Below are 115,343 nucleotides of genomic sequence, written 5' to 3' on the forward strand. Positions count from 1 at the left end.
CGCCTGCTTCGGAAAGATGACGCCGGCGATCGCCGTCATGGCGAGCGGATAGGCAAGGCCCGTGATCGCGGTCAGCAGGACCAGCACGAGGATGGCGGGACGGATTTCTTTCAACATGGTAGGTCTCCGAATCCTAGGTCGTCATTGCGAGGAGCGAAGCGACGAAGCAATCCACACTTTCTTCGCGGACAGATGGATTGCTTCGCTGCGCTCGCAATGACGGTTGTGGTTACGCAAGGCCCAGGGCGGCGACGATAAGGTCGATCGCCTTGATGCCGATGAACGGAATGATGATGCCGCCTAAGCCGTAGATCATCAGGTTGCGGCTGAGCAGCGCGCCGGCACCGACCGCGCGATACTTGACGCCCTTCAGCGCCAGGGGAATCAGCGCGATGATGATCAGCGCGTTGAAGATGATCGCCGACAGGATCGCACTCTGCGGGCTCGCCAGGTGCATGACGTTAAGCACCTGAAGTTGCGGATAGAACGCGAGGAACATCGCCGGGATGATCGCAAAGTATTTTGCGACGTCGTTGGCGATCGAGAACGTGGTCAGCGCACCGCGGGTCATCAGGAGCTGCTTGCCGATCTCGACCACCTCGATCAGCTTGGTCGGGTTGGAGTCGAGGTCGACCATGTTGCCGGCCTCGCGGGCCGCCTGGGTGCCGGTGTTCATGGCGACGCCGACATCGGCCTGCGCGAGCGCCGGCGCGTCGTTGGTGCCGTCGCCGCACATCGCGACCAGCTTGCCCTTGGACTGCTCGTCGCGGATCAGCTTGAGCTTGTCCTCGGGGGTTGCCTGCGCCAGGAAGTCGTCGACGCCGGCCTCGGCCGCGATCGCGGCCGCGGTCATCGGATTGTCGCCGGTGATCATCACGGTGCGGATGCCCATGCGGCGCAGCTCGGCAAAGCGCTCGCGGATGCCGCCCTTGACGATGTCCTTCAGATGCACGACGCCGAGCAGCTTGCCGTCCTTGGCGACCGCCAGCGGCGTGCCGCCGGCCTTGGCGATCTCATCGGCAATCGACTGGATCTCGCGCGCCTCGGCGCCCATGGTCGCCGCGACCGCACGGACGGTGTTGCCCGAGGCGACCGTGCGGGGCGAGCCGCCGTCGACATAGGCGAGAATGGCGTCGACCGCACCCTTGCGGACCGACGAGGTGCCGGCATCGATGCCGCTCATGCGGGTCTGCGCGGTGAACGGCACGAAGGTCGCGGCAAGCTCGTGCATGTCACGGCCGCGGATGCCGTATTTCTCCTTGGCGAGCACCACGATCGAGCGGCCTTCCGGCGTTTCGTCGGCGAGCGAAGCGAGCTGGGCCGCGTCGGCGAGGTCCTGCTCGGAGACGCCACGGATCGGACGGAACGCCGTGGCCTGGCGGTTGCCGAGCGTGATGGTGCCGGTCTTGTCCAGCAGCAGCGTGTCGACGTCGCCGGCGGCTTCCACCGCGCGGCCGGACATCGCCAGCACGTTGAAGCGCACCAGGCGGTCCATGCCGGCGATGCCGATGGCCGACAACAGCGCGCCGATCGTGGTCGGGATCAGCGTGACGAACAGCGCCACCAGCACCACGACCGAGATCGAGCCGCCGGCATAGGCCGCATAGCTCGGGATCGTCACCGTCGCGAACACGAAAATGATGGTGAGGCCCGCGAGCAGGATGTTGAGCGCGATCTCGTTCGGCGTCTTCTGCCGCTCGGCGCCCTCCACCAGTCTGATCATGCGGTCGATGAAGGTCGAGCCCTGCGCCGCGGTGATGCGGACGCGGATCCAGTCCGACAGCACCTGGGTGCCGCCGGTGACCGCCGAACGGTCGCCGCCAGACTCGCGAATGACCGGCGCGGATTCACCGGTGATGGCGGCTTCGTTGACTGAAGCGACACCTTCGATCACCTCGCCGTCGGACGGAATGTTGTCGCCGGCCTCGACCAGCACGATGTCGCCGACCTTCAGCGAGGTACCGGGCACCATGCGATAGGTCCGGTCGGTGCCGGTCAGCAGCTTGGCCTGGCTCTCGGTGCGGGTCTTCTTCAGCGATTCCGCCTGCGCCTTGCCGCGACCTTCGGCGACGGCTTCGGCGAAGTTGGCGAACAGCACCGTGAACCAGAGCCAGAGGATGATCTGGAAGGTGAAGCCGAGGTTGGCGCCGCCGGTGACGAGGTCGCGTACGAAGATGATTGTGGTCAATGCAGCCACCACCTCCACCACGAACATCACGGGGTTCTTCATCATCAGCCGTGGATCGAGCTTGACGAAGGCCGACCAGATCGCCGGCACCAGGATTTTCGGGTCGAGCATGGTCGACGCCGTCACCTGTTTCTGCAGTTTCATGGTTTCCATGGATGTCACTCCGGACGTATTCAATCAGAACAGGGTGTTGGCGTTCATGGCGAGGTGCTCGACGATCGGCCCGAGCGCGAGCGCCGGGAAGAAGGTCAGACCGCCGATGATCAGGATCACGCCGATGACGAGGCCGACGAACAGCCCGCCCGTGGTCGGGAAGGTGCCCGCCGAGGCCGGGATCGACTTCTTCTCGACCAGCGATCCCGCGATCGCCATTGCCGGCACGATCATGAAGAATCGGCCGACGAACATCGCCGAGGCGAGCGTGAGGTTGTAGAACAGGGTGTTGCCGGTGAGGCCCGCGAACGCCGAGCCGTTGTTGCCGGTCGCCGAGGTAAAGGCATAGAGCACCTCGGTGAAGCCGTGCGGGCCGGCATTGGCCATCGAGGCCACCGCCGACGGCAGCACGACGCCGACCGCGGTCCAGCCGAGATACATCAGCGGCAGCACCAGGATCGCGAGCATCGCCATCTTGACCTCGCGCGCCTCGATCTTCTTGCCGACATATTCCGGCGTGCGGCCGACCATCAGGCCGGCGACGAAGATCGCCAGCACGACGAACAGCAGCATGCCGTAGAAGCCGGCGCCGACGCCGCCGATGATGACTTCGCCGAGCTGCATGTTGATCAGCGGGATCATGCCGCCGAGCGCGGTGAAGCTGTCATGCATGGCGTTGACCGCGCCGCAGGAGGCGGCGGTGGTGACGACGGCGAACAGCGAGGACGCGACGATGCCGAAGCGGACCTCCTTGCCCTCCATGTTGCCACCGGAGAGACCCAGCGCCTGCAGCGCGGAGGTGCCGTTGGCTTCCGCCCAATAGGTGACGGTGACGCCGGCGACGAACAGGATGCCCATCACGGCGAAGATCGCCCAGCCCTGGCGCTCGTTGCCGACCATGCGGCCGAACACGTTGGTCATCGCAGCGCCGAGCGCGAAGATCGAGATCATCTGCACCAGGTTCGACAACGCGGTCGGATTCTCGAACGGATGCGCGGCGTTGGCATTGAAGAAGCCGCCGCCATTGGTGCCGAGCATCTTGATCGCAACCTGCGAGGCGACCGGCCCGAGCGCGATGGTCTGCTTGCCGCCCTCCAGCGTGGTGGCGTCGACATAGGCGCCGAGGGTCTGCGGCATGCCCTGCCAGACCAGGAACAGCGCATAGACGATGCAGATCGGCAGCAGGACGTAGAGCGTGCAGCGCGTGACGTCGACCCAGAAATTGCCGACCGTGCGCATCGACGAACGGGTGAAGCCGCGGATCAGCGCCATCGCCAGCGCGATGCCGGTCGCCGCCGACAGGAAGTTCTGGTGGGTGAGGCCCAGCATCTGGACCAGATAGGACAGCGTGCTCTCGCCGCCGTAGTTCTGCCAGTTGGTGTTGGTGATGAAGGAGATCGCGGTGTTGAAGGAGAGATCCTCCGCAACCACGGTCTGGCCGGCCGGGTTGAACGGCAGCACCGCCTGCAGCCGCATCAGGCCGTAGATGAGAGCGAAGCCGCCGACATGGAACAGCAGCATGGCGACCGTATAGGTCAGCCAGTGCTGCTCGCGCCGCTCGTCGACGCCGCCGACCCAGTAGATGCCGCGCTCGACGGGGCGCAGCACGGGTGAGAGGAAGGTGCGCTCGCCATTGAACACGCGGGTCATGTACCAGCCGAGCGGTTTGACCAGCGCGACCACGATCGCGCAGAACAGAATAATTTGAATCCAACCGATGACGGTCATTGCGTCAAACCTTTCGAATGGGTGCGAAGCGCAGCAGCGACGCGAACACGCCGAGCAACAGCCCGGTCAGCACCGCGTCGGCCAACAGAATTGTGCAAAGCGCTGACATCGCGGGCCGCCTAGAAGCGTTCGGGCCGCAGCAGTGCGTAGGTGAGGTAGAACAGCAGGCCGAGCGAGACGAGGCCGGCGAGCGAGTAATCGAAGATCATCGCCGCCTCCCTTAAAGCCGTTCGCAGGCGTAGGCGTAGCCGATGCCGGCCGCGAAGAAGCCGATCGCGAGCGCCGCCATGAGAATGTCCATCATGAGAGACTCCTATGCATCCGAGGGGCGCGGGACGACCGTATAAGCGCTCCGCGCCGGATGACCGTGAGGTGCCATCCGGGGCATAGGTTTTCGAGATGTGACGCATAAGGACGTTATAGGAATCCTATAAAGGCCTCAGTGCCGCCAACACTCTCCGCCGTCGTCCCGGCGAAAGCCGGGACCCATAACCACAGGGCGAAGTTTTGCGATGGCTGGGGACCCAGCGTGATCTCACAACCAAATTCGGTGGCTATGGGTCCCGGCCTTCGCCGGGACGACGCATGATCTTTATGGAATCCCTATATCTCCGCCCCTCACCTCATCTCGTTTTCAAATGGCCATCAGGCCATTTTGGGCCTGCGGCCAATGCCTTGAGCCGCGCGCAAGACGAGATGACGCCATGTCCGTGCTATCCCAACCCACCTCCACCGACCTCGGCGAACGGTTGCGCGATGCCTATACTGTCACCGCCGAATTCATGGCCGACATCGTCAGCCAGACCTGCCGGCGCTTTCCCTCGGCCGGGCAGAGCGGCAAGACCTCCCGTATCGAGCACCTGATCCGGTCCGGCGCATGGACCGACGCCGCGATCGCGCTGCTCGATCTCGAACTGCCGCAGTGGCAGATCCGCCGCCTGGTCTATGACGAGGGCGAGTGGTACTGCGCATTGTCGCGCGAACGCGAGCTGCCCGACTGGCTCGACCAATCGATCGAGGCCCACCATGCGGATCTCGCGCTTGCGATCCTCAGCGCCTTCGTCGAGGCGCAGCGGATCGTGGCCCCCGAGAACCGCACCAGCGTGCCCACCGTCCGTCGCGGTATCAGCTCACTCTACGAGCCTTTGTTCGTCGACAATATCGGCTGATGGCGGCGCCATCGTGAACGCAAAACAACTGCCGCGGCAGCTGCAGTCGGTCCAGGTGATGGTCCGGTTCGGTTTCCGGCTTGCCATCATGATCGGCTTTGCCGTGTTCGCCGGCGCAGGCTTCGGCAGGGGCCTCGTCACGCTGCTCTGGATGTCGGCACTGATCTGTGCGCTGGCCGGATTGGTCAAGCGCGAGATGCCGTTCGCGGCAAATCTCAATCACTGGGACGAGATGACCGCCTATGTCGCGCTGTGCGCACTGGGGACCGGCATCGTCCAGCACATCTAAGCCCACCCCTCAAATCCTATGCCGCTCCTATGAAGTCATCCATCGCTCGCGCTCGATTTCATATCCGGCAACACAGACATTGAACGCGTGACTTCCACCTGAAGGACTACAATCGTGAAACTCGTCGAACCTCCCTCGTGTAGCGCTGTGTCCACCATTGTCTTCATCGGCCGCAACCACCGCGGCCAGTGGGTCGCCCAGCAGCAGAACGGCCTCTATGGCGGCCTGTTCGTCAACCGCGCCCAGGCTGTCAAATATGCGCTGTTCGAGAACGGCCAGCACCCCGAAATGATCGTCGAACTGTCGCGTGAGCTCGAGCTCGATATGCGCGGCGAGACCGTGCCCCTCCCCGCCAGCCGCGTGGCCTGAGCCGCCCCCATGACTGCGAAAGTCATTGCGAAGACGGTTGCGAAGGCGGATTCGGCGGCATGGCTGTCGGGCTTCATCCCCGACCTTCCAACCCCCTTCAACCACCGGGACGAGATCGACACCGAGGCGTTCGGCCGGCTGTGCGAGCGTCAGATCGCGGCCGGCGCTTCGGCGCTGGTGGTCGGCGAGACCGCGGGTGAAAGCTCGACGCTGGAGCCTGCAGAGCGCGCGCAGCTGGTTCACATCGCGGCCCGTGCCGCGCGCAAGCGGGTCCGCATCATCGCAGGCGCCGGATCGAACGCGACGGATCGTGCCGTCACGTTCACGCGCGCAGCGGAAGCGGCCGGCGCCGACGCCATCATGTCGGTCGTGCCCTATTACAACAAGCCGATGCCGCGGGGCATGGCGGCGCATTTCCGCGCCGTCGCCGCCGCCACGACACTGCCCGTGATCCTGCACGACATTCCCGCGCGGACCGTGAAAGGCCTCGCGGATGAGACGCTGGTTGAGCTCGCAGCATCGCCTCGTATCATCGGACTGCGAGATGGCAGCAGCGATGTCGCCCGCCTCAGGCGCCTGCGTCCACGCCTGCCGGCGACATTCCGGATGCTGACCGGCGACGACACCATGTCGCTCGCCTATATGGCCGCCGGCGGCGATGGCTGCATCTCGTCGGTCTCGAACGTCGCGCCCGATTTGTGCGTGGCGGTGGCCCGGCATCTGCGTGAGGGCCGGTTGTATCAGGCGCGCGAGCTGCATCAGCGGCTGGTGCCGCTCGCTACGCTGCTGGAGCGCGAGCATCCCGCCGCCCTGAAATTCGCACTGGCACTGTTGGGGTTCATGCAGCCCGCGACGCGGCTGCCGATCGTTCAGCTCAACGGACCGGCGAAGGCCGAGATCGCACAGGCGATGACCGAAATCGCCGACGAATATCTGGCCGTCGCGCACTGAGCGTGCCACCACGCAGGCCATCGCAACGCACAATGGAATCAGCCCACCGCGTCCGTGACACCGCGCCATATTGAGGTTCCGGAACGGCGCCCCATATCCACCGCAAGGGAGTGCTTGCCGTGCAGACCTTCAAGGCGGCTCTCGTTGTGGCGATCGCCGTGGTCGCTCTGGTTGTTTCCATTGGTCCCGGTACGGCCGCGGACAACAACCGTCTTGCCCTGACCATTTCAATCGACGGAGCGATCGGGCCGGCATCGGCCAGCTACGTCAAGGACGGCCTGGCGAAGGCGGCAGAGCGGCACGCCGAGATCGTCATTCTGCGCCTGAATACGCCGGGCGGTCTCAGCGCCAGCATGCGCGAGATCATCACCGACGTGCTGGCCTCGCCCGTTCCTGTCGTCGGCTATGTTGCGCCCTCCGGCGCCCATGCCGCGAGCGCCGGGACCTATATTCTCTATGCGACCCATCTCGCAGCCATGGCGCCCGGCACCAATATCGGCGCCGCGACGCCGGTGCAGATCGGCGGCCCGATGCCGGGTCTGCCGGGCAGCACCCCGGACAAGGACGGCAAGGACCAGAAGGACGGCGGCAACCCGTCCACGACCAAGGATACCATGACGGCGAAGGTGACGAACGATGCCGTTGCCTTCATCCGCAGCCTCGCCGAACTGCGCGGCCGCAATGCCGACTGGGCCGAGAAGGCGGTCCGCGATGCCGCCACCCTCTCCGCCAACGCCGCGCTGCAGGCCCATGTCATCGAGTTCACCGCGCATGATCCGGCCGACCTGCTCAGGCAGGTCGACGGCCGGACGGTGGAGCTTGCCGGCGGCAAGACACAACGGCTGGCGACGAAGGATGCCGTGATCGAAGCCATCGATCCCAACTGGATCTCGCGCGTGCTTGCTGTGATCACCGACCCCAACATCGCATTCGTTCTCCTGATGGTCGGCATCTACGGCCTGATCTTCGAATTCATGTCCCCCGGCGCCGTGGCGCCCGGAGTTGTCGGCACGATCTGCCTGCTCCTCGGGCTCTACGCGCTGAACATGCTGCCGATCAACTATGCCGGCTTCGCCTTGATGCTGGTCGGGATGGCGCTGCTCGCGATCGAAGCCTTCAACCCGACCGTCGTGATCGGCCTCGGAGGCATCGTCGCCTTTGTGCTGGGAGCCGCCATGCTGTTTCGGATCGAGGCGCCCGGATACCACCTGTCATGGCCGCTCATCGGCATCGTCGCGGCGATGTTCGCAGGCCTCATTCTCGTCGTGCTCGGGGCGCTGCGCCGCGCGCGCAACGGTCCGTTCCGGACAGGTGCGCAAGCCATGCGCGGGCTACCGGCCGAGGTGCTCGACTGGTCCGAGACATCAGGTCATGTCTTCACCAACGGCGAACGCTGGCAGGCGCGCGGCACTGAGGCGTTCAAGGCTGGAGAGACGGTCGAGGTGGCCAATATCGTCGATTTGACGCTGGTGGTGCGGCGTGCGCCGGCTTCCGCCGGCGAAGGAGGTACAGCATGATGCTTGATTATTTCACCTATGCGGCGGTCGTCCTGCTTGTCATCATCTTCCTGACCCAGGCCGTGCGCGTCCTGCGCGAATACGAGCGCGGCGTCATCTTCACGCTCGGCCGCTTCACCGGGGTGAAGGGCCCGGGGCTCATCATCCTGATTCCGGTGGTGCAGCAGATCGTGAAGGTCGACCTCAGGGTGATGGTGCAGGTGGTGCCGCCGCAGGACGTGATTTCCCGCGATAACGTCTCGGTCAAGGTCAACGCCGTGCTCTACTTCCGCATCGTCGATCCCGAGCGCGCCATCATCAAGGTCGGCGACTACATGGCTGCGACCAGCCAGCTTGCCCAGACCACGCTGCGCTCGGTGCTCGGCAAGCACGAGCTCGACGAGATGCTGGCGGAACGCGACAAGTTGAACGCCGATATCCAGGAGACCCTCGACAAGCAGACCGACGTCTGGGGCATCAAGGTCACCGCGGTCGAGATCAAGGATATCGATCTCAACGAAACCATGGTGCGGGCGATCGCCAAGCAGGCCGAGGCGGAACGGCTGCGGCGCGCCAAGGTGATCAATGCGATGGGCGAGCAGCAGGCTGCCGAGAAGCTGGTCGAGGCCGGCCGGATCCTCGCCCAGGAGCCGCAGGCGATGCAGCTCCGCTATTTCGCGGCGCTGCATGATATCGCCGGCGAACGCTCATCGACCGTGGTCTTCCCGCTCCCGATGAACCTGCTCGATTACCTGACGCCGCGAGGTGGAACGACGTAATCCGGTTTGCTAGTGCCCGTGATGCTTGGCCCGCCACGCCGGACCCGGGCCGCGCATGTAATGCGCCTCGGGCCGGTAGCCGCTGATCGGCTCCTCGCCGATCCAGGCGAGGAATTTCAGCATCCCTTCCGCGACGCGGCGCAGCAGGGCAGCGATGAATGAAGCTGCTCGCATCTCAGTAATCCCACTTCTCGCCGAGCACGACCGGCGCCCGGGGATATTTCTCGGCATCGCCGCCGAGCATGCCGATATGGAGATGGCTGCGCGCCCAGTCTTCATGGCCGCGATGCAGCAGCAGCTCGTTGCGCAGCCGATGGATCTTGGCGGCGGCGATGGCGCGGTGGATGGTTCTGAAAGCAAGGCCAATCCGCCGGATGGTCCGCCGCAGCGCCAAGGGCGCAGCACCGGCCGAACCATGCGGCCGGGCATCGTGGTAATGGAGCAAGGTCATGTCCCACCTTCCTGTTGGCGGCGCGCGAGCGCACCGCGTCAGGCCAAACATGCTGGGACGGCCGTAGGAATTCGAGAGGACCCGCCGCGGTGCGGCATAGGCGCCGTATAAAGGACCGGCCGCGCCGCCTGCTGTGACGGGGCGCCCCCGGACCGTCGGAACAGGACGGACCCGCGCGTGTTGACCAGCGCCCATTCGGTGCTAGCCTTTTTGATCACGAATTGCCGTCAAGCGGATCCGATAACCGCGTCGAGGGTGGAGGCCATGAACCTCGTATCGCCAACTGTCGCAACCGCCGGACCCGTCCCCTCCGATGGCGTCATCGCGGCAGGCGTCTACGTCGAGGGACGGCGCGTTGCCAATATCGCGATCGATGAAGCGGCGGACTGGCGCAACAAGCCGGATCACGTCGTGTGGATCGGCCTGCACGAACCCGATATGGCAATACTCAGTAGCTTGCAGCGGCAATTCCAGCTGCATGACCTCGCCATCGAAGATGCGGATCACGCGCATCAGCGGCCGAAGATCGAGCAATACGGCGATGCGCTGTTCATCGTGGCCCGCACCGCGCAGCTCGACGGCGAAAGCATCGCGTTCGGCGAGACGCATCTGTTCGTCGGCGAGGGATACATCGTCTCGGTCCGACACGGCGCCTCGACGTCCTACACGCCGGTCAGGGAGCGCTGCGAGAGTTGCCCGCGCGCGCTTGCCCGCGGCGAGGACTACATCCTCTATGCCATTCTCGATTTCATCGTCGACAACTACTCGCCGGTGCTCGAGACGATCCAGGACGAGGTCGAGGCGATGGAGGCGGAGGTGCTGGCGAGCGCAATGACGCGGGCGCAGATCGAGCGGCTCTATCTTCTGCGGCGGGACCTGCTCCGGCTGCGCAATGCGATCGGACCGTTGGTGGAGGTCTGCCGCAGGCTGGAGCGCGACGATCTGCCGATGGTGCGCGTCACGATGCGCCCGCTGTTCCGCGACGTCACGGACCATGTCCGCACGATCCAGGAACGGATCGACTCGCTGCGCGAGGTGCTTGCCTTTGCATTTGAAGCAAGCCTGCTTGTCGGTCAGGCGCAGGAAACGGCGATCTCCAAGAAGCTCGCCTCATGGCTTGCGATCGTTGCGGTGCCGACCGCCGTCGCCGGCATCTACGGTATGAATTTCAAGTACATACCGGAGCTGCAATGGGAGTACAGCTATTTCGTCGTGATGGGCCTGATGCTGGTCGTATGCGGCGGGCTGTTCTGGCGATTCCGGCGTTCCGGCTGGCTGTAGGCGGCGATCCGAACATCGAGCCAGTCTGGTCTGGGCAAAGCACAGCGGCGCAGCGCGACCATGTGCAAATCACCAACAATTTGGACAATTTTTCCCTCGAACGACGCCGCCCGAAGCCGGTTTACCGTCGGCGGCAAGACCGGTAACGTCGCCTCCCAATGCGACGTGGAGAGTGCCCATGCGGCCCAAGGATCAGATCAACTGGATGCTGACGGATGCGATCGAGGCGCTCGCCCGCGCCGAGCGGTTGCACCAGAGCTTCCTCAATTTGCACCCGCGCGGGGAGGGCAGCGAGCCGAGCTGGGAACCGCCGATGGACGTGATCGAGACCGAGGAGGAAATCCTGATCCTGGTCGCGCTGCCGGGGGTCGATCCCGACGAGGTCGAGGCCGCGCTCGACGGCGGCACGCTGGTGATCTCCGGCCGCCGCATCCTGCCCGCTGAACTCCGCAACGCCCGCATCCTGCGCCTCGAGCTGCCGCAGGGCCGCTTCGAGCGCCGCATCACGCTGCCGACCGGCCGCTACACCATCAGCCGCTTTGCCGCGCATGGCTGCGTCGGCCTGCGGCTCGGAAAATCGAGCTGAGGGATTTCGACATGGCTGCAACAGACGTTTCAAATCCGGCGAGCTCGGCGCCGATCCCGAGCGACGCAACGATCATCGTCCCGGTGCGCAACACCGTGCTGTTTCCGGACGTCATCATTCCGATCACGATCGCGCGCGCAACCTCGATTGCCGCCGCCCAGCAGGCGGTGCGCGAGCAGCGGCCGATCGGCATCCTGCTGCAGCGTGATCCCGAGGCCAACGATCCCGGCCCCGACGGGCTGTACCGGGTCGGCACCGTCGCCAACATCGTGCGCTACATCACCGGCGCCGACGACAGCCACCATCTGGTCTGCCAGGGCGTGCAGCGCATGCGCGTGCTCGACTATCTGCCCGGCACGCCGTTCCTGGCGGCGCGCGTGCTGCAGATCCCCGAGCCGACCACGACCTCGCCCGAGATCGAGGCGCGCTTCCTCAATCTGCAGCGCCAGGCGCTGGAGGCCGCGCAATTGCTGCCGCAGACGCCGCCCGAATTGATCGCCGCGTTGCAGGGCACGACGTCGCCGGCGACGCTCGCCGATCTTGCGACCTCCTACATGGACATCAAGCCCGCGGAGAAGCAGGACATTCTCGAGACCGTCGACCTCGTGGCGCGGATGGACAAGGTCTCGCGGCATCTCGCCGAGCGTATCGAGGTGCTCAGGCTGAGCCAGGAGATCGGGCAGAAGACCAAGGCCGTATTCGACGAGCGACAGCGCGAAGCGATCCTGCGCGAGCAGATGGCGACCATCCAGCGCCAGCTCGGCGAAGGCGACGGCAAGGCGGCCGAGGTTGTCGAGCTGACCAAGGCGATTGCAGAAGCCAAGATGCCGCCGGAGGCCGAGAGCCAGGCGCAGAAGGAATTGCGCCGCTACGAGCGGATGCCGGAGGCGGCGGCCGAGTCCGGCATGGTGCGCAGCTATCTCGACTGGCTGATCGACCTGCCCTGGAGCCTTCCGGAGGAGAAGCCGATCGACATCGCCGAGGCGCGCAAGATCCTCGACCAGGACCATTATGGGCTGGAGAAGATCAAGAGCCGCATCATCGAGTATCTCGCGGTGCGCAAGCTCGCGCCCGGCGGCAAGGCGCCGATCCTCTGCTTCCTGGGGCCGCCCGGCGTCGGCAAGACCTCGCTCGGGCAATCGATCGCACGCGCGATGTCGCGGCCGTTCGTTCGTGTCAGCCTTGGCGGCGTGCATGACGAGGCCGAGATCCGCGGCCATCGCCGCACCTATATCGGCGCGCTGCCCGGCAACATCATCCAGGCCATCAAGAAGGCCGGCGCGCGCAATTGCGTGATGATGCTGGACGAGATCGACAAGATGGGCCGCGGCATCCAGGGCGATCCGTCGGCCGCGATGCTCGAAGTGCTCGACCCCGAGCAGAACGGCACCTTCCGCGACAATTACCTCGGCGTGCCGTTCGACCTCTCGCGCGTCGTCTTCATCGCCACCGCCAACATGCTCGACGGCGTTCCGGGACCGCTGCTCGACCGCATGGAGCTGATCAGCCTCCCCGGCTACACCGAGGACGAAAAGCTCGAGATCGCCAAGCGCTATCTGGTGCGCCGCCAGCTCGAGGCCAACGGGATCAAGGCCGACCAGGTCGAGATCGATCCGGACGCGCTGCGGCTGATCATCAAGAGCTACACCCGCGAGGCCGGCGTCCGCAATCTGGAGCGCGAGATCGGCAAGGTGCTGCGCAACGTCGCGGTGCAGATCGCCGAAGGCAGCACCAGCCACGTCACGATCGCACCGAAAGACATCGTCTCGCTGCTCGGCCAGCCCAGGTTCGAGAACGAGATCGCGATGCGCACCAGCATCCCCGGCGTTGCCACCGGGCTTGCCTGGACGCCGGTCGGCGGCGATATCCTGTTCATCGAGGCCTCGCGCACCCCGGGCCGCGGCGCACTGATGATCACCGGACAGCTCGGCGACGTGATGCGCGAGAGCGTGCAGGCCGCACTGACGCTGGTGAAGAGCCGCGCCTCCCAGCTCGGCATCGACCCCGCCGTGTTCGAGAAGAGCGACATCCACGTCCACGTTCCCGCCGGCGCGACGCCAAAGGACGGCCCGAGCGCAGGTGTTGCGATGTTCACCGCCCTCACCTCGCTGCTGACCGATCGCACCGTGCGCAGCGACACCGCGATGACCGGCGAGATCTCGCTGCGCGGCCTCGTGCTACCGGTCGGCGGCATCAAGGAGAAGGTGGTCGCCGCCGCGGCCGCGGGCCTGACGCGGGTGATGCTGCCGGCGCGCAACAAGCGCGACTACGACGACATCCCCGCCGGCGCCCGCGCCAAGCTCGAGTTCATCTGGCTCGAACGTGTCGACGAGGCAATTGCGGCCGCGCTGGAGCCCGCCAAGGCGACACCCGCCGCGGCGGAGTGATTGCGTCTCAATAGAAAAAGGGGCGTGCAGCGACCGCTGTCACGCCCCTTTGCTCCGTGCAAGATGGGCTGACACAGCCCAACCACGTCATTGCGAGCGCAGCGAAGCAATCCATTTCGCCGCATGCGCGGAGCAATGGATTGCTTCGTCGCTATCGCTCCTCGCAATGACGGGTTACGTACATATGCGGGCTCAGGTCTTGGCCATGCAGTCCGAGATATAGAACCAGCGGTCGTCGCCGGTCAGTCCCTTCTGCTTCACCTCTTTGCGGCAAGCCTTGAGCTTGGGCTTGTTGGCGCGCCACTGCTCCTTCATCGCCTTTAGCTTCTCCATCGTCAGCTTGATCTTCGACGGCTTGGCCGTGGTGGTGGTGGCGGCCGGTGCCGGCGCGGTCGGCGCCGCGGTCTGGGCTGACGCGGCATGCAGTCCCAGGGCGAGCAGCGCGGCGGCAAGGCAAATCCGGGTGCGAAACATTGAAACCCCCCAATCCGATTTCTGTTCAAGGAATAGAGCGAATGCCGCGGGCGCCGGGAATCGGCGGCCCGCGGCGATGATGGTCGCGATCAGAGGATTTTGACCGCGCTGAGCAGCGTCATGTAGATGCCCCAGGCCAGCGGAACGCCGACGAACAGCCAGAACAGCGCCGCCCTGCCGTCCAGACCGCCCTTGCCGATGCCGAACGATCCGGTCGCGCCGTTGCCGCCGGTCGCCGTCGCCGCCTGCAGCTTCGCCACCTCGGCGTCGCTCATGTGCCATTTCGGATCGACCGGCTTGATCAGATAGTTGCAGATGAAGCCGGCGATCAGCATGCCGCACAGGATGTACATCGTGGTGTTGTAGAGCTGGTCGCGCGGCACGCCGGCGGCGAGCTGGAATTCGCGAAGGTAGTTCACCACGACGGGACCGATGATGCCGGCGGTCGACCACGCCGTCAGCAGACGGCCATGGATCGCGCCGACGAACTGGGTGCCGAACATGTCGGCCAGATAGGCCGGCACGGTGGCGAAGCCGCCGCCATACATCGACAGGATGATGCCAAGGCCGAGCACGAACAACAGCTTCGAGCCCATCGCGGCGAAGGTCGGCGCCAGCGCGTAGAGCACGATGCCGAGCACGAAGAACGTGTAATAGGTGTTCTTGCGGCCGATCTTGTCCGACAGCGAGGCCCAGAAGAAACGGCCGCCGATGTTGAACAGCGACAACAGGCCGGCAAAGCCGGCGGCGATCGCCGCGATCTGCGCCTTCTGCGATGCGTCGAGCGCATTGAATCCGACACTGGGCAGCCCGATCAGCTTGCCGGCAAAGATCTCCTGCAGCATCGGCGAGGCCATGCCGATCACGCCGATGCCCGCCGACACGTTCAAGCACAGCACCCCCCAGATCAGCCAGAATTGCGGCGTCTTGTGCGCGTTGTCGAGGTGAACGTTCTTGGTCGAGATCATCGCGTTGGATTTGGCCGGCGGCGTCCAGCCGTCCGGCTGCCAGCCGGACGGCGGCAGGCGATAGCGGAACGCACCGATCATCATGAACACGAAATAGATCGCGCCCATGGTGAGGAAGGTCTCCCAGGCGCCGACCGAGGTCGGGGTCTTGAAGTAGTTCATCAGCTTGTCGGCGAGCGGCGCGCCGATCATCGCACCGCCGCCAAAACCCATGATCGCCATGCCGGTCGCCATGCCGCGGCGATCCGGGAACCATTTCACCAGCGTCGACACCGGCGAGATGTAGCCAAGGCCGAGGCCGACGCCGCCGATCACGCCGGAGCCGAGCCACATCAGCCACAGCTGATGGGTGATGATGCCGATCGCGCCGAGCACGAGGCCGCCGCACCAGCACAGCGCGGCGACGAAGCCGGCCTTGCGCGGCCCGACCTTCTCGAGCCAGCCGCCCCACACCGCAGCCGAGACGCCGAGCACGACGAAGAACAACGTGTACATCCACCCCAAGCTCGCGACCTTCCAGTCGCAAGTCGTCGTGAACAATTCCTGCACCAGCGAGATATCGGGGCACGCCTTCGGCGCGGTCAGCCCGATCGCGCGCGACAGCGGCAGCCAGAACACCGAGAAGCCATAGGCCATGCCGATGCACAGATGGATGCACAGTGCCGCCGGCGGCACCAGCCACCGGTTGAAGCCGGCGGTCGCGATCGTGTGTTCCTTGTCGAGGAAACCTGCGCCTGCCGCGGATACGCGCGCGGCGCTGCTCACTGTGGTCATTGACTCCTCCCCTCCAGCGGCCGTTGTCGGGCGCGTCTGCGTCTTCGATCCCGTCTCAGCCCGGTCTCAGCCCTTTGCGGCCACCGTCAGGCGGCTGCTCCGCACATTTCCTCGATGCGCCGGGACCAACCACGCGCATTTCGCAAATGCTAACCCCCAATACGACCGGATATGCCCAGCCGTGCCGTCCCTGATCTGGACGCAGGCCGGCCGTCGTCCGCCGATGTGCCCCGATCCGGGCACAGCTCAATCTCCGCAATCCAGCGGAGATTATCAATTCGCGCAGAATGGAAAATAGGTGTCGATTGGCAAAAGGTAGATATCAAGCCGGATCTAGCGCGTACGCGGCGCTGCACCATTTGAATTATCTATCGATCCATTGGCCTTCTCGATCAGGAAAACGATCCGGGCGTCGCTTCGTTCGGTGATCTCGACCCTGTCGCCGGTCTCCTGGATGAGCGCCGGGATATCGATCACCGAAAGCGGATCGGTGCAGTGCACTTCGAGGAAATCTCCCGCCGTCACGCTCTTCAGGGCCTTGCGCGTCTTCAGCGCGGGCAGCGGGCATTTCAGGCCGGTGAGATCGAGCTTTATCGTGGTCATGGTTCGACCATGGCGAAGCCGTCATACATCGTCAACGGCGGCACCTTCTCACCCTGTCAGCTTTCAGCCGCGGCCGAAGCGAGCACATCGTCGACCGGAATAGCGGAGCGCAGCATCAATTCGGCGACGTCCTCGATGTCGTCGAGATGCGCGACCGGCAGCCTGGTTTCGACCGCAACGTCGCTGGCGATCCCGACCACGCGCGGGTCGTCGGGGAATAGCAGCGGCTTGCCGTTGGCGGCGCGATACACCTCGATCTTGTTGACCGGCTCACGCTTGAAGCCCTCGACCACGACCAGATCGACCTGCGCCATCTTGGCGAGCAGTTCCGGCAGCCGCGGCTCGCTGGCGCCGCGCAGCTCGTGCATCAGCGCCCAGCGCCGCGTCGAGGACACCAGCACCTCGGTCGCGCCCGCCTGCCGGTGCACCCAGGAGTCCTTGCCGGGAATGTCGACATCGAATTCGTGATGGGCGTGCTTGATCACGGAGACGCGCAAGGCCCGGCCCAGCAGATAGGGGATCACCCGCGACAGCAGCGTGGTCTTGCCGGCTCCGCTCCAGCCCGCGAGGCCTATCACTTTCATACGCAATCTCCGCAGACATATAACGTCCAGTGCTGCTTATATCAGCCTTGGCGCAATGTCATGCCAGCCCCGCCGGCGGATGGCGATCGATCAGGCCCCCAAGGGGATCGCCTTCGGAAACCCCTGGAGCAGCTGCGCCCACGGCGGCGCGAGCGCGACCGGGCGGCCCCATAAGGGCAATATTAACGGCATTTGCCGTACCAGTTCTCCCGATCAATGGGAGGCCTGTCCAGTGCCCAATCGTGATGGTGTTCGAGACGCCATAAGCCTGAAGAACAGGGTTCTGGTCACGGCGATCTTTCTGGCATCCGGCGCGGCATCCTTGATCCTCCAGGTCCTCTGGTTCAAGCAACTGCAATTCGTGCTGGGAAGCGCGACCGTCTCCGTCAGCGTAACGGTGGCGAGCTTCTTCTTCGGTCTCTCCCTGGGCAGCGCTTTCGGGGGCCGGATCGCCGACACCGTCAGCCGCCCCCTGAAAATCTACGGCTTTCTCGAACTCGCGCTCGCGGTCGTTTCCCTGGCGGTGACCGCGTTCCTGTCGCACTGGTCGACATGGGTGGGCTGGCTGTCGCCCATGCTGGACCTGGAGTCCCCATTCCGGTTGCCGCTCATGGTCGCGCTGTCGCTCGCCATCCTGTCGCTGCCGACGATGCTGATGGGCGCGACCCTGCCCTTCCTCGTGAAGTTCCTGACCCGCACGCAAACCGACCTCGCCAATCGCATCGGCCTGCTCTATGGGTTCAACACCCTGGGCGCCGCGATCGGCACCCTGGCTGTCGGCTTTGTCCTGATGGGCCTCTGGGGGATCACCGGATCGAGCCTGGTCGCAGCAGGCCTGTATGTCTGCGTCGGCGGCTTCGCCCTGCTCGTTGCGCGCGGCGCAAGCCCGCTGTCGCCGGTCACGGCGGAAGCGCCGGCGCAAACCGCCGGGCCGGGGCATCGCGGCACGTCTATCCTCATCGCGATCTTCGCGTGCTCCGGCTTCGTCTCCATCGCTTATGAAGTCGTCTGGTTCCGCTTCCTGACCAATGTCAGCACCTCAAGCGTTTACGCCTTCTCCGGCATGCTCGGTGTTTACCTGCTGGGCCTGGTGATCGGCGCCCTGATCTGCGCGAGGCTGCTCGCACCCCGCAAGGATCAACTGCTGCGATACTTCGCCGTCACACAGCTGCTCATCGCGGTTGCGGCCACGCTGACCGTTGGGATACTCGGCAAGGCGCGCACCGTGGAAGCCGTGCTGTCTCCCATCGTATCGGGCCTGGTTCCAGTTCCGGCGCAGGAGCTCTTGGGAGGTGATGTTTCATTCTTCCTGATCTGTGCCGTCGCCCTATTGCTGCCGACCACGCTGATCGGCGTCAGCTTTCCGCTGGCCAGCGAACTGACGGTGATGCAGATGAGCGCGCTGGGCCGTCGAATCGGCACGCTCTACGCCTTGAACACGATCGGCGGCGTGGTGGGCTCCCTGGCGGCAGGGTTTCTTCTGATCCCCTATCTGGGGAGCCAGGGGGCGCTCACCGCCCTGATTGTTCTGAATGTCCTGCTCTTTGTCGCGACGACCGTATCGCAATCGGATCTTCTGAAAGAAAGCAGCCTGTGGCGGCAAGGGGCAGTCGCCGCAAGCATCATCGCCGTAGCGCTCCTCCTCTTCACCCCGCACTATCTTGAACGGGTCCTGACCTCGATCGAAGGCGGCAATGTCCTCGAGCTGCGCGAAACCAAACAAGCAACATTTGCGGTGGTCGAGTATCGCGAGAAGGCGGCGGGCACCTATCAGCAATTGGTGGTGAATTCGAAGAGCTATGCCAACAACCGTCCCGAGGGCCGACGCTACATGGCCGCGATGGGGCACTATCCCATTCTGCTGCACCCGGGCCCGGTTGAAACGGCGGTCGTGATCTGCATCGGGACCGGCACCACCGTGGGTGCGGTCAGCACCCATCAGGAGTTACAATCCATCGATGCGGTCGATCTGGCCTCGACGGTTTTCGAGTTTGCGCCCCGCTTCGTGCCGATCAACAAGCAGTTCTATCAAAACCCCAAGGTCCATCAGATCGTCGCGGACGGACGCCATTTCCTGCTGGGGACAAGCGAGACATTCGACGTCATCACCCTCGAGCCCCCGCCGCCCCATGACGCCGGCGTCATCAACCTCTATACAGAGGAATTCTATGCGCTCGCAAAGCAGAAGATGCGCCCCGGCGGCGTTCTCGCGCAATGGGTGCCGCTGGATTTCAACCGCGGCATTCTTCCGAAGATGATCCTCAAGGCGATGATGGGCCAGTTCAAGCACGTCTCCCTGTGGTTGCCGTCCAGAATGGAAGGCGTGGCCATCGCCTCCGATGAACCGCTGAAAATCGATCCTCGCGTGCTCGCCACGCGCATGTCCAAACCGGGGGTGGCTGAAGACCTGACAGCAAACGGGCTGCGCTCGCCCGAGGATTTCCTGGCGACATTCATCGCCGCTGATGAAAAGCTCGTGGCCTTTGTCAGGGATGTGCCGAGTCTCACGGATGATCGGCCGCGTCTCGAATATTACAACTGGTATCCGCTGAGTTCGGTCAGCGTGGACGAACTGAAGCGCCTCCGCGAGCCCGTGGAGACTTATCTTGCCGACAAATCCATCGACGAGGCCCGTCTCGACACCGCGCGTACAGTGGCCAATGCGATTCTGGATGAGCACCAAGCCACGGCCGAGGGCGACAAGTCCGCCGCCCGTGCCGCGCTTCGCCTGGCCGTCAAACTGGATCCGGATAATTCCTATGTCGGCTTCCTGGACCGCAAGCTGCGCGAGTGATCGGGCAACCTCCTGGAGGACCGCCTTCGGAAACTCCTGGAGCAGCTGCGCCCACAGCAGCGCGAACGCGATCAGGCCACAGTCGCGATATCCCCGAACCAGTTCACGGGCCGCCGCCCGGGGCTCACCCCGCGTGGGCTCGTTATCCTGCAGGATCAGTCGGTCCGTTGACCGACAGGTCGCCCGGGCTTGGCAAGCCTTACCGGTCGGCTCTCTCTCGGGGGCTGGCCACGCACCCGGAACCGCTTTCGCGGGCGCTGCGTCTCGACCGACAGCACCTCTTCCAACGTCGTGTTCCTAAAGCGAAGCCTTCTTAACATCGCACCGCTCCCTGAGCGGGTGGGAGCCCCATTGGTAGCTCAGTTACCGACGCCTTCGACAGGGCTCATGTCGGTGACGGAAGATAACCAACGACCGCACGCTTTGCTCCAAAAGAACCATTGCACCTTCGTCTCACATCAGGCGCCATCCGACTATCCAGCGGATATACCTCGAAGTTTCCAATGCACGGGGCGACCGGAACACGATAATGTGCAGCGCCGGAGCACCAGCCATGCCTCGCTCGCCTTCGATCGTGCCGCACCAAATCGACCACGACACCTATCTGGTGCTGAACGATTTTGGCCGGCTTGGCCGCGCCTGGTGCGAAACCGATGAAGAAGGGAGCGACCGGAAAACGCTGATCCGCCGCTTGCTGGATGACCATTACAGCCATCCGGTCCGCATCGTGGCCTTCAATACCAGCGAAGGATGGTCGCGCGACGTCACGACCGATATTGCCGACGAGCTGCGGCGCCGCTTCGTCGAATACGATGAGGTCCCGCGCTCCGTGCTGGAGTTCGTCGAGACGGCCATGCGGCACTGAGCCGGATCCGGTCGCACCGAGACCTGCGGCAAAACAACCCGACGGGCAACTCAGCAAAAACCTGTCAATCCGCGCGCGCAAAAATATTTCGCTTTATCAGAAAACAAACTCAGTGTATGAATTGCCCGTCTCACCCGATCGAGGGGCGCTGCGCATCGTCACGGGTGTTGCGGTGAGATGCGGTGGACGCCGATCATGCCGGAGACGAAAGCATGTGACGCGGACGGCGAAGTCGTGTGGTCCTGACGCCCTAGCGGCAGGTGTCCTCTCGCAAGATGCGCAAGCGTTTTGCGAAGGCGGTGACAAGCAAGCCCAGTCTCGCCGGGGAGAGCACGAAGTAAGCCGTAACCCATCGCGCAGGGAAAGCCGGATTGCTCCGGTTACACCTGTGGTCCTACCCCCGTGCTTTCTACCTTTTGCACGGGGCCCATGGGTGCGATCGGCACCCGGCTTTCCCTGCGCCCTCTTCAAGAGAGGGCGGAAACGAAGAGCAAAGCTCGGGCAGATCATGTCGCGAGAATGCGAATGTTTGACTCACAGGCCGTGCAACAAATTCAGTGTCGTCCCGGGCTTGACCCGGGACCCATAACCACAAATGGAAGTTGGTGCACGCGCTGGGGCCACAGCTCTCTTCAACAACACGACCCTGTGGTTATGGGTCTCTGCTTTCGCAGGGACGACGATTGAGATGGGCAATGCCACACATTCTCTGTCGTCCTGGCGAAAGCCAGGACCCATAACCACGAATGCTGCTTGTTGCGCGACGTTGTAACAACGAGTCTCGTTCACTACACCGGCCGCGGCGTATGGGTCCCGGCCTTCGCCGGGACGACAGCGGTGATTTCTGCGGCGTTCTTGAATCTACCATGCAGACGCCAACAATCGCCGCTACGCCGGCCTGAACCCCGCCGCCGTCAACGCGGCGCGGCCCTGGTCCGATGCCAGCGCGTCGAGAAAGGCCTGCACCGCGGGCCGCTGCTTGCGCGCCGTCACCAGCGCGAAGTCGTAGTGCTCTTCGGCAAGCGGAATGAAACCGAGCCCGGACGCACGGGCGACCGGCGCGATGGTCATGCCCCAGTCGGCGCGATGCTGCGCCACCGCGGCCGCAACCGCATTGTGCGAGCGCGGCTGATTCCAGTAGCCGTCGGGCCGGTGGCCGCCCAGCAAGCGGTCGATCAGGATACGCGTGCCGGCGCCCTGGTTGCGGTTGACCATGATGCAGGCGGGATCGGCGAGCGCGGCGCGCACCGCCTCTTCTGCGCTCAGGCCGGCAAAGCGCGTGTCGTCCTTGCGGAACACGATGCCCTGCATGCGCCGCCAGCCCGGCACGAGCTCGAGGCCGGCGGCCAGATACGGCGTGTTGTACGTCTCGGTCTTGTCGTCGAACAGATGGATCGGGGCGAGATCACATTCGCCGCGCCTTGCGGCGGCGAGTCCGCCGAGACTGCCCACTGCGATCGAACGCACCACAAGGCCGGCATGCGCCAGCGGCGCGCTGACGAGATCGAGCCCGGTGCAATGGCTGCCGACGATCACGAGATCAGGCACCCGCACGTGCGGCGTGAACAGCGTCACCTCGGCGTCGCTGCCGGCCGGCAACTGGTCGGCCAGCGCCTCGATCTTCAGGAAGCCGTCGGCCTGCGCGAACGACGTGATCGCGCCCGAGCCCTTGCCGCCGGGATAGGCGATCAGGCCGTCGGCGCCTTCGACCAGCGACACCATCACGAACTCGGTACGCCCGAGCTCGGAGGCGATCCGCACCGGCACCTTCGCCGCCACCCTGGCATCGGAGCGCGGCGGCAGGCCGGCCATCCGCCGCAGCACCGGCACGATCATGTCATGGAAGGTGAACATCGCCGAGGTCGGAAAGCCCGGCAGGATGACCACCGGCTTGCCGTCGCAGACCGCAAGGCACAGCGGCTTGCCCGGCTTCAGCGCCACGCCATGCGCGATGATGCCGGGCTTGCCGAGCCTTGTGATGATCCGGTGCGAGACGTCGCCCGCACCCTTGGAGGTGCCGCCCGACAGCACCAGCATGTCGCTCTCCGCCAGCGCCTCGCGCATCGCGGCCTCGAGCATCGCCTCGTTGTCCGCGATCGCGCCAAGGAACGCCGCGTCGCCGCCGTTCTCCGCAATTGCCGCGGTGACGATCGCACCATTGGTGTCGTAGATCGCGGCCGGCCGCAGCGTCTCACCCGGCTGCACCAGTTCGTCGCCGGTCGAGAGAATCGCAACGCGCGGACGGCGCACCACCTGAACGTCGGCAATGCCGCAGGCCGCGAGCATGCCGATCTCGCGCGAGCCGATCATCGTTCCCGCGCGCAACAGCGCCTCGCCGCGCGCGATGTCGGAGCCGGCATAGGACACGAACTGCCCGGGCGACGCCGCGCGCCGGACCTCGATCGCATCATGGCCGGCGGGCTGGGTGTGCTCGACCATCACGATCGCATCCGCGCCGCGCGGCACCGGACCGCCGGTCGCAATCGCGGTCGCGGTGCCCGGCAGCACCGGCCGGGTCGGCGCGGTGCCGCACGAAATGATCTCGTCGTTCAGCGCGAGTTGCACCGGCGTGGCTTCGCTGGCGGACGCAAGATCGGCGGAGCGCACCGCAAAGCCGTCGACATTGGAGCGATCGAACGGTGGCACGTCGATCGGCGCCACCACGTCCTCCGCCAGCGCACGCCCGAGCGCATCAGCGAGCAGCCGCGTCTCGGACGGCAATTGGCGCGGGAACAGCGCCGCCTCGAAGCGCGCGATCGCCTCCTCGCGCGACAGTACGGTCAGGAACTGGTCCTGCTCGACGGATGGGTTGGGTTTCGGCGTGAAGATATTGGTCATCTCGGGAACTCACTCCCGCAACATATAGGCATCGACGACGGTGCCCGCAGCGAAGCCCTCCGCGGCGCCGGGCACAATCAGCAGGCCTTCGGCGCGCGCGATGGCATCGAGCGACAGGTCCCCGATCGCGAGCGCCGCCCAAAAACCCTGTTGAGAGCCATGCTGAGAACCCTGCCGACGCGTCAGCAGCACGACCTCGGCAATGCCGACGCCGGAGGCGATCTTGCGTTCCAGCGGCAGGGCGAGCGATTTGCGCGGGCGCCGGCCCGACAAGCGATCGAGCAGTGGAAGCGCAATCGTCCACCAGACCGCGAAAGCCTGATCCGGCGCGCCCGGCAAGGCGACGACCGGCGTCGCACCGATCCGGCCGACCGCCGTGGTGCGCCCGGGCTGCAGGGCAATGCCGTGCGCGACCAACGCTCCACGTGCCGCCAGCGCATTCACCGCCGCATCGGTGTGACCAACGCCGGTGCCGCCGATCGTGATGATGAGATCGCAACCATCTGCCTCGAGCGCGTTTGCAATCGCCCCCACATCGGGCGCCGCCTCGGCATAATCGATCTCAACGCCCGCGAGGCGCGCGGTGTCGGCGACCAGTTGCGCGGTCAGCTGACCGTTGCAGATGTTGACGATGCGAAGCCGAGGCCGCCGTACGCGCAACAGCTCCAGTCCGGCGGCGCGCGCGAGCAGCAGACCGCGCGACAGCAGCGGCTCGCCGGCCGCGATCACGGCGCGCCCGGCGGCAATGTCGCTGCCGGCACGCCGGACGCCCTGCCCCGGGATGGCTTCGGCGAGCACCTGCGGAAGCGGACCGGAGGTGTCGACGGCATCGGCATCGACCACGCAGTCGGTGCCGTCGGGCATCGCTGCGCCGGCCGCGACCCAGACCGGCGGTCCAGCCAGCGGCAGCGGCGCATAGGACGACGCGCCAACCAGATCATTGGCGCGCATCGCCCAGCCGTCGCTGACGGCGACATCGTGCAACGGGTATGCGCGCAGGGCCGGCATCTCGGCCGCAATGCAGCGCAGTGCATCGGCCGGCGGCAGCTCGATCGGCTGGACCGGCGCGAGGTCGCGCAGCACGGCGGCCAGCGCCGCATCGAGCGGGGTGAGCGAAGCCGGAAGGCGCTGGGCGGTGATCATGGCCCGCTATGGACTGAATCGGCCCCGAATGAAACCAGCTTGCGCCGTGCCGGGGCACCGCCATTAGACCGATGGCGCGTTGACGCGGACCCCAAAGTAGTTGCAAAAGAAACCAATATGACCGGGTCCCGGAGGCCCGGCACAACCATAATGGCCAATGCGCCAGTTCAGGAGGGAAACAGAATGATCGCCACCAGAGCGTTTTCGAGCGAAGTGGTTACCGGTTCGCGTGAAGAAAACGCGTCAAAACAAAAATCTGGAGCGCCGTTCCGATTCAATCGGAACGGCATTGGCTCCAGACTAGCCATGTTCGGGACGCTCGCAGCCGCGCTGCTGGCCTCCTCGGCCGTATCGGCGCAGGTATCCGACGACATCGTCAAGATCGGCGTGCTGACCGACATGAACGGCCCGGCCTCGACGCCGACCGGACAGGGCTCGGTCACCGCCGCGCAGATGGCGGTCGACGATTTCGGCGGCAAGGTGCTCGGCAAGCCGATCTCGGTGATCGTCGGCGATCACCAGCTCAAGCCGGACATCGGCGCGACCATCGCGCGGCGCTGGTATGACGTCGATCAGGTCGATCTGATCGTCGACGTGCCGGTGTCGGCGGTCGGGCTCGCGGTGCAGAACATCGCCAACGAGAAGAAGAAGCTGTTCATCACGCATTCGACCGGCGCGACCGACTTCCATGGCAAGTTCTGCTCGCCCTATGCGATGCAGTGGGTGTTCGACACCCGCGCGCTCGCGGTCGGCACCGCCCAGGAGGTGGTGAAGCGCGGCGGCGACAGCTGGTTCTTCATCACCGACGACTATGCGTTCGGCCATTCGCTGGAGAAGGACGCCTCCGCGATCGTGACCAAGAACGGCGGCAAGGTGCTCGGCGCGGTGCGGCCGCCGTTTGCGACGCCCGATCTGTCGTCCTTCATCCTGCAGGCGCAGGCCTCGAAGGCCAAGATCATCGGCATTGCCGGCGGACCGCCCAACAACACCAACGAGATCAAGACCGCGGCCGAGTTCGGTGTCTTCGCCGGCGGGCAGCAGATGGCGGCGCTGCTGGCGCTGATCACCGACATCCACTCGATCGGCCTGTCGGCCGCGCAGGGCCTGTTGCTGACCACCTCGTTCTACTGGGACATGGACGACAAGACCCGGGAATGGTCGAAGCGCTATTTCGCCAAGATGAACCGGATGCCGACGATGTGGCAGGCCGGCGTCTATTCCTCGGTGACCGCCTATCTGAACGCGATCAAGGAAAGCGGCACCGACGATCCGCTCAAGGTTGCGGCCAAGATGCGCGAGAAGCCGGTCGAGGATTTCTTCGCCCGCAACGGCAGACTGCGCGAGGACAATCTGATGGTGCACGATCTCTGGCTGGTGCAGGTCAAGACCCCGGCCGAGTCAAAGTATCCGTGGGACTACTACAAGATCCTGGCCAAGATCTCGGGCGAGGACGCGTTCGGCCCGCCGGACCCGGCGTGTTCGTTGGTGAAGAAATGAGATAGGCAATTGGCGAATAGGGAGTAGCGAATAGATGCGGTCATTCGCTATTCGCCACTCACCATTCGCCGCGCTATCTCGCCACCCCGATCTCCCTGAAATACTTCAGCACGCCGGGGTGGATCAGATTGATATCGGGCGCGGCAGCGACGGTGTTCGCTGCCGTGGTCTCGCAAGCCTGCGCGAGCTTCTTGCAGAAATCAGCCTCGACGCCGTGCAGCGTCTTCGCCAGCCGGTAGGCGACATCCTCGGGCAACGTCTCGCGCACCAGGATGTAGCTCCAGGAGCCGACCGAGGAAATCGCCGCGGTCTGCTTCGGGTAGCTGCCGGCCGGAATCGTCAGCGGCTTCAGGAAGGTGTGCTTGGCACGGATGCGGGCAATCTCGTCCGCGGTGGGCGCGATGAAGCGCGCACCGCTTGCGCTCTCGGCCATCTTGCTGAAACCGGGCCAGCCGATGCCGGCGCCCCACAGCGCCGCAGCACGGCCGTCCTCGACCATCGCAGGGCCATCGCCGGCGCGATCGAGATAGATCGACTTGAAGTCCTCGTCCTGCCTCAGCCCGATGCCGTCGAGGATGTAGCGCGACAGGATCGGCAGGCCCGAGCCCTTGGCGCCGAACGCGACGGGCTGACCGACCAGGTCCTGGATCGTCTTGTAGGGACTGTCGGCACGCACCACGAACATGCCCGGGCTCGAATACATCGCGGTGAGGATTTTCAGCTTGGTGGCCTTCGGCCGGCCGATGCCCATGAAGGCCTCGTAGGACGGCTCGCCGGCAACGGTTGCGATATCGACGCTGCCCGCCTCGAGCAGCGGGATGTTCTCGTTGGAGCCCTTGGTGTTGCGCGGCTCGATCGACAGCGTCGTATCGGCCGCGTTCATCGCCTCGGCGAAGGCATTGCCATAGAGCGGAAAGCCGCCACCCGGCGTCGCCGTGGCGAAACTGATCGTGGTTTTGGAAATGGTCTTGCTCCCCTCTTGCGCCGTCGCGTCGCCCGCGAGCAGCAGCGCGCCGGCGCAAATCATGACAGCGAATTTCATCCCGAGCCTCAGGCATTGCGCATAAGCGCGACTATCGTCGCACGGGCGGGGTCGTAGGCAAAGCCAGCGTTTTGTGAAACCATGAGGGCAACAGTCACAAGAAAATGACGGGAGAGACGATGTTCCGGTTCGCACGTGCCGCGTTGCTTGGTTTGATCTGTTACCTTGCCTCCGCTAGCCCCTCCTCCGCATCCGACTATCCGAACCGTCCGGTGCGCTGGCTGATCGGCTTCGCCGCCGGCGGCCCGGTCGACATCGTGGCGCGCATCATGAGCCAGTGGCTGTCGGATCATCTCGGCCAGCAATTCGTGGTCGAGAACCGCGCTGGCTCCGGCGGCAACATCGCAGCCGCCGCTGCGATCAACTCACCGGCGGACGGCTATACGTTGCTGTTCGTCGCACCCAACAACGCGATCTCGACCTCGCTCTACAAGAAGCTGCCCTACGATTTCCTGCGCGACACCACCCCGGTCGCCAGCATCATGCAGCTCACCAACATGCTGGTGGTCTCGAACGCGATGCCGGTGAAGACGGTTCAGGAGTTCATCGACTACTGCAAGGCCAACCCGGGCAAGGTCGCCTACGCCTCGTCCGGCAACGGCACCTCGGTGCACATGTCGGCCGAGCTGTTCAAGGCGATGACCAAATGCGACATGCAGCACGTGCCGTATCGGGGATCCGCGATCGCCTTCCCCGACATCATCTCCAACAAGGTGCAGCTGATCTTCGACAACCTGCCGTCGGCGCTGGAGCAATCGCGCGGCGGCAGCGTGCGCGCGCTCGGCGTGACCTCGCCGCAGCGCTGGCCGGGCGTGCCCGACGTGCCGGCGATCGCCGAGACCGTGCCGGGCTTCGAGGCGGTCGGCTTCTACGGCATATCGGCGCCGAAGGGCACGCCGCCGGAAGTCGTCGAGACCCTCAACAAGGCGGTCGGCGAGGCCCTGAAGGACCCCAAGCTGGTGGCGCGGCTCGCCGAGGTCGGTGGCATCCCGAAGCCGATGACCCCGGCCGAATTCGGCAAACTGGTGGCAGACGAGACCGAGAAATGGCGCAAGGTGGTGGAGTTCGCCGGCGTCTCGGTGGATTGAGCGGCCGATGGTGCGGCGGCGCTGGGGCCTCGCGGCGGCATTGCCGAAACCCCACGCACCCTGTAAACGGAGCCCGCACCGTTGCCGGCCGCACCCCGCGGCCCGCAAGGCGGCGGGGCCTGTAGCTCAATGGTTAGAGCCGGCCGCTCATAACGGTCTGGTTGCAGGTTCGAGTCCTGCCGGGCCCACCAATGAGTTCAGAGGGTGTACGGCCTACGAAAGAGTGACTCGATCGCCGTTTAAGAGTGACTCGATCCGCACCTTTAAGAATGACTCGATTTGGTATCTTGTTGAAATCTCGCTGTAATTTCTTGTAGTTTTGGTTTTGCCGCGTTGTAAGCTCGGAAAAATTCGAGCCGGTTTTTTTGGCGTACTTTGAAAAAAATCGAGGCAAAATGACTTTCATCTTCGACACCGCGCTGTTCACCGCATTGATGGAAGGTAGGTTGAAGCCGTTGAGTGGCCTGCGCGGACACCTTATGGCGACGGACAATCAATTGAGGGCGATGCGCTCCGCAGCGAGGGACGATCTCTGCTCAAGATTCCTTCTGGGCCGTTCGGCGTTCATCACCGAGGGCGTGGCTGGAGGCGACGGCCGAGATGTTGAGTGGGAGCAGAACGGCCCAGACTTCGATGAACTTGCTGCGCATCTCGGCAGCGAACGCCATCCTGAATGGAAGGCTGATGTAGAGGTCCTGGAAGTTGCCCTGAATGAAAAGGCCGTGCTGGTAAGCGACCGACGGACCCTCCGGGATTTAATGGAGCACTTCGAGGGGCAGTCCGTTTCCAGTCTTGAAGTCCTTCAACATTGATCCAAAAGGTGGGCAGATTTTCCGCTCCGGCCCTGTTACCACTAGGCACCGCTTTACGATGGCAATCGTGACTTTTACACGTTTATGATGCAGAAAATGATCTCATTGACCACCGCGCGGAGCGGAATGCGTCTTGAGGGGGGAAGACGTAAATGGCAGCAACGCCCGAGAGTCGCTGGATCAAGTTTCTGCGGAATTACGGTCCTATTCCAACCAACGATAACATGTACGATGAGACCATCCAGCGATCGCTGAGGCGCCTTAAAATCGAACCGTTGGTGTTGCCCGCTCAGTTCTTGGACGTCCTTGTTGCGAATTTCCAATCCGCGAGCCCGCTGACGGAAATCCTCACGGGCACGGCCGGCGATGGCAAGACCTACCACTGCCGCGAAGTCTGGATGGCCTTGGGCGGCTCAGCGACCGACTGGAATCGTGGCGACAAGATTCAGACGTTGAACGTGAACTCCCGTGAGATCGTTATTGTTAAAGATCTCAGCGAGCTAATGGCGGAAGATAGCGCAGAACTTCTCAACCGGATGGCCGCGGATGTCGCGGAAACAAATCCATCGAGAGTATATCTGATCGCGGCGAACCACGGACAGCTACTGGAAAAGCTCAAGGCTGCGCCGCAGACCGACGCCATGAAGTCGATGACAAAGGTCGTGGAGAGCCTGCTGGTCACTGGCATAAATCCAGATCCTACAATCAGGCTAAACCTTAGAGACCTGAGCCAAGCTCCCGCCTCTGAGATGATCGGCCTAATCATCGGCAAGATGATGTCTCATTCGGGTTGGGGTGAGTGCGCCACCTGTCCCCTTCATGATGGCAATAACGCCTGCCCCATCCTGGAGAATCGCCGGAGGCTGCAAGACACTTCCGACGGGGCGGTCTTCCAAAAGCGGTTAACAGCACTGGTTGAGTTGAGTGAACAAAATGGCGTTCACTTTCCAGTCCGTCAGTTACTCGCGCTCGTCACGAACATCCTGTTGGGCCACCCCAAAGCGAGGGATGGCTTAATGTCATGCGGCGAGGTCTCCGAAATCGCTGCTCAGCAGAGCCTACATCTTGCAAGCATCTACCGTAACGTGTTCGGCGAGAACCTTTCGTCCCGTCGAGCCGAGAAGACCGATCTGTTCCGGAAGCTCAATTCTTTCGGGATCGGATCGGAAACGAGTAACAGGGTCGACGACCTGCTTGTGTACGGTGCAGATGATCCTGATCTCCATGAAACCTATCAGAATCTGGTTTTGACGGATCCCATTTACGGCGGCACTCCGGCGTATACAGGAGCCCAGCGCGCTTACCTTGAAGCAGCGGACGCCGGCGCACGAGACGAGTTCCTTCCAATGCTACGGTCCCAGCGTCAGCGCCTTTTCTTCACCCTGCCCGAGAACCACGAAGGTCATTTCGAGCTTTGGGACCTGACCGTCTTTCGCTACGGCGGCACCTATCTTGACATGACCAAAAAGCTGAAAGCCAAGGAAGCTGCTCCGCGAGGGGTCATGCCCCTGATCATGCGAGGGCTCAATCGGGTCTTCACCGGAATGCTGGTCCAGAACCAGGATGAACTGGTGCTCGCCACTTCGGGCAGTCATTCCCAATCGAAGACTAGCCCGCTGCTCGACGAGATGGTGTCGGTACCCCGCTCACAGGGGGAGGAAGTCTCGCTGATCCCGGCGGCGAAGGATGGGGTGTCTCTTCGGGTGCGCGTATCGCGCGGCGACGATCCCGGCGCCGTCATTCTTCCGTTGACGCCGACGCGCTTCGAGTTCCTGGGACGAGTAGCCGAGGGGGCGCTGCCCAGTAGCTTCTCGCTCGAGTGCCATGAGGACCTTCTCGCATTCAAGGCAAAGCTCCTAAGTGCGACCGAGCGCCGGCGGGAGATCGACGAGGATGATGCTCCCACAGACGGCGAGTTGATGCTTCGCTTCATCGAACTCGGAAGCGACGGTAGAGCCGGTCAGCGCCGCGTCGTGGTGAGGATCTGAGGTCATGGAAATACTCCCGCGGCCGACAAGCCAGGACGATAATACCGGCCCCCGTATGTGGGTCGACGAGGCGATATGGGGTCACCGGCTCTATGACGAGCAGACGCCATGGCTCACCATGCTCGAGTTTCTTTGCGTCCTGCACGCCGAGCATACCCACGGGCGGGCCCTACGCGAGGAGACGCTGAACGGGTTGTCATACAGGCCGCAACAGCAACTTCGCCTCCGCAATCTGCTGTTTAACAATCCGCATATCGCCACCGTGCTGGGGACAGATCAGTCCGATGATGCGATGTGGTCTACCTGGCTGAGACTGATGCAGGAGAACGCCGGCGGCCTAGACAGTCCCGACTTCGCCTACCTGCGCGACCGCTTCGAAAGCTTATATCGGCGAACACATCGGCTACCTGAGAAAGATGGTGGATGACACCAACCCGGCGCCAAACATCACCAGTTCCATAGGCCGCGGATGGCTACTTTTCTCCGACTTCCTGCCGAGACACTACCCATCCTTCAAGGAGGAATTCTCTGAAACAACCGGCATGACGTTCGAACAATATTTCACGTGCATCTGCGGGTTGACGACGTATGTCAGCCTGGGCAACGAGATGGAAGGCCGCACCCAGAACATCAACACGGTCGGCGCTGCTACGCGCTACCGCGGCGTCTTTCCGCATTACATGGCGCTGGACTCGCAGACGCCTGAGGAATTGGCAACGGCATCCGCCGGCACGCAGGCCGACTTCGAGAGGGCGATGTGGCAACGTCCGATCATACGTTTCCCCAACGATGCATCGGTCATCGCGGACCCTGTTTGCTTTACGGCAAAATTGTCGATCAGCCGCTGTTCTGCCCGCTGCAGGGCCATCCCGAGAGAGCAAAGGCACTTTTCGGAGCGTTTGGGGATGCATTCGAGGAATACTCGAATGAAATCCTCCGGCGCATGTTCGCCACCCCTCATTTCAATCTCAAGAAAATGGACGGGAAGACTACCGTATTCGAGGTCGACGCGCTGATCGCGGAGGGGACTTCTGCGTTTGTGTTCGAGACAAAGGCCAAGTTCCTCAACGAAGACCTGGTTTCCGGAAACGCTTACGCGGGGTTCGTCGAGCACCTCCGGGAGAAGTACGTAAGTCGCGGCAATGCCGTCTGGCAGCTGGCAAAAATCACCGCCGCGATGTCCGCGGACAACTGGAGGACAATGCCAGCCGAGCTCAGCGTGGCAAAACGAATCTTTCCGATCGTGCTCACCCACGACATCCGGATGGACAGTCCCGGAACGGGAATGTTCCTCGACCAGGAAATGAAGCGACTGAACGCCGACCTTCCCAGCGACGAGAGAGTTCAGCGCCTGATCGTCCTGACAGTGAATGACTTGGAGCTACTGGAGGGGGCGATTGCTTCCGGCCGTTTATCGCTGACCGATCTGCTGTCGGGGTACCTCGCGGAACTGGTCAATGTCGATCCGCTGTGCTCCTTTCACAACTACGTGGCGCACTCTCCTTACGCCGACCAAATGCAGCCGAGTGCAGTGGTTCGAGAGAGAGCAGGTGAGATCATCCGAAACGCCCAAGAGGTTCTGTTCCCGAAGGACAAAGAGCCCTAGTCGAACGAACTTTCGGCAAGTCAATTGTGATCCCCCGCAACATCTTCCTTGCCGCCGGTCGCCACGATCCGCAGCGCGCCGTCCGGAAGTGGCCGCTGCAGCGCCTTCGCCTCGTCCCAGGAGGCCCGGAGCCAGACTTCGTGCTCCTCGGGCGTCGTCAGGATGACCGGCATCGCCTTCGGATGCACCCTGCCCACCTCGGCATTCGGCTCGCAGGTCAGAAAAGCGAAGATGTCGGTGGTGACCTCGCCTTCCTTCATCTTCCGGACGCTGGTCCAGATTCCAGCAAAGCACAGCAGCGGTCTCGTCTCATCCAGCGCGAACCAGACCGGCACCTTCTTGCCGTCGATCGTGTCGAATTCCGAAAAAGACGTGAACGGCACCAGGCAGCGGTTATCTGCCCCCAGCCATCGCTTCCAGTGGCCGCTCGATACATTGCGAATGTTGGTGGTGCCGCCGTCGGGCTCCATCCGCAGCAGTTCCTTGAAATCGACCGCCTTGCCCTTGGCCTCGAGCTTCTGGGCGCGCTTCTTCGTCGCGTCCATCAACGCCTTCTGCGAAGACGGCATGCCCCAGCGCGCCATGGCAAGTTCGCGCTCGGCGCCGGCGTTGCGAACGATCGGTGCCAGATAGTCCGGATAGATGCCGGGCATGGACGCCAGATTGCCGGTGCGGTCGTGCTGCGGCCCGACCTTGAACAGTCGCCGGATGGCGTCGACGTTCCTGGTCATCGAGTAGAGATTGCACATGCTCCAATTATAAGGTTTTTTCTGTTGCTCCGTCTGCATCCTAGATAGTTTGCTGGCGTCACAATAATGGGGACATGAGAAACCTGCACTATGATCCTGCTTGCGGCGCGATTCCGCCCATGGGACGATTCTTCCCGCGAGATTTCTGCTTTCAAGCCATTGGCATTCCCTAGTCTCTTTCACCCTCACCGAAGTATGGAATGAGCAATTTCCTTCATTGGGTGCAGATCGACGCGACGGCGGCCGCGAAGGCCGAGCGTGCGCTCGATGGCGAGCAGGACGGCGAGGTACGTGATGAGATCGGATTCATGGCGATCCATCATGCATTCGCCAACCGTTTCTTCCCTGGCACTTCCGTCCTCCACACCCGCCTCCGCTATCTGTTTTTCGTACCCTGGCTGATGCAGCGTGTGGCCGGCGACCGGAGCGCCGTATCGCTTTCGGATCGATTGAAGCGAGCGGAAGCCGGCGCCAAGGATCAACTCAAGGAGCATGGGAGTCCAAGAGGCATCATCGGCCGCCGCTCCCCGCCACGGCAAATTCGCAGTCAGCTTCCATCCATCGTGTACTGGAACGCACTGCAGCAATGGGGTTTTCTACGACCCCATTCCGATGGGACATACCCGAGCCGACTTGAAGCGCTGAAATCACTTGCCGACATCCTTGCCTCGGAAAAGCGCAACTCCCGTGACGATGATGGTGTGTCTGTCGACGATTTAACCAATCCCTTCGTCGATGGCCTGCCGCCTGCTTGCAAGCAAATCGCCGCCAGCAGCGGCGCACTGGCCTTCGATCTGGAGAAGCGCGAAAAGCGCTTTCTCTTCGAGGCGATCTCAAGCTCGTCATCACCGGCCCGCGACAGTATTTTTGCCAGGCTGCTCCGTTCGGACGCTGATATTCCCGAACCCGGATCGAAAGGCTACGACCTCGGGACGGAATGGCCCGCATGGATTCGGGAAGTCTGCACTGTCGAGGAACGAAAGACTCTCAAAATAGCGTCTGACGCGGCTGCTCTCGCTTGCATCGGGCGGGCGGTCTACGCAGCACTCGTTCAAACCCTAAGGCAGAAGGACGGAAACAACTCCGGGGACCGGGATCATTGCGAATTGCTCGTTAAAGCAATTGATGATTACCGCTCGGCAGCCTGCCGTCTTGTGATCAAGGACCTGAAATCTCTCTTTCCCGATCAACCGTTTCCGGAACCGGTCATCAGGGTCCTCACCAAAACCCAGAACTGGCTTCAGAACGGCCGCCGCTCACAGTTCATGGACCTGCGGAAAGACTACTCCGACGCCGAAACCCCGCGCAAACTAGCGAAGTCGAGGCTTCGCCCGATCGACCGACAGCGGCGGCTGGAATGGGACCCCGATGAGTTCAGCCCGGCGGCTCCCCTGCACTACAGGATCGGCGTGGTGCACCAGCTTGTGTGGGATATGCGGTCGTGAGCGAGCATCTTCCACAGCAGTCGCTGCTTGATTGGCTGCGCCCTGATACGGGCTTCCAGACAGATATCGCACTTGTTTCGACTTATTCGGCTTCCGCCGGTGTCCTGGCCAGCCTTCTGATCTCGCTGGCAGGATTCGAAGACGATCCTTCGGACGCCGGATCGCGTGCGACTAGGGTTAAATTCGCCAAATCGGTTCTTCAACTGAAGGGGCGCGTCGCCATAGCCATGCAGGCCGGGCGGCTATTCTGCCCACGGAGAGGAGGCAAGGCCGTTGCCTTGCTTGATCGGTTCATCAAGGACATGCCCTACGACGAACGCGTCAAGGGCGGGCAATCCTGGCACCCGAAATGCGCGATCGTTCGATATTCCGATGGGAAGTCTTCGTCCGGAAAATGGCGACTGTGGCTCGGTAGCCGTAACCTTACCCGCGACACATCGTGGGACCTCGGTCTTTCTCTTGACGGCTATGAAATCGACTCGGACGCAATGGACGGCATGAGAATTCCGTCGATCGCGAGCATGGCCAAGAAACTTGCCGCAGAAGCCGGCCAGTCCGAGCGATGGCAGGACCCCCTCAAAAAGCTGCGAAACGTCCAGTGGGAGGTACCGCGAGGACTGGTCGTCGAAGAAATCTCCCTGATGCTACCCCAAGATGCTGACCGTGACTTCCCACCCTGTCCGCCGGGAGTGCGCCGCGTGATCGCAGTCGCTCCTTTCCTGGATGTGATGACGCCTAAACGCGTCGGGACGTGGGGAGACGACGCGGAGCGTATCCTGGTCAGCACCGGGACCGAGCTCAATCGGACTTCCAAAGGAAAAGCCGACTATTTCGAGGATAACGGCTTCAGCTTCGTCGGCGATTTCCCGGCAGTAGCGGAGGAAGGCGAGCAGGATGCCATTGATATCGATGAAGCCGGTATCGATCCCCAGACCAGTTCCGGCCTGCACGCAAAATTTCTTTGGGCGGAGCATGCCAGAGGCGCAACCATGTGGCTTGGCAGCCCCAACTTTACCGGGCGGGCCTGGAAGAAGAACGCAGAGATCTTCGCGCGCTTGTCAATCGAATCGAGAGGCTCGGCAAAGGCCGCCACCGCCATAAAGGAAGGCGTCGAGTCGTTCGTCCTGATGGCTCCGGAATTTGCCGCTTTGCCCGCCAAAACTAACGATGATTTGGACGACCCCCTCGAACTTGCGCGAAACGAAGTTGCGGCATTCCTCATGAACGCAAGTCAAAAACTTTCCCCTGACTGGGACAGCGTCGAAATTCAATCTCCGGAGATGCCACACCCCACAAACGAAAGGATTGTCCTGAAGGTCGGATCCCTCGCTGACGATCCAAGCCAAATGATCGAGTGGCAGCGCGGATCCAGGAGTGTCCGCTTCCGTCCGCATAATCCTCTGGCAGCCAGCCATCTGATCCGCGTCGCCCTGGAATGCAAAGGCATTCCATCGGTAACCTGGCTTCAATCAATTCCTATCCAGGGACTCCAACAGGACAAGCGCGACAAGCTTCTGCTTCGCCAATACCTGAGCGACGACCAGTTGCTGGCCTGGATCTATCAGGCCCTGACTGGAAATTCGGAGGGCGCCGAAGGCGGTCCATGGGACGATGATGACCCACACACGTCTGCCAACTGGCGCAGTCGAAAGCGCAAGGGACTTGCCCCGACCTTGGAAGACATGCTGCGGGCCTGGCTGAAAAATCGATCGGCATTCGACCAGATCGACGAAATCATCGAGATCTTCGAATGCGGGGGCCAAGCTGACGGCGGTTCGCCAATAGTTTCCTTCAAGGCTTCTCTGGCTCTGATCAAGCAGACCCTCAACGAGCCGACGGCGCAATGATCAAAGCAACCGCCTTTCAGAAAGAAACTGTAGAGGTCGCATGCCATGCACTGCGAAACCCATCCGGCTCCCGACGATTCCTCGTCGCCGACGAAGCGGGGCTTGGAAAGACGGTCGTAGCGCAGGGCATTATCAAAGAGTTCAGCAGTCGAATTTCTCACGGATCAAAACGCGCCTCGCGGGTAATGAACGTCATCTACGTCTGCTCGAATCTAGCCATCGCGCGCCAGAACCAGGACCGCCTGCTCGGCTTTCTCACCAAAGCTGGCCGGCAGGCGGCGATCGTAGAAGAAGACAGATTGAGCCTCACGCTGCTCCCTCAACGATCAAAAAACGGTCCGCAAGTCTCCATTCGACTTTATGCGGTCACTCCGAAGACCTCTCTTCTGGACTCCTCCGGTCGCGGAAAGGGCGCGGGCGGCACGACGAAAGAACGCGCCTTGTGTTACATTCTCACAAGGCGAGCCCTGGGCTTCGAGATCAAAGGACTCCGGAAGGCTCTTGCGCTGCGAGTGTCGGTCGCTCGATTCCGCGCCTCGGTCAGGGCAATCGAACCGGACGGCTATGACCTGCCCTCGGAGACCGTGGAAGAGTTCAAGAAGGCGCTCCGTAGATCTCTTTCCTTGAGCGCTAAACAGCGTCTTGCTCCGCGCATCAAGCAGCTACTGGAGAACCGCGCCCCCGAACTGGTCCGGCACATGCGTCTGGCGCTTGCCAATGTCGCCATAGCAAAGATCAATCCTGACCTTGTAATATTTGATGAGTTTCAGCGCTTCGACGACCTGATTGCGCCTGAATCAGAATCGATCGCCACCGAAAAAAACAGAGATGACGAAGATGCTGGCTTTTGTGAAGAAGCAAGCCGCCTGCTTCAGTCACTCCGCGGAAGCGGGCGCAACCGCGCTTTGCTCCTGTTGTCGGCCACACCGTGGATACCTTACCGCAGCAGAGCGGAGCTCAATCCAAAGTCCAGGAATTCCAACGACGGATTCGGGGAAGTCGTCAAGTTTCTCTACGGTACCGCTGGCCGTTCGGAGATCGAAAAGATCGCCGCCTTGCTGATCGAGAGAAGGGAGTTACTGACTGCAGCACCCCTCAATTGGAATGAAATCGACCGCAACCACGACGAGTTGCTGTCGCTGCTGACGCCGGTCATGGCAAGGACCGAGAGGCGCCGCGAATCCACGGATACGGCGTCCTCAAACGGCGCCTCCACGCTGAAAGCCGAATTGAAGGTCGATGACCTCAAGCAATTCAAATCCTTCCATGAATGCGTCGAGAAAGGGAAGAAGAAGCGCACCGCCAATGGACACGCCTCGAAGAGGGAACGTGACACGGAAATGCTGGTGCCACTCTGGAACTCCGTGCCATTGCCCATGCAATCACTGGGGCCGAAATATCTTCTGTGGTCGCGGGCCCGCAAGTTGGCAAGCGCAGCGGGTATCGAACCGGACGACGTCGAGCGGATGCGTTCTCAGTCGTTTCCTCACCCGCGGCTCCGAGCCCTGATCGGTCACATCAAGCCGGAGAAACTCGCTCTTCCATGGATTGCTCCGTCGCACGCATGGTGGCCCCTGGTCGGCGGCTGGGAGCGCGAATCCGCCCGCAGCGGCAACGGAACGCACGGTGGAGAAACTCCGTCGATCGACGGAAAGCTTCTTGTCTTTGCCAGATTTAGGGCTGTCGTCCCAGCGGTTGCCGGATTGATCAGCTATAGCGTCGAGACTTCGACATATGGCCGCACGAAGGGGCGGGCACGCTCCTACAAGCGGGAGAGCGACTCCCATCTTGTTCGACTTGATGCTGCCTCCTCATTTGAGCTCTTCCACCCCTGTCCATTCCTCATCGAGGCGGATCCGATTTCCGACCGACTGAAGGTTGGCAGCGTCGATGAAGCCTTGTCGAGGGCTCGCCGCACCTTGGAGCGTCATCTCAAAAGCAAAGGTGTGGCGGTCGTCGCGAGCAAGGAGAAGAGCAGAACGCCGTCCTCTCTCATCGCTGGCATCGAAGCGCAGACAGGCACCTGGGAGGCTTCGAAGGCGGCGTGGCTGAGCCTGGAGAAGCATCTGCCTGAGCGTCCTGCTCCACTTAAATCGATTACCGACGCCGAATTGCAATTGCTCACTCATCTGGCCGTCAGCAGTCCCGGTGTGGTTCTAGGCCGAGCCATTCGACGTCATTGGAAAAGAGCCGTGCGGGACAACTTCAGCGGTATCGTGAGCGCTTCCTGGAAGGGCCTTCGAAGCCGCTTCGACGAACCTTGGATCGGCCGAGCACTTCGCAGGCCGCAGGAGTCCTTCCCGGACGCCGTCAGACGCGCTGTGCTGGATGGAAACCTTGAGGCGACCCTGGACGAGCACTTCTGGTTCATGACGCAAACGTCTCCTAGCGGCGGAGAGGATCTGATTCAGGAATTTGCAGACGCCATTTCCCTGAACAGGAGTTCAATCCAGCTTCATTACGGCGAGAAATCCGCCATCCGCTCGCCCTTGAGACTGCGCTGTCACGTTGCCGCGCCTTTCACTCGCCCCGACCACACCGACGAGGAGCGGGTCCGCCCTGACGAGGTGCGGCGTGCTTTCAATTCGCCCTTCTGGCCCCACGTGCTGGTAACGACATCAATCGGACAAGAAGGCCTCGACTTTCATCCGTGGTGTCAAACCCTGCTGCACTGGGATCCACCCCCGGGCCCGGTTGCACTCGAGCAACGCGAAGGGCGGGTGGATCGGTACGCTTCTCTCGCCATCCGACGCGCAATTGCCAAAGATTCGGGAAACGAAGACGCCCGGGGCTCGCTCAAGGCCAGTCCTTGGGAAAACATCGCAAAGCGCGCGGTCGATGCGACCACCGACCGCAGCGGGCTTCAGCCTTGGTGGATATACGGGTCCGCACGTCCGCTGCACTTGCGTTTCGATCTGGCAACCAGCGAGATCTCCGAACGTTGGAACCAGGCCCATGAGGAACGTGGTCATTACCGCCTAGTGCTGGGTATGCCCAATCAAAACGATCTACTGGGCGAACTCAAGTCGATGAAGGAGCTCGACCAGGCTTCCTTGACGCGTGCGTGCCTGGATTTTTCTCCAATCAGCCGATCCAACAAAAGTTACGAGTAGCCGGCTGCAAAACCGGAACGCGTTACTCGGCTTTCACGTTCGCTCCGGGCCGGCTTGCGACGTCCAACAGCGTCCTCAGCGTCCAATGGATGCTTGGATATACGCTCACGACATGTTGCCAGGTGAGGTCGATGCCATCGAGATGCTTGCCCCCCTTCTTGTTGAAGACGTCCAGATTGTCGAGCTCGTGGAGGACAGAACGCAGCCGGTTTTGCTCCTCCGTGCTCCAAAAGTCGTTCCCCCGCGCCAGCGCTTTCTTCGTCATGCCGATCAGTTGGCCGAGCGGCTTGCCCTCGCCGCCGGAGCCGCCAAGGACGGCAAAGGCGCGCCGCAGGAAGCGCTCCGCAACCCGCGACCAATTGACGATCATCGTATCGAGCGGCTCTTTCTCTCTTTCAAGCTGTCGCAGACGGCGAAGCCTGACAAAAAATATCTCGGCCTTGAGAAGGCTTTCCTTTTCTTCCCTGTCGACTGCATCCCATAGCCTGGGCGAGAACTGGTCCCGCAAGTTAGCCTCAAAATCCTCCGGCGGCGCAGTGTCCACTAGCGGGAGCCAGGAAAGGATGGCATCGACGTCGCGACGGGCATGCTCGATGGCTTCCCGCTTCAGCACGCCAAGAGCCGCATACGTGCTAGAGCGGTGATCCCCGGGCAAGGCAGTGATGAAGCGGGCCAGGCCGACGTGGTCCGGCAAAGGCACCCGCAGGTAAAGCGTGCAGAAAAGCAGCCAGCAGCCGATCAGCATATCGCAGAGCGCGTGATCGTCCCGCTGGACTGCGTTCGCGACCGCCTCGGGAAACGTGATCATATCCGGATTGTGTTCGCCTACCCAGTAGCACTGCGGCGGGTACGGGCCGTCCGTGTCATTATAGTCGCCATCGGCACCGAGCAGCCTAAACAGATCCGCGGCCTCGGGTGCCTCTTCCGCGAGCCGCTCCATCATCTTGCTTCCAGGCTTGAACAGGCTGCCGTGCAATGGAAGCGGACCAGTCGGATAAACCGCATGACCGCCCTGCATCATCTGCTCCAGGGTCGTGGCAAGCAGCGGCTCCAGCACGTCCGCGTTGTCGGAATGCACGTTGGTCCAGTAGACGTGGGAAGGGTCGTAGACCAGACGAAACCTACTTTCGCCGTCGGACTGCGCCTTGAGCCAGGTCCGCAAATCCGAGGTCGCGGGCCGGCCATCGTCCATTCCCTTGGGCAATCTTCGAAGGACCTCCGAAATGGCCTGCCCCGTCTCGATATCGAGATTTTCGAGGTCGTCGGCCAGCGCTCCGAGGATTTCCACGGCCAGCACGGCATCGAGACGATCGGCATTCGATCCCTCGAAGAGCGGCGCCAAAGACACGATTTCCTTGATGGCCTCCGCGCTCATGTCGACATCGACATCGCCGGCCCAGATCTCGATCAGCCGCCCGAGCCTCCCTGCGGCGCCGGGATCCAGTTTCGCAACGGCCCGGCGAACAAGATCGATCACCGCTTGGCCGTCTTCGGGCGATGCAATGCCATAGCGCGAGTAATCGTGCGACGGCTTGAACCAGAGCGAAAGCCGACCGGCCAGCCGGGAAAACGGATCGGCCTCGCCAAGCCTTTGGGAGACATCTGAGAGCTCGGCCGCCGCAAAGCCGATGATGGTGTCGTTAAGCAGCCGCCGGCGATCGGTCACGGGGAACGCCGAAAAGACCTTGTCTTCTCGGCTTCGCCGCCGACGGTCGAGACCATCGACGATGCTCGTCAGCGTCTGGGACAGTTTGTCGTCCATCATTCCGGCAAGGCGAACTGCATCCGGATGCGGTTCGGGCCAAGTCACCCGTTCGAACCTGGCACGCGACGGAACGAGCAGCGCCAAGGCGCAGACCTCCATCGGGCCGATTCCAATCTGGGCGGCGGTGGCTTCGAGTCTGGCGGCGACGATCTTTTCGCGATCGGTATCCTGCAACGCAGCAGCCAGCGCGAGCAGGCCTTCCTGCCAGGTCGCAAATGGTAGTGAAAGCGTGTCGACGGTAGCCAATGGCCGATCCTCTGTCACATCGTGACAAGGGTAGCGGAGCCATTCCAGCAGCGCAAACATCGCCTGTCCAAAGCCGACAGGAAAGGCGTGGCTGCTGCGGCTGACCGGCCGTTGCATCCAGAATCCGACTCACTCAAAACGCACGACAGCTACGAAAGAGCGCTAGAATGGATCGTAAGGAATTCACCCGCAAGGAGTTATACGACCTGGTCTGGTCTAACCCCATGTCAAAATTGGCCAAGCAGTTCGGGATGTCGGATGTCGGCTTGCGGAAGATATGTGTCAAGCATGAAGTGCCGACACCGCCTTCTGGGCTATTGGGCGAAACTACAGCATGGCAAGAAAGTCAAACAGACGCTCCTGCCTGCGGTTTCAGAAAATGTCAGCGACCAAATTTTCGTACACGTTCATGCTTTGCGGCAGTTGCCAGAAGAAGTCGTCGCCGCCGCGTCGAAAGCCCGTGAGTCCGCGTCCGAGATACTTGTTCAAGCCGAACTGCCAGTACGTCCGCACCGGGTGACCATCGCCACAAAGCGTGCGTTAAGGGCTGTCAAGGCCGACCATGAGCAATTTCTGAAGACGCCGGAAGAGCCGGGCGTCGTTATGGCGCAGATCGGTAAAAGCAACATAGGCCGGGTGCTATCCATCATTGAGGCTCTTACGAAATACCTCGACGGTCTCGGCCACAAAGGCGTCGATGCCAAGGATGGCCTGGATTTCGTCATCGATGGCGAAAAGATGCGGCTGTCGTTTGGTGAAACGAAGGGCAAGGAGGCCCATCGGCCGACCACAGCTGAACTCGCCAGGAAAGCAGAGTGGGAGCGCGACCGGCTCCGATATCCGACGCTCTACAGAGAAGACAAACGGCATTGGGCGCAATGGGATCACTTTCCCGCTGGCAGGCTGTCGCTCACGCTTTCAAACCCTGCAGAATTTCGCTGGTCAAAGGAGCGCGTCCTGGGTCGGTGGTATGATCGCAAATCGGTCAATCTCGAGAAGCAGTTGCGCGAGGTCGTGGTCGGCATGATCGCAGGCGCCGTCGTGATCCGGCGTAACCGGCTGGCCGCCGAGGAACGTGAGCGGATCCGGCAGCAACGCATCGAGCAATATCATAGGGAGCAACGGCGCCTCGAACGGCTCGCAAAGCAAGAGGCCTTCATCGAAGAAAAGGCGAAGCAGTATGCAAGGCTCCGGCAGATACAAGCGTTCGCCGACCACTTGGCCAATCAGGAAGCCGCCAACTACGCTGGCTCGTCCCTGATAAAGGCGGTCGCGACGCAGATAATCGAAAGCCTCGGCTATCGCCTGTCGGCAGAGGTGTTGAACCAGGAGATAGTCGAGCTTGGACTTTATACAGATGATGATCGCTTAGGTTAGGAACCTAGCCGGCCGGCATGACGCCGTTCTGGCGTTTCCGCTGACCTTAGTGCTGATTTTTCAATCGAAAAGTTGGTAGCTTGGGGCTCGAAAAACGACCTAAAAACACGTAACGTTTCAATACCTTACGAGATCGAATCATTCTTAAAACGAAAAACAGGCGAATCGAGTCACTCTTAAAGGGGAAACCGAGTCATTCTTAAAAAGCGGCCCCACGTAATATCAAGCACTTAGCCGAGTCACTCTTTCGTAGTCCGTACAGAGGGCGCCAGACTAAGCCCAGGCGCGGCCAGAGCCGGTGTGGCCCTGAAGCCGCCGGCCGACTTTGCTGACCATTATAGTTTTTGATGGGGCCATAGCTGTCGATAGTTCGATCAGGCCTCGTTAAGCTTTTGCTCATTCAAAGTTTACCCAATTTTGATTCTTTTGTTCACGACGATGGCCTGCATGTCCGGCACGATTGGCGATGAAAACGAATTCATTGGACGATACCGAAGAAGTTTGCCCGCCGACCAGGAAAGCGGCCTGCAGGGCTTTCGATCCTTATCGAGAGATTCGCATCCGCGACGACGGTGGACCTTTGCTGAAGCGACGAATGCGGCAGGCTGCGCGAGTGGGAGCGGTCGCACTCTTCGTTGCCGTGGCATCCGGTTATCAAACGTCCGCCCAAGCCGGCACATCGACCGCAAATTTGACCGTTCAGATCACCATCACGGCGTCTTGCACAATCAACGCTGCGACGCTCAATTTCGGGAGCGTGGCAGGAACAACGCTCGCGACCACCTTGCAGTCGGGCAGCACAACCGTCTCGGTCACCTGCACCAATGGCAGCCCCTACTCCATCGCCATGGACAACGGAGCAAATGTGTCCGGCAGCCAGCGGCGGATGACGAATGCCGGTAATTTTATCAACTACAATCTCTATACTGATTCAGCTCATACCAACCCCTGGACCACGGCCACCAGCAGCACCACCTGCACGACCACGAACGGCTGCTTTCTCGGCACCGGTAACGGATCGGCGCAGACGGTCAACATTTACGGCACCGTTCCCGCTACCGGCACCGCACCGAGCACCGGCACCTACACGGACACGGTGGTCATGACCATCACCTATTGAAGAAGGGGCCGCGGCAGCGGCCCGCTGTTCCGTTGCATCTGCGTATCGACGAAACGCCTTCCTGGCGCACGATTTCGAAAATCGATTGGGCATCGCGATGCATCAAAATTCGACTCTACTGGCCGCGTTTGCTGCAAGCCTGGCATGCATGGAGGTTGCCCATGCCACCGCGCTTCGCGTTGAACCCGTTCTCCTAGAACTGAATGCGCCGGCGGCGGCGGCTTCCCTGACGCTGCGCAATGACGAAGATGCCGACGTCGAGGTCCAGACCCGCGTGCTTCGCTGGTCGCAGTCCGACGGCAAGGAGAGTCTTGAACCGACAACCGATGTGGTGGCATCACCTCCGGCCGTCAGGATGGCACCTCATTCAGACTACGTCGTGCGGGTTGTGCGGGTGTCGAAACAGCCGGTCAATGGCGAAGAAAGCTATCGTGTCATCGTCGACCAATTGCCGCGAGCGGGCGGCAGCCAGGGTCGCAGCGTCAATCTTTTGGTACGACAGTCGATCCCGGCATTTTTTCGTAGCCGCGAGTTCAGTCGGCCACAAGTTAACTGGGCGCTCCGTACTGAAGCTGGCCAACTAACCGTCGTGACCAGCAATGCCGGCGACGAGCGGCTACGCATCGCAAACCTGCGGCTTAGGGATTCTTCGGGAGCTACCTTGTCCTTTGGCAACGGTCTCCTCGGCTATGTCCTCGGACATTCCTCCATGAGTTGGGCCACGCCGAAATATCCTCGCGGCTTTGGATCTGGCGGATCCATCTCCGTCACGGCGGAAACGGACAAGGGCCAGACTCATGCGGTTATTGAGTCGCCGACTCGGCGGTAGAAGAGGCTCCGCGCTTGTGTCCATCCTAGCACTCCTCGGCATGGTCCTCTGTGTCGGGCGTTCGCGCGCGGGGGAGGCCCAGACAAATCTGCAACTCGATGTCGTGATCAATTCCATGCCCGCCCGAACAATCGGATCGTTCGTGCGGTTCGACGACGGTCGTATCGGCGGAACGGTAGAGGAACTCGAAAGCCTCGGCCTGCAACCGGGCCCGCCGCATCGACCGGGCGAGATCATCGCACTGGATGATATCCCGACCCTAAAGTATCGATATGAGGAGAGAACACAGCGGATATTCATTGCCGTCGACGAAGCCGGACGCAAGCCGCAGCTCTTTGACGCAGGCGGCGCCAGCGGGAACCGGCCAAAGGCGCGGGCCGATCTCGGCGCGGTGCTGAATTATGACCTGTTGAGTTCAACCAGCAACGCAGCTACCCCGAGATTGATCGGGCTCGGTTACACATCGCTTTTGCTGGATGCCCGGGCGTTTTCGCCTTACGGCACCGCCGAACAGTCGGCGATCGTCCGCACTGGTCCGCAGCAGCCTGCGCAGGCGACACGGCTGAATTCGTCTTTCCAGTACTCCGACCAGGACCAGATGATCGGCTACGTTGCTGGGGATACGATCAACGGTGGACTGGCCTGGTCGCGGCCGATCAGGATCGGTGGCCTTCAGGCTCAGCGGGATTTTGCCCTGCGGCCCGATCTCATTACCGCGCCGCTCGCGACCATCGGCGGTAGCGCGGCAGTGCCGTCAACTGTCGATGTCTATGTCAACAACATCAAGACATTTTCTCAGGACGTCGCGTCCGGCCCTTTCAGCGTAAACAACGTACCGCTGATTTCCGGCGCCGGCACGACGCAACTCGTGGTGCGGGATTCGGCAGGTCACGAAATCCAGACGTCGGCGCCGTTTTATGCGACCTCGAGCCTGCTTGCGCCGGGGCTGAGCAGCTGGTCGGTGGAGGGCGGAGTGCCGCGGCTGTCCTACGGCTCGAGCAGTGACGTCTATGTCGGCTCGCCGGTCGGGTCTGCAACCCTGCGACGAGGTATCTACGACGGCTTGACGGCAGAGGCGCACGTCGAAGGCGGAGCCGGCGTCATCAACGGTGGCATCGGTGGTATCTTCAGGACCGGGACGATCGGTGTCGCCGCCGTGGCCTTGGCTGGCAGCGGAAGCGGCACGAACCGCGGTCTGCAGAGCTACGCTTCCTATGAGACGAGGCTCTTCGGCGTGAGCATTTCGGCGAGCTCGCAGCACACGTTCGGCACCTATGACGACCTTGCCTCGGCGACCGCAAGATTGCAAAACATCGCGGCGTTGAACGGCGGCCTGCAAAATCTGAACGGTCTGTTCAATTACCTGCCCGGCAGTATCGCTTCATTGTCGAACTCGTTTGCCTATGTGACCGGCATCTATGGCAGCGCCCGTGCGCCGGTCGCGCTCGATCGCATCACTTTCAGCGCTCCGATGCCGTTCGACCCCCGGGCCAGCCTGAGTGCAAGCTTTGTCGGTCTGCGCGATGACTCAGGCCATCATTCCAATATCGTGACGGCCTCTTACTCGCGTTCGTTGCCCTACAATGCGTCGATATTCGCCACCGTCTTCCACGATTTCCGTGCCAAGAGGAATACCGGCATGTTTGCCGGTTTGAGCATCCCTTTTGGCGACTCTGCTTCGATCACGACCGGGGTCTCGAGCGGACGGGGCGGTACAACCGGTAGCGTTGATGCCGTCAAGTCGCTTGGGCCGGAGCCCGGCAGCTACGGCTGGCGCGTCCACGATTCCGAAGGCTCATCGAGGTACCGGGAGGCAACAGCTTCCTACAGGTCGAGCTACGGCACCATCCAGGCAGGCGCAAGCCAGGCGGGATCCGGCAGCGTGGGATCACTGGAATTGCGCGGTTCGATCACCACCATGGGAGGCGGTGTTTTCCTTTCGAACTGGATCGACGACAGTTTCGCGGTGGTCACGACTGGCGTGCCGGATGTCGAGGTCCTCAGCGAGAATCGCCGGGCCGGTGTCACCAATTCCAGCGGCATGCTGTTGATCCCGACGCTCCGGTCCTACCAGAAGAACAAGATTGCGATCGACCCGACGAACCTTCCGGTCGACGACGAAGCAGCAACGACGCATGACATCGTCGCTCCGGCCGATCGCGCCGGGATGCTCGTCAGATTTGACGTCCGCAAAGAGACGACGGCTGCGCTGGTTACCTTTGTCGGGCCTGACAATCGCGTTCTGCCGGCCGGGGCTGTCGGCCATATGACTGGTGGAGTAGAGTTTGTCGTAGGCTACGACGGACAGGCCTATATCAGGGGACTCTCGTCAATGAACGAAGCCGAAATCGAATTTGCCGACGCACGCTGCCGCGCCACGTTTGCGTTCACTCCGAGGCCCGGCGAACAGGTCCGGATTCCTGGGGTCGCGTGCCGATAATGCAGTCATTCATACGTAGATAGTGTCTTCCTACATCAATCTCCCCGACCATCTGTTCCGACCAACGCGCATTGTGAGATCGAAATCGTGGTCATCGGCTCAAAGCGAACTTTGGTCTTCGCCTTGCTCCTGCAATTTGCGGCATCGTTTTCGGCCCACGCCCAAAGCTGCTCCGTTACCTCGGCGTCCGGCAACTACGGATCTGTCGACATCCTGGCGGGTGGCGCCGTCGATACGACCTCGACATTTACCGTAACATGCAGCGGCTGCACGCTCGGCTGCACGGTCAATGCGTGTGTGCAATTCAACCAAGGGGCGCCCAACAGCAGCAGCTCGGTTCGATCGCTGGGAAGTGGAGCGAATACAGCAATACACGAGCTCTACTCGGATTCCGCGCGCACGCAGGTCTGGGGATCCTGGGGATATGGTACCACCGCGTACGGCTCCGGTGGCGTCAGCATCAATCTCAGTCTTCCTCTTTTGGGCGGGCCCGCGCAACAAACTCTGACCGTCTATGGGCGCTTTCTCGCCAATCAGCAGGCAACGATACCCGGGACCTACGTCTGGAGTACGACATCTCCGGTCGTCGCCTACGCGGCCTATCTTCTTACAAGCCCAAATTGTTCGTCGAACCCGGGAACGACGACAAATGCGGGCTCCTCGCCCTGGACGGCGACAATCGCCGGAAACTGCATTGTTTCGACCACGCCACTCAACTTCGGTAACGCTTCGCTGTTGACGTCGAATATTGACGGCGTTGGAACGATTTCAGTGAAGTGCACCAATACGACCCCGTACTCGATCGGCCTCGACAACGGACTACATGCAAGCGGCAGCCAACGGCGCATGCAGGCAAGCTCCAGCTTCATAAATTACAATCTCTATACGGACGCGGCCCGGACCAGCGCCTGGACAAGTACGACATCCGCTACAACCTGCACGTCCGGTGCCAATACCTGCGTGCTTGGCACAGGAACAGCGTTGAATCAGAACATTTCAGTCTATGGGCGCGTTCCACCGCAAACCTCGCCCCCTCCGGGAGCCTACGCCGACACCATCGTCGTCACCGTGACCTTCTAGCCCGATCTTCCCGGATGAGCGGTTTGAAAATCCGAACGTCAAAATCGACACAATGCCGATCGCAGAAGATGTCCAACTCCTTCAATTTCGACAGCCGATGGCCGCACCAGTTTCAGAAGCGAGCTCACCGAAACGCAACGAACGCGATCAAACTCCAACCAAAGCGCAGCCAAATCAACCAAACCGATCGTTACCCCGCCGCTCATAAGGGTCTGGTTGCAGGTTCGAGTCCTGCCGGGCCCACCATTCGAATCAAAGCCTTGATTAGATCAAAGCCCTGGCTCCGGGACCCATGCGCGCTGCGTCGATGGAGCCGTTCGGCATCGCACTCGCCGCATCATCTCGCTGCGGTCAACTCACTCCCAGGCCGCCTGGAAAATGGCGCGGTAGCCGTCGGCATCGACAGGACGCGGATTAGTGGCGGTGGAATGATCCCTCGCCGCCTTCTCCGCCATGTCGTCCAGCACCGAGGCCGGCACACCCATGGCGCGCAGGCCGCGCGGCAGATTGAGCTCGGCATTGAGCGCATCGAAGAACGTGGCAATGTCGGCATCTTCGGGCAGACCGAGCGCCAGCCTCAGCCGCGGCAGCTTGGCCGCGATCGCCGGACCATTGTAGCGCATCACTGCAGGCATCAGCACCGCATTGAGTGTGCCGTGATGCAGGCTCGGCGACGCGAGGCTGCCAAGCGCGTGCGACAAGCCGTGCACTGCGCCGAGGCCCTTCTGGAAGCACAGGCCGCCCTGCAGCGCGCCCATCATCACTTCGGCGCGGGCGTCGCGGTCATCGCCCCCCGTCACGGCCTGCTTGAGATCGCTGACGATGCGCGACGCGCCATCGAGGGCGATCGCATCCGCCGGTGGATTGAAGCGCGGCGACAGATAGGTCTCGACGCAATGCGACAATGCGTCCATGCCGGTCGCGGCCGTCAGTGCCGGCGGGAGGCCGAGCGTCAGCAGCGGATCGCAGATCGCCCGCGCCGGGATGAGATGCGGACTGATCAGGCCAACCTTGCGGCCGTCCTCGAGCGTGATGAGGGCCGCGCGACCAACCTCGCTACCGGTGCCGGCAGTGGTCGGAATCGCGATCAGCGGCGCGACGGCGGCGGTGATCCGCGCGACACCGCCATCGATTGCGGTATATCGCGCCAGCGGGCCGGCATGGGTGGCGAGCAGCGCCACCGCCTTGGCAAGATCGATCGGCGAGCCGCCGCCGAGCGCGACGAGGCCGTCGCATCCGGCCTCGCGATAGCACGCGAGCGCCTGCAGCGTCGCACGCTCGGTCGGATTCGGCGGCGTCGCGTCGAACACGACAGGCGCAGTGCCGAGCGGAGCGGTCACGCGCTCCGCCAGGCCGGCCGCGACAATGCCGCGGTCGGTGACGAGCATCGGCCGACGGATGCCGAGCGCCGCGATCTCATCGCCGAGCGCGTCCGCCTCGCCGAAGCCGAAGCGAATGGTGGTGAGATAGCTGATCAGCGCCATGGCCTATCGTCCGTTGCGCCGATCGATCAGAGATCGGTGCGTTCTTCGGCGATGTCGCGACGCTGCTCCATGTTGAAGCGCCCCGCATAGATCGGCCGCCCGCCGGTGGTCGGACCGGGATACTGCACGATCAGGATATCGCCGCCGGTCGCGGTCTCGAACTTGCCTTCGAAATGCGGGTCCGGATGAAAGATCATCGTGCCCGCCGTGTAGAGATTGTCGTCGATCCTGAATTCGCCGCTCAGGATATACCAGACCTGCGCGAACTCGTGATTGTGAATCGGATGATGCGCGCCCGGCTCCAACCGCAGGATGCCCGCGTTCGGCTCGGTCGGCCGCTCCGGCCGCGGGTGGAACAGCATCTTGCCGGTCTCGCCAGGCCAGCGGATGGTCTCCCACTCCACATCGTCGATGTGCTTCGCCTCATACGGCAGGTGCCTGCCGGTCGCGGTTGCGGTCTGCATGGATCAGTCTCCTTGGGGCTTGCTCTTGGGTGATCGAGGCGGGGCGGCGGCGCTCGGCACGCGCCACCAGTCGAAATGCTCGGCCTTCTGCGGCGACTTCGCGACCACCATCAGGATGCGCGCTTCATCCTCGCTGATGTTGTCGGCGCGGTGCGGCAGCTCGGAATTGAGGAAAATGCCTTCACCGGGCGCGAGATCGAACACCTCGGCGCCGACGTGGAAGCGGATGCGTCCGCTGATCACGTAGCAGTATTCCTGTCCCGGATGCGACACCATCAGGTCCATCCGGTTCTTGCGCGGGAACGAGAGGTGAAACACCTCCAGATCATCGTTCGGCATGCCGCCCGCGAACAATCGCCAGCGATAGCCGGTGCTCGGGATGCTCTGGTCTTCACCATCGTCGCCATGGCGATGCAGCGTGACGTGGCTGCGCGACTGGTCCTGCGGCGCAGCGAACAATTCGCTGACGCCAATGTCGAGCGCCTGCGCGATCTGGATCAGATTGGCAACGGAGCTCGACACCTGCCCGCGCTCGAGGCGCGACACGAAGGCGTCGGACAGCCCGGTGGTGTCGGCCAGATCCTTCAGCTTCATGCCACGCTCTTCCCGCAGCGAGCGAATGCGTGCTCCAAGCCTCGCCAGCGTCTCGTCCTGCGTTTTCATTGCTCCGACCCTCTCCTTAATTTGCTTCCTTGTCAATAAAAATTGCTCTACAAGCAATTTCTATCGTGCCCGATGTTGAAATCGCAGGAATTTCCAGTGGTTCTTCGCACCGATGCACAAGCGAATTGCGTATCACGCAACAAAACCAAACAGCAAACAACACGACCTCCGGAGGAGCACCCGACCATGACAACCACTCTCAGGGCCCTATGCGCGGCGATGACCGCGACGCTGCTGCACATTCACGTCGCGCACGCCGCGATGTCCGACAATGTGATCCGCATCGGGGTCCTCAGCGACCGCTCCGGCGCCTATGCCGACCTCGGCGGCGAAGGCTCGGTCGTCGCGGCGAAGATGGCGGCGGAGGAGTTCGGCAACGCGATCGGCGGCGTGCCGGTCGAGATCGTCTCGGCCGATCACCAGAACAAGCCGGACATCGGACTTGGCATCGTCCGGCGCTGGTTCGACACGGAGAAAGTCGATGCCGTTGCCGACATTTCCAATTCGGGCGTGGGTTTCGCGGTGACCGCTCTCGCCAAGGAACGCAACAAGATCGTGCTGAACGCGTCGGCCTCCTCGGACTTCACCGGCAAGGCCTGTACCCGAACCTCGTTCCAGTGGGTCTACACGAGCTATACCAACGGCTACGGTCTCGCGCGGGCGCTCACGGCGCAGAAGCTCGACAGCTGGTTCCTGATCACGGTGGACTATTCGTTCGGTCACGCCTTCGCGACCGACATGCGTCGCGCGGTCGAGAACGGCGGCGGCAAGGTGATCGCGCTGGCCAACGCCGGCGCCGACATGACCAACTCGGTGAAGCAGGCGGCCGAGTTCGGCATCACCCGCGGGCAGGCATTGGTGGCACCGACCGTATTCCTTACCGACGTCGACGCGATGGGCCTTGCCGCCGCGCAGAACCTGCAGTTCGTCACTGCATACTACTGGGACCGCGATGCCGAGTCGCGGGTGTGGGCCGACAAGTTCTTCGAGAAGGTTGGGCGGATGCCGACCATGACCCAGGCCGGCGTCTATTCGGCCGTACGGCACTACTTGCGTGCGGTGCAGGCCGCAAATTCCGACGATGGCCTCGCTGTCGCAGCCAAGATACGCGAATTGCCGGTTGCCGATTCGTTTGCTCGCGGCACGATCCGCACCGACGGCCAGTTCGTGCACGACATGTACCTGGCGCGCGTCAAGACACCGGCGGCCTCGAGCCGACGATGGGACTACTACGACATCGTTGCCACGATTCCCGCCGAGCAAGCCTTCCGCCCGCTCGGCGAGGGTGGCTGCGAGTTGGTCTCGCAGTGACGACGCAGGCGGACGGTGGCCAACACCATCGTCCGCCATCGCCCATAACGGCCTGTATGCAGGTGGCGAGCGACGTCTCTTGGGCTACGTCGGGCGCGCCTTCGCCATCGAAGCCTCAATTCGATAGACCGCTGTCCAGCGCTCAACCGCCGAAGTCAGTTGCGCGCCTGACGCCGAAGAAATTGCGCAATCGGCATCAAGGCGTCGATCGAGGGCAAACCTGCGCGCGCCTCACCGTATGACGACCAGGGATAGGGGATAGTCGAAAGCCCTTGCAGGACGGGCGTCTGATAGCTAGCCGGCAGCACACACATGAACTCAATCTTGATGAGCAGCCGCTTGACGCGACCGTCTCCGGCGGCATCAAAATCCCAGGTGTACTTACCACAACCGACGCGGACGTCGCCGTCGGACTTGTTTGACATCCCCACCAGCCAGTCGCATTGAAACTGTGGAAGGCGATTGGACCCAGGGCGCGAGAGGCAGAAGGTGCGCACATTCTCATACTGCGATCCAAAGTTTCGTACGAGAACGTCGGTGACGCTCTCCAATCCATGAGCGGAGCTTGGAAAAGAGATTGCGTCGGTCAGGAGCAGCATCTGGAGCTCACAATCCTGCACGAATGCACGCTTCATGAGCTGAGGCAGGTTTCGGTCCTTGGCCTCGATGTACGTGCTGATCGCCTCGGCTGCGGTGATCGATTGGGGCTCACTCAAGAATTCTCTCCACGGCTGCACGAACAGATGCCAGGTGACGGCGGTGCCAACGACGCCGCAGGAAACAACAAGATGGGTGCCGCCAAACCAAGCCCCACAATATACCGCAGGCTCGATTCCTTCACCCGCACACCGCTGCGAAAGACGATTGCGATCAGGCTGCCGGAAATGCCGAGCACCGATCTGTCTGAATGGCAATGCCGACAGGCGCCCCCATTGGCCAGCGCAGAATGGCCTGCTCGCCCGGGGATCGCACCAGCAGCCGTTCCCCGGCGCACTCGATCTGAAGGTCGACGTGGCCACCCTGGTAGATCTGAGCAACAACGCTGCCCTTGATGGCGCACGGCTCCTCGGGCGCCACAACACTGAACTGCTCGGGGCGGACGAACAGGTCAACCGCCGCGGACTTCTCGAGCCCGGACAGGCTCTCGCCCGACACATTCACCAGCGCATCGCCAAGCGCGACGGTCGCTTGCTTGGCCTGCACGCTCACAAGCTGGCCACGCAGCCTGTTGTTGTCGCCGACAAAGCCGGCCACGAACGGGTCCGCCGGGCTGCGATAGACGTCAACAGGGCTTCCGAGTTGCCTGATACGGCCTTCGGACATGACAGCCACACGATCGGACATGCTCAAGGCCTCGCCTTGATCGTGCGTCACGAAGATCGTGGTCAGACCCAGCTTGCGCTGAATTTCCCGCAGCTCCACCTGCATCGAGGTCCGCAGGCTCTTGTCCAGCGCCGAGAACGGCTCATCGAGCAGCAAGACGGTCGGATTGATGACGAGCGCGCGCGCAAGCGCAACGCGCTGCTGCTGGCCGCCGGATAATTGCCGGGGCTTGCGGTTCTGCATGCCCTTCAGCTTGACCAGCGCGAGCGCTTCGGCGACGCGCTTGTCCCGCTCAACCCTGGGGACCCGCCGCGTCTTCAGGCCGTAGGCGACGTTTTCCGCCACACTCATGTGCGGAAACAGCGCGTAGTTCTGAAACATCATGCCGATGCCACGCTGGTAGGTTGGAATGTCATTCACGCGCTTGCCTTCGATCGAGATCGAACCGCCGTCCGGGCCCAGAAAGCCCGCGGCCAGCTTGAGCAGCGTGGTCTTGCCGCATCCTGATGGACCAAGCAGCGTCACGAACTCGCTACGGCCAACGCCAAGCGTAACGGCGTTCAGGGCCACGACATCGTCAAATCGCTTGGCCACGGCGTCGAAATGGACCGCCGTTTGTTCCCCTTCAACATTCGCCAACGGCTTCAAGATCCGTGCTCCCTAGTGAGACTGCTCGATATTGAGGACCTTGCCGAGGCCCAGGAGCGCATTGGCAAAGGCGATCAAGGCGGCGGTACCGACGATATACATGACCGACAATGCCGCCATCGACGGGTCAGCGAACTCGCGCACGTAATTGTACATCGCGACAGGAAGCGTTTGGGTACGCTGCGAAGTCACGAACAGCGAGGCCGTGAACTCGTTGAACGAGAGGATCGCCGCGAACAGCCAGCCGCTGACGAGTCCGGGCAGCAGCAGCGGCAGCGTGACGGTGGTCAGGACGCGAAGCGGTCCGGCGCCGAGGCTCGCAGCAGCGTGTTCATAACTCTGATCGAGATTCCTCAGCGAGACATACACGCTGCGCAGCACGAACGGCAGCACCAGGATAACGTGGCAGATCACGACGACCGCAAAACCGCGGCTCAGGCCGACTTGCGCCGCGAGGATGAGAAAGCCGAGCCCTACCGTGAAGTGCGGAATCACCAGCGGCGAAATCAGGATTCCCTCGATGGCGGACTTGAGCGGAAACTTGTACCGGTCGATGACAAACGCGAACATGCCGCCAACGCAGAGCGCGATCGTCGAGCTCCAGGCGGTGACGATCAGGCCGTTGAAGAACCCTTGCCGGAAATCCTCGTAGGCGAGGGCTCGACCGAACCATCGCCACGACCAGGTCTGCGGTGGAAACGACAGGATCGGCTTGTCGTTGAACGCGGCGATCGTCACGACTACCGCCGGCAGCACAAGAAAAGCGATGATGACGAGCACCGTCAACAATCCGGCCCAGCCGAGCACTCTCTGATAGGTCGAGCGCGGGATCATCAATGCACCTCGATCTTCTGAAGCGGCCGGGAAGCAAGCTGAAGCAGTCCAAGCACGAGGGCGGTCAAAGCCAGCCCGGCCACGCACAATGTCGCGGCGAAGGGAAAGTTGAAGCTCGAAAATCCGGGCTGGTAGACCAGATTGGAGATCATATTGACGCGGCCGCCACCGATCAGCTGCGGCGTGGCGAATGCCGAGAACGTCCAGGCGAATGCCGTCGTGGTGCCGGCGACCACGCCGGGCAAGGACAGCGGCAATGTCACGGTCAGGAACACGCGAATAGGACCGGCTCCCAGGCTTTCAGCCGCTCGGGAATAGTCGCGGTCGATATGGGACAATCCGGCGGCCAACATGATGACCATGACCGGCAGCGTGACATGCACGAGAGCAACCACAACGCCGAATGGCGTGAACATCAGCTGGAGCGGCTTGCCGACAAGGCCGAGCGACATCAGCAAGGAATTGATGAACCCATTGTTGCCCAGGACGATGATCCACGCATAAGTGCGAACGACCTCGCCCAGAAACAGCGGCGTCACGACAATCACGAGGAGAATGGAGCGGAGGATCGGCTGTTCGACGCGCACAAGCGCATAGGCCAGCGGATATCCGACGATCAGCGTCACGACCGCGGTCATCGCGCACACGACGACGGTATCGAGAAACACGCGCGCGTAAAGCGGTTTCAGAAGGTCGGCGAAATTCCCCAGCGTGAACCCGCCGGGGTCGAGCGATCCCGGCACGTAGGCCCTGAGGCTGTATTGCAGAACCGCAACCATCGCCGCGAGGAACCCGATCGCACAGAGCGTCGCCGGCGCCGTGAAAATGCGCAGAAATGGCTGCTGATTCATGATGCGGGACCGATCTGGCAACGGATCAGTTCATGATGTTTTCGGCGAACCATTTGCGCCATTCCGCCGTCTTGCTGGCGCGCAGCTTGGCGTCGATGTTGATCTGCTGCTTCCATTGCTCCGCCGACGTGAAGACGCCCGGAAGCTTGGCGATTTCAGGATCGATCTTCGCGTTGAGGACTGCCGGGCTTCCCTTCTTCTGCTTCGAGATCTCGGCCTGGATATCGGAGTCGTAGAGCGCGTTGATGAACTTGTGTGCGAGATCGACCTTCTTCGACCCCTTCATGACCGCGACGGTGTCGATTCCCAGTACCGCGCCCTCTTTCGGCATCGCGAGCGTGATCGGAATGCCCTGCCCGATCATGTAGTAGGCATTCATCGAAAGCACGATCTGCACCGGCGTCTCGCCGCTCGCGAGCAGTTGCTGGCTGTTGGCATCGTTGGTGTAGAACGCCTTGAAGTTCGGCTTGAGCGCCTTGAGCTTCTCCTCGCCTTTTTCCCAATGGGCCGGGTCGGCGCCGGCAAGAATGGCAGCGACCGCAATGATGTGACCGGGATCGAAATCCGGAGCGGCAAGCTTGTCCTTCAGCTCCGGCTTCCAGAGATCATTCCAGCTCTCGAACTTGGTGTCCTTGATCAGATCGGGGCGGTAGCCGATCGTGTAGACATAGGCCCAGGCGCCGAGATGGTAGGGACTGATGCGCGCCTCGTCCGCGAGGTTCTTCGCATTCGGGATCTTCGATGTATCGATCGTCTCGAACAACCCGTCATTGGCATAGAGCCACCCGACATGCGACGTCGTGAACGTCACGTCGCTTTCGGGATTTCCCTTGGCGAGCTTTTCCTTGTTCAGTCGATCGATGGTGCCGCCGGTGATGAATTCGACAGGGACGCCGGTTTCGGCGGTGAATTTCCTGGCAACCGTCTCGGCCACCAGATCGCGCCAACTGCCGCCCCAGATACTGACAACAAGCTTGTCTTGCGCGTGAGCCGGCAAAGCAATCAGAACAGCGATCAACACAGACCAAAGGCGAAGCATAGCTGCAGTCTCCCTCCAGCGAGGGAATGCAGCGCCCGGCTCCAGCTGCAATCCTCGGTCATGAAATTAAACTTATCATCTGCTTAATAGTACCTTTTATCAGGCACCTCGTCGACCTGCAATAGGTTTGTCTTATCGACAATAGTACCTTTTGCGATTAGCCTGCGCGCCACGTTGGTTGAAATCACGGAGGCAGTCGATGACGACATCGACGGAAGCTTTAGAGGCCCATCGGCCGTCTGCCGTTCTCAATACGCTCGAGCGTCTTGGTTTCGGCACCGTCGTCTCTGTCCCCGACAGCTGGCTGGGCGAAATCCTTATTCGCATCGACCGGCAGCCGGGCATGACGCTGGTGCGCGCAACCCATGAAGAGGAGGCGCTTGCGATCGCTTGTGGAAGCCGGCTCGGTGGCGTTCGCACCGCCCTGCTTGTGCAGAATGCCGGCGTACTCAGCATGGGTGCGGGCATGGTGTCGCTCGCGCAGCGCTATCAATTTCCGCTTCTAATGCTGGTGTCCTATCGGGGCACGCCCGATGATCCGGTCTTCTATCATGTGCCGAAGGGCCGAGCGACGGAGCCGGTCTTCCGGGGCATCGGCCTCGCCCATGCCTGCACCGATCGATACCGCCCGATCGGTCCCCAGGTCGAACATGCCGCAACCTATGCGGAAGAAGCTTCGTGTCCGTTTGCCCTGCTCATGGGTCGGGAGGATATCCAGTGGTGACCAATGCACGACCGACCCGGGCGGATCACTACAGGGCGCTTGCCGGCAGTCTGCCGTCCCGCGCGCTCGTCGTGACGTCGCTCGGCAATGCTTCGTATTTGTGGGCATCGCTGCATCACGCGCCGGAGAACTTCTACTTCGAAGACGCCATGGGACTGACACTCCCGCTGGCGCTGGGCCTGGCGCTCGCTCAACCGGACCGTCCCGTCATTGCTGTTGAGGGCGATGGCGCCCTGCTCATGCATATGGGCGCGCTCGTCACGATTGGCGCGATGAACCCGTCAAATCTCACCATCCTCCTGATCCAGAACGGCGTTCACGCAGCTTCGGGCGGCCAAGCCTTGACCAACGCGACGCTCGATCTGGCACAGCTGGCGCGCGCCTCGGGAATCAAGCACGCCGAAAACCTGAATGCGCCGAGCGCACTTGCCGCCGGCATCGCCTCAGCCGAAAAGCGCGATGGCGTCGGAGTCCTGGTTCTGGCGACGGAGCCCGACGTCGAAGTCCTCCGACCGCCGATCTCGCTCGATCCGGTCGCGACAAAACATCGCTTCATGGCTGCGATTGAGGCACCACGTTACGTCCCGACGCTGTTCGGTGGCGGGATGCTCGAGCGGCCCTAGTCAGCCGGTATTTCCCTTGCGCAAATCCGTGGCGGTCCGCTTCGTTGCCGAAGCGGGCCGCTTTTTTTTAGGCGCTCCGACATACCGCTGGGCTGTCGGACGACGCTGCGATCTTAGGCACAGGACGTCGAAACTTTGAACTTGTCCGCCGTTCATCACTTAGTACGATGTTTAGGACGATAGACTATTCGCCGGTTCGCTCGCTCTTGATGAGGACGACGACAACGATGCACAGCAACCAGGACGCCTTGCGGATTGATATCGCCGCGTCGATTTCCGTCGGCATGCCCGTTATTCACTTCAATGGCGGCGGCTCCCCGGTCCAGACGAACAAGTTTGGTGAGACGGCGGCTGCGGGTCAGCCGCAACACGGCGAGCGTCGAATGCCGGTGCCCCAGGCCTTGCTGATGTGGATTTGCTCGTCATCCGGTGAGGCATGGCCTTCCCTCGAGCTCATCCTGGGCGGCACGCTGTCGCCGCGGGACCCGGTCGGATCCGGCGCTTCATAGGCTGTCTGCTTCCGGCTTGGCCAACCGCAAGGCCCTGGCACGGGTTCAGCGCCATTCGCCGCGTGCCTACATCGCCTTGACGATGTTCTCGGTGACCTTCTTGGCGTCGCCGAGCAGCATCATGGTGTTGTCGCGGTAGAACAGCGGGTTGTCGATGCCGGCATAGCCCGACGCCAGCGAGCGCTTGATGAACATCACGGTGCCGGCCTTCCAGACCTGCAGCACCGGCATGCCGTAGATCGGCGAGGTCTTGTCCTCTTCGGCGGCAGGGTTGGTGACGTCGTTGGCGCCGATCACAAACGCGATGTCGGCCTGCGCGAACTCCGAGTTGATGTCCTCGAGCTCGAACACCTCGTCATAGGGCACGTTGGCCTCGGCCAGCAGCACGTTCATGTGGCCGGGCATGCGGCCCGCCACCGGGTGAATGGCGTACTTCACCTCGACGCCTTCCTTCTTCAGGATATCGCCCATCTCGCGCAGCGCGTGCTGGGCCTGCGCCACCGCCATGCCGTAGCCGGGCACGATGATGACCTTGGAGGCGTTCTTCATGATGAAGGCCGCATCGTCCGCCGAGCCGAGTTTTGCGGGTTTCTGCTCGCCCGAGCCGCCGCCGGCCGCCGCGGTCTCGCCGCCGAAGCCGCCGAGGATCACCGAGATGAACGAGCGGTTCATCGCGTGGCACATGATGTAGGACAGGATCGCACCCGACGAGCCGACCAGCGCGCCGGTGATGATCAGCGCCGAGTTGCCGAGCGTGAAGCCGATGCCGGCCGCGGCCCAGCCGGAGTACGAGTTCAGCATCGAGATCACGACCGGCATGTCGGCGCCGCCGATCGGGATGATCATCAAGACGCCGAGCGCCAGCGCCAGGATGACGATCAGCCAGAAGTCGAGCGCGCTGCCGCTCATCACCAGGCCGACGATGAAGAACACCAGCGCCAGGGCGAGGACGATGTTGATGACGTGGCGGAACGGCAGGATGATCGGCGCGCCGCTCATCCGGGCCGACAGCTTCAGGAACGCGATCACCGAGCCGGTGAAGGTCAGGGCGCCGATCGCAACGCCGAGCGACATCTCGACCAGGCTCTGCGGATGGATGTTGCCGGGCGTGCCGATGTCGAAGGCTTCGGGCGCGTAGAACGCACCGGCGGCGACCAGCACCGCGGCCATGCCGACCAGCGAGTGGAACGCGGCGACGAGCTCCGGCATCGAGGTCATCGGCACCCGGCGCGCGATGACAGCGCCGATGCTGCCGCCGATCGCGATCGCGACGATGACCAAGAGCCAGGCGACGCCGTCGGCCGGCGGATGGCTCGCCAGCGTGGTGGCGACCGCGATCGCCATGCCGATCATGCCGAAGAAATTGCCCTGGCGCGACGACGCCGGGCTCGACAGGCCGCGCAGCGACAGGATGAACAGCACCCCCGCCACGAGATACAGAACAGCAGCCAGATTGGCGTTCATCTCAGGTCCCCCTTTGTCTTCGTCACCCCGAGGTGCACGCCGCTCACTTGGCTTTCTTCTTGTACATCGCCAGCATGCGCTGGGTGACCAGGAAGCCGCCGAAGATGTTCACGCAGGCGAAGATCAGCGCCACGAAGCCGAAGCCGCGGGCCCAGCCCGAGCCGCTCGACACCATGCCGACGCCGACCGCGAGCAGCGCGCCGACCACGATCACCGACGAGATCGCGTTGGTCACGCTCATCAGCGGGGTGTGCAGCGCGGGGGTCACCGACCACACCACGAAGTAGCCGACGAACACGGCAAGAACGAAGATCGACAGCCGGAACACGAACGGATCGACGGCCTGCGCGAGATGCTCCATGGCTTCTCTCCTTACTTCGGCTGGAAGTTGGGATGGATGACGGCGCCGTCCTTGGTCAGCGCGGTGGCCTTCACCAGCTCGTCGTCCCAATTGACCGCGAGCGCCTTGCTGGCCTTGTCGACCATGGTCTCGATGAACGAGAACAGGTTGCGCGCATAGAGGCTCGAGGCCGAGGCGGCGACGCGGCCGGCGACGTTGGTGTAGCCGACGATCTTGATGCCGTCGGTCTCGACCACCTCGCCGGGCCTCGCGCCCTCGACATTGCCGCCGCGCTCGACCGCGAGATCGACCAGCACGGAGCCGGGCTTCATCGACTTCACCATCTCGCCGCTGACGAGCTTCGGCGCCGGACGGCCCGGGATCAGCGCGGTGGTGATCACGATGTCCTGCTTCTTGATGTGCTCGGCGGTCAGCGCGGCCTGCTTGGCCTGATACTCCTTGGACATCTCCTTGGCGTAGCCGCCGGCGGTCTGCGCGTTCTTGAACTCCTCGTCCTCGACCGCGAGGAATTTGGCGCCCAAGCTCTCCACCTGCTCCTTGGTGGCGGGCCGCACGTCGGTCGCGGTGACGACGGCCCCAAGCCGGCGCGCGGTCGCGATCGCCTGCAGGCCGGCGACGCCGACCCCCATCACGAACACTTTGGCAGCCGGAATGGTCCCGGCGGCGGTCATCATCATCGGGAAGGCCCGGCCAAACGCTTCGGCGCCCTCGATCACCGCGCGGTAGCCGGCGAGGTTGGCCTGCGAGGACAGCACGTCCATCACCTGGGCGCGGGTGATGCGCGGCATCAGCTCCATCGCAAACGCCGACACGCCGGCATCGGCCATCGCCTTCAGCGCGGCCTCGTTGCCATAGGGATCCATGATCGCGATCACCAGCGCGCCGCGCTTGTACTTCGCGAGCTCCGAGGCTTCGGGCCGCTTCACCTTGATGATGATGTCGGCATCCTTGAGCGCATCGGCGCTGACGGTGGCGCCGGCCGCGACAAGCTCCGAATCGGGCAGCCCCGACTTGACGCCCGCGCCCGGCTCGACCGCGACCTCGGCGCCCAGCGCCTTGAACTTCTTGATGGTATCGGGCGAAACCGCAACCCGCGGCTCGGACGCATCGATTTCCTTGGCAACGGCGATCTTCACGCTCACAGCACCACTCTTGAGAACCAACGAGGTCATTCACCAAATCAGCGACGCAAGCACGGCATGTCCCAGAGGATCGTCCTCGATCCCAGGGTGGCCGCCTGCGTCGCGGGATTTTCCGGCTTGGCAACGCCGACGCATCAATCGCGCGGCGTCTCGAGCCCAAAGGAGACAATTCCGCCGGGCTCGAAGTCGGCGCATCGTTGCGCAAACTTGACGATCTCAGCACGAGCTTTTCGATCCCGCACCCTCATGAACGACGCGAGAAGCACCAGGCACTCGTCGGAACCCACCTCGTCCCTCGCTCGCGCCGCACCGCCCATGAGAGGCTCGTCATTCACCTACGGTCATCCGCCCAAGTAGGCAGATCGCACATGTTCGTCGTCGATGAGATCCTTGCCGCTGCCGGACAGAACGATCGAACCCGTCTCCAGAAGATAGGCGTAGTCGCACATCTCGAGGGCCGAATAGGCGTTCTGCTCGACCATCAAGACCGTCGTCCCGGCTTTCCTGATGCTATCGATGATCGAGAACACCTGTTCGACGATGTTGGGCGCCAAGCCGAGCGACGGCTCGTCAAACATCATCAGCCTGGGCTTGGACATGATCGCGCGGCCGATCGCCAGCATCTGCTGCTCGCCGCCGGATAGCGTCCCGGCAACCTGATGCCGGCGCTCGGCCAGTCGCGGAAACATCCCGAAGATCCGCTCCCGATCCGCCGCGATCTCCCGACGGTCGGTCCGCAGATAGGCGCCCATATCGAGATTTTCGTCGACGGTCATATCAGGGAACACACGCCGCCCCTCGGGGCAATGAGCGATTCCCTTGCTCAGGATTTCCCGCGCCGAGCACTTCGTAATGTCGTGCCCATCGAACGTAATCCGTCCGGCAGCCGAAGGCAGGATTCCCGAGATCGCCCGCAACGTCGTGCTTTTGCCTGCACCGTTCGCTCCGATGAGAGCGACCAGCTGCCCCTGCCCGATCGACAAGGTGACGCCCTTGAGGGCCTCGACCTTGCCATAACGGCAAACAAGACCATTAATGTGCAGCATGCCGGCTGGCTCCTTCACCGAGATAGGCACGAATGACCTCGGGATTGCCGCGGATCGCCGCGGGCGGCCCTTCGGCGATGATGCGGCCGTAGTTGAGCACGACGATGCGATCGGAGACGCCCATGACCATGGGCACATCGTGTTCCACCAGCAGGATCGACATGCCGCGGCCGTGCAGCTTGTTGAGCAATTCCATGAACCGGGAGGTTTCCGTCGCGTTCATGCCCGACACCGGCTCATCCAGCAAAAGCATCGAAGGGTCTGTAGCAAGGGCAAGCGCGACACCGAGCAAGCGCTGATCGCCGTAAGACAGCGACCCGGCGAGTTCGTCGGCACGGCGCGCGATCCCGACGATCTCAAGCAGCTCGTGCGCAAGATTCCTCAACTCCGCCTCCGCGCGCCCTTCGCGCGGCAGCGCCAGCAGCGTATCCAGCAGTGTCGACCGGCTCCGCCGGTGCAAGCCGATCATCACGTTCTCGAACACGGTCACGCTCTGGAACACGCTGGTGCGCTGGAAGGTCCGCGCCAGGCCGAGCGAGGTGACTTCATGCGGCTTGAGGTTGCTGAGCGAGGTATTCTTATAGCGCACCTCGCCCTTGGTCGGCCGCAGAAAGCCGGTGATGACGTTGAAGGCGGTCGTCTTGCCGGCACCGTTCGGTCCGATCAGGCTGACAATCTCACCCTGGTTGACGACGAAGCTCATATCGGTGATCGCAATCAGTCCGCCGAAATGCACGGCGATATGTTCAACGGACAGAACTGGCTGCGGAGCGTTGGAGGGTATGGTGCTCATGGCGTGTCGTGCATCTTGGCTTGGAGAGGCTCCGGATCCGCGCGAGTGCTAGGCGCTGCGAACCACTTCTCGATGGCGGGGACAATGCCCTTCGGCAACACGAAGACGATGATGATCATCAGCAGGCCATAGAGGATCCACTGGATCTCAGGCGTAGCGAAAGACCGGGCAGCGACGGGAATGAAGCCGAAGATGAGGCCGCCGACGATGGGTCCCGCGAGGGTGCCCTTGCCGCCCGAGATCACCATGATCACCATCGTGACCGTGTAAAGGAACGCAAACACGTCGGGATCGATGATCTTGAGGTAATGGGCGTAGAGGCTGCCGGCGGCCCCCGCGATGCCGGCCGAAAAGATCGCGGCCAGCACCAAATAGCGGGTCACGTCGATCCCGACCGAGACTGCGAGCGACTCGTTCTCCTTGAGCGCAATCATTGCGCGCCCGACGCGGGAGTAAACCAGACGCTGGATGACGATGTAGGACACCACGAGGACGGCAAGCACGAGATAGTAGTTGGATTGCTTGCTGTAGAAGTCGAGATAGCCGACTCCGGGGAATCCCAGCGTCATCGGCGGGATCGAGGTCAGGGCGAGCGGGCCTTGGGTCAACTCGACCCAGTTCAGCGCGACCAGCCGGACCACTTCCGCAAAGCTGATGGTCACGATAACGAAGTAGGCACCCCGCACCTTGAAGGACAGCTTCCCGACAGCATAGCCGCAGAGCGCTGCCACCAGTGTGCCGATCACAAACCCGGTCCAGACCGGCCAGGGTTCGTGAACCACGCGGATACCGCCGATCAACTCGACATCGAAGCCCAGCGACACCAGCGCGCTGGTGTAGGCTCCAATTCCAAAGAACGCGACGTGGCCAAGGCTCAACTGTCCGGTGTATCCGAGCAGGAGATTGAGGCTCATCGCCGCGACAATGAGGATACCCGTCGTGATGAAGGCGTTCAGCAGATACGGATCGTGCAGCCAAAGCGGGACAGATGCGAATGCGGCGAGCGCGATATAGGGGATCAGGCGCTTCATCCGATCCGCTCCGCGCGTGCAAACAGGCCGGTCGGCTTGAAGAGGAGAACGACGATGATGATCAGAAAGCCCATGGCATCGCGATAGCCCGACGAAACGTATCCGGCACCGAGCTCCTCGGCCAACGCCAGCAGGAAGCCGCCGATGGTGGCCCCACCGATGCTGCCGAGACCACCCAGGATGACGATGGCAAAAGCCTTCAGCGAAGCGAGATTGCCCATTTGTGGGGAGATGACGTAGACGGGTCCGAGCAATGCACCCGCCGCTGCCGCGAGGCTCGAGCCGATCGCGAACGTCGCCATGTAGATGAACTGGATGTTGACGCCCATGAGCGAAGCAGCGTCACGATCCTGGAAGGTGGCGCGCATTGCCTTTCCGAGCTTTGTGCGATTGATCAGGAGATAGGACACGCCGATCAGGACAAGGGCAGCGCAGAAGACGAACAGGCGCAACCAGGACACCGAAATCGAACCAATGACGAGCGGAAGCTCGGGGAACGGCGTCGAAACCGACTTCGCGACCCCACCCCAGACGAACTGCTCGCCATTCTGCATCACGATCATGGCGCCGATCATGACGAGCATGGTCGTATCGATGTCCGCGCCACGCATCGGGCGCAGCAAGACGACCTCGATCAGCGCACCGGCAAAGCAGCCCAGGACGACCGCCATGATCAGCGCAAGGAAGAAGTTCAGGCCGAGCATCACGCCGACGAAATACAGCGCATAGGCCCCGAAGGAGTAGAGCTCACCGTGCGCGAAATTGACGACGCGCATGATGCCGAAGATGAGCGTAAGCCCGATGCCCAGCAGCGCGTAGGTGCTGCCCAGAATGAGCGTGTTGACGATGTGTTGCAGAAGCTCGGTCATGCTGATTTTTTCGGCCGAAAGACCGCTGATCCTCTCTTCAGAGCATGTTTATGGGCGAGGCAATGCCAAGGCGCCACCGATTATGGTGGCGCCTTCCGCAATCGTCGAGCTCAGGAGCCCGACAGGACGATCTTTTCGTTCACGATCTTGATCAGATAGAGGTTGGGCATGCTCTGGCCGCTTTCCTTGCCGGTCGGCCCTTGCTTCTGGAACTTGATCTGACCATTCAGGCCAGGAAAGTCGGTCGTCCAAAGCGCATCGGTGATCGCCGCGGGCTCTGCCTTGCCGGCCCGCTGGATCGCATTGGCGATGGTGCGAATTCCGTCGTAGCCACGGAAGCTTTCAGTCGCGCCGGCGATCGCATAGCCACGCTTTTTCCACTCGCCGAGGAAATACTTCGTCGCTGCCGGATCCGGGGTCTTGTCCGGATACCAGGGCGCGAAGGTCGTCAGATGCATGGAGCCGTTCGCTGCGGCGCCGGCCTGCTCGATCAGCTGATCCGGATTCTGCGAGCCGCCGGTGGTGACGATCCGCTTGGTGATGCCGAGCGCTGCGGCCTGCTTCAACACCAGGGTCAGCTGCTCGACCGCGGTCGTGACCATGATCGTGTCCGAGTCGGTTGCCTTGATCTTGGCAAGCTGGGCGCTCATGTCCTGGGCGGCCTGATCCATGATCTCCACGAGGCCGACCTGAATGTTCTGGGCCTTCATGATCTTGCCGAAGTCCTCGGCTGATCCGCGGCCCCAGTCGTTGTTGATGACGAGGAAGTCGGCCTTCTTGATCCCGAGTGACGGCATGATGGCCTTGAACTCGGTCGCCTCGACCGAGGACGGCGGCGAGATGCGGAAGATGTAGGAATTGCCCGACGTCGTGATCTTGCTCGAGGACGAGGTCTCCACCACCATCGGGACCTTGTATTCCATGAGCTTCGGCATCACCGCAAGCGTCAGGCTCGAGCCCCAGGCACCCATGATCACGGGCACCTTGTCGCCGGTGATCAACTTCTCGGCGACGGCAGCGGCCTCCGTCGGATTGCTCTTGTTGTCTTCGATGACCAGCTCGATCTTGCGACCGAGCAAGCCGCCCTTGGCGTTGATTTCGTCGGCGGCAATCTTTGCGCCATTCACGACATAGGTACCGGAAGCGGCGAACGGACCGGTGAGCGGCTCATTGACGCCGATCTTGATGGTCTGCGCCGCTGTGCCCGTCGCCAGTGCGGTCGACATCGCCGCGGCGAGGGCCGCGCTCGTAATCAATCCGTGTGCTCGCTTCATCTTTCCTCCTGTGCTCGCATGAGCCGTGCCTAGGGAACGAAACACCAGTGCAGCGCGCCAGCTTATGGGTGCTGGCCATTCGTCACCGCCAGGATGATCCTATCATCCTATTCTTAGTATCTTAAAGATACTTCTAATCCGTCGTCAAGCAGGCGCCCTGCTCTATTTTTGTTTTCGCAGTGCCCTCATTTGACGCAGCCGCCCATCATTTGCGCGATTGCTTTCGCCTAGACCAATTTCGAAACTCCTTCGACGGACACGATGCCGCGCGTGCCGATCAAGCGTTCGCCAAATTCGCTTCTTTGTTGAACTCGATGGTGAGTTGATCCCATTCGCCCAGGCTGTCCTGAATCCTGCTCCAGAAGGACTGCGAGCGGCGCCGCTCAAAATCGGCAACTGAAACCCCCTGCTGCTCGACCCAGGTGTAGTAGCCGAGGTTGAAGACGGCGCGGCGCGAATGCTCCGTCAGCTCAACGACGTTGTCGGAGGCGGCGCCGAGCAGGCAGGCGCCGAAGATTTCGGCGGCATTCACCTGATCAAGGCCACGCGCGTAGTGCTTCTCTTCAAACTGCCTGCGTTCGCTGCCGTACATGGAAGCGCTGTCCGTCGCCACGGTGACAATGGCCTTTTCGGGCCCGTAGTTCATCTGCTTGGCCAGCTTGATCGAGGCGATGATGTTGGCGAGCCCGGAGATGCCGATATGGTCAAAGGCGCGCACCAGCGCGGGTTCGAGACCGCGGCGCGTCTCGAGATAGTCCCGGCCCGCCTTCGTGCCGAACAGTAGATTGAGCTGGTCCGTGGTTCGGTCCGAGACCCCGACGACGAAGTCGAGGTTCATGACATTGTGAACGAGCGGGATGTGCTTGTCGCCGATCCCCTGAATGTTGTGCTCGCCATAGCCATTGTTGAGCATCGTCGGGCATTCGAGCGCCTCGACGGCGACGACTTTCGAGCCCCAGCGTCTCTTGAGAAAATCCCCCGCGGCGATCGTCCCCGACGACCCGGTTGCCGAGACGAAGGCCGCCAATTCGTGGTTATCGTCTTGATTGAACGCCTTGAAGGCATCTTCCGCTGCGCGCCCCGTGCATTCATAGTGGATGAGATAGTTCGAGAACGATGAGAACTGGTTGAGAATGACGTTGCTGTCGTCGCGCCTGAGCTCCGCGCACTTGTCGTAGATTTCCTTGACGTTGCTCTCGGTACCGGGCGTCCGGATGATGTCGGCCGGATCCGTCACCCACTTCTCGAGCCATTCGAAGCGCTCGCGGCTCATCCCTTCGGGTAAGACGGCAACGCCGCGACAGCCGAGGATCCGCGAAACGGCGACACCGCCACGACAGTAATTGCCGGTAGAAGGCCAGACAGCCTTCTGTTTGGATGGATCGAAGCGCCCGGTCACGAGCTGCTCGATCAAGGCGGCATAGGCCGGCAGGACCTTGTGCGCGCCGATCATCGGAAAGCGATCGCCGAGCAACACGATGATCTTGGCATCGACGCCGGAGATCTCCTTTGGCAGCACGATATGGCCCGGCACCAGGTCCCTGCCCCTGCGGTCTTCCGCATTGTACCAGTGCATGCGCCAGAGGTTCGCGGCGCTCGGCTCATCCGGCCCGACCGCCGCAATGTCCTCCCACACCCTGGCTGACGGAAGCGGTGGATGCGCGAGCTGCGAGAAGGTCGGCAGCTTCAGGTTAAGTTTGCGCGCTTGCGCCGCGGCTTGCCGCCAGCCCTTCCTGTCGACGACATTCGGCTCGATTACAAACGCCATTTCCAATCATCCCTGTTGAATCTCACGGCCTCGCCCCGGGTCCTCTAGCACCCCGCGGATCGCATGCCCGTGCTGGTCTGCTGCTCATGGACCGCGTCAAATGAACGCTGCCTCCGAACGTCATCCGCCACGCCATACGTCGTCGTGCGCTGACGCGGCACACGGCCTGCCGAAATGATGATCGATTCCAGCGCCTGCGGCGTCATTTCCTGGCCGTGCGAGGCGCCGGCCGACCGCGAGATGCTCTCATCCATCAGTGTGCCGCCGAGGTCGTTGACGCCGGCCGAAAGGCAGTGCCGCAACCCCTCCGGTCCCATCTTGACCCAGGATGCCTGGATATTGGTGATGTGCGGGTTGAGGACGAGGCGCGACACCGCATGCATCAAGACCGCCTCGCGGAATGTCGGCCCCGGTCGCGCCCGGCCTTTGAGATAGACCGGCGCTTCCATGTGAACGAACGGCAACGGCACGAGCTCGGTAAATCCGCCGGTCTCCGCCTGCAAGCGCCGCAGCCGGAGCAGGTGCCGCGCCCAATGGTCGTAACGCTCGATATGGCCGAACATGATGGTGGCCGTCGATCGGAGCCCGATCGAGTGCGCCGTGCGCATGACGTCGAGCCACTGCTGGGTCCTGATCTTGTCCGCGCAGAGCGTCTCGCGCACCTCGTCGTCGAGGATTTCAGCGGCCGTTCCCGGCAGGGTGCCCAACCCGGCCGCTTTCAGCTCCAGCAGGAATTCGGCGACCGAAATACCCAGCGTGTGTGCCCCTTGATGGATCTCGAGCGGCGAGAACGCATGGAGATGCATGGCCGGGACGGCGCCCTTCACGGCCCGACAGACATCCAGGTACTTCTGCCCCGTATAGGAAGGATGGATGCCGCCCTGCATGCACACCTCGGAGGCGCCGCGGTCCCACGCCTCGGTGACCCGCTGCGCGACTTCGGACATTTCGAGGTCGTAGGGCCGGCCCCGCAGGTTCTCGCTCATCTTCCCCTTCGAGAAGGCGCAGAACTGGCATTTGAAGGAACAGATGTTGGTGTAGTTGATGTTGCGGCATACGACGTAGGACACCACGTCGCCGTTGACGCTGCTCCGCAATTCGTCGGCCGCCCGGCAGACGCTGGTAAAGTCGCGCTCGTGAGCGCGGAACAGCCTGACGATCTCGCCCTCCGAAAGCTCATCGCCGCGCTGGGCCTTGGCAATGACGGACATGACTTCGCTGCCGTGCGCGGTGCGCGGTGCGGATTTCAGCCATCCGAGCTCGCGCGATGGCAGCCCGCCGATGTGGCCGGGATGCCAGTCGTCGCTGCGCGGGAATCCATCGCCGTCGATGCGGTCGAGGACCGACTTCAGCAGCTTGTTGTCGAGCCAGCGCGAGGGATAGCGTGCGAAGCTCGGATAGATCGGCAGCCGCTTCTCGAGCCGCTTGCCGGTTGACCGCGTTGCAGCCTCCAGGAGCCGCAGATGCGGCCATGGTGCTTCGGGATTGACGTGGTCCGGCGTGACGGGCGAGACGCCACCCCAATCGTTGATCCCTGCCGCAACGACGCGCCCCAAGGCTGCCGGGCTGAGGTTCGGCGGCGCCTGAATGTTCATCTCCGGCTCGAATATCAGGCGAGCGACAGCGATGGTCCAGAGATGATCGTCCACGGAGGGCGCGGGTGCATCGGCCATGCGCGTCCCGACCTTTGGCCGGAAGTTCTGGACGATGATCTCCTGCAGATGGCCATGCGCATCGTTCAGGTCCCGCAGCGCGAGCAATGCATCGATCCGTTCGGCCCTGGTCTCCCCGATGCCGATCAGGATTCCGGATGTGAACGGAATGGCCTGCTCACCGGCAGTCTTGATTGTCTGAAGCCTGACGGCAGGCACCTTGTCCGGCGATCCGAAGTGGGGGCCGCCCTTCGCGCAAAGCCGGTCGGACGCGGACTCCAGCATGATGCCCTGCGAGACCGATACCTTGCGCAGCATGGCAAGGTCGAGCTCGCTCATGATCCCGGGATTGACGTGAGGGAGCAGGCCAGTTTGCTCGAACACAGCCCTGGCGACTTCGGCGAGATACGACAGCGTGGATTCGTGGCCGAGCCTTGTCAGCTCCTCACGCGCGACGCGGTAGCGAAGCTCGGGCTTGTCGCCGAGCGTAAACAGCGCCTCATGACAGCCGGCCTCCTTGCCGGCCCTGGCGATCGCGACCGCTTCCTCGACCGAGAGATACGGCTTGACGTTCGAACGCGGCGCGTGAGCGAACGTGCAGTAGTGACAGACATCGCGGCAAAGCTGGGTGAGCGGGATGAACACCTTGGGCGAATAGGTGATGACATCACCGTGCGCGGCATCCCTTCGCCTGGCGGCGGCCGTCAGGAGTTCGTCGATGTCAGCAAGATCGATGAGCTCATAGGCTTCGCTTCGGGACAGGCGACGATCGAACGGGAGATTCAAGACGGACGTCATCAGAACAGCCTCACGGGGACGGGATGGTCGTCGCTGCCGAAGCGCTCGGCAATCTTGAGCTCATCTAGAAACGAACCTGTCGTTCCGAGGTTTTGCGACGAGATCAGATACGGACCAAAATCGATCGGGCAATCGATGTCCTTGCCGATGCCATGGGACTTGAACACGCTGCAGCTCAGCTGCCGCTGCCGCGCCAGGGCGCGGTGGGCGCGGAAACTCTCTTCGCCAAACCGAGGCTCCAGCATGTCGGGCGACCGCATCGCCAGGGCATTTGTGCCACCGTCGTAAAGCGCGGGTACGAGCACGATCGGCGTGTGGTCCAGCAACCGGATGACGTGTTCGAAGTCCTCCGGACGGGCAAACGGAATATCGGCGGGCACGACAAGAACCCGCCGCCCGTACGGTTGGAACGCATCGAGGCCACGCTGCACCGCGGCATTGACGCCGGTCTCGACGTCATCGAAGATCATGGCCGCGTCGAAGCGCTTGGCGATCGCAAACGCTTCCGGATCGGCGCTCACCACGGCGATGCCGGCCAGCGCGCGCGTATCCCGCAGGTTTCCGAGAACATCGCACAGCATGGCTTGCGCCAGCTTTGTGCGCTCGGTCGCCACCAGGATGTCGCCCAGCCTGCTCTTTGCTTGACTGAACCGTTTGACAGGCACCAGGGCCCAGGTTTCGGAATCGTCCATCGCTCCGCTCAGCTGTTTAGTCGATCGAGAAATCGGAGACACTCGCGTGCCAACTGAACACGCTCATCCTTCGAGCGCATGATCGTGTTCGTCACATGCACGGGAATGCCGATCGCATCGGCGTCGGCCTGGTCCTCGCGATCCATCACCAGACCATCGAGGAAGCCATAGTGCCTGACAATCGAGGCGCAGTTTGTCGCGACGCCGAGCTCGTTCATGATCTTTGCGGTCGGCCCCTTGATGGCGCGGCCGCCGACCAGCGGCGAGATTGCGACGATGGAGGCCTTGGTCGCATCCAGGGCCGCGCGGATACCGGGTACAGCCAGGATCGGATCGATGCTGAGATACGGGTTCGACGGACAGACGATGATGGCATCGGCGGCGCCGATGGCCCGCAATGCGGCGCTGGTCGCCGTTCCACCGCTGGGGCTCTGGAATTCGATCTTCCTGACCTCGGGCCGCGCCTGCAGCTCGACGAAATAGCGTTGAAATGCGAGCTTCTGATCGGCCGTCACGACGATCGTCGCAAACGGATCGTCGGTCATCGGCAGGATGCTCGCCTCAATGCCGAGCTGCGATGCAATCCTGCCCGTGAAATCGGTCAAGGTCACGCCGGCGCTCAGCGCGCGCGAGCGCAGGACGTGCATGGCAAGATCGCGGTCTCCCAAGCGAAACCATGTCTCGCCGTTCAGGCCGCCGAGCGCCTCCATGAAGTTCCAGCTTTCGCCGGCTCGTCCCCAGCCGCGCTCTTCGTCGGCAAGCTCGCCCAGCGTATAGACCACCGTGTCGATGTCCGGTGAGATCGTGAGGCCAAGATGCTCGAAGTCGTCGCCTGTGTTGACGATGACGGCGAGCTTGGCGCCCAGCAGGCGATTGAGGCCATAGGCAAGCTTGGCGCCTCCGACTCCGCCGCAAAGCGCAACAACGTTGAGGTCAGCGCCACTCATCGGAACATGTCCTGGCTCTTGGGTCGCGCGAGCGCGGCCGCGGGTGAGACCGGTCCATCAAGCGTGAGGCCACGGACGAGGATGATCGGCATGCCCTCGCCCGCTTGCCCCATCAGGAGCGAGGCGGCGCCGGCGATCTCATCGGCGATGGCAACTTCAGTGACGCGCATCGCCCGGCCAAACATGTCTGGAACACCAATTTGGCTCAGCAACGAGGGAATGCCGGCAGCGCCGATCGCCACGCCGACGACACCATTGCGCCAGGGACGGCCGAAACTGTCGTTGATGATGATTCCAAGATCGAGGTCGCCGGCTGCGTCCAGCGCGATCTTCAGCCTCTGCGCTGATCCGTCGGGATCTTTGGGCAGCAGCAGGACGCGCTCTTCGCCTTCACGGTGTTCGATGTTCGATTGATCGATGCCGGCGTTGGCCATGACGAAGCCGAGCCGGTGCGCGGCGATGACGACGTTCGGCCGTGTCTTGACGACCTCCGCGGATTCGCGCAGCACGACCTCGAGGAAGCGCGGGTCCTTGCCGACCGTCGCCGCGAGTTCGAGCGCCTCCGGCGACGGCTCGACGTCGCTCAGCCGAACGTACCGCCCTTCCGATTTCGAGACGATTTTCTGCGCAATGACGAGGATGTCGCCCCGCTGCAGCTCGAGAGACATCCCGGCCAGGCTCTGCCTGATGAGCGCGGCAAGATCCTCGCCCGGCTCGACGCGCCGAATGTCCTGCAGGGCGATGTATTCGACTCGCGTCCCCACAGGCATGGATCAGGTACCCGGGGTAGCGGACAGGCCGGTGATGCGGATGCCCGCGCCGGGCACCTTGTAGCGTCGATTGATCCCGATCAGCACGGATGTCAGCGCCTCGGCTGCCGCCGAGTTTGCCAGCACGCCGCCGTCGATGCCTGCGGATGCAACTTCATTCGCGAGACCGATGACGACGTCGCGCGCCGCCTTGTCGTCGCCAAAGACCAGAACGTCGCAATCCGCCCGGCTGCCCTGGTGCAGCTTGGTCGCGCCCACATTGTGGAAGGCGGAGACGACCCGCACGCCGGGTCCGAGCAACTGCTGCGCGATCTGCGCGGCCGAGCCGGCGGACGGAAGCTGGACCACGGACACCTTCGGCGGCACCAGCGGGACCGCGGCATCCACGACGATCTTGCCCTGAACCACGTCCTTGACTTCGTTCAGCGTCGCATCATGGCTCGCGAACGGCACGGCAACGACCACGATGTCGGCAGCCCGCGCGGCGGCGGAATTGCCGTCGCCCGCAACGTCGCCGGTCATGGTCTCCGCCGCGCTCCTGGCCTTCTCTGCGGAGCGTGAACCGAGAATGACTTTGTAACCGGCCGCAAGCCAGCATTTCGCGAGGCCGGATCCCAAGTCACCGGTTCCTCCAAGGATGGCAATCGTCGGTTTCGTGTTCATGTCTCGGTGGCCTTTCCGGGATTAGTCGAGGGGCATTTCGGTGAGCGGCACGAGCTTGACGCCGGCCTTCTCGAGGCCCTCCCGCACCGCACGAGCCGTGGCGACGCCCGTGGGCTCGTCGCCATGGACGCACAGCGAGTGGACCTTGCATGTGATCTTCTTGCCGTTGCGGGAGGTGATGGTGTTGTTCAGCACCATATCGAGCACCTGCCGGGTGGCGACCGCCGCGTCCTTGATGACCGAGCCCGCGATCTTGCGCGATGTCAGATTGCCGTCGTCGTCGTACTGGCGATCGCAGAAGCCTTCGATTGCGACGGGCAGTCCGAGCTTGCGGCCGGCTTTCTCCATCTCGGACCCAGCGAGAGCCACATAGATGATGCGCGGATCGACGGCCTTGATGGCGCGGCCGATGGCCAGCGCGTATTCAGCGTCTTCGGCGGCCATGTTGTTGAGCGCGCCGTGCGGCTTGAGGTGGGTGACCCGCTCGCCTTCGTAGGCCGCCATCGCCTGCAGCGCGCCAATCTGATAGGCGACCATGTATTCGAGGTCGTCGGGGCGCATATCGATGCGCCGACGTCCGAAACCCCAGAGATCGTTGAAACCGGGATGAGCACCGATCGTGACGCCGAGGCGCTTGGCTTCGCGCACGACGTTGCGCATCACCCGCGGGTCACCGGCGTGAAAGCCGCAGGCGATATTGGCCGATCCGATGATCTTGAGGATTCCGGCATCGTCACCGACGTCGTAGGCACCGAACCCTTCGGCCATGTCGGCGTTCAAGTTGATCGATATGGTCATCCGTCACCTCGTCTGCTCGAGCTATAATGTCCTATCATTAGTAAGACAATCCCTTTTGCAAACAATTTTTCCCGTTTTTCCGAAGATCGTTTTTGAGGAACGACGGCAGGCGACCGTCTCACGAGATCCGTATTGAACCATCATCCCAATGATAGTATGTATCCCCAGTCCTGGCAAGCTACGCTGCCCCGATGGCGACACGTCCGATCGGCGGCGGCAGCTCCCACCAAACAACCCATCGCGAAGGCCGGTTCGAATGTTCCTGTCGAATACAAGTTCATCTCACAACCAACCGCTCGACCCGGCGGATGCCGCCACGCTGGCGCGTGAAGAAGCGAGCGAAGTCGAGCGCTTTCTCGCCTTCCGACCGAACCACGCGGAAACGCCGCTGCGATCGCTGCCGGCGCTCGCCCGCGAATTCGAGGTCAAGTCCATCCATATCAAGGACGAATCGCATCGGCTCGGCCTCGGCAGCTTCAAGGCACTGGGCGGATCCTACGCCGTCGTCAGGCTACTGCTGGAGCATGCGAGCAGCAAGCTGGGCCGCGCGGTGGATATCAGCGAGATCGGGACGCCTGCGATACGCGAGATCGCGCGCAGCCTGACGGTCGGCTGCGCCACCGATGGAAATCATGGGCGATCGGTCGCGGCCGGCGCGCAGATGGTCGGAGCCAAGGCGGTCATCTTCGTACATTCCGGCGTCACGGATGAACGCGTGCAGGCAATTGCCCACTTCGGCGCGGAAATCGTGCGGGTGCCCGGCACTTACGACGACTCCGTCGCTGTCGCCGACAAGGTCTGCCAGGACAATCATTGGATCGTCGTCTCGGATACGTCCTGGCCCGGCTATGAGCGCATCCCCGGACTGGTCATGCAGGGCTATACGGCGATGCTGAACGAGATCCTCCGGCAGCAGCCGGAGACGCCCACCCATGTCTTCATCCAGGCCGGCGTCGGCGGCCTCGCGGCCGCGGTCGCCGGTTACTTTGATGTCGTCTTTGGCAAGAGCCGGCCGACATTCGTGGTCGTCGAACCCGAACGGGCTGCGTGCCTCTATCAAAGCGCCATTGCGGGCGCGCCGATCAAGATCGCCCATGGTGAGCCGACGATCATGGCGATGCTGGAATGCTACGAGCCATCTCTCGTCGCCTGGCGTATCCTGTCGCGGAAGGCGGACGCGTTCATGATGGTCGGCGAAGAAGGGGCCGCGGCAGCGATGCGCCGGCTCGCACACCCGACAGGCGACGATCCGGCCATTGTGGCCGGTGAAAGCGGTGCTGCCGGATTGGCCGGCCTTTGGCGCGCCGCCAAGAGCAGCGCCGCGCGTGAATCGCTGGGCTTGAACCAGGCATCGCGCGTCCTGCTGATCAACACCGAGGGTGCGACCGACCAGAAGCGCTACACGGAAATCGTGGGCGCTTCGCCGGCCAGCATCCTCGCCTAGAGCATTTTCGGTTCTGATTACATCAGAACCGAAGCTCTAGATTCTTGTTTTGAGGCGTTTTCTTTACGCGAACCGGTGGCCACTTCGCTCGAAAACGCTCTGGCGCGGATCAGGAGCGGGCCTTGCGCCCGCTCCTTCGTCAGGCCTTCGTGCGCTTCTTCGATTTTTCGAGAAGATCGGAACGGAGCGCGAAGCAACTGCGATGATAATGGATGTTGGCGACGTAGACGGCGATGTCGTTGCTGTCGACCAGCACCAGGCGACAATCGGCGGTTGGTTCGCCGAGGCCGATCTTGAGCAGTTCGGCCGTTTCGGGATCGGCCACGCCGATCGTCACGACCTGATGAGCATGGGCGAGCGTGATGTCGTCCATCTCCATGATTTTCGTCAGCGCGGCCGTGTGGGTGAAGCGCTTGCGGTCCTTGAGGTAGAGGTTGCGCGCCAGATGGAGGTTGACGACCGAAAACGGCTCGTCCTCGTTGTATTGCACGCTTCTGAGAAACGCGTAGCTGGCGGCGGGCCGGCCTTCATGCGCGGCGAGCCGGGGCGGATCCGCATTCTCCTCGACATAGACGCGCTTGAGGACGTTGTTCCTGACGGAATCGACCATCGACTCGAAATCATTGGCCAGGTTCAGCCAGTGACGATTCTTGGGTCTTCCGGACACGAACGTCCCGCGTCCCTGCTGGGCGTCGAGGAGCCCCTCGTTCCGCAACATCTCGATCGCCTGCCGGATCGTAACGCGCGCGACGCCGAATTCGGTTTCGAGCTCCTCGATGGTCGAGATCTTGTCGCCCTCTTGCCATCGCCCGGACTCGACCCGTTGGCGCATGACCGATGCAACCTGCACGTAGAGGGGGACCCGGCTGCGCTCGTAATTTGGGACTACCTTATTCATGATAGTAAGATAGTCCATTTCATCGCCAAAGGCGAGTTTTTATCGCCGAACAACTAGGATCGTCGCAAGAGCCATCGCAGCGCTCGTCTCACATAATCCAACGCCATCGATCGCATGAGCGCGCCGGCGTCGAATTCCCTGACCATGGCCGGCTCGCCCTCGCCTCCACCCGATCGATGGGAGAGCCGCGTCTCGAGGTTCTGGACAAAGACAGCGATGATTCGTCCGGCCACATCCTGGATCAGGCCGGAGCGGCTGAACTGCGCCAGGGCCCCGGTCAAGGTGAAGCCGATGCTGAGATCGACCTTGGTTTGATTCTCCACGTCACCCGGCTTGACGGCATAGCCGATCAGGCCGCGGGTTGACGAGTTGCTGCGCTTGTCCTTGCCTGCGCCGACAATCGTGCCCGTGCGGCGCGCATCATCGCGCGTCACATCGGCGATGCCTTGAAATTCGGCAGAGATCGGCCCGACCTTGATCTTGATCTGGCCGTCGACGTGACCGTCGACCGGCTCTCCGGCCAACGATGCGCCCGGCAGGCAGGCCGCGACCGCGCCGATGTCGGAGAAGAAATTCCAGACGTCATCGATCGGATGCCCGACGGTGAAGCTCTGCGTGAACGTCGTTTGCGGCTTCCAGCTCGTATCCCTGAGCGAGGCCGCCGCCGCTGCCGGAGCTTCCGCCTTTTTCACAGCTGGTGCGGCGGTTGTCTTGGGCCGAGCCGCAGCGGAGGTCACCGCGGTCGCATTGCCCGAACCCGAGGGTCCAAGACGCGTCCGGTTTCCGTTTGGAATCGCCGCGATCCCTCGCCCCCTGCGGTCTGCGATCACACCCTGGATGGCGCGCACGATGCCGACATAGCCGGTGCAGCGACAGAGGTTTCCGCTCATGGCCACGCGAATATCGCGCTCGCTGGGGTCCTGCATGCGCAGCACGACATCGCGCGCCGACACAACCATCCCCGGCGTGCAATAGCCGCATTGCAGGCCGTGCTCCCTCGTGAAGGCCGCACGCAGCTCGCGCGTGATCTCGTCGTCGTCGAGCCCCTCGATCGTCGTGACGTCGGCCTGCTGGCAAGCCAACGCGAAGGTGATGCAGGAGCGCGTGGGCACACCATCGACAAGCAGTGTGCATGCACCGCAGACGCCGTGCTCGCAGCCCAGATGGGTGCCGGTCAGATTGAGCTTCTCGCGGAGAAAGTCTGCAAGATGCGTTCGCGGCTGGATCTCCGCGCTGACGGCGCTCCCGTTGACGTTGAGGTTGCAGGTGCTCATTGCGGCCGTGCCTGCTCGATCGCGCGGCGCAGCGCGGCGACATGGGTTTGCTTGTCCAGGGGATCGACCATCCCTGCCTTCTCCAGAATCTCGTCGACGGCCCGGCCGTCGAAACTGTCGTTCAGCCGCGGAGCGCGGCCGTCGCCGATCACATTGCTTGCCTTGGCAATGACGATCGGACGGCTCTCCGTCGCGCCGATCACCGCGCGGCTGATGCCGCGATCGGGGTCGGTCATGAAGGCGCCGATCGCATGGGCAAATTCGCCCGTCTTGCGGCAGCTCTTGTAATAGCCCCAGCGCGCCGATTTGCTCAGTCGCGGCACCACGACGCGAACGAGAACTTCACCAGGGCGCAGGTCGGCTTCGAGAGCGCCGACCATGTAGTCCTCAACGGCCACGGTCCGCTCTCCGGCCCGGCCGCGCAGCACGACTTTGGCCCCAACCGCGGCGAGGATCGAGTGCCAGTCGGCGGACGGATCGGCATGCGTCAAGCTTCCGCCGATGGTGCCGCGATTGCGCACCGCGCGGTATGCGATGCCGTTGGCGACCGTCGGCAGCGCACCGCGGGTGACGTCGGTGACACGGAGGTCCTCGATATCGGCATGCGTGACGCACGCCCCGATCGAGATTTCGTCCGCGCCGTCACTGAAACAACGGAGCTCTTCGATCCCGGTGAGGTCGACGATCAGATCGGGCTGCACGAGCCTGAGATTCAACATCGGCCCGAGCGACTGGCTCCCGGCCATCATCTTGACGGTTCTGCTGTCGTCCGCGATGAGCCTGATCACCGCGTCGACCGCATCGGGGCGCGCATAGTCGAAATTGACAGGTTTCACGCCGGCAACCCTTCTGCCAGTTCGGGCGCCCTCTCCTTGCGGCGCTCGGCTGCGGCCCGAATGGCCTCGAGGACACGCCGTGGCGTCATTGGTGTGTGCAAGACCTGGGCCCCAAGAGGCCGCAATGCGTCATTGACCGCGTTGCCGATTGCCCCGGGAGGCGCAATGGCACCGCCCTCGCCGATGCCTTTGACACCGAACTCCGTATAGGGCGCCAACGTCTCCATGTGGCCGAGCTTGGGCGCCGGCACCTCGGTCGGGCCCGGCAACAGATAGTCGGCAAAGGTCGATGCGAGCGGCTGCCCCGACGTGTCAAAGTTCATCTCTTCATACATTGCGGTGCCGATGCCTTGCGCCAGCCCGCCATAGATTTGCCCATCGACGACCATGGGGTTGATCAGCTGGCCGCCGTCTTCGACGACCACGTAGTCGATCAGCTCGATATCGCCCAACTCCGGATCGACGGCGACCACCGCGATATGGGTCGCGTAGCTGAACGTCCCGGAATCGCGCGCCGGCTTGTAGCCGATGGTGACCTCCAGGCCCCTCGGATCGACCGTTGCCGGCAGATCCTGCGGCCGGCGATACCAGGTGTGCGCGATTTCATCGATCTTCACGCTGTTCGACGGACCGACGACCGCGCCGTTCTCGAGTTTGACATTCTCGACTTCGGTCTGCAGCAGATGCGCGCCAATCCCCTTGATGAGCTTGGCGAGTTCACGCGAGGCCGTCGCAACGGCGCCGCCGGACATCACCGCGCAGCGCGATCCCCAGCTGCCTGTCGAGTACGGCGTGTACTCGGTGTCGCCGTGAACCAGCTTGATGCGCGCGATGTCGATCCCAAGGATCTCGTGCGCGACCTGCGGAAGCGTGGTCTCCATGCTCTGACCATGCGAATGCGCGCCGATGCGAAGCTCGAGGCCGCCGTCGGGGGTCATGCGGGCGGTCGCCTGTTCGTGTCCCGGAACCATCGGGATGCCCCAGCCTGCGTAGACCGACGTGCCGTGCGCACCCTGCTCGCAATAGACTGACAGCCCGACCCCGATCAGCCGGCCGTCCGGCTCGCCCTTCTTCTGGCGCGCGCGGAGGCCCGCCAAATCGATCTTTGCCAGAGCCTGTCGCAGCGATTCCGGATAATCTCCGCTGTCGAAATGCTTCTTGGTGATGTTGTCGAACGGCATCTGCTCCGGCCGCACCAAATTCTTGAGCCGCACCTCGTACGGCTCAAGACCGCATTCGTGTGCGATCGCGTCCATCATCAGCTCGATCGCGTAGCAAACGCCGGTGCGGGCAACGCCGCGGTAAGGCAGGATCGGACATTTGTTGGTGGACACCGACCAGGTGCGGCAGCGATAGGACGGGAAATCGTATGGCCCGGGCAAAATGCTGGCGATCTGCGCAGCCTCCAGACAGGCAGAAAACGGATACGACGAATAGGCGCCGGAATCGACCGAGGCCTCGCACTCGACACCGCGCAGTTTCCCATCGCGATCGGCGTAGACGGTGATGTTATAATGATGCTCGCGGCAATTCGCGCCCGCCGTCAAATGCTCGCGACGATCTTCGATCCAACGCACGGGATAGCCGCAGCGCATGGCGAGCCAACCCAGACAAACATCCTCCGTCAGCACGATACCCTTGTAGCCGAAGCCGCCGCCGACATCGGGCGAGACGATGCGGATCTTCAGCTGCTCGAGATTGAGGCATTCCGATAGACCGTTGCGCACGATGTGCGGTTGCTGATTGCCGGTGTAGAGGACGAGCTGATCCATCCGCTTGTGCCAGACGGCAACCGTCCCGCGGCCTTCCATCGGCGCCATGCTCTGCCGCGCGGTCGATATCTCGCGCGTGATCTTGATCGGAGCGTCGTAGGCCGCTTCCATGTTGATGTCGACAAACGTCTCGAGGAAGACATTGTCGCCCCACTCTTCGTGCACCAGGGCCGAGTCCGGACGCCGCGCCAGCAGCATGTCATGCACGGCCGGCAATTCCTCGAAATCAACTTCGACCGCAGCTGCAATGTCCTCGGCTTCCGCGCGGCTATCGGCGACGCACATCGCGATCAATTCGCCGACCTGACGGACCTTCTCGAACGCGAGGATCGGCTGATCGGAAGGCTTGAAGCCCGGCAGTCCGGACACAGCGCGAATGGGACGCGTATCGGCCGCGATATCCGACGCAATGAACACGCTGCTGCGGAGGTGCGGCGGGATACGGATATCCTTGATCCGCGCATGGGCAAGTGGACTACGGACGAACGCAACGTCGCGCATGCCGGGCAAGCGAATATCGCCGACATATTCGCCTCGTCCACGGAGAAAGCGATCATCTTCCTTTCGGGAAACGGAAGCTCCAACGCCCTGCTTTGCCACTCCGTCTCCCCTTTTGTCGTCGGTGTCCTGAGCGATCGACGGCTCGAACATCAAATTCATTCTATTATCGCAAAGATAGCATCACTAGGATTGAGCGTCGAGTCTCGAGAACCCTCCCGCGTGCGACAATAGCGAGTTCGCACCACCGACGCCGCCAAAAAAGGAGGGGCCCAAACCTTGGGCCCCTTCCCGATCGATCCGGCCCTTGATTACCTGGCTGGGGCGGAATTGCACCAGTCGTAGATGCTGAGCGCCATGACCTTGATGGCCGTCAGGTAATCATCGATCGACACATACTCGTCGTTCGCATGCATGACCGCCGTCGAACCGGGTCCGAAGATCACGGTCGGCGTATTCGCGTACTTGTTCAAGAACCGCGTGTCCGCCGCACCCTGGCGCCCCGAGATCGTGGGCTTCTTGCCAGTCACTTCGGTATAGACATCGCAGACGGTCTGCACGATCGGATGCTGGACCGGAATCTCCGAGGCCTCGGCGTCGTAGCCGACGAACTTCACCACGGGAGGATGGTCCTTCATCCAGGGATCCTGAGCCGCAACCTCGGCAATCTTCTTGACGAGGCTCTGCTTGACGCCCTCGTGGTCCTCGCTCGGAACCGTGCCGATCGATCCCTTCAGAACGGCGCTGGCCGGGAAGGCGCTCGGATAATTGCCGGCCTGGAAGCTGCCGATGATGCAGGGCAAGGAGTCGATGGCGCTCGGGTAGAGCGCGTGCTTGACGTTCGCAACGCGCTCGTCTTCCAGCTCCTGCACGGCTTTCACGATCTTGTTGCCGAGCTCGATGGCGCTGATGCCAAGGTAGCGCTGCTGGATACCGGCGGGTTTGCCTTCGATGTCGATCTGGAACCAGATACGCCCGATGCAAGCCGGCTGCACGAACAGGTCACTGGTCTCGCCGGAAATACCGGCATCCGCCTTGTATCCGCGGATGACAGTGTCGAGCGTGCCGTGTCCGCTGACTTCCTCGTCGATGACGATGTTGATCATGACATCGCCCTTCGGAGTGAGCCCAAGCTCCTTCAGGTACTGGACCGCGAGCACGTGGCTGGCAACGCCGCTCTTCATGTCGCACGAACCGCGGCCATAGATGCGCCCGTTCTTGATCGAAGCCGACCACGGATTGTCGCTCCATCCCTCGCCGTTGCCGACGGGGATCACGTCGGTGTGACCGTTGAGAAGCAGCGAGCGGCCGCCGCCGGTGCCTTTCAGGGTGGCAACGATATTGGGGCGATTCTCATAGCCGCGATCGACCGGGCGATAGCCGGGATGCTTCTTCAGCTCGTCCCAATTGGTCTCCCACATGTCGACCTCGAGACCGACCTCGGTCAGGTAGCCGTGCATGTGCTTCTGGATCGCGGCTTCGTCGCCGGTCACGCTCGGGATCGCGACCATATCCTGGAGGAACTTGATCGCGTGATCCTTCGAAGCGTCGACCTTGTCGAGGATCTTCTTGCGTACGGGGTCTGTCATCTGCTTGTCGCCTGTGTTGAGCGTTTTCCGGTTTCGTTACTTGGCGCGCAGGCGCGGGATGATCTCACGCGCGATGGTCTCGACCTGGTCCGCCTGATACTTGTACGGGACGAAGATGATCTTCTGGACGCCCAGCGCGATATGCTCGCGAAGCTGGGCGACGCACTCATCGACCGAGCCCATGATGGCGCTCTCGCGGCTGCAATCGCTGTGAGCCGGGAAATCCCACTCCTTGTTGAGCCAGTCCATCATGTCGGCTTCGACCGCCTGCCGTGATTTGCCGATCATGATCGGCAGCTGCGAGGCGTTCTTCAAAGTCGACGGATCCTTGCCGCCCTCCTTGGCGAAGTTGATGATCTTGTCCCAGGACTTCTTGAAGTCGGCGGGACGATAGAAGTAGGTCAGCCAGCCATCCCCGTTCAGAGCGGCGCGCTTCAGCACGGGATCGGCGTATCCGCCGATCAGCAGCGGAATTTGCGGCTGCGCCGGCTTGGGATACATCACCGCCTTCGAAATGTTGTGGCGCATGTATTCGCCGGTCACCGACTCTTCGGTCCACAGCCGGCGCATGATCTCAAGATTTTCATCCATGATCTTGCCGCGCTTCTCGAAGGGAATGCCGAGCGCATCGAACTCGCGCTTGTACCATCCGGACGCCATGCCCATGATCAGGCGGCCTTCGGACAGCTGATCCATGCTCGAGAGCTGCTTGGCGAGAGCCACCGCGTTACGGAGCGGCAGAACCAGGATGCCGGTGCCCATCTTGATCCGCTTCGTGCGCGCAGCAATGCCCGTCAGCGTCGTCAACGAATCGATGATCGGGAAGTTCGGATCGACGCCGAGGAGCATGTGATCCCAGACCCAGACCGAATCGTAGCCGAGCTCCTCGACCCGAACGCCGTACTCGACGAGCGCCCGGGCGTTGGGCATTTCGGGATAGGCGGTGAAGTTGCGCGCGGCAATACCAAACGTGTTGGCGAGCGTGGTCATCAATAGATCTCCGGACTTGGTGTAGCTTTAAGCGGTGAAGAGACGGTCGGGATCGAGCATCCGCAGCGTCTCGAGTTCGTGGTCGGTCGGCGGCGACGTGACGTGGAGGTTCTCGTCGAAGTCGAGCCTGAAGCCGGTATTGTCCTGTACTTCCTCGCGGCCGACGCCGGGATTGAGCGCGAGCACCTTGATGCGCCGGGTCCTGTCGTCGAAGCCGAACACGGCGAGCTCGGTAATCACGCGCCACATGCCGCCGCTCGGCAGGCCGGAGTCGCGCCGGCTGGTGCCGCCGCGAATGAACCCGGGGCTGGTGATGAAGTCGACCTTTTCGACGAAGCGCCGCTTCTCGTGCTTCATCGCGACGATCATGTTGGTCAGGCTGGAGATGTCATTGCCGCCGCCGGTACCCGGCAGGCGCGTCTTCGGCTTGGCCGGGTCGCCGATGAACGACGAGTTCAGATTGCCGAACTGATCGATCTGGGCGCCGCCCATGAAGCCGACATCGACGTAACCGCGCTGGAGCAGCAGCAGGACATCGGCGCTGCCGAGGACCATGTTGGCGCGCTTGGTGCAGCGCTGGTCGTTGGTCGACGGCGGCAATTTGCCCGGCTCGACGAAGGCGCCGACCACGCCGCCCTCGAACAGAATGGTCAGGGCTGGACAGCGGGTGCGCTGGGCCAGGGTTGCAGCGAGCAGCGGCACGCCGATGCCGGCGAAGACCACCTGCCCGTCCTGCAGCTGGCGCGCGCTCAAGATCGCGAGAATTTCGCTTGCGGTGTAGCGCTGCGCCTCAGTCATTGTAGATGCTCCTGCCCTTCTGCGTTGCCTCCAACACCTCATCCATGCCGATCAGCGAGAGATATTCGTTCCAGGACTTCGGGCTGTAAAAATAGCGGTCGAGATATTCCTGCATGCCCTTCACGGGATCCGCGTTGACCTGCGCGACATAGGCTTCCATGTGCCGCATCATCGGCTCATAGAGGCCGTAGCACTCGTGCGGCGCCGATCCGTAGGGAACCTCGACCACGGCATCGACACAGAAGAACGGGATCTTGGTCTGGTCCGGCGCGCGCCGGATCTGGTCGTTCGAGACGATCCGCTCGGTCGTGAGGATCACGCTGTTGGCAGCGAGCGCGAGATCGATGTCCATGAATTGCAGGCCGTCGATCTGGGCGTTACCGTAGGGGTCGCAGCGCTGGACGTGGATCAGCGCGACGTCGGGGTTGAGCGCGGGGACCAGCAGCAGCTTCTCGCCCGTGAACGGACAGTCGATCTGCTTGGCTTCGGGACGCTGACCAACGATATCCGACCCCAACATGGCGCGGGTCGGCAGGAACGGAACACCCATGCCGCCGGCGCGAAAGCGCATGCCGACAGCCATGTGGCTCCATTCCTCATAGCGCTTGCCGCCACTCTCCACGTGATGCCGCATCACCTTGGACAGGCCCCATAGAATACCTTGGGCGAACCAGCTGGTGACGACGTGGTTCGCGATGCCGGATCCGAACACGAGGTCGCCGTCCGTCGAGACGATGCAGCGCGAAATCGAAAGGTCCTTGCGATGCTGGCGGATCAGCTCCCAGAGCAGCGCCATCGGCGTGCGGGACATGGTCGACCCGCCAATACCCACTTTCATGCCGTCTTGGACGAAGCCTGCCGCTTCCTCAAGCGACACCACCTTTTCGCGCAGGCTGCGGTCGCGCTGCGCCATCTTCTCTCTGAGCCGCGTGTACGGCTCCACCAGGGTATCCGGCAAAACATCCTCCTTGTCGGCAACCGGCAGCGGCTGAGGAGCGAACCGCAGGCCCTTCCTGCCAATTGGACCTATGGTACTAATGTTAGTCCCATACGTCTAGCAGAATCTTCGCAACGGCCGATCGTGACGGATTCGGTCTCCGCGATATGCCTTGGGTTTGCGATCGCCGGGCGCACAGTAAAACGACGAGCAATGCCTACCTTTGCAGCCTGGTCTTCCCGACTCTCCCGACTCTCGCTATCCGCTGTGCGAGCGGCCGGAGTTGCCGCAGTGCTGACCTGGTCAGCTCAGGATGCGAACTCGAAGCGACGGCATAAGGACCATAAGCCGATAGATAGGATGTCCTGCCCTGCATCACGGCCTTTGGCACAGATCATGCTTATGAACCAGCGTCGCTTTCGAGAGCGTCGCATGCAGCGCGCTGCTTCGATGGCGATCACCCGGTTGAAGCGAGCGCGTGGCGCGGCAGCGGGCGCACAGGCGTCAACAAGAACCAACAAGAGAGGATGGACCGTGGAGCATTATCTTACCTCGACACCAGATCATCTTCATTGGGGACTGTGGGATGGTCGGCTCAGTCCCGTCATCAGAATTGCGTCTGGTGATCGGGTAACGATCGAAACGCTATCGGCCGAGCCGGATGAAGCGTTCGATCTCGTGAGCGACCTGGTCGAACCGCTTGGCTGCAGCGACATCCCCGCGTCCCACGGAGCCGCACCGCGGCTATTGACCGGACCGATCCACATCGAGGGCGCCGAACCGGGTGACGTGCTCGAGGTTCGGGTCCTCGATGTCCGCTTGCGATCGGACTGGGGTTGGAACATGAGGGCCCCGACGAGCGCTGCGCGGGAAACGTCATTGGACTTTTGCTGCCGGTATGTCCCGCTCGATCGCACGCGCAACATCGCGCGCCTGCCCTGGGGACGGGAGCTGAGGTTGTCGCCGTGCTTTGGCAACTTTGGTGTCGCGCCGCCGGCGAACTGGGACCCCCGCAAGCCGAACGAAGCGAATGGTTTCAGCGGGCGCATCGACAACAGGGATCTCGGCGTCGGATGCACCGCCTATTTCCCGATCTTCGTCGCAGGCGCATTGTTCTCGGCGGGTCATGGCCACGCGCTGCTGGACGATGGGGCTGCGCAGCTCTCCGCCATCGAAACGGCGCTCGCCGGCACGTTCGAATTTCACATTCGCCGCAATCTGCATCTGGCGACCCCTCGGGTCGAGACCACATCCGCGTCGGCCAGCACATCGACCGTCAATGCGTTCACACCGCAAGGCCGCAGCCAACGCACGAACTAGTGTTGCACGCCGCGCACAGCGCCTTGGCTCATCGTCGCCCGTGCAATGACACCGTCTATTGCTGCTGCAACGCCCGCTCAACGATAGCCACGGCTTCCGGAGGAGCCTTGGCCTTCCACATTGCGATTGGTGCCGACGCACCTTGCTTGAGCGCGGCGAGAACAGGAGCCGGCGCCGGCTCCGCGATCTCAACCCCGTTGGCGCGCATGCGCGCATAATTCTCGACTGTGCGATTGGCCAGAAGCTGGAACTGGCTTTGTTCCGTCTCGGCAGCCACCTGCATCACCTGGCGTTGAACCGATTCCGGCAGCGCTTCAAAGGCATCGGTCCTTACAAAAGCAATCGAGATCGGAATCGCGTAGTTGATCGCCGTGAAATGGGGCAGATCCTGCCAGAGCTTTCGGCCGGCCCCGCCATCGCCAGACGTCAGGATAGCATTCAGCTCATGGCTTTTTACCTTGGCGATTGCCTCGTTGAACGGAAGATACTCCGCCGTTGCACCGACCGCGCGCATGACCTCGGCCGAATTGTAGTCATACGTCCGCGCGGCAATGGATCGCAGGTCCGCCGGCGTCGAGATTGGCTGGACAGTCCAGAGGCCGGTGGACGGCCAAATGGTGATGTACAGGAGCTTGAGGCCCTGTGCGGCTAACGCCTTCTCATAGAGTGGCCGCGCGCGCGCGTTGATGGACCGCGCCGCCTCGATGGACTGGACGACAAACGGCAGCGACGGCAGACCAAATACCGGATCGGACGCTTCGAGCGGCCCCGCGAATGCGTCGCCACCGGCAATCCGCCCCTCTTGGGCCGCACGCAGCATTTCGCCGGAGCTGATCTTCAACTCGTTATCGAACGCATTGCGGACCGTAACGTATCCGTTCGTCTGTGTGGACACGAGCTCCGCGAATTTTGCCAAGCCAACTCCCGAGATATTGCTTCGAGGATATTCCGTCGCCATCTGCCACGCCACTTGAGCGGACGCAGGTGCGCTGAAGAAGGCCGTCGACGCGATGAGAAGAAGCGCCGCCATGGCAGAGCGCAGACCGGCCCAACTGGTCGACCAAGGCAAATCAGAATCCGAATTGAGCACCGGATATATCCCGCAAGCACAGTTTGACTTCGATCAGTCTTGCCTATGCTGACGGGGCCGTCAAACATGCCGTCCTGGACCGGCGAGTGCCCGTCATCGCTTGCTGCTACGCCGTTTCTCGGCACGGCGCGGCGCCGCCTTTGCCGTCGCGCGGGCCTTGCTCGGCTTTGGTGCCTGCAACCCGTAGGACGAGAACCCCTTCGCGGTGTCGGCGATCTCCTCGTCGCTCAGGATGATCCGCGAGTCGAGCGCAAGCGAGAGGTAGTACTGCCGCGCGAGGGTCTCGAGCTCGACCGCGAGCCACATCGCCTTGTCGAGATTGGCGCCGAGCGCGATCATGCCGTGATTGGCGAGCAGGCAGCCATTGCGACCCTCCAGCGCGGCGATCGCATGATCGGACAATTCCTTGGTGCCGTAACGCGCGTAGCCGGCGCAGCGGATGTCGGTGCCGCCGAATGCCGCCATCATGTAGTGGCAGGCCGGGATCGGCTTGCGCGCGATCGCAAGCACGGTCGCATAGGTCGAGTGGGTATGGACGATGGCGCCGACATCGGGCCGGGCGCGCGTGATGTCGAGATGGAAGCGCCATTCGGTAGAGGGCTGCAGCGGCCCCTCCCACGCGCCATCGTCGCCCTCGAGCGACATCGACGCGATCATCTCCGGCCTCATCGAATCATACGGGGTCGCCGAGGGCGTGATCAGCATCCTGTCCTTGTAGCGGGCGGAGATGTTGCCTGATGTCCCCTGGTTGAGACCCGACGCATTCATCCATCGGCACCTGGCAATGATCGCCTCGCGCAATTGTCGTTCCTCACGGGTCATACGGACTGCCTTTCTCTTCAGCACGAATTGCCTCTTCAGCACGGATTGCGTAGCGGCTCGCCGATGTCTTGCACCGCCAACCGTCCGCTTTACTCTGGACCAGCGTAGGACCTCCCCGCTTCATCCCTTCTCGGCAGAGAGGAACAGGCGATAGGCCGGGTTCTCGCTCTCGTTCCAGTAGGGATAGCCGAGCGCGTCGAGCGCCTGAACGAACCGGGCGCGCTCCGAAGGCTTGACTTCGATGCCTGCCAGGATGCGTCCGTAGTCGGCGCCATGATTCCGGTAGTGAAACAGCGAAATGTTCCAGTCGGGCGCTAGGCTCTCAAGGAATTTCAACAACGCGCCAGGACGCTCGGGAAACTCGAAGCGGTAGATCACCTCGTCCCTCAGAAGCGGCGCGCGACCACCCACCATGTAGCGCACATGGTCCTTGGCCATTTCGTTCTCGCTCAGATCCAGGATCGGATAGCCCTCGCGCCGCAGCAGCTCCATGACTTCCCGCTTCTCGGCCTCGCCACGGCTCAGCGCGATACCGACAAAGAGCTGCGCCGGCGCGGTCGTTTCGGCGAAGCGGTAGTTGAATTCCGTGATCGCCCGCGAGCCAAGGATGCGGATGAAGTGCCGATAGCTGCCCGGCTTCTCCGGCACCGTTACCGCAAGCAGCGCCTCCCGATGTTCGCCGACCTCGGCGCGATCGGCGATGGTGCGCAGCCGGTCGAAATTCAGATTGGCGCCGCTGTTGACGGCAATCAGGCTGCCGTCGCTCAGCGCGCCGCGCTCGGCATAGGCCTTGAGGCCGGCGAGCGCCAACGCCCCGGAGGGCTCGGCAACCGATCGCACGTCGTCGAAGATATCCTTGATGGCCGCGCACATGGCGTCGGTGTCCACGGTGACGACTTCGTCGAGCAGGTCGCGGCAGAGCCGGAACGTCTCCGTTCCGACCTTGCGGACCGCGACGCCGTCGGCGAACAATCCGACCTGATCCAGCGCGACAACGCAGTCCTTGGCGAGCGCGGCCGCCATCGAGGCGGCGTCGGCCGGCTCCACGCCGACGACCTTGATCGAGGGGTTGAGGAATTTCACGAAGGCGGCGACGCCGGCCGCCAGCCCGCCCCCGCCGATCGGCACGAAGATCGCCTCGATCGGATCGGGATGCTGGCGCAGGATTTCCATCCCGACGGTCCCCTGGCCGGCAATCACGTCAGGATCGTCGAACGGATGCACGAAGGTCAGGCCGCGCGCGACCTCGATCTCCCTGGCCTTGGTTTGCGCGTCGTCGAACGTGTCGCCATGCAGCACAACGTCGCCGCCCAGACGCCGGACGGCCTCGACCTTGATGGCCGGCGTCGTCCGCGGCATCACGATCGTCGCGGGAATGCCGAGCTTGCGCGCAGACAGCGCCACACCCTGCGCGTGATTACCCGCCGACGCGCAGATGACGCCTTGTCTTCGCTGCGCGTCCGGCAGCCGGACGATCTTGTTATAGGCGCCGCGAAGCTTGAACGAGAAGATCGGCTGAAAATCCTCCCGCTTCAGCAAGACGGCGCGCGACAAGCGCTCCGAGAGCCGCGGCATCGGATCGAGCGGCGTCTCGACCGCCACGTCGTAGACACGGGCGGTCAGGATGCGTTGGGCGTAGTCACGGAGCGCGTTGGCGGCAGTGGTCATCGGGTCGCTTCTGTCGATGGGGAGGCAATCCATATCGGTTGCACCTGCCCATCGTCGGCGCCGCCCTGGCGAGCAGACGGCACGGAGCCGCCGCTACATCCAGCTCGAAGCATCGCATGACCGGAGGCACGAGTGAAGCAAAGACCGCCTGATCAATCGCCCGGCCGAGCGCATATGAAGTCATCCGGGCCGTCGCAGGGGGCACTACCAAAATATCGAAAACAACCCCATGCAAAGTAGCCGGCGGCGGCCGGGCAACTTGACACGTCGGGCAATTCAGGGATATATTTCTAGTATTCCGAAATCAATCGACGAGCGACTCCAGCACCGCAGCTGAATCAGTGACCCAGCCAAAAATGCCGCCCTGGCGTTGACCGCTTCACGCCATGAGATGCGACGAATTCCACCCCCTGCCGTGGTCACCGGGCGCTTCCCAGCCCACCTCGGAGACGAGCAGCGTGTCCTCGAGCTTGATGTAACCGCGCACCGGATGCAGCAGCGCGGTTTCGATCGAGATCACCATCCCGCATTCGAGCGGCCGGTCGGCGTCATACGGCGCGTAAGGCACCGGGCCGGTCGCGGTGAGGCGCGGCGCTTCGTGACTGACAAGCCCGATGCCGTGCGCGGTGAAGTCGAGCACAGCGCGATGCGACGAGGCTTTGACGGCCGCCTCGCCCGCCGCAATGATGTCGCCACCCAAGGCGCCCGGCCGGATTGCGCGCCGGGCCACTTGCTGGATTTCCTCGACCTGTTGCAGCAACTCGCGCAGCTCGCTGTCGGGCTCACCCAGAATACCCATGCGGCTGAGGTCGCCGATATAGCCCCGGTAGTTTCCGCCGGAATCGATCGAGATCACGTCGCCCTCCGCAAGGCGCTGGTTCGACGGCGCGCGGTTATGGCTCTTGCCCGCGGCGATCAAGCAATATTCGAACACGAGATCACGTTCCTGCTCCTCACGGCGCAGACGGGCGACGACGTCGTTCTTGGTCATGCCCGGTGCACAGCCCTTGAACGTCGCCATCATCGCATCGACGACCCGTTCGGAAGCTTCCCTGATGAGATCCAGTTCGACCGGAGACTTGACGGCGCGAAGCCGTTCCAGCGTGAAATGGGCCTCGCGGACCTCGACGTGGCCAAGACCGGCAAGCAGATGATCCCTGGCGTCGGCCGGCAGGAAGCCGGCTTCGATGCCGACGCGCTTGGCGGCGCCCCCGAGCTTTCTCACATGATCAATGGCGAAGCCGATCGCATCGATCGTCCCCCATGCACCCGCTTTGACAATCGGCGCCGATATTCGTCCGAGCTCATGCTCGAACTTCTCCATGCGGTTGCCGATGTAGATGGAATTTTCAGGGTGCCCTTTCTGATAGACGAAGACCGGCAGATAGCGGCTGGTGCCGATCGCCTCCATGACGTCGAAGAAGAAGAAACGATATCCACCGAGCAGGTACTGCACGTTGTGACGCGAAGTAACGACCAGGATGTCGAGCCCCGCCTCATCCATCAGCCGATCGAGTTTTGCAGTATCGAACGGCGCCGCCGTTGCGATCGTGTCGTGCGCATTGTCCATGGTAAAACCTTCCGTCTTTCACTGTCCCGCAGCCGCTTTTGCGGCCAGCGGCGTCGGTGCGGCGCTCGAGCCCGCGTTTTCACCAAACAGAGCCACCGGGCGTCCGTGCGGCTCGACGCCGAGGAACGTAAAGGCAAGTCCAATCAGGAGGCCCGCGCCGGCAAGAAAGCAAAACGCCGGCATCACCGCTGACGCGGTCGCGCTGGGATGCACGACATTGTCAGCGCCGGCGATCAGTGCGAGACACAGGGGACCTACGATCTTGCCGACCCCGTTTGAGAGTTGAGCTAGGCCGACCGCGCGCCCCGAAAGCTGGACCGGAAAGATCTCTGCGGGATAGGGCCCGATGTTCGAGAATCCACCGTCGAAGAACACGGCGCCGACGATCAGGAAGATCAGAAACAACGGGACCGAGCCGGCAAAGTCGGCATGAAAATAGGCCGCCAGCGCCAGCGAGACCGCGGTGCCATAGCCCATCAACTGGCCACACGGCTTGCGGCCGATCCGATTGGCGAGAAAGGCAAAGCCGGTTCGGCCAACAACGCCGGCGAGGCTGACATAGATGAACATCTTCGCCGCATCCTGGGGCGCGACGCCAAGCAGCAGCGCCACAATCGTCGGTCCCCACAAGAAGACGCCGTAATTCGCTGTGCTGGCGCCGAACCAAACCAGGACCGTCAACCAGAAGCGCCGCTGCTCTGCAAAGAGATCGGCGAATGTCGCCGGGTTCGCCGGCGGCAGCGTAGGCAGAACAAATGACTCGCCGTCGACCCGGTAGAGCTTTCGGATGGCCGCCTGCGCCTCGCGCACGCGACCCTTGCTGATCAGCCAGCGTGGCGATTCCGGCATGATGATCATGGTCAGAACCGCGAGGATGATCGGCAGAAAGCCGACCGCCGCCAGGCCGCGCCAGCCGACCAGCGGCAACAGGAAGCTCGCCGTCACCGACGCCGACAGCACGCCGAAGGCGACCGGAACGACCACGAGGCTCGTGACCAAGGTGCGGTGGCGGGTCGGTGCAAATTCGACGATGGCAGGAACCGCCGCCGCCGCGCCCGCGGCAAGGCCGAAGCCGACGAAAAAGCGCAGGATCGCAAACGCAATCCAGCCGTCTTCCGGAATGAACGCGATTGCGCCGGAGGTCAGGCCGCACAGCAGAACGCCGGCAACCGCCAGCGGCTTGCGCCCGAATCGGTCGGCGAGGACCCCTGCGGCGAACGCCCCCAGCATCGCCCCGATGCCGGCGCTCATCAGCATGATCGAGGTCTGGCCGAACGTCAGGTGCCATTTCGGCGCCAGCACCGAGACCAGAAATCCGACCACAAAGAAATCGAAGAAATCCACCACGCCGGAGATGGCGAAGATGATGATCGATAGCCAATAGCGCGTCGTCACCGGCGCTTCGTCGAACGGCACAGCGTTCGCTTGCTCAGCCATAGTCTCCCCCTGTTGTTGTCAAGCCGCCTTCTTTTTCGAATTCAGGAATGCCGTCACCGCTTCTGCGACCCGCTCAGGGGCCTGGATCGACGCGACATGTCCGACATCCGCAATGGTCCTGGTCTCGACGTGCGCAAGGTCGCGGGCGAGCGCAAATGTCTCCGCGTTCGGGATCAGCCGGTCGTCAGCACCGGCGAGCAGCAAGGTCGGACGATCAAAGCCCGTCAGATCGGCGGCGACGGGCTGCGCGAGCAAGGCGCCGCGTCGTGCCTTCTGGCCGTCGTCGCGGTTGGAGCCACGGAAGATGTCGATCAACTCGGGCCGCGCGCGCAGATAGCCCGGCGGGAAGAAGAACTCCGCGATCTTCGGCGCGTTGGCTGCGGTGTCCGCGCGGTACGACGCGAGTGTGCGGAAGACATCCGCATTCACCTCCAGCGGGCTCCTGTTGACCTTCCAGGTGCTGCTCAGGATCAGACGGTCGATGCGGCCAGGATGGCGGGCTGCCAGCACTTGCGCGATCTGGCCGCCCAGCGAGGTCCCGAAGACATGGGCACGATCGTAGCCGAGCCCCCTGATCAAGGCCGCGGCATCATCAGCCAGATCGGCCAGCGAATAGGACGACGCAGGATTCCTGGTGGCGCCGGAATCGCGCTGGTCATAGGCGATCACCGTAAGATGCGCCGCCAGCGCCGGCGCAAGGCCGTCGAACATCGAGTGATCGGCCTCGCCGCCGTGCAACAGTACGATCGGTTCGCCGCATCCGGTTTTCTCGAACGCCGTGACGACGTCGCCAGATTCGAACGATTGCATGGGAGCCTCCGTCAGTGCAGCAACGTCGAAAGCGCGCCAGCCAGTTCCTTCGCCGGATCCGACGGCACCCACGGCATCCGCCACGCCACGTGTCCGTCAGGGCGCACCAGCACGGCGCCGCGCATGCCGAGCTGGAAGCCGTCTGCCGGGTCAGCCGACGGCAGCTGTTTCAGCGAGAGCGGCAGGCCGGTCTTCTCCGACACCTGCTTCCCCGCCTCGAGCCACTCGCTGCCGAGCGGCCCGGTGACGACGGTGAATGCCTTGTCGAACCAGTCGAGCGTCGATTTCTTGCGCGAAGGCTCGAGCCACATATGCGGAAAGCGCGCGCCGGGACGGTCGGACGGCGTGTAGTAGCGGGAGTTCAACGCCTTCGCGACGGTGCCATCGGGAATGACAGCGCCCTCCTCGTAATTGTGTCCGAGGTTCTGCCCGATGCTGTGCAGATGATTGTCCATATCGTTGATCCAGAACCTGATCCGGTCCGGATTGCGCGATCGCACGGCGTCGTCGGTCAGCCCAAATCGCAGCCGATTGCCGTAGCTGAAATTGGCATTGGATTGCGCGATCGGGCGGCGTTCGCTGGAATAGCTGTCGAGCAGCTTTTCGTCCGCGAGTCCCTTCAACACGAAGGCGAGCTTCCAGGCGAGATTATGCGCGTCCTGAACGCCGGAGTTCAGGCCGAAGCCACCGGTCGGCGGAAAGCGGTGCGCGCAGTCGCCGACCAGAAACACTCGGCCCTTTCGAAAGGTCTCGGCCACCTGCATGCTGACGCGCCAGATCGAACGATTCAAAAGCGTGACGTCGAGGTCGGGAATGCCGACATGGCCTCGCGCGATCTCGATGAACTCCTGGTCGGTCCACGGCCGCTCGCGATCGTCCTTGGTCAGGCCGATCTGCGTCACGGTGAGCCAGCGATCCCGGCCGTTGGTGTTCAGGATGCCGGCACGCGGCAGATCGGGCCTGTCCGGGACGATGATGAAGCCCGCGGCCTCACGCGCGATCGGCAACCGCGACAGATCGGCCCGCCAATACTCGTTCGACATCACCGCCAGCGTGGACGGCCCGACCATCTCGATCCCCGCGCTGCGCCGCGTCTGGCTGCCCGCGCCATCGGCGGCGATCAGGTAGGTCGCCGTCCACTGCGTCACCTCGCCGGTCTTTTCGCAACGTGTCGTGACGTTGACGCCGCTGTTGGTCTCCTCGAACGATTCACAGGCCGTGTTGAACAGGACCGTGGCGTGCTTGGACTTCTCGACCACGCGCAGAATTTCTTCCTCGACCGCATCCTGGGCGACCAGGCTCTTCCAGGCGGGGGTATGTCCGACATTGGGCTCGGGACGGGTGCGGCCGAACTCGTGACCCGCGATGCTGTCGAGGAACACGAACATGTCGGAATTGTCCTGCAGGCCGCGATCGCGGATCGCCTGCTCGATCCCCCACTGCCGGAAGATCTCCATGGTGCGGACCCAGCAGCCGCGCGACTTGGGATGATCCGTTGTCGTCGGGCTCTTCTCGACCACGACGCAGTCGATGCCGAAGCGATCGAGCAGCAGCGACATCGCAAGCCCGACCGGCCCGCCGCCGGCGATGAATACGGACGTCTGGCGTGCCTCATCGGTGGCGATGCCCATCCTCGTCTCTCCTCGGTTTGATCGTTGGGGAGAGACTGCTCTCTTTTTGGTATCTCACAAGAATATGTTTGATATGGTATCCATCTCGAATTGAGATGGAGCGCCCGTCATGGACCTGCGGCAGATCCGCTATTTCGTTGCAGTCGCCGAGCGTGGCGGCTTTGCCGCCGCAGCGAGCACGCTGAACGTCGCCCAGTCGGCGCTCAGCCGCCACGTCAAGGAGCTCGAAGACGAATTGGGCGGCGCCCTGCTCGAACGCGGCGCGCGCGGAGTCTCGGTTACGGAATCCGGCAAGGTGCTGCTCGCGCGCGGACGCTGGCTGCTCGGCATGATCGACGACATCAAGGCCGAGGTGCGCACGGAAAATCGCGAGCCCAGCGGTACGGTGCGGATCGGCGCGCCGCCAAGCCTCGGCGATATCCTCTACCCGGCGCTCGCCCAGATATTCGTGAAGCAATTTCCACGCGTACGGCTCGAATTGAATGAGGTCCTGACCGAAAACGCATCCGAACGCCTGCTGCGCGGTGAGCTCGATCTGGCGATCGTGACGACGCCGCCTCCCAACGATCACCTCGACTATGAACTGCTCATGGTCGAACAGGTGTTCCTGATCGGGCCATCGCGCGATCCGCTGCTGAAGCGCGGTAGACTGACCCGCAAGGAGTTCGATGCCCTGCCGTCCGCTGTGGGCCCGCTCAGCCGCAACCCGTTTCCGTCGACAACGCTCTGCGCGGTTCGGGTCGACAACAGCACCCCGATGAAGCGCATGGTGGCCGCAGGCCTCGGCTATGCATTGCTGCCGTTCTCCGGCATTCACCAGGAAGTCGCTGCCGGTACGCTAGCGGCAGCGCTGTTGCCGTGGATGCGCGCCGACCGCGTCCTGGCATTGCCGCGTGGACGGCCGGTCAGCCGGGCAACGCGTGAAGCGATTGCAACGTTGAAGAAGATCTGCCGCGCTTTGATCGATGACGGAATTATCCTGACCGCACCGGCGCGCAAGAGCTGAGCATGATTCCGCGCTGCACGCGCGGGCTCCATTCGCGGCATCCCGCCGCCCGTTCCAGGCGGCCCGGCCTCACCGCGTCCGCTCCGGGTTCACCAATCGCCTTGACCATAGTTGTCATGACAACTATAGAGTCGTTCCAAGATTGGCGATCAAGCCGGCTGTTCCCGCCGTGGAACGCGCCTTGCAGCCGGCGGCAAGCCGAAGGGAGGACGTGATGAACGCTGCTTCGCAGAACCACGCGGCACGGCTGCGGGAGATTTCCCGGCTGATTGACGACCGCCCCAGCGAACGCATCTTCCAGGTCGATCGCCGGATCTTCAGCGATCCCGACGTGTTCGATGCCGAACTCAGGCATATTTTCGAGGCCACGTGGAATTTCATCGGCTTGGAATCCCAGATCGCCCGGCCCAACGACTTCGTCACCACCCATATCGGCCGGCATCCGATTCTGGTGATGCGGAGCGCCGAGGGCAAGGTCGGCGCCTTCCTCAACACCTGCCGGCATCGCGGCACGGTCGTCTGCCCCTTCAAACAGGGCCGGCAGAAATTCCATGTCTGCCGCTATCATGGCTGGGCCTACGACTCGAGCGGCCGCAACATCTCGGTGACCGAGGAAGCGAGCGGGCAGTATCCGCCGTCCTTCTCGAACCAGAATCACGACCTGCTCCCGGTCGCCCGGCTCGGCTCGTATCGCGGATTCCTGTTCGCAAGCCTCTCTGCCGACGTTCCACAACTGGAAGATTTTCTCGGCGACACCCGCGCCTTCCTCGACCTCATCATCGATCAGAGCGACAGCGGTGAAGTCGAGTTCGTGCCGGGCGCCAGCACCTACACGTTCGATGCAAACTGGAAACTGCAGTTCGAGAATGGTCTCGACTATTATCATTTCGCGACCACCCACAGCTCCTACGTCGATATCCTGAAGAAGCGCAACGCCACCGCCGGACCGGACGCCGGATTCACGGCGGAGCCGGAAGGCGAACAGGAAGGACAAGGCAGCTTCAGCTTCGACTATGGCCATGCCGTCAACTGGTCGATCAAGCGGACGCAACTCTATGGCCGTCCGCTCGGCATGGATCCGGCGCGTCTCGATGCCGTGCGGCAGCGCGTCGGCAGCACCCGCGCCAAGTGGATGCTTCGGCAACGCAACCTCACGATTTTTCCGAACCTGCAGGTGATCGACATCCTGTCGGCGCAGGTACGAACCTGGCGGCCGCTGGCGCCGGACAAGACCGAGATGGTGTCGCACTGTCTGGCTCCGGTCGGCGAAAGCGCTGCGGCGCGCACGCTTCGGATTCGCAACTACGAAGACTTCTTCAACGCATCCGGGCTCGCGAGCTCCGACGACAACGTGATGTATGAATTCTGCCAGACCGGCTACGACGCGACGTCGGCCGCGCCCACGCAAGGCTATCTGCGCGGCGTTGCAGACGTCGGCCACGGCGAAAGCGCGCACACGCGCGAGCTCGGCATAACGGCGTCCGAATGGTCGTTCGGCCCCACCAGCTTCGGCGGCGAGACGAATTTCCACCCCGGCTATCGTGAATGGCGCAGGCTGTTGCAGCACGCCGCGGGGGAGACGGCGTGATGGCTGGCAGCGCAATCGAACAAGCCGACGCTCAGGCGGTCGCCGCCGCTGTCATCTTCCGCGAGGCCCGCCTGCTCGACACCGGCGAATGGACCGATTGGGTCGCGATGTACAGCGAGGACGCCGTCTACTGGGTGCCGGGATGGCTCGACGAATACACCACCACCAGTGATCCCGATACGCAGGTCTCGCTGCTTTACCACGACGCCCGGCGCGGACTGGAAGAGCGGATCGCACGCATCGAGTCGCGCAAATCGATCACCGCGTTGCCGTTGCCGCGCACTGTGCACCAGATCTCGAACCTGGAAGCGTCCGAGAGCGGACCTGACGAGATCATCTGTCAGTCGGTGTTCTCGGTGCACGTCTACGACCCGCGCATAGCCAAGGAACATCTGCGCCACGGGCGCTATCAGCACACGCTGCGACGTGACGGCGACACGTGGAAGATCGCGCGCAAGGTCATCACGCTGGTCAACGACCGCGTCCCGACCGTGCTCGATTTCTACAGCATCTGAGAGGGGACATGACGGACGAAGGAAGCTGGCACGAAGCTGCCGCGCTCGGCACGTTGAACGAGGGCGAACCCCACGGCGTCGAAATCGCCGGCCATCACATCGCGCTCTATCGCGTCGGCAATGAGTACTACGCCACCAGCAATATCTGCACCCATGCGGAAGCACTCTTGTCCGACGGCATGCTGGACGGTTGCGAAATCGAATGCCCGCTGCATATGGGCCGCTTCGACATCAGGACCGGCGAGGCGCTGACCAGTCCGGTCGAAATCGACATCCAGACCTATCCGGTGCGCGTGGCGGGCGACCGGCTGGAAGTCTGCCTGCCCGCATAGCGCGACCGTCAAATAATCAAGAATCGGGGGAAGCCGGGATGACCGAAGTCGTGATGGACAAGGCGGCGAGTGCGACCGCCGATCCGGAGATCGAGCGCAGCACGATCCGCAAGGTCGCGCTGCGCCTGATGTGGTTCGTGATGGCGATGTACTTTCTCGCCATTCTCGACCGTGGCAACATCTCCTTTGCCGCGCTGCAGATGAACAAGGAGCTCGGGCTCAATGCCGAGATGTTCGGCATCGCGGTCGGGATCATGTACTTCACCTATTCGATCTTCGAGATCCCGAGCAATCTCATCCTCAGCAAGTACGGCGCACGCATTACGCTGACGCGGATCGCAATCCTGTGGGGCATCGCCACGGTGCTGATGGCCTTCACGCAGGGCCCGCTCAGCCTCTATGCATTCCGCGGCTTCCTCGGCTTTGCCGAGTCCGGCCTGTTTCCCGGCGTCATGCTGCTGCTGAGCCTCTGGTTTCCGTTCAGCTACCGCGCCCGCTACAACGCGATGTTCAATTATGCGGTGCCGATCTCCTACATCTTCGCCTCGCTGATCTCCGGCGCCATCCTCGAACTGAACGGAACGTTCGGCATTTCGGGCTGGAAATGGCTGTTCATCCTCGAAGGCGTGCCGCCCATCATCCTGGGCATCGTCGGCATCTTCTATCTGACCGACCGCCCGCAGCAAGCGAGCTGGCTGTCGACGGCGCAGCGCAACTGGCTGACCGGTGCACTGGAGCGCGACGCCAAGGCGACCGGGGTGGTGCATGCCGAGGGCGTGCTCAGGACCATCACCAAGCCGATGGTGCTGCTGTTCGGCCTGTGCAATTTCGGCCTGTTCTGCGGGCTGGCTTCGCTGTTCCCCTGGCTGCCGCAGATCATCAAGTCGTTCGGCCTGCCGAATTCGCAGGTCGGCTTCGTCACCGCGATCCCGCCGATCGCCGGCCTGATCGGCATGATTGCCCTGTCGCGGCACTCCGATCATGTCGGTGAGCGCTTCTACTATGCCGCGACGACCTTCGTGATCGCGGCCGCAGGCTTCGCCATCGCTGCCTTTTCCACATCGCCGGTCTGGATCATCATCGGATTCATGGTTGCCAATGTCGGCGTCTATGGTACGCAGGCCGTGTTCTGGACCATTCCGCAGTCCTACATGTCGCGGCAGAGCGCGCCGGGAGCGATCGGTCTGGTCAGTACCATCGGCAGCATCGGAGGTGCGACGATCCCGATCGTGATCGGACGCGCCAAGGATGCCTCCGGCAGCTTCACCACCGGCTTCCTCGTGGTATCGGGCGTTCTCCTCGTCGCGGCGGTCCTGGTCTTGATCGCGCGCACACAACTCGTGAAAGAATGAAAAGCCGGATTGCCACAAGTCGTACCAAAGTCGCTGACGCGCGCCGCGCCCCGCAGGAGGACGCACGTTCGGAACTGGTGATCGATTTCGAACGCTACGTGCCGACAGTGCTGTCGAGCCTGGTCGCGAAGCTACGCGCCAACGCCAACGCGTTCTTCCCGCAGGCCTACGGCGTCTCGCTCGCGGAATGGCGGGTGCTGTCCTTTCTCAGGGAGCACGAGCCCGCCAGCGCCTACGACATCTGGACCAACGCGCAACTGGACAAGGCCGTCGTCAGCCGCGAGACGACGTCGCTGAAGAAAAAGGGGCTGATCGAGCTGACCCCGGTCCGGGGCAGCGCCCGGAACCGGAGCGAGATCCGCCTGACGGCGCAGGGCGTGGCGCTGCTTGACCGCAGCCTCGATGAAATCCTGCGCCGGCACAGCAACCTCACGGCCGGCCTCGACGCCAGGACGCTCGATACTTTCTTCCGCGTCGTTGATCACATCGAGCACCGCATTCCTCACATGGCCGATCCGTCCGAACATGCCGCGCCGGCCCATGCGCCGGTCAAGCGCATTGCGAAGCGGAGATCGCCAACCGGCGCCTGAAGGCGGCAGGCCGGGACGGCGGCGATCGCGCAGATCGAAATCCGAGTCACGGTGCGGTGAGTGCACGAAGGAACCGGGCTCAATTTAGGTTTCAGTAAGCAAGTTGTAGCTAAAGTCGATCAGTGAGTTGCGTATAGGAGACTTCCAGTGATCGACTTTGACGAACTTCGTAGTATCGCCGCGGATGTTCGTATCTTTATCGATGCTTCGGAAGACAAGGGCGGTGCCTTGAAGGCCATCGTCGACGCCTACGATGTCGTCCTCGGCATCTTCCCCGCCGGCCCTGGAATGGACCTTCACGTGGTCAAGGGCACCGAGGTCCTCAATCACATCGCGCAGACCCAAGCCTCGTCGGGCTTCACGCATACCGCGATCGCCTTCCAGACCCGCGAGCAGGCTGTTGCGCTTGAGCACCTGATGGCGGCCTAGCCACCGGCGCAGAGCCGCTGACGACCCGCGCATTCTGCTTTGAGATCAAACGATTGCCCGCCATGCAGCGGGGGCGATATGCAGTTTGTGCCAGTCTCGTCCCCAAGGCGCGCAGTCCTGACAAAACGGCGTCCCGACCCATCGATCCCGTGCCGTCGTCCGCGTTGCCTTCCCGGGCAAAACCGGCAAAAATCCCGTCCACGATTCCGCCGTGGGACGCGTGGATATGGGCCAGCATCTGACGGTCAGCACCGGCGAGCTTGACGGCTTCGAGGGACTCCACGACGCCGTCAAAGGCTCGCATGTCGAAGTCATGCAGCTTGAGCGCGGCAAGCTGCGCGGGACATTGTCCCATGTCGGGATCGGCGATTTCTCGCTCAGCATCGGCGCATTCAATGTCGGGGTCCGCACCCAGCGCACCTCGGCCGACGACAAGCTGATCATCGGAATGCTGCTGAACGCCACGGACCGCGTCACGCATTGGGCTTTCGACATGCAGCCGGCCGACGTGCTGGTGATCCCTCCGTCGGTCGAGCATGACGGCGTCTTTCACAAGGCCTCGTCCTATGCCGCCATTCGCTTCGACATGGCCGATCTGCCCGACATCTTCGGCGATGAGCCGCGGCTCGCCGATGCCGAAACATGGCAAGCAAAGAACCACTTTCGCGCCGACCCCACGCTCGGCATGGCCGGGGCGATCAGGCTGCCGCAGATCGTCTCGCATCTCGCCCGACATCCGGACGCGCTGTCGGAGGCATCGTCCGAGTTCTGGAAGCGCGCGATCATCGATTGCGTCAGGCCGACGGCCATCACGTCGCTGCCGCCAGACGGAACCAGCTACCTGCCGTCAGCGATGAAGCTGGTACGCCACGTCGAGGACTATCTGCACGCCGCGGGCGCCCGCCCGGTCCATGTCTCGGAAATCTGCACCGAGCTTCGGCTGTCGCGACGCAGCCTGCACCGCGCCTTCCACGAGGTGTTCGGCGTCGGCCCGGTGACGTTCCTGCGCTACAAGCGGCTCTGCATGATCCGTTCGATCCTGCGCGAAAGCACGCCGGAGCAGACCACCGTTTCCAAGGTTGCGATCGAACAGGGCTTCATCGAGCTCGGGCGCTTCTCGCAATACTATCGCGCGATGTTCGGGGAGTACCCGTCGCAGACGCTCGGCTACGCCGGTTAGAACGATCCGGCGGTGATCACGCACATTCAGGCGCAAGCTCATTTCGATCGTCCCGGATCGCCATTGCCGGACAGCACCTGCGCGGCGCCGCCGATGCCGCGCCGGAAGGCCTCATCGAAGGTGACGCCGCGAAACCGCCATGTGTAGTCCCTGCCGCGCCACGCCATCCGCCATTGCGTGGCCCAGCCGAGATCCTTGTCGTCCCAGACCAGCTGTCCGACCAGAATGGCCTCGCCGCCCCGCGGCGCCACGATCGCACTCAACTGCGCGGGCGGCGTCTTCAGGAGGCCGGCAGCCGCGACATTGGCGCTCGTCAGAGCGGCCGTCTCGGGCAGCACGAAGCGCATGCCGCGCTTGCCGGCCGCAGCCGCGAGTGCATCGCGCTGCAAATCGGACTGCGTCCCGTCCGATGTGACGATATAGTCCTTCGGGCCGTGCAGCATCTCGACGAAGACGCCGAGCGCCGGCCGCTGCGATCGCCACGGCTTGAGGCCGAGCTTGACGAGGATGCCGTCGATCTTGTTCTCGTCGAAAGCCACCGTCAGGTCGTAAGGCCGGTCGCGGGTGCCCTGCTCGTCATGATGCGGCTTGCCGGCATACTGGTCGTGATAGTCGAAACTGCTGACGAACTCCCTGGCCTTCGGTTTGTATGCGGCCAGCCTGCGGTCGCTTGCCAGCATCGGCTGGCCGGAGACCTTGATCAGGACGTCTTCCAGGCATGCACCGAAGCCGATGATGCGGTTCGGCTCGCCCTGGCCGGTGACGACGGTCTGCGCGCGGTAGAGGTTGTCATCCGCCGCCATCGCAGCGCTGCAACAGATCAATGCAGCGGCAAGCAAGATCACTCCGCGCGCGAACGCGGCGATCGAATTGGGTTTCGTCTCAAGCAAGGCAGCCATGGTCACCTCCGCTCGGTCACGTCATCAACGGCACATTGGCGGCATTTTTCGGCAGCGCCAACATGTTCGGACTTGGGCACCATTCCATCGGCCGCACTGCACGCTATGGCCATGCGCGGCAGGCCTGACATATGCTCGGTGGAGGCGCGGCGGCGCCGGGTGCGCCGCCCAAGACAAGAAGATCGACGAGAACAGCCAGCAGGAGACGTCCCGTGAAATGCTATGAGTTGCAAGGCCCCGGCGGCGTCGACGCGCTTGCGCTGGTCGACAAGCCGGTTCCGCAGGCCGGCCCCGGCGAGGTCCTGGTACGGCTGAAGGCGGCGACGCTGAACTATCGCGACCTGCTCACGGTCAAGGGCGGCTATGGCTCGCGCCAGAAATTTCCGCTGGTGCCGGTCTCCGACGGCGCCGGTGTCGTCGAGGCGGTCGGCGCCGGCGTCAGGAGTTTCGCACCCGGCGATCGCGTGATCGGCAGCTTCTTCGAAAGCTGGCTTGGCGGCGAGCCCAGCGAGGCGCGGATGCGCGCGGCGCTTGGCGGCAGCGTCGACGGCGTGCTGACCGAATACCGCGTGTTCCCGGCGCACGCGCTGGTGCGCACGCCGGACCATCTCAGCGACATCGAGGCCGCGGCACTCCCCTGCGCCGGCCTCACGGCGTGGAGCGCGGTGGTCAAGCTCGGCGATATCAAGCCGGGGCAGACGGTGCTGACCCAGGGCACCGGCGGCGTCTCGCTGTTCGCGCTGCAATTCGCCAAGATGTGCGGCGCCCGCGTCATTGCAACCTCTTCCAGCGATGCCAAGATCGTGCGGCTGAAGCAGCTCGGCGCCGATGTGACGCTCAACTACAAGACCACACCCGACTGGGGCAAGAAGGCGCGCGAGCTGACCGGGCGCGGTGTCGATCTCGTTGTCGAGGTCGGCGGCGTCGGCACGCTGAACGAGTCGATCCGCGCGACGAAGATCGGCGGCACCATCGCCTTCATCGGCGTGCTCGCCGGTCCCGCCTCGTCCGACACCCGGCTGCCGCTGATGGTGATGCAGCAGCAGCGGCTGCAGGGCGTCACCGTCGGCTCGATCGAGGATCTGCAGTCGCTGTGCGACGGCATCAGCATGCACGGCGTCAAGCCCGTGATCGACAAGGTGTTCGCGTTCGACCAGGTCAAGGACGCGTTCGCCCACATGGCGAGCGGCGCGCATTTCGGCAAGATCGCGATCGCGATCGGCTAGCATGCTTGCCTAGCGCCCCGTGAACTGGGCCTTGCGCTTCTCGACGAAGGCCTTGCGGCCTTCCTGCGCGTCGGCGCTTTCGCGGATCACCATCTGCAGCTCGATTTCGCGGCGGAACTGATCGGCGTAGCTTGCGTGCTCGCTCTCCTCGAGCAGCTGCCGGGTCGCGACCAGCGCGCGCGTCGGGCCATCGGCGAGGCGGCCTGCTAGCGCTTTCGCCTCGTCGAGCAGCCTTGCGTCGTCGACCACGTCGCGCACCAATCCCCACTCCTTGGCTCGCTCGGCCGACAACGGCTCGTTCAGCAGCATCAACTCGAGTGCGCGCTGGCGCCCGATCAGGCGCGGCAAGAGCCAGGTCGAGCCGAGGTCGGGCACCAGGCCGATCCGGCTGAACACCTGGATGAAGCTCGCCGAGCGCGCGGCCAGGATGATGTCGCCGGACATCGCAAGGCTGAAGCCGCCGCCGGCCGCGACGCCGTTGACGGCGACCACCACCGGCATCCGGCACTCGCGCAAGGCCTGCATCGCCGGCCAGTAATGCTTCATCACGCCGGTATAGATATTGTCGCCGAGCGAGTTGAACGCTTTGAGATTCTGCCCGGAGCAGAAGCCGCGTCCCTCCCCGGTCAGGATCAGCGCGCGGATGCCGGGCTCGACGCCCATCTCGCCTATGGCGCGTGCGAGATCACCGAGCAGTTCCGGCGTCATGGCGTTCAGGCTGGCGGGATCGTTCAGCGTCAGAATGCCGACCTTGCCGTCCCGCTCACGCTTCACACTGCTCATTTTCCGCTCCCCGAAATTGGTTCTTGTTGCACTGACAGTGCCAAGCTTGGCATGCTACGCCAACGCGACCCGCCCGCAACAAGAACAGCGAAAGCAACGCCATGTCCGACCAGTTCTCCAACTCGCAAGTGATCCGCAAGCCGGCCGTCAGCGCCAAGGGCGGCATCGTCGCCGCGCAATCGCGCAAGGCGGCCGAAGTCGGCGCGGAGGTATTGGCAGCGGGCGGCGATTGCGTCGACGCCGTGATTGCAACCACCTTTGCGCTGGGCGTGCTGGAGCCATGGATGAGCGGCGCCGGCGGCGGCGGCGCCATGGTGCTGTACCGCGCCAAGGAGAACCGCGTCGAGGTGATCGACTACGGCATGCGGGCGCCGGACGGCCTGCGCCTCGAGGATTATCCGCTGACCGGTGGCGCCGCCTCCGACCTGTTCCCTTGGGCGCGGGTCAAGGACGACCGCAATCTGCACGGCCCCGGCTCGATCGCGGTGCCCGGCGTCGTCGCCGGCATGGAAGAGGCGCATCGCCGCCACGCCAAAATGCCGTGGAAGGACCTGCTGGCGCCGAGCGTCAAGCTCGCCGGCGAAGGCCTGCTAGTGGATTGGTGGACCACCGACATGATCGCAAGCTCCGCCGCCGATCTGCGGCGCTATCCGGCCAGCGCCGCGGCGTATCTGCTGGACGGCCTGCCGCCGAATGCGCAATGGGGCATCAGATCGGTGGTCCGCATGCCGCAGGACAGGCTGAAGGCGACGATGGCGCAGCTTGCCGCGGCTGGCCCGCGCGATTTCTACGAGGGCGATCTGGCGCGCAACATCGCTGACGATATCCAGGCCGCCGGCGGCGCGCTGTCGGTGCGCGATCTCGCCGCCTTCCGCGCCCATCTGCGCGAGCCGCTCAGGATTCCCTATCGCGGCGGCACGGTCTACGCGACGCCGGAGCTGACCGCGGGTCCGACCATGGCGCGCACGCTCGGCCTGTTGCAGAAGGCGTTCGCACCCGCGCAGGGCGGTCCGGACGCGGCCGCCTATGCTGCCTACGCCGAGGCGCTGCAGGCCGCCTATCGCGAGCGGCTGAAGGACATGGGCGACGTCGACGGCCGCCGCGCGCTCGGCGCGGAGGCGATCGCCCCAAGCTGCACCACGCATTTCTCGGCGGTCGACCGCGACGGCAACATGGCCGCGGTGACGCAGACGCTGCTGTCGACCTTCGGCTCCAAATTCGTGACGCCGAACACCGGCCTCACCATGAACAACGGCATCATGTGGTTCGATCCGACGCAAGGCAATCCGAACTCGCTTGCGCCCGGCAAGCGCTGCCTGACCAATTACACGCCCGTGGTGGCTGAGGCGGCTGACGGCCGCCGTCTTGCCGCCGGCGCATCCGGTGGCCGCCGCATCCTTCCCGCGGTGTCGCAGTTGCTCTCCTTCGTGATGGATTTCGGCATGGATCTCGACGCCGCGATCCACCAGCCACGCATCGACGCCAGCGAAGGCAATGTGGTGATCGGCGATGTCCGCCTGCCGCAAGCTGTGCGCGACGCGCTGCGCGGCAGCTTCGACTATGCGGAGGCCCGCATCCAGACCCAGCCAAAGAAGTTCGCCTGCCCCAGCATCGTGCTGCGCGACGGCACCACAAACAGCGGCGCCACCGAGCCGTTTCATCCGTGGAGCGATGCAATCGCGGAGGGGTAAGTTGTGCGCACAGCTCTCCTCCCGCCGTCGTCCCTGCGAAAGCAGGGACCCATAACCACAGGGTCATGTTGTTGAAGGGGGCTGTGGCCCCAGCGTCGCGCAACGATTGCGATTTGGGGTAATGGGTCCTGGCTTTCGCCAGGACGATGAGGATGGTTCTCGCGCGATACGACGCACGATCATTGCGTACTTCATCTCGGTGTCATCGCCCGGCTTGACCGGGCGATCCAGTATTCCAGAGACGCCGGCGCGTGAGCCGAGAGGCCGCGGCGTACTGGATCGCCCGGTCAAGTGTTCAGCCCGAGGACATGACCGACGGGTGTTCGGAGACATAGCCGACACATCATAGTGCAGGGATTTGGCAAAGTGGGAGGCCAAGTCCATGCCATGGCGTGAGGTGTCGGTGATGGATCAACGGCGCGAGTTTGTACGGCTTTCGATCAGCAGCGCGGGATCCGAAAGGTGAACCGTGTTTCGGCGGCGGAGGACGTCACCTCAAGCTTGCCGTTGTGGGCGCGCGCAATTTCCGCGGCGATGTAGAGGCCCAAACCCAGGCCTTCGTAGGTCGACTGGTGCGCAACGCGAAAGAACGGCTGGAACAACCTCTCGATAACCGCCGGAGAGATCGGCGCCCCGCCATTGGCGACCGACAACTCAAAGCCCTCGCTGTCGGTTGCCGCTGACACCCTGATCGGCGAATTGCCATCGCCATGCTTCAGGGCATTGCCGACCAGGTTGGACAGCAGTTGCGCGATCCGGGCCGGATCGGAGTTGATGCCGCGATTGATGGCGAAATCGGTCTGGATCACGCGATCGGGCCATGCCGCACGCAATTCATTCACGACTTGCTCAAGCGCCGGCAGCAATTGCGCGTCGGCGCTGCGCTTCAATCTGAAGCCGCCGCCCAGACGGGCGCGCGCAAAGTCCAGGACATCGTCGATCAGGGCCGCCATGCGCTTCACGCTGTTCTGAAGCAACCCGACATAGGTCATCGACTTTTCGTTGAGCGGCTCCTTCAGCAACAGCCTCATGCCCGCGTCGATCGAGGCGAGCGGATTGCGCAAATCGTGCGCGAGCACCGCGATAAATTGCTCGCGAATCTCATCCGCCTGCTGGTGGTTCAGCAGCGCGGCCTCGCTGGTTGCGACCCTCTCCTGCGCCTGCAAATGAAACGCGATCAGCGAAGCGAACAATCTGAACATGTTGACGACCTCCGGCGTGTTCACTTTCGCCGGGTGCGGATCGATCGCGCAGAGCGTCCCGAAAAACGTGCCATTGGCGAGGACGATCGGGATCGAAATGTAGCTTTGAAATCCGTACATCGCCGGCGCGCGGTGGTCGCGAAAGGCCGGATCCTCGGCGACATGGTCGATGACAACGCCGTGTCCGCTCGCCCGGATTTCGTCGCAGATCGTGGTCTCGACCTTCAGCTCATCGCCGGGCTTCAGTCCGAACGAGATGTTGTCCCGGACCGCGCAGGCAATCCAGCGGCTTTCCGTGACCCTCGCCACCGCGGCAAAGCCCATGCCTGTGCTGCGGCACACCACGTCGAGGATGGTCGGAACTGCATCGATCCGGCTGATCGCCAGGATATCAGCCTTCAAGTCAGCGGGGAGCTCTGTCGTCGCGGCGGCTGACGAGCCTTCCAAGTTCGTGGCAATCAACTCGGGAATTCGGATCTACCTCACGCAAAATACCGGGTACAAAAAGCTCGATCATGGGTCACGCACGATGGGGATCGTCAGTGATCTCAGCATGGCCCGAAACTTCGACCGCTGTCCACATCTAATGATGGTTCCCGCATTTCCCAAGTTCGGATCGCACCGACGCCGCAGGGGCTTGTCGGATAAATCAGTGATCGGCACTTTCGCGATGGCGCGCCGAGCGACATTGCAGGACGCAAATGGGCTGATACATTTCGGCCCGACAACGAACAATGGTGACTGGCTTGAGCGATGCAAGCGCAGACGTGCCGCCCGGCGCTCAGCTCCTCGGACGCGAGTGGCTGGGCTTCGACGGCGAAATCGCCTCGATCCGCTTTGTGGCGCAGCCGCTGTTCACCAACCGGCATGGAACGATCCAGGGCGGCTTCCTTGCGGCGATGCTGGATTCGGCGACAGGCCTCGGCGCCCTCGCTGTACTTCCGTCAACCAAGACCGTGGTGACCAGAACCCTCACCACGCGGTTTCTCAAGCCGGCGCGCGTCGGTCCGATCACGGCCAAGGCCAAGGTCGTCTCGCAGACCGACCGCGACATGATCGTCGAGGCCGATCTGATCGACGCTGACAATTTGACCGTTGCCAGCGCCACGGCCGAATTGCGGATTCTGGACAAGCGATAGCCATGCGTTGTGCTCCCTTCGTACTGTCAGCCCTGCTGCTGCTTGCGGTCTCTGCGGCGCAGGCGGCCGGACTACGGCGCTTCGACGTTCCCGCGGGCCCCGACGGGCCTGCGATCAGAGGGGTGGTATGGCATCCCTGCGCCGAGCCCCCGCACGAGATCGACGCCCGCGGCGGCAGAACATTCTTCGGCGTCAACGACTGCCCGATCGTGGGAGACAAGCTGCCGCTGATCGTGATCTCGCATGGCAGGCGCGGCTGGCTCGGCGGCCATCACGACACCGCCGCGGCGCTTGCGGATGCCGGCTTCATCGTCGTGACGATCAATCATCCGACCGATACCGAGCGCGACACCAGCGGCACCGACAGCCTTGCCGTCACGGTCGAGCGGCCCGCCGACATCAAGCGCGCGATCGACTACGCACTCGGAGGCTGGCCCAATGCAGCTCGCATCGATGCCGGACGCATCGGTCTCTATGGTTTCTCCTGGGGCGGTTATACAGGCCTCGCGGCGATTGGCGGCGAGCCCGATCTCCGCAAGGGCCTGCCGAACTGCCAGACATCGAGCTTGCGGGCGTGCAAGGAACTCGAAGGCGGAGAAAAGCCGAGCGGACCGGTCGTCCACGATCCGCGGATCAAGGCTGCGATCATCGTCGATCCCTTTCCTGTGCTGTTCTTTGCCGCCGAAAACCTGAAAGCCGTGACGATCCCGATTCAGTTGTGGAGCTCGGACCCCGCGCAGAGCGGCGACGGTCTCTCCGGGTGCTGTGCCGCCGCGATCAACGACGAGCTTCCGTCCAGACCGGACTTTCACCTGGTGAAGGATGCCAAGCACTTCTCCTTCCTCGCGACCTGCACGCCGGAGGAGACAGCGAAGATGGCTGCCATCTGCACCGACCCGCCAGGCTTCGATCGCCTCGCCTTTCATCAGCGCTTCCACACGGCCGCCATCGCGTTCTTCAGAACGCATTTGGGCGAGGCCGGGACGCGATAGCTTCGTAGGGTGGGTTAGCCGGAGGCGTAACCCACCATTGTCGTCCCAAATCGGCCTGTCGACCGAAGGGAGACCAGCGGTGGGTTACGCTTCGCTAACCCACCCTACGCAACCGCCCATCCGCATTCTACATCCCGAGCTTGTCCCTTACCCGGCCGGTCAGCACCGCCGTGGTGACGCCGACGCGCCAGAAAGCGTGCATCGGGATCGGCTTGATGCCGGTCACGGGCATGTCGATCTCCGCCTTTGCACCTCCGACCAGGCGGCGGGCGAGTTGCGCGCCCATCGCGGTCGAGAGCGCAACGCCGCGGCCGTTGCAGCCGAGCGAGATCAGCAAATTCTCCGCGGGCGCATGAACATGCGGATAGTGATCGGTGGTGATGGCGAGCCGGCTGTTCCAGCCGTGGGTCCAGCTGACGCCTTTGAGCTGCGGCCACAGCCGCTCGGCGTAGCGCATCAGATAAGCGACGTCGGTCGGCTTGCTGATCCAGCGCATTGGGCCGCGGCCGCCCATCAGCAGGCGATTGTGCTGGTCGATGCGGTAATAGACCGTGATGTGGCCGCTCTCGTAGAGCACCGGACGGCCCGGCATGATCGAACGCGCGACCTCGTCGGACAGCGGCGCGGTCGCCGCGATCGACGAGAACACCGGCACGATGGTGCGGCGGAGCGCGGGCCAGAGATCATCGGTAAAGCCATTGGTCGCGAGCAGCACCTTGTCGGCATGCACGATTGCGCGCGGGGTCTCGATCCGCCAGCTTCTGCCGTCACGGCGCAACGACAGTGCCGGCGTCTCGCCATGGACGGCAACGCCGGCACCGATCGCGGCGCGCGCCAGGCCGCGTGCGTAACTCAGCGGATGCAGGTCGCCGCCGCGCGCATCCAGCATGGCGCAGAGGTAACGGTCGCTGCCGGTCATCTCGCGCATCTCGGCGGCATTGAGCAGCTTGACCGGCATGCCGCGCCGGATGCACTGCTTTGCCGTGGTCTCGATCGCCGTGGCGCTGGCTTCATTATAGGCGGCGCGCAGCGTGCCGTTCTGCCGCGCCTCGCAGGGAATCTGGTAGCGGCGGATCAGGTCATGCGTGAAGTTGGTGGTGCCGTAGGAGAATTCGATCATGCGGCGGCCGAGGTCGGCGCCGAAATCCTGTTCGATCTGATCGGGGTCGTGCTTCAGCCCCGGATTGGTCTGGCCGCCATTGTTGCCGGAGGCGCCCCAGCCCGGCTCCTGCGCCTCCAGCACGGTCGCGAGCACGCCCTGCTCGGCGAGGTGCAGCGCGGTCGACAGGCCGGTGAAGCCGCCGCCGATGATCGCGACCGGCACGCTCTTGTCCGATGTCAGCGGCGGTGTCGGCGTCGCCTCCACCGCGGTGTCGGCGTAGAGACTCGGTGGCAGCGGCAGGCGAATAGGCGCGTTCATTGCAGGTGGCCTGATCACAACGGGTGCAGCACGCGGCGCAGGAAATCCTGGGTGCGCGGATGCTGCGGTTGGTTGAGGACGGATTTGGCGGAGCCCTGCTCGACGATGACGCCACCGTCGATGAACAGCACGCGGTCGGCGACGTCGCGGGCAAAGCCCATCTCATGGGTGACGACGACCATGGTCATGCCGTCATCGGCGAGCTTGCGCATCACCGACAGCACCTCGCCGACCAGTTCCGGATCGAGCGCCGAGGTCGGCTCGTCGAACAGGATCGCCTTCGGCTGCATCGCCAGCGCCCGCGCGATCGCGACGCGCTGCTGCTGGCCGCCGGAGAGCTTTGGCGGATGCACCTCGGCCTTGTCGGCAAGGCCGACCTGCGCGAGCAGCGCACGGCCGCGGGCGATCGCCGCCTCGCGCGGCTCCTTCTTCACATAGAGCGGCCCCTCGATGACGTTCTCGAGCGCGGTGCGATGCGGAAACAGGTTGAAGCGCTGGAACACCATCGAGACCTGGGTGCGGATCGCCACGATCGAGCGGGCGCCCTGATCGACGCGCGCGCCCTCGACGCTGATCTCGCCGCGATCGTAGCTCTCGAGCCCGTTGATGCAGCGCAGGATGGTCGACTTGCCGGAGCCCGACGGGCCGATGATGCACACCACCTCGCTCTTGGCGACCGATGCCGTGATGCCCTTCAGCACCTCGACCTTGCCAAAACTCTTGTGGACGTCGTTGAGCTCGATCATTTGCGGTTCGCCTTGTTCTCGAAGTGCCGAACCAGCAGGATGAGCGGAATGCTCATGGTGAGGTACATCAGCGCCACCAGCGTGAACACGCTGGTGTTCTTGAAGGTCGAGGAAGCGATCAGCTTGCCCTGCAATGCGAGCTCGGCGACCGTGATGGTGGAAGCCTGCGAAGAATCCTTCAGCATCATGATCATGATGTTGCCGTAGGGCGGCAGGATGATCCTGACCGCCTGCGGCAGCACCACGCGGCGCATGGTGAGCCACCAGCCCATCCCGATGGTCTGCGCCGCCTCGATCTGTCCCTTGTCGATCGCCTCGATGCCGGCGCGGAAGTTTTCCGCCTGATAGGCCGAGTAGGCGATGCCGAGTCCGATGATCGCGGCCTGCAATGCAGAGAGAGCGATGCCGAAATCGGGCATCACGAAATAGATGTAGAACAGCAGCACGATGATCGGGATGCCGCGGATCACATTGATCAGCGCGGCGCTGAGGCCTGTGAGGATGCGAATTCCGGACACCCGCATCAAGGCCCACACCAGCCCAAGCACGGTCGAGAGCAGGAGCGAGCCGACCGTGACGACGATGGTCAGCCAGACACCCTGCAACAGGATCGGCACGAACTCGACGGCGTCATGGAAGAATTTTTGCATCGGCTAAATGTATCCAGTCCCGTCACATGCTCGAATACTACCTCCGTCATCCTGAGGTGCGAGCCTTGCGGCGCACTTGCGCCGCTGGGCGAGCCTCGAAGGATGAATCGGCCCCGCTGGTGGCCGTCGACCCTTCGAGACGCGCTACGCGCTCCTCAGGGTGACGGGTCAACTAATCTCACATAGCCAGACAGAGTGAAGCAGCACACGCGCTCACGACGCGCTGGCCTTCTGGCCCCATTTCTCCAGGATCTTCGCGATCGTGCCGTTGGCCTTCAGCTTGGCCAGCAAGGCGTTGATCTTCACCAGCAGCTCGGTGTCGGTCTTGCGGATGCCGATCGCGACCGTGCCGACGGTAACGGGCTTGTAGCCGTCGACCAGCCGCACATCGGCGAAATTGCCCTGCTGCAGATTGTAGGCGAGGATCGGATAGTCGGCGAAGCCGGCCTTGAGACGGCCGGCATTCACGTCGCGCAGGATGTCGGGAATGGTGTCGTAGACCTTGACCTCGCTGAACAGCCCGGTCTTCTTCAGCGCGTCGACGAACGCGGTGCCGACCTGGGCGCCGACCACGGTGCCCTTCAGATCCTCCTGCGTGGCATAGGCCTTGGCGTCGGACTTCGGCACCACGAGGCCTTCGCCATAGGTGTAGACCGGCTCGGAGAAGTCGATCACCTCCTTGCGCGCGGCGGTGGCGAACATCGCGGCCGCGATGATGTCGATCTTGTTTGCGGTCAGCGAGGGGATCAGCGCCGAGAACTGCA

At 63.0% G+C, this 115,343-nt stretch carries 103 protein-coding genes and 1 tRNA gene (2 of these 104 only partly in view); 44 read left to right on the forward strand and 60 right to left on the reverse strand.

Annotated elements, in window-relative coordinates; genetic code table 11:
• The 4 genes from AAFG13_RS15510 to AAFG13_RS15525 all read right to left on the reverse strand — a co-directional run.
• On the reverse strand, positions 1-117 hold the start of the coding sequence (locus AAFG13_RS15510) for a K(+)-transporting ATPase subunit C (RefSeq protein ID WP_342712532.1). The gene continues 489 nt to the left of window position 1, outside the view; the window shows 117 of its 606 coding nt (coding positions 1-117); it begins with the start codon at positions 115-117; its stop codon lies beyond the left edge, outside the window.
• 112 nt (positions 118-229) lie between these two features.
• Positions 230-2,341 (reverse strand): potassium-transporting ATPase subunit KdpB, encoded by a 2,112-nt coding sequence (gene kdpB, locus AAFG13_RS15515; RefSeq protein WP_342712533.1) that lies wholly within the window; start codon positions 2,339-2,341, stop codon positions 230-232.
• Positions 2,342-2,365: 24 nt separating this feature from the next.
• Complete coding sequence (kdpA, locus tag AAFG13_RS15520) at positions 2,366-4,069, reverse strand: potassium-transporting ATPase subunit KdpA (protein WP_342712534.1); 1,704 nt, start codon at positions 4,067-4,069, stop codon at positions 2,366-2,368.
• Positions 4,070-4,188: 119 nt separating this feature from the next.
• A complete protein-coding gene (locus AAFG13_RS15525) occupies positions 4,189-4,278 on the reverse strand; it encodes a K(+)-transporting ATPase subunit F (protein ID WP_016846764.1) in 90 nt (29 codons plus the stop codon).
• 495 nt (positions 4,279-4,773) lie between these two features.
• On the opposite strand from AAFG13_RS15525, the gene AAFG13_RS15530 reads away from it, so the two are divergent.
• The 6 genes from AAFG13_RS15530 to AAFG13_RS15555 all read left to right on the forward strand — a co-directional run bounded on the left by AAFG13_RS15530 (position 4,774) and on the right by AAFG13_RS15555 (position 9,122).
• Positions 4,774-5,238, forward strand: coding sequence for a hypothetical protein (locus AAFG13_RS15530; RefSeq protein WP_342712535.1), 465 nt, complete (start codon positions 4,774-4,776; stop codon positions 5,236-5,238).
• Between the two features lie 13 nt (positions 5,239-5,251).
• Positions 5,252-5,527: a hypothetical protein gene (locus tag AAFG13_RS15535; protein ID WP_342712536.1), complete on the forward strand. Its 276-nt coding sequence runs from the start codon at positions 5,252-5,254 to the stop codon at positions 5,525-5,527.
• A 114-nt stretch (positions 5,528-5,641) separates the two neighbouring features.
• Positions 5,642-5,896, forward strand: coding sequence for a hypothetical protein (locus tag AAFG13_RS15540; RefSeq protein WP_342712537.1), 255 nt, complete (start codon positions 5,642-5,644; stop codon positions 5,894-5,896).
• Between the two features lie 9 nt (positions 5,897-5,905).
• Complete coding sequence (gene dapA / locus AAFG13_RS15545; RefSeq protein WP_342712538.1) at positions 5,906-6,847, forward strand: 4-hydroxy-tetrahydrodipicolinate synthase; 942 nt, start codon at positions 5,906-5,908, stop codon at positions 6,845-6,847.
• Between the two features lie 119 nt (positions 6,848-6,966).
• Positions 6,967-8,364 carry a nodulation protein NfeD gene (locus tag AAFG13_RS15550; protein WP_342712539.1) on the forward strand — a complete coding sequence of 466 codons (1,398 nt, stop codon included), beginning with the start codon at positions 6,967-6,969 and terminating at the stop codon, positions 8,362-8,364.
• Positions 8,361-9,122 (forward strand): slipin family protein, encoded by a 762-nt coding sequence (locus AAFG13_RS15555; protein WP_092116211.1) that lies wholly within the window; start codon positions 8,361-8,363, stop codon positions 9,120-9,122. The genes AAFG13_RS15550 and AAFG13_RS15555 overlap by 4 nt, the downstream gene beginning before the upstream one ends.
• 9 nt (positions 9,123-9,131) lie before the next feature.
• Here the strand turns inward: AAFG13_RS15555 and AAFG13_RS15560 are convergent, their stop codons facing one another.
• Entirely contained in the window at positions 9,132-9,296 is a 165-nt protein-coding gene (locus AAFG13_RS15560) for a hypothetical protein (RefSeq protein WP_212310707.1), read from the reverse strand.
• Between the two features lies 1 nt (position 9,297).
• The gene (locus tag AAFG13_RS15565; RefSeq protein WP_212310708.1) at positions 9,298-9,573 is read right to left on the reverse strand and encodes a hypothetical protein; all 276 of its coding nucleotides are present in this window, start codon (positions 9,571-9,573) and stop codon (positions 9,298-9,300) included.
• 264 nt (positions 9,574-9,837) lie between these two features.
• Here AAFG13_RS15565 and corA point away from each other — a divergent pair, with 264 nt between their 5' ends.
• The 3 genes from corA (at position 9,838) to lon (ending at position 13,827) form a co-directional block, all read left to right on the forward strand.
• Entirely contained in the window at positions 9,838-10,854 is a 1,017-nt protein-coding gene (gene corA / locus AAFG13_RS15570; RefSeq protein ID WP_212310709.1) for a magnesium/cobalt transporter CorA, read from the forward strand.
• A gap of 178 nt (positions 10,855-11,032) precedes the next feature.
• On the forward strand, positions 11,033-11,440 hold the full coding sequence (locus tag AAFG13_RS15575) for an Hsp20/alpha crystallin family protein (RefSeq protein ID WP_342712540.1): 408 nt from the start codon (positions 11,033-11,035) through the stop codon (positions 11,438-11,440).
• Positions 11,441-11,451: 11 nt separating this feature from the next.
• Positions 11,452-13,827 carry an endopeptidase La gene (gene lon, locus AAFG13_RS15580; protein WP_342712541.1) on the forward strand — a complete coding sequence of 792 codons (2,376 nt, stop codon included), beginning with the start codon at positions 11,452-11,454 and terminating at the stop codon, positions 13,825-13,827.
• A gap of 192 nt (positions 13,828-14,019) precedes the next feature.
• On the opposite strand, the gene AAFG13_RS15585 is transcribed toward lon, so the two are convergent.
• From AAFG13_RS15585 to mobB, 4 genes are all read right to left on the reverse strand, one after another.
• Positions 14,020-14,301, reverse strand: coding sequence for a hypothetical protein (locus AAFG13_RS15585; protein WP_342712542.1), 282 nt, complete (start codon positions 14,299-14,301; stop codon positions 14,020-14,022).
• Between the two features lie 89 nt (positions 14,302-14,390).
• Positions 14,391-16,043 (reverse strand): OFA family MFS transporter, encoded by a 1,653-nt coding sequence (locus tag AAFG13_RS15590; protein ID WP_212310713.1) that lies wholly within the window; start codon positions 16,041-16,043, stop codon positions 14,391-14,393.
• Positions 16,044-16,376: 333 nt separating this feature from the next.
• A complete protein-coding gene (locus AAFG13_RS15595; RefSeq protein WP_212310714.1) occupies positions 16,377-16,646 on the reverse strand; it encodes a sulfurtransferase TusA family protein in 270 nt (89 codons plus the stop codon).
• Positions 16,647-16,702: 56 nt separating this feature from the next.
• A complete protein-coding gene (gene mobB / locus AAFG13_RS15600) occupies positions 16,703-17,230 on the reverse strand; it encodes a molybdopterin-guanine dinucleotide biosynthesis protein B (protein ID WP_092116225.1) in 528 nt (175 codons plus the stop codon).
• A 232-nt stretch (positions 17,231-17,462) separates the two neighbouring features.
• On the opposite strand from mobB, the gene AAFG13_RS15605 reads away from it, so the two are divergent.
• A complete protein-coding gene (locus tag AAFG13_RS15605; RefSeq protein ID WP_342712543.1) occupies positions 17,463-20,024 on the forward strand; it encodes a fused MFS/spermidine synthase in 2,562 nt (853 codons plus the stop codon).
• 529 nt (positions 20,025-20,553) lie between these two features.
• Complete coding sequence (locus AAFG13_RS15610) at positions 20,554-20,889, forward strand: hypothetical protein (RefSeq protein WP_342712544.1); 336 nt, start codon at positions 20,554-20,556, stop codon at positions 20,887-20,889.
• 888 nt (positions 20,890-21,777) lie between these two features.
• Here AAFG13_RS15610 and AAFG13_RS15615 read toward each other — a convergent pair.
• Both AAFG13_RS15615 and AAFG13_RS15620 read right to left on the reverse strand, forming a co-directional pair.
• A complete protein-coding gene (locus AAFG13_RS15615; RefSeq protein ID WP_342712545.1) occupies positions 21,778-23,727 on the reverse strand; it encodes a molybdopterin biosynthesis protein in 1,950 nt (649 codons plus the stop codon).
• Positions 23,728-23,736: 9 nt separating this feature from the next.
• On the reverse strand, positions 23,737-24,870 hold the full coding sequence (locus tag AAFG13_RS15620; protein ID WP_342712546.1) for a molybdopterin-binding protein: 1,134 nt from the start codon (positions 24,868-24,870) through the stop codon (positions 23,737-23,739).
• Between the two features lie 306 nt (positions 24,871-25,176).
• Between AAFG13_RS15620 and AAFG13_RS15625 the strand changes: the two genes are divergently transcribed.
• The gene (locus tag AAFG13_RS15625; protein WP_342712547.1) at positions 25,177-26,367 is read left to right on the forward strand and encodes an ABC transporter substrate-binding protein; all 1,191 of its coding nucleotides are present in this window, start codon (positions 25,177-25,179) and stop codon (positions 26,365-26,367) included.
• A gap of 73 nt (positions 26,368-26,440) precedes the next feature.
• Here AAFG13_RS15625 and AAFG13_RS15630 read toward each other — a convergent pair whose 3' ends face one another.
• On the reverse strand, positions 26,441-27,409 hold the full coding sequence (locus tag AAFG13_RS15630; RefSeq protein WP_342712548.1) for a TAXI family TRAP transporter solute-binding subunit: 969 nt from the start codon (positions 27,407-27,409) through the stop codon (positions 26,441-26,443).
• A gap of 119 nt (positions 27,410-27,528) precedes the next feature.
• Here AAFG13_RS15630 and AAFG13_RS15635 point away from each other — a divergent pair, with 119 nt between their 5' ends.
• From AAFG13_RS15635 to AAFG13_RS15660, 6 genes are all read left to right on the forward strand, one after another.
• Positions 27,529-28,497, forward strand: coding sequence for a tripartite tricarboxylate transporter substrate binding protein (locus tag AAFG13_RS15635; RefSeq protein ID WP_342712549.1), 969 nt, complete (start codon positions 27,529-27,531; stop codon positions 28,495-28,497).
• Positions 28,498-28,612: 115 nt separating this feature from the next.
• Positions 28,613-28,688, forward strand: a tRNA-Ile gene (locus tag AAFG13_RS15640).
• Positions 28,689-28,892: 204 nt separating this feature from the next.
• Positions 28,893-29,309: a hypothetical protein gene (locus AAFG13_RS15645; RefSeq protein WP_342712550.1), complete on the forward strand. Its 417-nt coding sequence runs from the start codon at positions 28,893-28,895 to the stop codon at positions 29,307-29,309.
• Between the two features lie 152 nt (positions 29,310-29,461).
• Positions 29,462-31,297, forward strand: a complete 1,836-nt coding sequence (locus tag AAFG13_RS15650) for a hypothetical protein (protein WP_342712551.1) — start codon at positions 29,462-29,464, stop codon at positions 31,295-31,297.
• 4 nt (positions 31,298-31,301) lie between these two features.
• Positions 31,302-31,724, forward strand: coding sequence for a hypothetical protein (locus AAFG13_RS15655; protein ID WP_342712552.1), 423 nt, complete (start codon positions 31,302-31,304; stop codon positions 31,722-31,724).
• Between the two features lie 330 nt (positions 31,725-32,054).
• Entirely contained in the window at positions 32,055-32,903 is an 849-nt protein-coding gene (locus AAFG13_RS15660) for a hypothetical protein (protein ID WP_342712553.1), read from the forward strand.
• A gap of 20 nt (positions 32,904-32,923) precedes the next feature.
• Here the strand turns inward: AAFG13_RS15660 and AAFG13_RS15665 are convergent, their stop codons facing one another.
• A complete protein-coding gene (locus tag AAFG13_RS15665) occupies positions 32,924-33,652 on the reverse strand; it encodes an SOS response-associated peptidase family protein (RefSeq protein WP_342712554.1) in 729 nt (242 codons plus the stop codon).
• A 200-nt stretch (positions 33,653-33,852) separates the two neighbouring features.
• Between AAFG13_RS15665 and AAFG13_RS15670 the strand changes: the two genes are divergently transcribed.
• The 3 genes from AAFG13_RS15670 to AAFG13_RS15680 are packed head-to-tail and all read left to right on the forward strand — an operon-like array spanning position 33,853 to position 40,057.
• Positions 33,853-35,097, forward strand: a complete 1,245-nt coding sequence (locus tag AAFG13_RS15670) for a DUF6361 family protein (RefSeq protein ID WP_342712555.1) — start codon at positions 33,853-33,855, stop codon at positions 35,095-35,097.
• Positions 35,094-36,944 (forward strand): hypothetical protein, encoded by a 1,851-nt coding sequence (locus tag AAFG13_RS15675; RefSeq protein WP_342712556.1) that lies wholly within the window; start codon positions 35,094-35,096, stop codon positions 36,942-36,944. Before AAFG13_RS15670 ends, AAFG13_RS15675 begins: the two co-directional genes overlap by 4 nt.
• Positions 36,941-40,057, forward strand: coding sequence for a hypothetical protein (locus AAFG13_RS15680; protein ID WP_342712557.1), 3,117 nt, complete (start codon positions 36,941-36,943; stop codon positions 40,055-40,057). The genes AAFG13_RS15675 and AAFG13_RS15680 overlap by 4 nt, the downstream gene beginning before the upstream one ends.
• 22 nt (positions 40,058-40,079) lie before the next feature.
• On the opposite strand, the gene AAFG13_RS15685 is transcribed toward AAFG13_RS15680, so the two are convergent.
• Entirely contained in the window at positions 40,080-42,185 is a 2,106-nt protein-coding gene (locus AAFG13_RS15685; protein ID WP_342712558.1) for a hypothetical protein, read from the reverse strand.
• A gap of 162 nt (positions 42,186-42,347) precedes the next feature.
• Between AAFG13_RS15685 and AAFG13_RS15690 the strand changes: the two genes are divergently transcribed.
• The 5 genes from AAFG13_RS15690 to AAFG13_RS15710 all read left to right on the forward strand — a co-directional run bounded on the left by AAFG13_RS15690 (position 42,348) and on the right by AAFG13_RS15710 (position 48,914).
• Positions 42,348-43,445 (forward strand): hypothetical protein, encoded by a 1,098-nt coding sequence (locus tag AAFG13_RS15690; protein WP_342712559.1) that lies wholly within the window; start codon positions 42,348-42,350, stop codon positions 43,443-43,445.
• 481 nt (positions 43,446-43,926) lie between these two features.
• Positions 43,927-44,565 (forward strand): spore coat U domain-containing protein, encoded by a 639-nt coding sequence (locus AAFG13_RS15695; protein WP_342712560.1) that lies wholly within the window; start codon positions 43,927-43,929, stop codon positions 44,563-44,565.
• Positions 44,566-44,650: 85 nt separating this feature from the next.
• Positions 44,651-45,394, forward strand: a complete 744-nt coding sequence (locus tag AAFG13_RS15700; RefSeq protein ID WP_342712561.1) for a molecular chaperone — start codon at positions 44,651-44,653, stop codon at positions 45,392-45,394.
• A gap of 40 nt (positions 45,395-45,434) precedes the next feature.
• On the forward strand, positions 45,435-47,834 hold the full coding sequence (locus AAFG13_RS15705; RefSeq protein ID WP_342712562.1) for a fimbria/pilus outer membrane usher protein: 2,400 nt from the start codon (positions 45,435-45,437) through the stop codon (positions 47,832-47,834).
• 87 nt (positions 47,835-47,921) lie between these two features.
• A complete protein-coding gene (locus AAFG13_RS15710) occupies positions 47,922-48,914 on the forward strand; it encodes a spore coat U domain-containing protein (RefSeq protein WP_212320490.1) in 993 nt (330 codons plus the stop codon).
• 356 nt (positions 48,915-49,270) lie between these two features.
• On the opposite strand, the gene AAFG13_RS15715 is transcribed toward AAFG13_RS15710, so the two are convergent.
• The 3 genes from AAFG13_RS15715 to AAFG13_RS15725 are packed head-to-tail and all read right to left on the reverse strand — an operon-like array spanning position 49,271 to position 51,525.
• Positions 49,271-50,398, reverse strand: a complete 1,128-nt coding sequence (locus AAFG13_RS15715) for an iron-containing alcohol dehydrogenase (RefSeq protein ID WP_342712563.1) — start codon at positions 50,396-50,398, stop codon at positions 49,271-49,273.
• A gap of 26 nt (positions 50,399-50,424) precedes the next feature.
• Entirely contained in the window at positions 50,425-50,862 is a 438-nt protein-coding gene (locus AAFG13_RS15720) for a hypothetical protein (RefSeq protein ID WP_342712564.1), read from the reverse strand.
• Between the two features lie 3 nt (positions 50,863-50,865).
• Complete coding sequence (locus AAFG13_RS15725) at positions 50,866-51,525, reverse strand: XRE family transcriptional regulator (RefSeq protein ID WP_092116250.1); 660 nt, start codon at positions 51,523-51,525, stop codon at positions 50,866-50,868.
• 186 nt (positions 51,526-51,711) lie between these two features.
• Between AAFG13_RS15725 and AAFG13_RS15730 the strand changes: the two genes are divergently transcribed.
• The gene (locus AAFG13_RS15730) at positions 51,712-52,836 is read left to right on the forward strand and encodes an ABC transporter substrate-binding protein (RefSeq protein ID WP_342712565.1); all 1,125 of its coding nucleotides are present in this window, start codon (positions 51,712-51,714) and stop codon (positions 52,834-52,836) included.
• Positions 52,837-52,991: 155 nt separating this feature from the next.
• On the opposite strand, the gene AAFG13_RS15735 is transcribed toward AAFG13_RS15730, so the two are convergent.
• The 5 genes from AAFG13_RS15735 to AAFG13_RS15755 form a co-directional block, all read right to left on the reverse strand.
• Complete coding sequence (locus tag AAFG13_RS15735) at positions 52,992-53,552, reverse strand: hypothetical protein (RefSeq protein WP_342712566.1); 561 nt, start codon at positions 53,550-53,552, stop codon at positions 52,992-52,994.
• Between the two features lie 154 nt (positions 53,553-53,706).
• The gene (locus tag AAFG13_RS15740; RefSeq protein WP_342712567.1) at positions 53,707-54,807 is read right to left on the reverse strand and encodes an ABC transporter ATP-binding protein; all 1,101 of its coding nucleotides are present in this window, start codon (positions 54,805-54,807) and stop codon (positions 53,707-53,709) included.
• A gap of 12 nt (positions 54,808-54,819) precedes the next feature.
• Positions 54,820-55,641 (reverse strand): ABC transporter permease, encoded by an 822-nt coding sequence (locus tag AAFG13_RS15745; RefSeq protein ID WP_342712568.1) that lies wholly within the window; start codon positions 55,639-55,641, stop codon positions 54,820-54,822.
• Positions 55,641-56,492: an ABC transporter permease gene (locus AAFG13_RS15750; RefSeq protein WP_342712569.1), complete on the reverse strand. Its 852-nt coding sequence runs from the start codon at positions 56,490-56,492 to the stop codon at positions 55,641-55,643. The genes AAFG13_RS15745 and AAFG13_RS15750 overlap by 1 nt, the downstream gene beginning before the upstream one ends.
• 25 nt (positions 56,493-56,517) lie before the next feature.
• Positions 56,518-57,531 (reverse strand): ABC transporter substrate-binding protein, encoded by a 1,014-nt coding sequence (locus tag AAFG13_RS15755; protein WP_342712570.1) that lies wholly within the window; start codon positions 57,529-57,531, stop codon positions 56,518-56,520.
• 199 nt (positions 57,532-57,730) lie between these two features.
• Between AAFG13_RS15755 and AAFG13_RS15760 the strand changes: the two genes are divergently transcribed.
• The 3 genes from AAFG13_RS15760 (at position 57,731) to AAFG13_RS15770 (ending at position 59,387) form a co-directional block, all read left to right on the forward strand.
• Positions 57,731-58,255: a thiamine pyrophosphate-binding protein gene (locus tag AAFG13_RS15760; RefSeq protein ID WP_212320508.1), complete on the forward strand. Its 525-nt coding sequence runs from the start codon at positions 57,731-57,733 to the stop codon at positions 58,253-58,255.
• Between the two features lie 71 nt (positions 58,256-58,326).
• On the forward strand, positions 58,327-58,878 hold the full coding sequence (locus AAFG13_RS15765) for a thiamine pyrophosphate-dependent enzyme (protein WP_342712571.1): 552 nt from the start codon (positions 58,327-58,329) through the stop codon (positions 58,876-58,878).
• 227 nt (positions 58,879-59,105) lie between these two features.
• Complete coding sequence (locus tag AAFG13_RS15770) at positions 59,106-59,387, forward strand: hypothetical protein (RefSeq protein ID WP_342712572.1); 282 nt, start codon at positions 59,106-59,108, stop codon at positions 59,385-59,387.
• 66 nt (positions 59,388-59,453) lie between these two features.
• Here AAFG13_RS15770 and AAFG13_RS15775 read toward each other — a convergent pair whose 3' ends face one another.
• The 15 genes from AAFG13_RS15775 to AAFG13_RS15845 all read right to left on the reverse strand — a co-directional run bounded on the left by AAFG13_RS15775 (position 59,454) and on the right by AAFG13_RS15845 (position 75,455).
• On the reverse strand, positions 59,454-60,851 hold the full coding sequence (locus AAFG13_RS15775; protein WP_342712573.1) for an NAD(P)(+) transhydrogenase (Re/Si-specific) subunit beta: 1,398 nt from the start codon (positions 60,849-60,851) through the stop codon (positions 59,454-59,456).
• Between the two features lie 43 nt (positions 60,852-60,894).
• Complete coding sequence (locus tag AAFG13_RS15780; protein WP_016841609.1) at positions 60,895-61,212, reverse strand: proton-translocating transhydrogenase family protein; 318 nt, start codon at positions 61,210-61,212, stop codon at positions 60,895-60,897.
• 11 nt (positions 61,213-61,223) lie between these two features.
• Positions 61,224-62,348 (reverse strand): Re/Si-specific NAD(P)(+) transhydrogenase subunit alpha, encoded by a 1,125-nt coding sequence (locus tag AAFG13_RS15785; RefSeq protein WP_342713340.1) that lies wholly within the window; start codon positions 62,346-62,348, stop codon positions 61,224-61,226.
• A gap of 347 nt (positions 62,349-62,695) precedes the next feature.
• Positions 62,696-63,400 carry an ABC transporter ATP-binding protein gene (locus AAFG13_RS15790; protein ID WP_212316312.1) on the reverse strand — a complete coding sequence of 235 codons (705 nt, stop codon included), beginning with the start codon at positions 63,398-63,400 and terminating at the stop codon, positions 62,696-62,698.
• Positions 63,387-64,193: an ABC transporter ATP-binding protein gene (locus tag AAFG13_RS15795; RefSeq protein WP_212316315.1), complete on the reverse strand. Its 807-nt coding sequence runs from the start codon at positions 64,191-64,193 to the stop codon at positions 63,387-63,389. The genes AAFG13_RS15790 and AAFG13_RS15795 overlap by 14 nt, the downstream gene beginning before the upstream one ends.
• Positions 64,190-65,224, reverse strand: coding sequence for a branched-chain amino acid ABC transporter permease (locus tag AAFG13_RS15800; protein WP_342712575.1), 1,035 nt, complete (start codon positions 65,222-65,224; stop codon positions 64,190-64,192). The genes AAFG13_RS15795 and AAFG13_RS15800 overlap by 4 nt, the downstream gene beginning before the upstream one ends.
• Positions 65,221-66,093 carry a branched-chain amino acid ABC transporter permease gene (locus tag AAFG13_RS15805; RefSeq protein ID WP_342712576.1) on the reverse strand — a complete coding sequence of 291 codons (873 nt, stop codon included), beginning with the start codon at positions 66,091-66,093 and terminating at the stop codon, positions 65,221-65,223. The genes AAFG13_RS15800 and AAFG13_RS15805 overlap by 4 nt, the downstream gene beginning before the upstream one ends.
• A 110-nt stretch (positions 66,094-66,203) precedes the next feature.
• A complete protein-coding gene (locus AAFG13_RS15810; protein WP_342712577.1) occupies positions 66,204-67,367 on the reverse strand; it encodes an ABC transporter substrate-binding protein in 1,164 nt (387 codons plus the stop codon).
• 277 nt (positions 67,368-67,644) lie between these two features.
• Positions 67,645-68,844: a pyridoxal-phosphate dependent enzyme gene (locus tag AAFG13_RS15815; RefSeq protein ID WP_342712578.1), complete on the reverse strand. Its 1,200-nt coding sequence runs from the start codon at positions 68,842-68,844 to the stop codon at positions 67,645-67,647.
• A gap of 335 nt (positions 68,845-69,179) precedes the next feature.
• Positions 69,180-71,585 (reverse strand): 5-amino-6-(D-ribitylamino)uracil--L-tyrosine 4-hydroxyphenyl transferase CofH, encoded by a 2,406-nt coding sequence (gene cofH / locus AAFG13_RS15820; RefSeq protein ID WP_342712579.1) that lies wholly within the window; start codon positions 71,583-71,585, stop codon positions 69,180-69,182.
• Positions 71,585-72,277: a 2-phospho-L-lactate guanylyltransferase gene (gene cofC, locus AAFG13_RS15825; protein ID WP_212316325.1), complete on the reverse strand. Its 693-nt coding sequence runs from the start codon at positions 72,275-72,277 to the stop codon at positions 71,585-71,587. Before cofC ends, cofH begins: the two co-directional genes overlap by 1 nt.
• An 8-nt stretch (positions 72,278-72,285) precedes the next feature.
• A complete protein-coding gene (cofD, locus tag AAFG13_RS15830) occupies positions 72,286-73,224 on the reverse strand; it encodes a 2-phospho-L-lactate transferase (RefSeq protein ID WP_342712580.1) in 939 nt (312 codons plus the stop codon).
• Positions 73,221-73,994 carry a coenzyme F420-0:L-glutamate ligase gene (cofE, locus tag AAFG13_RS15835; protein ID WP_212316329.1) on the reverse strand — a complete coding sequence of 258 codons (774 nt, stop codon included), beginning with the start codon at positions 73,992-73,994 and terminating at the stop codon, positions 73,221-73,223. The genes cofD and cofE overlap by 4 nt, the downstream gene beginning before the upstream one ends.
• A 3-nt stretch (positions 73,995-73,997) precedes the next feature.
• Positions 73,998-74,657 carry an NADPH-dependent F420 reductase gene (npdG, locus tag AAFG13_RS15840; RefSeq protein ID WP_342712581.1) on the reverse strand — a complete coding sequence of 220 codons (660 nt, stop codon included), beginning with the start codon at positions 74,655-74,657 and terminating at the stop codon, positions 73,998-74,000.
• Between the two features lie 21 nt (positions 74,658-74,678).
• Positions 74,679-75,455: a 5-oxoprolinase subunit PxpA gene (locus tag AAFG13_RS15845; protein WP_212316331.1), complete on the reverse strand. Its 777-nt coding sequence runs from the start codon at positions 75,453-75,455 to the stop codon at positions 74,679-74,681.
• 256 nt (positions 75,456-75,711) lie between these two features.
• Between AAFG13_RS15845 and AAFG13_RS15850 the strand changes: the two genes are divergently transcribed.
• Positions 75,712-76,899, forward strand: coding sequence for a diaminopropionate ammonia-lyase (locus AAFG13_RS15850; protein ID WP_342712582.1), 1,188 nt, complete (start codon positions 75,712-75,714; stop codon positions 76,897-76,899).
• 139 nt (positions 76,900-77,038) lie between these two features.
• Here AAFG13_RS15850 and AAFG13_RS15855 read toward each other — a convergent pair whose 3' ends face one another.
• The 8 genes from AAFG13_RS15855 to AAFG13_RS15890 form a co-directional block, all read right to left on the reverse strand.
• Positions 77,039-77,797: a GntR family transcriptional regulator gene (locus AAFG13_RS15855; RefSeq protein ID WP_212316333.1), complete on the reverse strand. Its 759-nt coding sequence runs from the start codon at positions 77,795-77,797 to the stop codon at positions 77,039-77,041.
• Positions 77,798-77,850: 53 nt separating this feature from the next.
• Positions 77,851-79,071 (reverse strand): 2Fe-2S iron-sulfur cluster-binding protein, encoded by a 1,221-nt coding sequence (locus AAFG13_RS15860; protein ID WP_342712583.1) that lies wholly within the window; start codon positions 79,069-79,071, stop codon positions 77,851-77,853.
• Positions 79,068-79,907, reverse strand: a complete 840-nt coding sequence (locus AAFG13_RS15865) for an FAD binding domain-containing protein (RefSeq protein WP_342712584.1) — start codon at positions 79,905-79,907, stop codon at positions 79,068-79,070. The genes AAFG13_RS15860 and AAFG13_RS15865 overlap by 4 nt, the downstream gene beginning before the upstream one ends.
• Entirely contained in the window at positions 79,904-82,330 is a 2,427-nt protein-coding gene (locus AAFG13_RS15870; RefSeq protein ID WP_342713341.1) for a xanthine dehydrogenase family protein molybdopterin-binding subunit, read from the reverse strand. Before AAFG13_RS15870 ends, AAFG13_RS15865 begins: the two co-directional genes overlap by 4 nt.
• 158 nt (positions 82,331-82,488) lie before the next feature.
• Positions 82,489-83,766, reverse strand: coding sequence for an ArgE/DapE family deacylase (locus AAFG13_RS15875; protein WP_212316337.1), 1,278 nt, complete (start codon positions 83,764-83,766; stop codon positions 82,489-82,491).
• A gap of 36 nt (positions 83,767-83,802) precedes the next feature.
• Positions 83,803-84,756 (reverse strand): TIGR03619 family F420-dependent LLM class oxidoreductase, encoded by a 954-nt coding sequence (locus AAFG13_RS15880; protein ID WP_207832125.1) that lies wholly within the window; start codon positions 84,754-84,756, stop codon positions 83,803-83,805.
• A 27-nt stretch (positions 84,757-84,783) separates the two neighbouring features.
• On the reverse strand, positions 84,784-85,554 hold the full coding sequence (locus AAFG13_RS15885; protein WP_212316339.1) for a CoA-transferase: 771 nt from the start codon (positions 85,552-85,554) through the stop codon (positions 84,784-84,786).
• Positions 85,547-86,467 carry a CoA-transferase gene (locus tag AAFG13_RS15890; protein WP_342713342.1) on the reverse strand — a complete coding sequence of 307 codons (921 nt, stop codon included), beginning with the start codon at positions 86,465-86,467 and terminating at the stop codon, positions 85,547-85,549. The genes AAFG13_RS15885 and AAFG13_RS15890 overlap by 8 nt, the downstream gene beginning before the upstream one ends.
• 456 nt (positions 86,468-86,923) lie before the next feature.
• Here AAFG13_RS15890 and AAFG13_RS15895 point away from each other — a divergent pair, with 456 nt between their 5' ends.
• Positions 86,924-87,811 carry an acetamidase/formamidase family protein gene (locus AAFG13_RS15895; protein WP_249132738.1) on the forward strand — a complete coding sequence of 296 codons (888 nt, stop codon included), beginning with the start codon at positions 86,924-86,926 and terminating at the stop codon, positions 87,809-87,811.
• A 55-nt stretch (positions 87,812-87,866) separates the two neighbouring features.
• Here the strand turns inward: AAFG13_RS15895 and AAFG13_RS15900 are convergent, their stop codons facing one another.
• The 7 genes from AAFG13_RS15900 to AAFG13_RS15930 form a co-directional block, all read right to left on the reverse strand.
• Positions 87,867-88,841, reverse strand: a complete 975-nt coding sequence (locus AAFG13_RS15900) for a TRAP transporter substrate-binding protein (protein WP_342713343.1) — start codon at positions 88,839-88,841, stop codon at positions 87,867-87,869.
• 153 nt (positions 88,842-88,994) lie between these two features.
• The gene (locus AAFG13_RS15905) at positions 88,995-89,723 is read right to left on the reverse strand and encodes a class II aldolase/adducin family protein (RefSeq protein WP_342712585.1); all 729 of its coding nucleotides are present in this window, start codon (positions 89,721-89,723) and stop codon (positions 88,995-88,997) included.
• 120 nt (positions 89,724-89,843) lie between these two features.
• Positions 89,844-91,391 carry a threonine ammonia-lyase, biosynthetic gene (gene ilvA, locus AAFG13_RS15910; protein ID WP_342712586.1) on the reverse strand — a complete coding sequence of 516 codons (1,548 nt, stop codon included), beginning with the start codon at positions 91,389-91,391 and terminating at the stop codon, positions 89,844-89,846.
• 379 nt (positions 91,392-91,770) lie between these two features.
• Positions 91,771-92,961, reverse strand: coding sequence for a Xaa-Pro peptidase family protein (locus tag AAFG13_RS15915; protein WP_342712587.1), 1,191 nt, complete (start codon positions 92,959-92,961; stop codon positions 91,771-91,773).
• 18 nt (positions 92,962-92,979) lie between these two features.
• On the reverse strand, positions 92,980-94,398 hold the full coding sequence (locus tag AAFG13_RS15920) for an MFS transporter (RefSeq protein ID WP_342712588.1): 1,419 nt from the start codon (positions 94,396-94,398) through the stop codon (positions 92,980-92,982).
• 18 nt (positions 94,399-94,416) lie between these two features.
• Positions 94,417-95,208: an alpha/beta hydrolase gene (locus AAFG13_RS15925; protein WP_342712589.1), complete on the reverse strand. Its 792-nt coding sequence runs from the start codon at positions 95,206-95,208 to the stop codon at positions 94,417-94,419.
• Between the two features lie 11 nt (positions 95,209-95,219).
• Positions 95,220-96,839 carry an FAD-dependent monooxygenase gene (locus tag AAFG13_RS15930; protein ID WP_342712590.1) on the reverse strand — a complete coding sequence of 540 codons (1,620 nt, stop codon included), beginning with the start codon at positions 96,837-96,839 and terminating at the stop codon, positions 95,220-95,222.
• A 109-nt stretch (positions 96,840-96,948) separates the two neighbouring features.
• Between AAFG13_RS15930 and AAFG13_RS15935 the strand changes: the two genes are divergently transcribed.
• The 8 genes from AAFG13_RS15935 to AAFG13_RS15970 all read left to right on the forward strand — a co-directional run bounded on the left by AAFG13_RS15935 (position 96,949) and on the right by AAFG13_RS15970 (position 103,831).
• Positions 96,949-97,845: a LysR family transcriptional regulator gene (locus tag AAFG13_RS15935; protein WP_342712591.1), complete on the forward strand. Its 897-nt coding sequence runs from the start codon at positions 96,949-96,951 to the stop codon at positions 97,843-97,845.
• Positions 97,846-98,059: 214 nt separating this feature from the next.
• A complete protein-coding gene (locus AAFG13_RS15940) occupies positions 98,060-99,433 on the forward strand; it encodes an aromatic ring-hydroxylating dioxygenase subunit alpha (protein WP_342712592.1) in 1,374 nt (457 codons plus the stop codon).
• Entirely contained in the window at positions 99,433-99,948 is a 516-nt protein-coding gene (locus tag AAFG13_RS15945; RefSeq protein ID WP_342712593.1) for an aromatic-ring-hydroxylating dioxygenase subunit beta, read from the forward strand. The genes AAFG13_RS15940 and AAFG13_RS15945 overlap by 1 nt, the downstream gene beginning before the upstream one ends.
• Positions 99,949-99,956: 8 nt before the next feature.
• Positions 99,957-100,280 carry a non-heme iron oxygenase ferredoxin subunit gene (locus AAFG13_RS15950; protein WP_342712594.1) on the forward strand — a complete coding sequence of 108 codons (324 nt, stop codon included), beginning with the start codon at positions 99,957-99,959 and terminating at the stop codon, positions 100,278-100,280.
• A 38-nt stretch (positions 100,281-100,318) separates the two neighbouring features.
• A complete protein-coding gene (locus AAFG13_RS15955; RefSeq protein WP_342712595.1) occupies positions 100,319-101,632 on the forward strand; it encodes an MFS transporter in 1,314 nt (437 codons plus the stop codon).
• A gap of 77 nt (positions 101,633-101,709) precedes the next feature.
• Entirely contained in the window at positions 101,710-102,222 is a 513-nt protein-coding gene (locus AAFG13_RS15960; RefSeq protein WP_342712596.1) for a MarR family transcriptional regulator, read from the forward strand.
• A gap of 147 nt (positions 102,223-102,369) precedes the next feature.
• Positions 102,370-102,651 carry a hypothetical protein gene (locus AAFG13_RS15965; protein ID WP_050401090.1) on the forward strand — a complete coding sequence of 94 codons (282 nt, stop codon included), beginning with the start codon at positions 102,370-102,372 and terminating at the stop codon, positions 102,649-102,651.
• A 226-nt stretch (positions 102,652-102,877) separates the two neighbouring features.
• Entirely contained in the window at positions 102,878-103,831 is a 954-nt protein-coding gene (locus AAFG13_RS15970) for a helix-turn-helix domain-containing protein (RefSeq protein WP_342713344.1), read from the forward strand.
• A gap of 38 nt (positions 103,832-103,869) precedes the next feature.
• Here the strand turns inward: AAFG13_RS15970 and AAFG13_RS15975 are convergent, their stop codons facing one another.
• A complete protein-coding gene (locus tag AAFG13_RS15975) occupies positions 103,870-104,730 on the reverse strand; it encodes a DUF2066 domain-containing protein (protein ID WP_342712597.1) in 861 nt (286 codons plus the stop codon).
• A 212-nt stretch (positions 104,731-104,942) separates the two neighbouring features.
• Here AAFG13_RS15975 and AAFG13_RS15980 point away from each other — a divergent pair, with 212 nt between their 5' ends.
• Entirely contained in the window at positions 104,943-105,956 is a 1,014-nt protein-coding gene (locus AAFG13_RS15980; protein ID WP_342712598.1) for an NAD(P)-dependent alcohol dehydrogenase, read from the forward strand.
• 9 nt (positions 105,957-105,965) lie between these two features.
• On the opposite strand, the gene AAFG13_RS15985 is transcribed toward AAFG13_RS15980, so the two are convergent.
• Entirely contained in the window at positions 105,966-106,739 is a 774-nt protein-coding gene (locus tag AAFG13_RS15985) for an enoyl-CoA hydratase-related protein (RefSeq protein WP_212316364.1), read from the reverse strand.
• A gap of 101 nt (positions 106,740-106,840) precedes the next feature.
• On the opposite strand from AAFG13_RS15985, the gene AAFG13_RS15990 reads away from it, so the two are divergent.
• On the forward strand, positions 106,841-108,430 hold the full coding sequence (locus tag AAFG13_RS15990) for a gamma-glutamyltransferase (protein WP_342712599.1): 1,590 nt from the start codon (positions 106,841-106,843) through the stop codon (positions 108,428-108,430).
• Between the two features lie 440 nt (positions 108,431-108,870).
• Here the strand turns inward: AAFG13_RS15990 and AAFG13_RS15995 are convergent, their stop codons facing one another.
• On the reverse strand, positions 108,871-110,034 hold the full coding sequence (locus tag AAFG13_RS15995; RefSeq protein ID WP_342712600.1) for a GAF domain-containing sensor histidine kinase: 1,164 nt from the start codon (positions 110,032-110,034) through the stop codon (positions 108,871-108,873).
• A gap of 335 nt (positions 110,035-110,369) precedes the next feature.
• On the opposite strand from AAFG13_RS15995, the gene AAFG13_RS16000 reads away from it, so the two are divergent.
• Both AAFG13_RS16000 and AAFG13_RS16005 read left to right on the forward strand, forming a co-directional pair.
• Positions 110,370-110,771, forward strand: a complete 402-nt coding sequence (locus tag AAFG13_RS16000; RefSeq protein ID WP_312011751.1) for a PaaI family thioesterase — start codon at positions 110,370-110,372, stop codon at positions 110,769-110,771.
• A 2-nt stretch (positions 110,772-110,773) separates the two neighbouring features.
• Positions 110,774-111,763 (forward strand): dienelactone hydrolase, encoded by a 990-nt coding sequence (locus AAFG13_RS16005; RefSeq protein ID WP_342712601.1) that lies wholly within the window; start codon positions 110,774-110,776, stop codon positions 111,761-111,763.
• Between the two features lie 127 nt (positions 111,764-111,890).
• Here the strand turns inward: AAFG13_RS16005 and AAFG13_RS16010 are convergent, their stop codons facing one another.
• From AAFG13_RS16010 to AAFG13_RS16025, 4 genes are all read right to left on the reverse strand, one after another.
• On the reverse strand, positions 111,891-113,183 hold the full coding sequence (locus tag AAFG13_RS16010) for an FAD-binding oxidoreductase (protein WP_342712602.1): 1,293 nt from the start codon (positions 113,181-113,183) through the stop codon (positions 111,891-111,893).
• A gap of 14 nt (positions 113,184-113,197) precedes the next feature.
• Positions 113,198-113,929 carry an amino acid ABC transporter ATP-binding protein gene (locus AAFG13_RS16015; protein WP_342712603.1) on the reverse strand — a complete coding sequence of 244 codons (732 nt, stop codon included), beginning with the start codon at positions 113,927-113,929 and terminating at the stop codon, positions 113,198-113,200.
• Positions 113,926-114,579 carry an amino acid ABC transporter permease gene (locus AAFG13_RS16020; RefSeq protein ID WP_050401103.1) on the reverse strand — a complete coding sequence of 218 codons (654 nt, stop codon included), beginning with the start codon at positions 114,577-114,579 and terminating at the stop codon, positions 113,926-113,928. Before AAFG13_RS16020 ends, AAFG13_RS16015 begins: the two co-directional genes overlap by 4 nt.
• A 213-nt stretch (positions 114,580-114,792) precedes the next feature.
• Positions 114,793-115,343, reverse strand: the 3' portion of a protein-coding gene (locus tag AAFG13_RS16025) for an ABC transporter substrate-binding protein (RefSeq protein WP_342712604.1). Its footprint extends 217 nt past the window's final position; the window shows 551 of its 768 coding nt (coding positions 218-768); its start codon lies off the right edge, out of view; its stop codon occupies positions 114,793-114,795.

The sequence above is a fragment of the Bradyrhizobium sp. B124 genome, assembly GCF_038967635.1.
Lineage (GTDB): Bacteria > Pseudomonadota > Alphaproteobacteria > Rhizobiales > Xanthobacteraceae > Bradyrhizobium.

What these genes read in the sequence shown, in the direction of transcription:
- AAFG13_RS15940 (WP_342712592.1), top strand. Translation starts at nt 98,060, where the DNA reads ATGAACGCTGCTTCGCAGAACCACGCGGCACGGCTGCGGGAGATTTCC.
- AAFG13_RS15945 (WP_342712593.1), top strand. Translation starts at nt 99,433, where the DNA reads ATGGCTGGCAGCGCAATCGAACAAGCCGACGCTCAGGCGGTCGCCGCC.
- mobB (WP_092116225.1), bottom strand. Translation starts at nt 17,230, where the DNA reads ATGAAAGTGATAGGCCTCGCGGGCTGGAGCGGAGCCGGCAAGACCACG.
- AAFG13_RS15875 (WP_212316337.1), bottom strand. Translation starts at nt 83,766, where the DNA reads ATGACAGACCCCGTACGCAAGAAGATCCTCGACAAGGTCGACGCTTCG.
- AAFG13_RS15590 (WP_212310713.1), bottom strand. Translation starts at nt 16,043, where the DNA reads ATGACCACAGTGAGCAGCGCCGCGCGCGTATCCGCGGCAGGCGCAGGT.
- AAFG13_RS15555 (WP_092116211.1), top strand. Translation starts at nt 8,361, where the DNA reads ATGATGCTTGATTATTTCACCTATGCGGCGGTCGTCCTGCTTGTCATC.
- AAFG13_RS15705 (WP_342712562.1), top strand. Translation starts at nt 45,435, where the DNA reads ATGGTCCTCTGTGTCGGGCGTTCGCGCGCGGGGGAGGCCCAGACAAAT.
- AAFG13_RS15850 (WP_342712582.1), top strand. Translation starts at nt 75,712, where the DNA reads ATGTTCCTGTCGAATACAAGTTCATCTCACAACCAACCGCTCGACCCG.
- AAFG13_RS15720 (WP_342712564.1), bottom strand. Translation starts at nt 50,862, where the DNA reads ATGCAGACCGCAACCGCGACCGGCAGGCACCTGCCGTATGAGGCGAAG.
- AAFG13_RS15655 (WP_342712552.1), top strand. Translation starts at nt 31,302, where the DNA reads ATGGAAATACTCCCGCGGCCGACAAGCCAGGACGATAATACCGGCCCC.
- cofD (WP_342712580.1), bottom strand. Translation starts at nt 73,224, where the DNA reads ATGAGTGGCGCTGACCTCAACGTTGTTGCGCTTTGCGGCGGAGTCGGA.
- AAFG13_RS16005 (WP_342712601.1), top strand. Translation starts at nt 110,774, where the DNA reads ATGCGTTGTGCTCCCTTCGTACTGTCAGCCCTGCTGCTGCTTGCGGTC.
- AAFG13_RS15990 (WP_342712599.1), top strand. Translation starts at nt 106,841, where the DNA reads ATGTCCGACCAGTTCTCCAACTCGCAAGTGATCCGCAAGCCGGCCGTC.
- AAFG13_RS15760 (WP_212320508.1), top strand. Translation starts at nt 57,731, where the DNA reads ATGACGACATCGACGGAAGCTTTAGAGGCCCATCGGCCGTCTGCCGTT.
- AAFG13_RS15925 (WP_342712589.1), bottom strand. Translation starts at nt 95,208, where the DNA reads ATGCAATCGTTCGAATCTGGCGACGTCGTCACGGCGTTCGAGAAAACC.
- AAFG13_RS15870 (WP_342713341.1), bottom strand. Translation starts at nt 82,330, where the DNA reads ATGTTCGAGCCGTCGATCGCTCAGGACACCGACGACAAAAGGGGAGAC.
- AAFG13_RS15915 (WP_342712587.1), bottom strand. Translation starts at nt 92,961, where the DNA reads ATGGACAATGCGCACGACACGATCGCAACGGCGGCGCCGTTCGATACT.
- AAFG13_RS15685 (WP_342712558.1), bottom strand. Translation starts at nt 42,185, where the DNA reads ATGCAACGGCCGGTCAGCCGCAGCAGCCACGCCTTTCCTGTCGGCTTT.
- AAFG13_RS15930 (WP_342712590.1), bottom strand. Translation starts at nt 96,839, where the DNA reads ATGGGCATCGCCACCGATGAGGCACGCCAGACGTCCGTATTCATCGCC.
- AAFG13_RS15780 (WP_016841609.1), bottom strand. Translation starts at nt 61,212, where the DNA reads ATGGAGCATCTCGCGCAGGCCGTCGATCCGTTCGTGTTCCGGCTGTCG.
- kdpB (WP_342712533.1), bottom strand. Translation starts at nt 2,341, where the DNA reads ATGGAAACCATGAAACTGCAGAAACAGGTGACGGCGTCGACCATGCTC.
- AAFG13_RS15955 (WP_342712595.1), top strand. Translation starts at nt 100,319, where the DNA reads ATGACCGAAGTCGTGATGGACAAGGCGGCGAGTGCGACCGCCGATCCG.
- AAFG13_RS15790 (WP_212316312.1), bottom strand. Translation starts at nt 63,400, where the DNA reads ATGCTGCACATTAATGGTCTTGTTTGCCGTTATGGCAAGGTCGAGGCC.
- AAFG13_RS15800 (WP_342712575.1), bottom strand. Translation starts at nt 65,224, where the DNA reads ATGAAGCGCCTGATCCCCTATATCGCGCTCGCCGCATTCGCATCTGTC.
- cofH (WP_342712579.1), bottom strand. Translation starts at nt 71,585, where the DNA reads ATGACGTCCGTCTTGAATCTCCCGTTCGATCGTCGCCTGTCCCGAAGC.
- AAFG13_RS15560 (WP_212310707.1), bottom strand. Translation starts at nt 9,296, where the DNA reads ATGCGAGCAGCTTCATTCATCGCTGCCCTGCTGCGCCGCGTCGCGGAA.
- AAFG13_RS15810 (WP_342712577.1), bottom strand. Translation starts at nt 67,367, where the DNA reads ATGAAGCGAGCACACGGATTGATTACGAGCGCGGCCCTCGCCGCGGCG.
- AAFG13_RS15860 (WP_342712583.1), bottom strand. Translation starts at nt 79,071, where the DNA reads ATGAGCACCTGCAACCTCAACGTCAACGGGAGCGCCGTCAGCGCGGAG.
- AAFG13_RS15615 (WP_342712545.1), bottom strand. Translation starts at nt 23,727, where the DNA reads ATGACCAATATCTTCACGCCGAAACCCAACCCATCCGTCGAGCAGGAC.
- AAFG13_RS15805 (WP_342712576.1), bottom strand. Translation starts at nt 66,093, where the DNA reads ATGACCGAGCTTCTGCAACACATCGTCAACACGCTCATTCTGGGCAGC.
- AAFG13_RS15905 (WP_342712585.1), bottom strand. Translation starts at nt 89,723, where the DNA reads ATGACCCGTGAGGAACGACAATTGCGCGAGGCGATCATTGCCAGGTGC.
- AAFG13_RS15985 (WP_212316364.1), bottom strand. Translation starts at nt 106,739, where the DNA reads ATGAGCAGTGTGAAGCGTGAGCGGGACGGCAAGGTCGGCATTCTGACG.
- AAFG13_RS15630 (WP_342712548.1), bottom strand. Translation starts at nt 27,409, where the DNA reads ATGAAATTCGCTGTCATGATTTGCGCCGGCGCGCTGCTGCTCGCGGGC.
- ilvA (WP_342712586.1), bottom strand. Translation starts at nt 91,391, where the DNA reads ATGACCACTGCCGCCAACGCGCTCCGTGACTACGCCCAACGCATCCTG.
- AAFG13_RS15775 (WP_342712573.1), bottom strand. Translation starts at nt 60,851, where the DNA reads ATGAACGCCAATCTGGCTGCTGTTCTGTATCTCGTGGCGGGGGTGCTG.
- AAFG13_RS15745 (WP_342712568.1), bottom strand. Translation starts at nt 55,641, where the DNA reads ATGATCCCGCGCTCGACCTATCAGAGAGTGCTCGGCTGGGCCGGATTG.
- AAFG13_RS15935 (WP_342712591.1), top strand. Translation starts at nt 96,949, where the DNA reads ATGGACCTGCGGCAGATCCGCTATTTCGTTGCAGTCGCCGAGCGTGGC.
- AAFG13_RS15650 (WP_342712551.1), top strand. Translation starts at nt 29,462, where the DNA reads ATGGCAGCAACGCCCGAGAGTCGCTGGATCAAGTTTCTGCGGAATTAC.
- AAFG13_RS15890 (WP_342713342.1), bottom strand. Translation starts at nt 86,467, where the DNA reads ATGGCGCAGCGCGACCGCAGCCTGCGCGAAAAGGTGGTGTCGCTTGAG.
- corA (WP_212310709.1), top strand. Translation starts at nt 9,838, where the DNA reads ATGAACCTCGTATCGCCAACTGTCGCAACCGCCGGACCCGTCCCCTCC.
- lon (WP_342712541.1), top strand. Translation starts at nt 11,452, where the DNA reads ATGGCTGCAACAGACGTTTCAAATCCGGCGAGCTCGGCGCCGATCCCG.
- AAFG13_RS15895 (WP_249132738.1), top strand. Translation starts at nt 86,924, where the DNA reads ATGCAGCGCGCTGCTTCGATGGCGATCACCCGGTTGAAGCGAGCGCGT.
- AAFG13_RS15885 (WP_212316339.1), bottom strand. Translation starts at nt 85,554, where the DNA reads ATGACTGAGGCGCAGCGCTACACCGCAAGCGAAATTCTCGCGATCTTG.
- AAFG13_RS16015 (WP_342712603.1), bottom strand. Translation starts at nt 113,929, where the DNA reads ATGATCGAGCTCAACGACGTCCACAAGAGTTTTGGCAAGGTCGAGGTG.
- dapA (WP_342712538.1), top strand. Translation starts at nt 5,906, where the DNA reads ATGACTGCGAAAGTCATTGCGAAGACGGTTGCGAAGGCGGATTCGGCG.
- AAFG13_RS15920 (WP_342712588.1), bottom strand. Translation starts at nt 94,398, where the DNA reads ATGGCTGAGCAAGCGAACGCTGTGCCGTTCGACGAAGCGCCGGTGACG.
- AAFG13_RS15680 (WP_342712557.1), top strand. Translation starts at nt 36,941, where the DNA reads ATGATCAAAGCAACCGCCTTTCAGAAAGAAACTGTAGAGGTCGCATGC.
- cofE (WP_212316329.1), bottom strand. Translation starts at nt 73,994, where the DNA reads ATGCCTGTGGGGACGCGAGTCGAATACATCGCCCTGCAGGACATTCGG.
- AAFG13_RS15970 (WP_342713344.1), top strand. Translation starts at nt 102,878, where the DNA reads ATGGGCCAGCATCTGACGGTCAGCACCGGCGAGCTTGACGGCTTCGAG.
- AAFG13_RS15795 (WP_212316315.1), bottom strand. Translation starts at nt 64,193, where the DNA reads ATGAGCACCATACCCTCCAACGCTCCGCAGCCAGTTCTGTCCGTTGAA.
- AAFG13_RS15525 (WP_016846764.1), bottom strand. Translation starts at nt 4,278, where the DNA reads ATGATCTTCGATTACTCGCTCGCCGGCCTCGTCTCGCTCGGCCTGCTG.
- AAFG13_RS15575 (WP_342712540.1), top strand. Translation starts at nt 11,033, where the DNA reads ATGCGGCCCAAGGATCAGATCAACTGGATGCTGACGGATGCGATCGAG.
- AAFG13_RS15625 (WP_342712547.1), top strand. Translation starts at nt 25,177, where the DNA reads ATGTTCGGGACGCTCGCAGCCGCGCTGCTGGCCTCCTCGGCCGTATCG.
- AAFG13_RS15620 (WP_342712546.1), bottom strand. Translation starts at nt 24,870, where the DNA reads ATGATCACCGCCCAGCGCCTTCCGGCTTCGCTCACCCCGCTCGATGCG.
- AAFG13_RS15880 (WP_207832125.1), bottom strand. Translation starts at nt 84,756, where the DNA reads ATGACCACGCTCGCCAACACGTTTGGTATTGCCGCGCGCAACTTCACC.
- AAFG13_RS15635 (WP_342712549.1), top strand. Translation starts at nt 27,529, where the DNA reads ATGTTCCGGTTCGCACGTGCCGCGTTGCTTGGTTTGATCTGTTACCTT.
- AAFG13_RS15900 (WP_342713343.1), bottom strand. Translation starts at nt 88,841, where the DNA reads ATGGCGGCGCTTCTTCTCATCGCGTCGACGGCCTTCTTCAGCGCACCT.
- AAFG13_RS15725 (WP_092116250.1), bottom strand. Translation starts at nt 51,525, where the DNA reads ATGAAAACGCAGGACGAGACGCTGGCGAGGCTTGGAGCACGCATTCGC.
- AAFG13_RS15610 (WP_342712544.1), top strand. Translation starts at nt 20,554, where the DNA reads ATGTGCAGCGCCGGAGCACCAGCCATGCCTCGCTCGCCTTCGATCGTG.
- AAFG13_RS15585 (WP_342712542.1), bottom strand. Translation starts at nt 14,301, where the DNA reads ATGTTTCGCACCCGGATTTGCCTTGCCGCCGCGCTGCTCGCCCTGGGA.
- AAFG13_RS15975 (WP_342712597.1), bottom strand. Translation starts at nt 104,730, where the DNA reads ATGGCTGCCTTGCTTGAGACGAAACCCAATTCGATCGCCGCGTTCGCG.
- AAFG13_RS15755 (WP_342712570.1), bottom strand. Translation starts at nt 57,531, where the DNA reads ATGCTTCGCCTTTGGTCTGTGTTGATCGCTGTTCTGATTGCTTTGCCG.
- npdG (WP_342712581.1), bottom strand. Translation starts at nt 74,657, where the DNA reads ATGAACACGAAACCGACGATTGCCATCCTTGGAGGAACCGGTGACTTG.
- cofC (WP_212316325.1), bottom strand. Translation starts at nt 72,277, where the DNA reads ATGGACGATTCCGAAACCTGGGCCCTGGTGCCTGTCAAACGGTTCAGT.
- AAFG13_RS16020 (WP_050401103.1), bottom strand. Translation starts at nt 114,579, where the DNA reads ATGCAAAAATTCTTCCATGACGCCGTCGAGTTCGTGCCGATCCTGTTG.
- AAFG13_RS15730 (WP_342712565.1), top strand. Translation starts at nt 51,712, where the DNA reads ATGACAACCACTCTCAGGGCCCTATGCGCGGCGATGACCGCGACGCTG.
- kdpA (WP_342712534.1), bottom strand. Translation starts at nt 4,069, where the DNA reads ATGACCGTCATCGGTTGGATTCAAATTATTCTGTTCTGCGCGATCGTG.
- AAFG13_RS15950 (WP_342712594.1), top strand. Translation starts at nt 99,957, where the DNA reads ATGACGGACGAAGGAAGCTGGCACGAAGCTGCCGCGCTCGGCACGTTG.
- AAFG13_RS15530 (WP_342712535.1), top strand. Translation starts at nt 4,774, where the DNA reads ATGTCCGTGCTATCCCAACCCACCTCCACCGACCTCGGCGAACGGTTG.
- AAFG13_RS15845 (WP_212316331.1), bottom strand. Translation starts at nt 75,455, where the DNA reads ATGACCATATCGATCAACTTGAACGCCGACATGGCCGAAGGGTTCGGT.
- AAFG13_RS15565 (WP_212310708.1), bottom strand. Translation starts at nt 9,573, where the DNA reads ATGACCTTGCTCCATTACCACGATGCCCGGCCGCATGGTTCGGCCGGT.
- AAFG13_RS15595 (WP_212310714.1), bottom strand. Translation starts at nt 16,646, where the DNA reads ATGACCACGATAAAGCTCGATCTCACCGGCCTGAAATGCCCGCTGCCC.
- AAFG13_RS15645 (WP_342712550.1), top strand. Translation starts at nt 28,893, where the DNA reads ATGACTTTCATCTTCGACACCGCGCTGTTCACCGCATTGATGGAAGGT.
- AAFG13_RS15670 (WP_342712555.1), top strand. Translation starts at nt 33,853, where the DNA reads ATGAGCAATTTCCTTCATTGGGTGCAGATCGACGCGACGGCGGCCGCG.
- AAFG13_RS15715 (WP_342712563.1), bottom strand. Translation starts at nt 50,398, where the DNA reads ATGGCGCTGATCAGCTATCTCACCACCATTCGCTTCGGCTTCGGCGAG.
- AAFG13_RS15665 (WP_342712554.1), bottom strand. Translation starts at nt 33,652, where the DNA reads ATGTGCAATCTCTACTCGATGACCAGGAACGTCGACGCCATCCGGCGA.
- AAFG13_RS15750 (WP_342712569.1), bottom strand. Translation starts at nt 56,492, where the DNA reads ATGAATCAGCAGCCATTTCTGCGCATTTTCACGGCGCCGGCGACGCTC.
- AAFG13_RS15855 (WP_212316333.1), bottom strand. Translation starts at nt 77,797, where the DNA reads ATGAATAAGGTAGTCCCAAATTACGAGCGCAGCCGGGTCCCCCTCTAC.
- AAFG13_RS15770 (WP_342712572.1), top strand. Translation starts at nt 59,106, where the DNA reads ATGCACAGCAACCAGGACGCCTTGCGGATTGATATCGCCGCGTCGATT.
- AAFG13_RS16010 (WP_342712602.1), bottom strand. Translation starts at nt 113,183, where the DNA reads ATGAACGCGCCTATTCGCCTGCCGCTGCCACCGAGTCTCTACGCCGAC.